This window comes from Corynebacterium imitans, assembly GCF_000739455.1.
Lineage (GTDB): Bacteria > Actinomycetota > Actinomycetes > Mycobacteriales > Mycobacteriaceae > Corynebacterium > Corynebacterium imitans.
Window position 1 is genome coordinate 1 of sequence record NZ_CP009211.1, and the last position, 115,343, is coordinate 115,343.

The window sequence follows — 115,343 nt, forward strand, 5'->3', positions numbered from 1 at the left end:
ATGTTTCACCCGCCGCGAGCCCCGTCGCGCGCCTCCCTTGTATTGCATGCACCGACACCGACCGAAGAAGGGGAGCTCCAAGTGGCCGAGCAACACGTTGAATCGCTGTGGCGCGACATTGTCACCGAGCTCCTGCAGCTCTCCGAGCGCCCGGATTCCTCGGTCCCGCAGCTGACCTACCAGCAGCGCTCCTACCTGCAGCTAGTCAAGCCCATCATGCTTGTCGACGGCTACGCAGTCCTGTCCGCACCCCACGCCGCCGCCAAAACCGTGGTGGAGGAGTCGCTCGCTCCCCACATCACCTCGCTGCTGGCCTCGCACATGGGCACCCCTTTTGCGCTGGCAGTCTCGGTAGCACCGACCCCGCCGCCGGCACCTGCGGCACCGGCCGAGGCCCCAACTTCGGTGCCGGAAGAGTTCACGCCGGAACCTGTGCAGCAGCCCGCCCAGCCTCCGGCACAACCTCCAGTTCAGCCTGTGTCCCAGCCGCGTCCTGATACCACCGCGCCCGGTGAGCAGATCCCGATGAGCCTGGACGAGCTGGCGCAGATGCACGCCAAGCAGCAGCCCGCCCAGGGCCACCCGACGGTGCCGCGTCGTATCCCGCGCGAAAAGCCGGCCCACGACCCGGACCGTTCGACCAGCCTGAACCCGAATTACACCTTCGAGAACTTCGTCACCGGTTCCTCCAACCGCTTCGCCAACGGCGCAGCGCTCGCCGTCGCCGAGACCCCGGCCCGCGCATATAATCCGTTGTTTATTTGGGGCGGTTCTGGCCTGGGCAAGACTCACCTGCTGCACGCGGCGGGCAACTACGCCCAGGTCCTGCAGCCGAACCTGCGGGTCAAGTACGTCTCCTCCGAGGAGTTCACCAACGACTACATCAACTCGGTGCGCGACGACCGCCAGGAATCCTTCAAGCGGCGCTACCGCGACCTGGACATCCTGATGGTGGACGACATCCAATTCCTGCAGGGCAAGGAGGGTACGCAGGAGGAGTTCTTCCACACCTTCAACGCGCTGCACCAGGCGGACAAGCAGATCATCTTGTCCTCGGATCGCCCACCGAAGCAGCTGACTACCCTGGAGGACCGCCTTCGCACCCGCTTCGAGGGCGGGCTGATTACCGACGTCCAACCGCCGGATTTGGAAACCCGTATTGCAATTCTGATGAAGAAGGCGGCCGCGGACGGCACCGTGGTCGACGACGCGGTCTTCGAGCTGATCGCCTCCCACTTCGAGGCGTCTATCCGCGAGCTCGAAGGTGCCTTCATCCGCGTGTCCGCGTACTCCTCGTTGTCCAACGAGCCGATCACGCTGGAGAACGCCCGCGCGGCGCTGCGCGACATCTTGCCTGATGAGGCCGATGTGAAGCTCACCGCCGACACTATTAAAGATGCGGCCGCAGAGTACTTCAGCCTGACCCTGGAGCAGCTCACGGGTGCCGGTAAGGCCCGCCAGGTGGCGCATGCGCGCCAGATCGCCATGTACCTGTGCCGCGAGCTGACCGACCTGTCGCTGCCGAAGATCGGCGACGAGTTCGGCGGTAAGGATCACACGACCGTGATGTACGCCGATCGGAAGATCCGCAAGGAAATGACGGAGACTCGCTCGACGTACGACGAGATTCAAGAATTAACCCAGATCATCAAGAACAAGGCGCGCCAGGGCTAGACGCGCACGCTGAGACCAGAGAACCCACCTAGGTGTACCCGGGTGGGTTTTGTCATGCACACCTCTCAAACCTCAAAATCACCAATGACCACATAAATCACACGGCTACCACTATCCACAGCGTTCTCCACACCTGTGTAATTACGCCGTTGTAACTTGGAGATCTTGCTCACTTTTCAGCGGTTATCCCCAACCGGAACGGCTGCTTGTCGCTAAGCGCGACCTGCGGTTTTCGGGTGTGGACAACCCCATATCCGCATGTGAACAGGCGGTGGACAACTCCGGGTCTCGTGTGGATGGATTTCCGAGACCGGAAGTTATCCACAATCGCACCGAGTTATCCACAGGCATTACACACGCGGAATCACACCCCAGATTCGCGCTACTACCACGGCCAAAACCCCGTAATCCACAGATTGCACAGCACCTACTGTTGTTACCAACTCTTTTACTTGTAATTCCTCTAAGAGAAAGAGAGCCTGTGCACTTCCGCTCGCTGCCCGGTCCCTGCCGCCCCAATTCTTGGAATTACAAGTTTTCCCACCCAAGCTGGCAACGGTCTCCCTTTCCGCCTAGAGTGAGAACGTAAATTACACACCCGGTGCTCGAGGGGAATCCGTCTCGCCCGGAGCTGGTAAACCACACATCCGCCTAGGAACGACAAGCAAGGGAGCGTTACGCCGTCATGGTCGAAAGCATCGGTGACAACTCCGCTGGCACTGGCGTGTCATTTCGGGTCCACAAGGAGGACCTCTCCGACGCCGTCGCGTGGGTAGCGCGAAGCTTGCCCACCAAGAGCACGCAGCCAATTCTTCGCGCGATTGTCATTACCGCCGATGAGGAGGGCCTCGAGCTCGCGGGCTTTGATTACGAGATCTCGACGCGGGTGCGCCTCGGAGCTGAGATTGAGCACCCGGGCAAGGTCGCGGTAGCAGGCAAACTGCTTGCTGAAATTGTTGCGTACATGCCGAACCAGCCGGTGGAGGTCTCCACGGACGGCAACACGATGAAGTTGGTGGGCGGCAAGGCCCGCTTCGAACTGCCCCTGATGTCTTTGGACGATTACCCGCAGGTCCCCGACCTGCCGGAGACCACCGGCCAGATCGCCCCGGCGGCGCTGACCCAGGCTGTCACCCAGGTCGCCTCGGCGGCGGGCCGGGATGACACGTTGCCCATGCTCACCGGTATTCACATGGAGATCCGCGGCGAGAAGCTCCGCCTGACCGCTACGGACCGTTTCCGTCTTGCGCTGCGCACCCTCGAGTGGGAGCCGAAGAGCCCGGAGGTGGAAGCCAAGCTTCTGGTCCCGGCCAAGACCCTGCTGGACAACGCCCGCACCCTGGATACCCACCTGGAGGATCCGGTTGAAATCGCCGTGGGTGCCGAGGGCAACGTCGGCGCCGAGGGCCTTTTTGGCATGCACGTGGGCAACCGCGAGACCACCACGCGCATGCTGGATGCGGACTTCCCCAACGTGGAGCCCCTTCTGCCCAAGGTGCACACCTCCATGGCCACGGTCGAGGTCGCACCGCTGATGGAGTCCATCCGCCGCGTCTCCCTGGTAGCGGACCGCAACGCGCAGGTGCGCCTGCACTTCACGCCGGGCGAGGTCTCCCTGCACGCCTCCGGCGCGGATTCGGGCGAGGCCAGCGAGTCGCTCGCGTGCGCGTTCACCGGCGCCGACGAGCTGCTCATCGCGTTTAACGCCGGCTACCTGCGCGACGGCCTGTCGGTGGTGGACACGGACCGCGTCGTCTTCGGATTCACCGAGCCCTCGCGCCCCGCGATCATGATCCCGGAGCCGGAGGGACTGCCGGAGGCGGACGCGCAGGGCGAGTTCCCCACGCCGGATACCCACTTCACGTACCTGCTCATGCCGGTGCGCCTGCCGGGTTAAGCCGGAGAGAGCTCTCAAGGGCAATTCGTGTACGTAAGCCAGCTTGACCTGCGCGATTTCCGCTCTTGGCCCGAGCTCAACGTGGAGCTCGAACCGGGGGTCACGGTGTTTTCCGGCCGCAACGGGCACGGCAAAACCAACATCGTCGAGGCGGTGTATTACACCTCGGTGCTGGGCAGCCACCGCGTGAGTACGGACGCGCCGCTGGTGCGCTCGGGCGCGGAAAACGCGCGCGTATCTGCGACGATCATCAACGACGGCCGCGCCCTGACCACGCACCTGCTGCTCAAATCCGCGGGCGCGAACCAGGCTCAGATCAACCGCACGCGCCTGAAATCCCCCCGCGAGCTGGCCGGGGTGCTGCGCACGGTGATGTTCTCACCGGAGGATCTGCGCCTGGTCACAGGTGAGCCCGCGGAGCGCCGCCGCTTCCTCGATGCACTCGCCGCGCTGCGCACCCGCCGCTTGGGCGGAGTGAAGGCGGACTATGACAAGGTATTGCGCCAGCGCAACGCGCTTTTGAAGCGCTCGAACATGGTACTGCGCCGCGGCTACAGCGATGCGCAGGGTGCGAGCGCGCTGAGCACGCTCGATGTGTGGGATGGGCAGCTCGCCACGCTCGGCGCCCAGGTGATTGCGGGTCGCCTCGCGCTTATCGACGCCCTGTCGCCCCACATCACCGAGTCCTACACCGCAGTCGCCCCCGAATCTCGACCGGCGGCAGTCCACTACACCTCCACCCTGGACAAAGCGGTGCGCGAACTTGCCGGCGAGGCCTCGCAGGACCCGGCCATCTTGGAGGCGGCGATGCTCGCCGAGCTGGGGCGACGCCGCGAGGAGGAACTCGACCGCGGCACCACGCTCGTCGGCCCGCACCGCGACGACCTAGTGCTCATGCTCGGCGATACGCCCGCCAAGGGCTACGCCTCCCACGGTGAGACCTGGTCGTTCGCGCTCGCGCTGCACTTAGGGGAATACGCCCTGCTCGTGCAGGACGGGGTGGAGCCGGTGCTGATCCTGGACGACGTCTTCGCCGAGCTGGATGCGAAGCGCCGCGAGCGCTTGGTGCACGTCGCGGAGGAAGCCGAGCAGGTACTCATTACCGCCGCGGTGGGAGACGACCTGCCCGGCAACCTGGACAACGCTGTCTCGGCCCGCTACACCGTGCGGATGGACGAGGGGGTGTCGTTCCTTGAGTGACCTGGTGCAGCAGACCTTTGAGCAGCTGCGTGAAACGGCTCGGCGCAGCGGCAGGAAGCTGCCGAATTTGAAGAGGCAGGGTGTGAATGTGGTGCCGCGTCGGAGCGTCGATAAGCGAATGCTCACGAATGCTACCGAGGTGCAGGTGCCTGGCCTGAACTTTGCCGAGGAGAAGAAGCGGCCGTGGGTGCGACGCGGGCGGCCGACGGGGCAGGACGGGCGGGCACTGCCGCGCAGTTACGAGGTGGCTTCGTTTTCGGCGCTTTTGGGCAAGGAGGTGCGTCAGCGCGACTGGACCGAGCACATGGCGTATGGCTGGGTGATGGGCAACTGGGAATCGCTGGTCGGCGCCAAGATTGCGCAGCACACGAAGGTGGAGATGATCAAGGACGGTGAGGTCCACATCACGTGCGACACCACCGCCTGGGCCACCCAGATGAAGTACATGCAGTCCACCATCCTGCGGGCGCTCGCGGAGAAGCTCGGGCCGGATGTGATTACGAAGCTGCACATCTTCGGTCCGCGCACGAAGAGTTGGCGCTACGGGCCGCTGCACGTGAAGGGGCGCGGGCCGCGGGACACGTACGGGTAGAGCGCGAATACCGCGCGAGAAACGCCCTCTCGCTGGCTCACCTGGTGCCCTAAATGGCCCCCACACCGTGTAAGATAGAGCGGGTTAAACATGCTTTTGGCACATATTGCTTTATAGAGGAGAGTCCAAGCAGTGGCTGAACATCAACCTCATTACGACGCGTCATCGATTACTATCCTTGAGGGTCTCGAGGCTGTCCGCAAGCGCCCCGGCATGTACATCGGTTCCACCGGCGCGCGCGGCCTGCACCACCTGGTGTGGGAGGTCGTGGACAACTCGGTCGACGAGGCCATGGCGGGCTACGCCGACCGCGTCGATGTCACCCTGCTGGCCGACGGCGGGGTCGAGGTCGTGGATAACGGTCGTGGTATCCCGGTGGAAATGCACCCGTCCGGCGCACCGACCGTGCAGGTGGTCATGACGCAGCTGCACGCCGGCGGCAAGTTCGACTCCGAGTCCTACGCGGTCTCCGGTGGTTTGCACGGCGTGGGTATTTCCGTGGTCAACGCGCTGTCCACCCGCGTGGAGGCGGACATCAAGCGCGACGGTAAGCACTGGTACCAGCGCTTTGCCAACGCGGTGCCGGAGAAGCTGGAGGAGGGCGGCAACGCCCGCGGCACCGGCACGGCCATCCGCTTCTGGCCGGACCCGGAGATTTTTGAAACCGTCGAGTTTGATTACGACACGATTTCGCGCCGCCTTCAAGAGATGGCCTTCTTGAACAAGGGCCTGACCATTACGCTCAAGGACGAGCGCGTCACCGACGAGGAACTCGAGCTCGAAGCCATCGCCGAGGAGGGCGAGACCGCCGCCCTGGTGGAGGAGGAGTCCTTCGACGACGAGACGGTCGTAGATGACTCTGACGCCTCCGGTGCCGAGGCCGTCGCGCCCAACAAGAAAAAGAAGCGCGAAAAGAAGGTCACGTTCCACTACCCGAACGGGTTGATCGACTACGTCGAGTACATCAACAAGGGCAAGAGCGCAATCCACCCGTCTGTCATCGGCTTTGAGCAGAAGGGCGAGGAGCACGAGGCGGAGGTCGCACTGCAGTGGAATAACTCCTACAAGCAGTCGGTCCACACCTTCGCCAACACGATTAACACCCACGAGGGCGGCACGCACGAGGAGGGCTTCCGCGCGGCGCTGACCACGCTGATGAACCGGTATGCCCGCGAGCACAAGCTGCTCAAGGAGAAGGAGCCGAACCTTTCCGGCGACGACTGCCGCGAGGGCATCGCCGCCATCGTCTCCGTCCGCGTCGCCGACCCGCAGTTCGAGGGCCAGACGAAGACGAAGCTGGGCAACACCGAGATCAAGGGCTTTGTGCAGCGCACCGTCAACGAGCACCTCTCCGACTGGTTTGACGCCAACCCGGCCGAGGCGAAGGCCATTGTGAACAAGGCCGTTGCCTCCTCCCAGGCCCGCCAGGCGGCGCGTAAGGCGCGCGACCTGGTGCGTCGCAAGTCGGCTTCGGATCTGGGCGGGCTACCCGGCAAGCTGGCGGACTGCCGCTCGAAGGACCCGGTGAAATCCGAGCTGTTCATCGTGGAGGGCGACTCTGCAGGCGGCTCCGCCAAGGGCGGGCGCGACTCCATGTACCAGGCCATCCTGCCGCTGCGTGGTAAGATCCTGAACGTGGAGAAGGCGCGCATGGACCGCGTGCTGAAGAACGCCGAGGTCCAGGCCATCATCACGGCGCTGGGTACCGGTATCCACGACGAGTTTGACATCAACAAGCTGCGCTACCACAAGATCGTGCTCATGGCCGATGCTGACGTGGACGGCCAGCACATCGCCACCCTGCTTTTGACCCTGCTGTTCCGCTTCATGCCGGACCTGGTCAAGGACGGGCACGTCTTCCTGGCGAACCCGCCGCTGTACAAGCTGAAGTGGGCGAAGGGCCAACCCGGCTACGCGTTTACCGACGCCGACCGCGACCGCCTCCTCGCCGAAGGCCTCGAAGCCAACCGCAAGATCAACACCGACGACGGCATCCAGCGCTACAAGGGCCTGGGCGAGATGAACGCGAAGGAGCTGTGGGAGACCACGCTCAACCCGGAAACGCGCATCCTGCGCCGCGTCGAGCTGGAGGACGCGCAGCGCGCCGACGAGCTGTTCAGCATCCTCATGGGCGATGACGTGGCGGCCCGCCGCAGCTTCATCACCCGTAAGGCGAAGGACGTTCGCTTTCTCGACGTGTAGCCGTTTGTACGGCAAAGGCGCGGTCCCTGTGCGGGGCCGCGCCTTTTGTTGTGTGTTGGGTTGCTGTTGGATGGCGTGAAAAATTCCGCACACATCTTCGAGCCAGGAAAATCTACCTGCGGCAACGCAAAAGCGGTGTCGAATTTTTCACGCTATCTTTAACCCACATGCTTCTGCACAATCTGACCCAGCTCGGGAAGGGCCGGGCCGACAATCTTCGCGGCCTTGTTGCGCAGCGAGGTGTAGACCTTCTTCACCGGGCCGGGCAAAGAGTCCACGGCGGCGTCGGCGGCCTTGATGAGGTCGTCGACGACCTCGTCCTCGTGGTCGGAGAGGTAGCGGCCAAAGTCGGCACCGTTCTCGGCCTGGAACTTGGACCAGTGAGGCTCGAGCCCATCAACCACCTTCGGCAGGACCTTGTTCATGCCCTTGGGGATGGCGTCTGCGTCCGCCTTCTTCCCGGCTGCCAGGGCCGACTTCATCGCCATGCCCGTCAGGCCGGACTGCTTGGCGGTAGTGGTCTCCGCCAACTCGGCGAGGTCCTTGGCTACTGCGGGGCGGGTTTGTGCATCGAGCAGTTTCTGCAAATCAGACATGGCAATAAGTGTACTTCCGGGAATGCGAAAAGCCCGCCACAGTGGGCGGGCTCGTCGTTGCTTCGTGCAGCTTAGAAGCGGATGCCGTACTTCGCAGCAGCGATGCGGGCTGCGCGGTCGATTGGCATGCCCGGGTGACGCTGAGCGGTGGTGTAGACCTCGAGCACTGCCCAGATGGTGGCGACAGAGGAAGCGAGACCGACAACGGAGCCGAGAATGGTAGCGATCATAATGAGTTCCTTACTGTGAAGTAGTAGACGTTTCAATGTCGGAACTGAGTATAAAACAGACGATCGCGTAGCGCAGGGAAAGCGGGGATTATTTTTACAGCTGGGAGCAAAAGTTGCACAGCGTTGAGCCAATTACTGCACAAAAGCAGGGCGGCCCCAAAAGTACCGGGGCCGCCCTGTCAACGGTGGGTTGTGGCTCTTCCGCCACAGCGCTCGGGCTGTGTGATGTCGCAGGGAAACGCTTGCGCATCTTCTGAAATCGGTATGCCACGGGAAAGGGCGGCGTACCGGCGGGAAGCGTCATCCTCACGAGTCACATGAGTCACTGCAACCACAACTGTGACAAACTTAGCACGGCCTCAATAGCGCCGCCATGTCAGGTGGTCTGAGGGTGGAACGCGACCGCCGAAACCCCGCCCTAGCGGGGCATTTGCGGCAACTGCGGCATCGGCGGCAGCTGGCCGGCAAACTGCTCGGCCAGTGCAATCCACGCGGGCACATCGAAGATACGGTTGCCCTCCGAAGACCCGTAGACGCCGCTTAAGCCCGCCTGCTTGGCGATGTCATCGACGGCTTGGCGCAGGGGCGGGGTGGCGTCGATAAGCAATTGCACCGCGATGAAGGTCGCGGCCGCAGCGATGCCCAGCGACAGCGGGGCCGAACCCGTGTACGCGCTGCCAAGGGCGGGCTGCTCGGGGACTTTCGGCCCATTCTCGGGGACCTTGCCCTCCGGGACCTTCGAGCTGGAGGAACCCGATGAACCGGCGGAAGACAGTTCGGTCACACCTGCGTGCGCGGGCGCGGGGACGGTGAAGGCGAGAGCGAGCGCGGTGAGCGCGGCGAGCGAGCGTTTTCTCATGCCCAACACTTTATGCATGTCGGCGGGGTTGGAGGAACCGGCGTGCCGTGCGCTGCGTCTAACAGGTATGGGGAAACTACGAAACGGGATGCAGATTATGGCCGGGGCACACGTGGTGCCGAGGGATATGGGTGTGCCGATCAACCACAAGTTTGCGCTGCCCGGAGCGATGTTGCGCGAGCCGCACTTGGTCGCACATGCGGCAAGGCACCACCCGCGCGGGATCGCGTATCCGGTTCCGGCGCCGGATCGTGCGGTCGCCCACGCGTTGGCCTACCCGGGCACGACGGTCACTGGTTTCGGCGCGCTGGCGCTCTACGGCCTGCCGTTTTTGGCCGATGGCTGCGACACCGAGCTGCTTGGCTCCGGGATTCGCAAGAATGTTCCTGCGACGGATCTTTCCCCGGCGTTACGGCGAGGCGAATTGCGCCCCAATGAGACCTGGACCGTGTTTTGCGCAGGCCAGCCGATATCCGTGGCATCGCCCCCGCTCGCCGTGGTGTACGCGCTTGCGAGTATTCGTCGCGGCGAGAGTGCTTGGCCCGCGCCCAGTGTGTTTGTGCGCGCCGTGCAGCTTATCGACGCCACCCGTCGCTTCTGCAACCTCAACCCCGAACCCATCCGGACTACCGCTTTTGGGCGCCTGGATAAAAGGTGGCTGGCCAAGGTATTGGCTGCCTCCAGCGCGCTGGCGGACTCGCCTAAGGAGATGGAGATGCGCCTCTTGGCCGCCCCGGTGGCCCGGAAGCACGGTGTGACCTTGGCCGAGCAGGTGGTCATCCGCAATGCGTGGGGCAAACGGGTCACCGACCTGGACCTTGCTCTGGTGGAACCGCGGATTGGCCTGATGTACGACGGCGCGCACCACTGGGACAAGCAGCAGCGCACCCGGGATTCGCTGATTCAGATCGAGCTGGTTGCGCAGGGGTGGCAGGTGCTGCGCTTCGCCGAGGGGACTCTAGCGAGGCTGCCGGAGACCGTGGAGGAGGTTTTGCGGCGGAGTTCGTGAAAAATTTCGCATAGGCATCCAATGCAAAGCCCGGTGACCTGGAACAACGTGATACTGTGCGTTTGCTGTGGTGGAAAAATTCACAGCATCACGGAGTTTCCCCAACCCACCGCCGGTACACCTCCGCAGCCACTAAAGCGAAGCCGGAATTACCCGCCGTCAAGGGCTCCATCCTGCGCACCGCTGCAGCCAGCGCCTCTGCAGCACGCCCAACAGTGTCAAAGACGGGCACCCCGTGCACCCGCGCACCGGGGATGGCAGCACAGGCAACCAGGGCGGAGAAGGAGCGGACTCGCGCCCCGGTGACCTCGCAGTACTCGTCGGCAACAGCTAAAAGCTGTTCCGCACTCATTCCTCGCACGGGCTACCTCGCCTGCCGGATGCGCGACTCCATGGCTTTGTAGCCGGGGATGGTGGAGCGTGCGAGGTCGGTGACGGCGGCGTCGTCAAGCAGGCGAGTGGCTGCGGTGACGACGGCGCGGCGGGCGGCCTCCTGCTTGGAGCAGCCCCACGCGGAGGCGAGGAGTACGAGCGCCTTGTCTTCGTCAGCGGTGAGCCGAAGTGTCATAGCCATACCACTTTGATACCACTGTTCAACGCGGCAAAGCGTGACAGGGCCGGTAAACTGCGTTCTAGGCCAAGTAAAGAAAGGTGAGCAATGAGTGATGACACTCTAGGTGGCGGCGGTTTCGACGCCATCCAGCCCATTGACATCAATGAGGAGATGCAGACCAGCTACATCGATTACGCGATGAGCGTGATCGTGGGCCGCGCGCTGCCCGAGGTGCGCGACGGCATGAAGCCGGTGCACCGCCGCGTCATCTACGCGATGTACGACGCCGGCTTCCGCCCGGAGCGTTCGTTTGTGAAGAGCGTGAAGGCCGTCGGCGAGACGATGAGTAACTACCACCCGCACGGCGACAGCGCGATCTACGACACCCTGGTGCGCATGGCGCAGCCGTGGGCGATGCGCTACCCGCTGGTGGACGGGCAGGGCAACTTCGGCTCGCCGGGCAACGACGGCCCGGCCGCTATGCGTTACACGGAGTGCAAGCTCACCCCGCTGGCGATGGAGATGGTGCGCGACATCCGCGAGAACGCGGTGGATTTCTCGCCCAACTTCGACTCGAAGACCCGCGAGCCGGACGTGCTGCCCTCGCGCGTGCCGAACCTGCTCATGAACGGGTCGAACGGTATCGCGGTCGGTATGGCCACGAATATCCCGCCGCACAACTTGAACGAGTTGGCCGAGGCCATCTACTGGATCCTGGACAACCACGACGCGGACGAGAAGACCACCCTGGATGCGGTGCTCAAGTACGTCAAGGGCCCGGATTTCCCCACCGCGGGCCTGGTCGTGGGTGATAAGGGCATCAAGGAGGCCTACACCACGGGCCGCGGCTCGATCCGCATGCGCGGCGTGACCGAGATCGAGGAGGTGGGCAACCGCCAGGTCATCGTGATCACGGAGCTGCCGTACCAGGTCAACCCGGATAACTTCATTCACAACATCGCGGACCAGGTCAACGCGGGCAAGATGGCGGGCATCGCCGACATCGACGACGAGTCCTCGGACCGTATCGGTATGCGCATCGTGGTCAGGCTCAAGCGCGACGCCGTGCCGCGCGTGGTGCTGAACAACCTGTATAAGCACTCGCAGCTGGAGACGAACTTCTCGGCCAACATGCTCTCCATCGTCGATGGTGTGCCGCGCACCCTGCGCCTGGATCAGATGCTGCGTTACTACGTGCAGCACCAGATCGAGGTCATCGTTCGCCGCACCCAGTACCGCTTGGACGAGGCGGAGAAGCGCGCCCACATCCTGCGCGGCCTGGTCAAGGCCCTCGACGCGTTGGACGAGGTCATCGCGCTCATTCGTCGCAGCCCGACGGTGGACGATGCGCGCCAGGGGCTCATGAAGCTTCTCGACGTCGACGAGATCCAAGCCAACGAGATCCTCGCCATGCAGCTGCGTCGCCTGGCCGCCCTGGAGCGCCAGAAGATCGTGGACGACTTGGCGGAGATCGAGCGCCAGATCGCGGACTACAAGGACATCCTGGCCAAGCCGGAGCGCCAGCGCGAGATCGTGGCGACCGAGCTCAAGGAGATCGTGGACAAGTTCGGCGACGAGCGCCGCACCCAGATCGTGGCTGCCACCGGCGACGTGACGGAGGAGGACCTGATCGCGCGCGAGAACGTCGTGGTCACCATCACCTCCACCGGCTACGCCAAGCGCACCAAGGTGGATGCGTACAAGAGCCAGAAGCGCGGCGGCAAGGGCGTGCGCGGCGCGGAGCTGAAGCAGGACGACGTGGTCAAGCACTTCTTCATCTGCTCCACGCACGATTGGATCCTCTTCTTCACCAACTTCGGCCGCGTCTACCGCCTCAAGGCCTACGAGCTGCCGGAGGCGGGCCGCACCGCCCGCGGGCAGCACGTGGCGAACTTGCTGGAGTTCCAGCCGGAGGAGAAGATCGCCCAGATCATCCAGATCCAGTCCTACGAGGACGCGCCCTACCTGGTGCTGGCCACTCGCGACGGCCGCGTGAAGAAGTCGCGCCTGACCGACTACGAGTCGGCACGCTCCGCAGGGCTGATCGCCATCAACCTCAACGAGGGCGACGCGCTCATTGGCGCCGCGCTGACCAACGAGGAGGACGACATCCTGCTGGTCTCCGAGCAGGGCCAGGCGATCCGCTTCGCGGCTGATGACGACCAGCTGCGTCCGATGGGCCGCGCGACCGCCGGCGTGAAGGGCATGCGCTTCCGCGACGACGACCAGCTCCTGGCCATGACGGTGGTGCAGGACGGCGAGTACCTGCTCGTGGCCACCTCCGGCGGCTACGGCAAGCGCACCGCCATTGAGGAGTACAACCAGCAGGGCCGCGGCGGCATGGGCGTGATGACGTTCAAGTACACCCCGAAGCGCGGCAAGCTGATCGGCGCGCTCGCAGTCGACGAGGAGGACCAGATCTTCGCCATCACCTCCGCCGGCGGCGTGATCCGCACCGAGGTCAACCAGATCCGGCCGTCCTCGCGCGCGACCATGGGTGTGCGCCTGGTGGATCTTGCCGACGATGTCGAGCTCCTGGCTATCGACGTCAACGTCGAGGACTCCGGCGAGGAGGAGGCCACTGCAGTGGCGAAGGGTGAGAAGACCCTTGAGGAGGCGCAGGAGGCGACGCAGTCGTCGATAAGCGGTGGCCCCGAGGGTGAGGAGTAAGCGATGGCCGCACGGAAGGTAACCATCCGTAACATCGGCGCGAGCTCGATGTTCAAGGTGGCGACGATCCTGGCGCTCATCGGGTTCGTGGCGTGGATGATCGGCGTGACCATCGTCTACTTCGGCCTGGAGCAGGCCGGGGTGATCGACTCGGTGAACTCGCTCATCGGCGGCGTCGGCGGCGACCAGGTCATCGATATGAAGGTCTGCCTGTCAGCCGCCGGCCTGCTGGGCCTGATCGGCGTGGTGTTTACCGCCATCATGGCGCCGCTGACCGTGGTGATTTACAACAGCATCGCTGATCTTGTAGGCGGCGTCAGCTTCACTATGTCCAACCGCGCAAAGTAGGGCTAAGGGGTGCTTATCGACGCCACGTTGCAGGTGCCGATACGCACCCTGACCTGGCGATTTGGTGGTTATGGCAATGGTGCGTAATATTCTTATCCGTTGCCAGGGCCTATAGCTCAGTCGGTTAGAGCGCATCGCTGATAACGATGAGGTCGCAAGTTCGATTCTTGCTAGGCCCACGCAGACACTAGTAATATAGCGTCTCGGCAATGGGGCATTAGCTCAGTTGGTAGAGCACCTGCTTTGCAAGCAGGATGTCAGGAGTTCGATTCTCCTATGCTCCACAGTGTGGGATAACCCCCGCGCCGTCACAGACACGGTGCGGGGGTTGTTGCGTTGCGTGCTTAGCTAGCGTGGAGAGCTGGTTTTCTGTGCTGATTTTAAGTTTTTTGCACGCATACCCCCTTTTCTGAGTGACTAATACGAAAATGTGGCACATATCACTCAAACATTTTTGGGTTTTTGTCAGGTTGAAAAGGCCAAGGTCAGCGCCTTTGTCGACTGGCTTAGGTCCGCCTGTGCGCGTTGTAATGCGGTTTTTCCGCACACCTTGGGGATGGTGGACTACTTTCCACGAAACGGTTGTGATTGAATGAAACTCTGTCAGTGTGTAGATCCGTGTTCAGGAGATCTCCAGGCTGCTTCGATTATCTCCGACAAGTTTTAAGGATTGGGCCGTTGCAAAACGCAAATCTAAAGAAGCGCATTATGTCTGCGCTCATTTCCACCGCTGTCGTCGCGAGCGGTGCAGTTGCTATCACCCCGGCTGCTCAGGCAGACGAGAAGGTGACGAAGGTGTACTCCCAGCTCGCGGGCGATGAGCTGCAGGACGCCGTGGACTTTAACATCAAGCAGCAGATCTCCAAGCACGTTGGTGAGTCTGCGCAGATGGTTTACGCCACCAATTACGGCCCGGGCTGGTGCATTGATATTGCGCAGCCGGCACCCCGTTACGATTCTCAGTACGAGGTGCGCAAGCTTGACGGTATGTCCGGCCTGGTGGGTTACAACAAGGTTGATGGCGGCACGCTGAAGATTGACCCGGACGTGCAGAAGGCTGCTGTCGCCGGTACCAAGCGGATGCTGACCGAGTACAACAACGGCAACTACGCAGAGGTCAAGCGCATCAACTACGCGCTGCAGGCCCTGCTGTCCAACCACAAGGAGACCCTTGACCTGGTCCGTGGCCAGATCCGCCGCGAGGTCGCGGGCTCCGGCATGCCGATGATCACGGCCGCCGAGTTCACCCAGTGGACCGGTTTTGAGATCAAGGCCAACTTTGGCAACCAGCTCGGCCAGTCCCGTTACTACCTGGCCAAGTCGGACTCTTTTGACAAGGTCACGTCCAACGTGGAGCAGGGTGAGTACGTCACCATCCTGATGCCGAAGAACTACAACCTCAGCGACAAGATCGGCGATGAGGGCACCACCCAGCGCATCATCACCATCGCGCAGCCGGGCCTGAAGGGTTTCAACCCGCGTCCGGGCGGCCCGAACGTCTCCGTGGAGACCGTGACGGTGACCAAGCCGGCGGAGGCGGTCACGACGGTGACGAGCACCATCCCGGGTAAGACCGTGACCAAGACGGTGCAGGCCGAGGGCCCGACCGAGACGGCACACGTGACCGAGCGCCCCGAGCGCACGGTGACCAAGTACGTGCAGCCGGTCCACGAGCGCACGGAGACCGTCCGCGCGACCCGCACCGACGTCAAGGACGTCACCCCGACGGTGACCAAGACCGTGGTCAAGCGCGACAGCACCGAGACGGTGACCTCGACCGTGACCGAGGCTCCGGAGACCATCGTGGTGGAGGAGCGCGAGCCGGATACCACCACCACGGTGTACAAGGGCGCCGAAGCCACCGTCACCGAGACGGATGCACCCGACACCGTCACCAGCACCAAGACTGCTGAGCCGAAGACGGTCACGCAGACCTCCACGCTCGCACCGAGCACCGTGGTGAAGACCGTGACCGCTGCGCCGGAGGCAACGGTGACCACCACGGTGGAGAACATCACGCACGAGACCATCGAGAGCACGCGCGTTGTTGAGCGCTACTTCCGCAAGTACGAGTACGCCTTCGACTTCTCCCAGAAGAAGGACGAGCGCCACATCGAGGTGGAGAAGCTCGGCGATTGGAAGATCGACTTCATCGACGACTCCAACGGCCTGGTCAAGGTCACCAAGTCCAAGGACGGCAAGGGTCTTGATATCAAGCCGATCAAGGAGGGTGAGGGCGACGTCCGCATCGTGATCGTGGATGGCGAGGGCAACCGCCACGAATACACCATCCACGTGATCAACAAGGCGCAGAAGGAGATCACGGAGAAGGACGTTGTGGTGAACAACCACTTCTTCAACATCACCGTCGCTGGCGCGTCCCAGGAGATCGAGATCCCGAAGGGCTGGACCTACGAGATCGAGGAGGGTGGCGCGTACATCACCACCGAGGAGAAGGACGGCAAGATCGTCGTCACTCCGAACGAGGGTGTCATCAGCGCTACCGCGAAGATCACGGTGCACGAGCCGGGCGAGCGTCCGCGCAACGAGAACAACTACATCTTCAACATTGCGCCGGACAGCAAGTTTGATAAGCACCGCGTGATTGGTAACTCCAACGCCTACAAGCTGGAGATCGAGGACGCGCAGGGCGAGCCGACCGTCATCCAGGGCGAGGACATCGTTGCGTCCCTGGAAAAGAATGAGCAGGGCGTGTGGGTCCTGACGCCGAAGTCGGACAAGACCGGCAAGGTCGTTGTCTCCATCAAGGATTCGCAAGGCAACACCCACCAGTTCACCCTCGACGTCCGCCAGGGCACCAACGTGCTCGTGGACGTGGTGACCAAGTCTGTGACCGTTGGCAGCGTGATCGGGCTCGAAGCCGACGGTGGCTACGAGCTGGACTTCAAGCAGGGCGAGGAGATCGCCGACTGGAAGAAGGACAACGGCAAGTTCATCATCACGCCGACTGGCGAGGGCGTCATCGTGGCAAACCTCTTCCAGAAGGTTGACGGTGAGCGCGTCCTCGTGGGCACCTACACCATTATCGCTACTCCTGCGGGTGCGAAGGTGGAGACCCAGGAGGTCAGCCACGAGATCAAGAACCGCCAGACGGTCGACATCACCAAGGGCGAGGACGACCACAAGATTGTTGTCACCGAGGGCAAGGATAACGTCACGGTGGCTGAGGTGGAGAAGGACGGCAAGACCGTTACCCGCCTGATGCCGGACAAGGACTTCACCGGCACGATTGTCGTGGAGGAGCAGCGCGGCGACGATGTGGTCGTTCGCTACACCATCAACGTTGTCGAGAGCGAGGTTGACGAGACAACTCAGCCCGTTAACGAAGACTCCAAGGTGATCGTCAACCGCAACAACGACCTGCAGCGCCTTGTCGTTGTCGAGGGCGAGAACCTGCTCAAGAACGCCCCGAAGGACGACCAGAAGCAGTTCATTCCGGAGTTCGTCGACGGTGCCGAGGGCACAGTCGTCATCGAACTGCAGAACTCCCGTGATCTGCCGATCCAGCGCTGGATCCTGAACCTCACGCCGAAGAAGCCGTCCGAGTTCACCTACAAGATCACGGACCGCTCCGAGGTCAAGCTCACGGCTCCGGAGAACGCGTCCTACAAGATCGTTGAGGGCCAGGACCTGATCAAGGTCGAGCGCAACGGCAACGACATCGTTGTCAACCCGAACAAGGGTGCCAAGGGTACTGCTGTTGTCGAGGTCACCAACGGTGCGCAGAAGACCCGTTACGTGCTTGTCATCGACCCGATTGGTGGCGGCGCAAACGGCGACGGTACTACTGGCGAGAGCACCTTCAAGGTCTCCGAGCTGGGCAACTTCACCGTGACCGTGCGCAACGAGAACACCTACGAGGTAGTTAAGGGCAATGAGTACGTCACCGTCGTTGACAAGGACGGCAAGTGGATTCTCACCCCGAAGGAGGACACCTCCGGTAACTTCGTCACCGTCATTGAGAAGACCAAGACCGGTGTTGTGGTCAACCGCCACATCATTGAGATCACCGAGCAGGGGCGCAAGCTCAACTTCACCGAGGTGCGCAAGAAGGTCGAGCCGAAGATAGACAGCTGGGAGACCCCGGGTAAGGGCAACACCCTGCACATCGTGCGCGGCTACGACCTGATTGAGAACCCGGAGCCGGACGAGCACGGCAGGTTCAACCTCAAGCCGATCCCGGGTTCCACCGGCTCCATCGTTATCGAGGAGCGCGACAACAATGGCAACCCGATCCGCATCATCGAAGGGGAGATCCCAGAGACCTCCGGTGGTTCGTCCATCGAGCCGCCGAAGATCTCCTACGAGAAGAACAACGGCTCGATCACCATCATCGTTGATGGCAAGGGCGGCTTCGGCATCGAGGCCTGCCTTGACAAGAACCCGCCGAAGAACGCGAAGGATTGCAAGAACCTCAAGCCGATTGATGAGAAGTACATCAAGGACAACGGCAACGGGAGCTACACCATCGAAAACGGTGGCATCCCTGACGGTACCACCGCGCTGGTGATCACCCCGACCGGCAACGGCATTGTGGACAACAACAACCGTGTGATCGTGGACATCACCATCGACAATCAGGGCTCTGGTGCTGGCAATGTGAACGTTGGTTCGTCTGACCCGAAGTGCATTGCTTCGTTGGTTGGTTTGGCTTCGCCGTTGCTGCTGCTGATTCCGCTGGGCATTTTGTCCCAGGTGCATATCCCGGGTCTGGAGGGTGTGCGTGGTCAGCTCAATGCTGCGATCAAGGACGCTAATGACCGTATCCAGCAGGGTCTGGGTATCTACGATCATGATCGTGCTCAGCGTGCTGCAGGTGTGCAGGGTGCGTTCGCGATCGAGAATTCGCAGATGATTGGTATGGCTGCTGGTGCGCTTGGCGTGATCACTGCTGGCCTGCTGATTGGCGACGCGGTATTGCGTGCTTGCGGCCAGCAGGAGGCAACGTCCTCCTACCAGCTGGGCAAGGCTACCGATAACGAGACGTTGATGTACGGCTCGTCCGGTAAGCCTGCTGAGTCCGAGGCTGCGAAGCCGGAGGATGAGAAGGCTGCTGACGAGAAGTAGTCTCTAACGCCTTAAGAAAGCCGCTTGTGAGGGTCGAAAGCCCACACAAGCGGCTTTCCGCATGCGTGCGTACGATCTGAGGTTCAACAAATTTCTGTGCTGATTCTAAGTTTTTATGCGCCAAATCCCCTTTTCTAGGTGAAAAACGGAAAAATGTGGCACATATCACGATAAGATTTTTGGGTTTTTGTCAGGTTGTAAAAGGCAAGGTCAACGGGGTGGACCCGAAGCTTGTGAGCGCCTGTGCCCGTTGTAATGCGGTTTTTCCGCACACCTTGGGGATGGTGGACTACTTTCCACGAAACGGTTGTGATTGAATGAAACTCTGTCAGTGTGTAGATCCGTGTTCAGGAGATCTCCAGGCTGCTTCGATTATCTCCGACAAGTTTTAAGGATTGGGCCGTTGCAAAACGCAAATCTAAAGAAGCGCATTATGGCCGCGCTTATCTCCGGTGTCCTCGCTACCGGTACCACCGCTGTTATTGTCCCCGAGGCTTCTGCTGCAGACCAGATGATCGTAGAGGCCTACCAGCGCCTCGACGAGGCGTCGCTGCGCCAATTCGAGATTGAGCAGAGCAAGCTTGCAAAACGGTACCCGAAGTGGACTCAGCCAGTGCAGGTGCTGTCCACCAATCAGGGACCTGGCTGGTGCATCGACTGGGGTATTGATAGCTCGTGGAACAACCCTGACGGGTTCGAGGTGCGCAAGCTCACCGGTCAGTCTGGCCGTGTTGGTCAGGGCTATGCCATCGACGAGAACATCCGCATCGCTTCGATCACCTTGACTAAGCAGATGCTCACGGACTTCAAGCAGTGGGAGGAGACTTCTTCCTCCTCGCTGGAGAAAGACATCCAGACGAAGAACCGCTACCTTCAGGCACTGTTGGGTAACAACCCGAGTGAGCTGAACGGCGTCCGCGAGCTCATTCACGATCGCGATCTGATTAAGTTCCAAAACCTCACGGGCTTCAGCATCACGCGCGTGCAGAACCCGTCTGATGGCGTCAACTACCGCCTGGTCCCGAACCAGTCGAAGCTCGACGACATGAAGAAGAAGATCGGCCCGAACGAGTTTGTTACCGTTCTTGTTCCGAAGAACTACAACTGGAACATGAACAAGCGCAAGGAATGGACCTTCCAGCGCTTGATCACGATTTACCAGCCTGGCTTGGATCTGTCGTGGCAGCCGAAGCCAGATTACGATTTCAGCACCACCGTCACGGAGACCCCGAAAGAGACCCTCACTGAGGTCACCACGATGCCGGAGCACGTCACCACGGTGACTGAGCCGGGCAAGCCGACGACCAAGACGATCGTGACTGAGGAGCCGACAACGGTCACGCGTACCAGCACGCTGCCGGCTTTCACGACCGTTACCACGGTTACCGAGCCGGATGAGGTCGTCACCACCACTAAGACGCACCCGGCGAAGACCACCGAGGTTGTGCGGACCGAGAACGGTACCCCGGTTACTGAGACGAAGACCATTACGCCTGAACCGGAGATCGTCACGGAGACGAAGAAGGGTGGCGTCAAGACGGTCACCTCGACGGTTACCGATACGACCGTCACAGAGACTGTCCCTGGTGAGAAGAAGACTGTTACCCAGGTCGAGACCCCGGAGGTCACCACAACCCGCACCGTTCCTGCTGGCGAAACCACCGTCACCAAGACCGTTGCAGGCGAGCCGACGACCGTCACGGTGAACAAGGACTCCAAGTACTACACCGAGAAGGTCTACGAGTCCATCAAGGAAGTCTACGAGTACTACCAGTTCGCTGGCTTCACCAAGGAAGAAAAGTCCAAGGTCATTGAGCTGGACAAGCGCATCAGCGGTTCATGGAGCTTCCGAATCACTGAGGGTTCTGAGTACGTCATCGTCGAGCGTGGCGAGAAGGACGGCCAGCTGATCGTTACCCCGCGCCCGGGCATTGATGGCGAGCACAAGGTCACCATCGTGGTCACCGATGACCAGGGTCGTGAGCACGTCTACCGCCTGACCATCAACAACACGGTCAACATTGATGAGTCCATCAATGTGAAGGTGAACAACTTCTTCTACAACATCAACACCGGCGGCGAGGGTGACCGCTTCAAGGTGCTGAAGTACAACGAGGGTGAGACCTGGAAGAAGGTCAAGGGCGGCGAGCTTGTCGAGGTTAAGGATGACGGCAAGGGCAGCCTGACCGTCACCCCGAAGGATGGCGTGACTTCCGGCGAAGTGATTGTGACGATCACCGATAAGCAGGGCAACGAGCGTGAGAACATCATCACGATCGAGAATAAGGAGTCGAAGTACGACGTCACCCGTACGATCCTGAACACCTCGGTCGGTTTCGTTGAGTACCGCGGCGGCGACTTTAAGATCATCGAGGGCGAGGACGTTCTCGATATTAAGCAGGTCGAGGTCAATGGCGAGAAGGTTTGGAAGATCGTTCCGAAGGTCGAAGAGGGCAGCGCGCGCGTCGTCTTCACCGACAAGGACGGCGTTGAGTACACCTTCACCTTCGAGGTAGTTAAGGACCCGAACGGTGGCCCAAAGGTCGTCCAGCACAACATCAACTACACCGGCAACGTTGAGATTGAGCGTCGTGAGGATTACCGCTATGAGGTAGTGAAGGGCGATCACCTGCTGAATGAAGAGCAGCTCAACATCGAGGAGACGACCCGTGAAACCGACGGGAAGAAGGTCTGGCAGATCACTCCGAACAAGGATGATCTTAAGCTGAAGGAAGAAGGCGGCACTGCCGTCATCAATATCAAGGACAGCGAGGATCGCCTTGTTGGGATCTTCACCGTCAACATCGAGCGTGACGTCACCGGCGATGTCGAGAAGGTGACGCGCGAACGCGAGGTCGCGGACCGCTCCACAGTTAATGTCTTCCTTGGCGACAACGAAAACAACTACTTTGCTGTTGAGCCACTCGATGGCACCAACCTGGGCGATTTCTTCAAAGAGCCGGAAAAGTACGCAGGAAAGGAGATCAAGGATAACCTCCAGCTGAAGTTCAAGCCAGGCGCTGAGGGTAAGTTCAAGGTCACCGAGTACATTTGGCGAGTTGGCGAAGATAAGATTGTCCGGGATGAAAAGGGCAACGTTGTCGAACACATTAAGGGCAAGAAAGAGCCCGTCCCGATCACCGAGTACGTCTACACCGTTAAGCCGTTCCAGCCGAGTGAGTCTACCTACACCATCACGGCGGACAACGAGGTCGACCTGCAGGGCAAGAAGCTCTACGTCACCGAGGGGCAGAAGCTGCTCGAATCCATTCCGACTGATGGCGAGTCCAAGTTCAAGCTTGTTCCGAAGGCTGACGCTAACGGCAAGGTTGTGATTGAGAACCGCACCGATGACGGCTTCGTCTTCGAGCGCTACATCCTCAATATCACCCCGGGCCGCGCAGCCTCCAAGGACAATGTCATCGAGAAGACGATGACCTGGAGCGGGGTTGCACGCATCAATAAGGAAGAGGGCCATACTTACAAGTTTGTCTCCGCTAAGGATGCGAAGGGCAACGACGTCGACGGCAACGATCTCGTCCGCGTCAAGGAAGAGAATGGTGAGTTCGTCGTCAGCGGCCGCGCTGGCAAGACCGGTACCGTTACCATTGCGGTAAGCGACAACCGTGGTGTGTACGCGACCTACAAGCTCACCATCAACGAGGCTGAGGGCGCACGCGTCTACGACTACCAGATCTCCACTAATGCAGAGTTCCGCGCAACCCTGGTGGAGAAGTCCAACCAGTTTGTCGTCATCGACGGTGGCGAGTACCTCGAGACTCCGAACAACGATGGCAACCAGTGGACCGTGAAGCCGAAGCAGAGCGGCGTGGGCAAGACCGCGACGGTTGAGGAGTGGGATCAGGACGGCAACGTTCTGAACACCTACAACCTGAAGATCGTCCAGGGCGCAACCAGCGGTTCCCGCCACCTGCGTGACTACCTGATCGTTGGCCAGGCGAAGGCCTACGAGCCGATCTCTGAGGGCAACACCTTCAAGGTTGTGCAGGGTGCCGACCACGTCAACACGGGCAAGGATGACAAGGGCAACTTCACGCTGACCCCGAAGTCCGGCACCGACAACAAGACGGTTGTAACCGAGGAGTACGACAAGGATGGCATCCTGGTCCGCACGATCACTTCGCTGATCATCCCGGAGAGCCTCACCTCCAACGGTGCGTTCCTGGGCGACAACCGCGATGTTGCCAAGATCATCCGTGATGAGAAGACCGGCCAGATCACCGTTGTCTTCGACAAGGAAGGCGGCGACGTCGCGATCGCTGAGGGCTCCGAGCTCGTCGACCAGAGCCGCGACGGTAACAACATCATCCTCACCCCGAAGCAGGGCGCAAACGGCACGGTCATCTTCATCCCGGTGCTTGAAGGTTCCCAGAACAAGTCGGCTTCCGAAGTAAAGGTGCGAGTCAACACCAGCAACAACCAGGGCGGTGGCAACGTCAACGTTGGCTCCTCCGACCCGAAGTGCATTGCTTCGCTGGTTGGTTTGGCTTCGCCGCTGCTGCTGCTGATCCCGCTGGGCATCCTGTCCCAGGTGCACATCCCGGGTCTGGAGGGTGTGCGTGGTCAGCTCAACGCTGCGATCAAGCAGGCGAATGATCGTATCCAGCAGGGTTTGGGTATCTACGACCGTGATCGCGCGCAGCGTGCTGCAGGTGTCCAGGGCGCGTTTGCGATTGAGAATTCGCAGATGATCGGTATCGCTGCTGGCGGTCTCGGCTTGATTACCGCTGGCCTGCTGATTGGCGACGCGGTATTGCGTGCTTGCGGCCAGCAGGAGGCAACGTCCTCCTACCAGCTGGGCAAGGCTACCGATAACGAGACGTTGATGTACGGCTCGTCCGGTAAGCCTGCTGAGTCCGAGGCTGCGAAGCCGGAGGATGAGAAGGCTGCTGACGAGAAGTAGTCTCTAACGCCTTAAGAAAGCCGCTTGTGTGGAAACCCCACGCAAGCGGCTTTCCGCTTCTTACCCACATGAGATTCTCCATAACACAAAGACGTATTGAAGTCTGCGGCGAGGCGTCCGTCGGTGTGACAGAATAGATACTGTCATTACCCACCTCATTTCCAGGACAGTCCAACCTCGCGTTGTGCTTTCTCGGAAAGTTCGAAGGATTCCCGTTGCAACCCTCCCTCAAGAAGCGCGCCATAGCCGCACTTATTTCCAGCGTCCTCGCTACTAGCGCCACTGCCGTCATCACTCCTAATGCTTTCGCTGAAGACAAGATGTCCGCAGACAAGGTCGCCGAAGCAGCATTCCAGCCTGTCGCGCCCGGCACACTCCGCCAGTTCAAGGCTCTCCAGCCAAAGTTTGCCCAGCAAGCGAAAGGTTTTGATGGGGCGGTCGCACCGCTTCGCACTGACCTCGGACCAGCCTGGAGCATCGATGACGCGGCAAACAACCTCGATGACGTTCGGGTTCGCAAGCTGACCGGCCAGTCTGGTCGCGTGGGCGAAGGCGAGAGCCTGGATACCCAGGTTCGTGTCGCCGCGATCAATCTGGTCAAAGCGCTTCAGAAGGATCTCCAGGAGTACGAATCCGCGCCTTCAACCACGCTGAAGCAGCAGCTTGAGCAGAAACTGCTCTTTACGCGGGCCCTGCTTGGCAACGACGTTGCAACCCTGAACACGGCACGTACCGACGTCCTCAACAACCACGCGAACGCTTTCTACGAGCTCACCGGCTTCAAAGTCGCGCAGAGGACCCAGCCGGGCTCTGCGAACGAGACCCTGAACTACGTCCTCGTCCCGGATACGCAGAAGATCGAGGAGCTCACTGCGGGCGAGGATGAGTACATCACCGTGCTTCTCGGCGGGGAGGGCGAGCGTCTGCTCTCCCTCTACCAGCCAGGGCTCGACCTGCCTGACAACGCCGAGGCGACTGAGAGCACCTCAACGGAGTACTTCCTGTTTGCAGGGTTTACCGCCGATGAGAAGTCCAAGACCATTGACCTGGACCTGCGTATCAAGGGCCACTGGACCTTTGACGTTACCGAGGGCGCGAAGTACGTCCAGGTCACCCGCGGCGAGCGTGACCACGAGCTCGTGCTTGCACCGCGCCCGGGCTTCGAGGGCGACGCTACCGCCACGGTCGTCATCACCGATGAGCAAGCGAACGAGCACATCTACCACCTGCAGCTCAACAACACCATCAACTCGGAGGCCCCGGCGAAGGAGCCGGAGCAGATTATCGACGCCCCGCCACGCGCTCCCGAGGAAACCGTGTACCGCCAGCTGCCCACCAGCACAGTTGCCTACATTGCCAGGAACGGCGGCACCGCAAAGGTCACGACGGGTCAGAACTTGCTGTCGGTGTCTGCGACCGAGATCAACGGCACACCGGTGTGGAAGGTGATCCCTTCGACCAAGGGCGACGAAGGCACGGCCCACGTAGTGGTCACTGACGCCGACGGCACCGAGCGTCCCCACGACTTCGACGTGGTGAATCGGAAGTACGCGACGAAGAGTATCGTCCACGAGTCCCTCCCGTACATGGGAAGCACGAAGCTGCCACGCCCTGCTGGAGGGAAGTACGACGTTATCCAGGGCGAAGAGCTTGTAAACATCACTGCGGCAGAGAATGGTTGGATCGTCACTCCGAATGAGGACGACGCTGAGCTGAAGAAGAACGGTGGCACCGCCGTCATCAACATCAAGGACCGCGAAGGTCGTCTCGTTCAAAACGTAACCGTCTACATTGCGGCCAAGCGACCAGACTCCACACCGGTACACGAAGTTGTTGATCTCTTGATGGTCAAGCTCCGATCGCACAACTACGAGGACAATCACTTCACAGTCGAACCGCTGGATGGCGCAAGTCTCGATGACTTCTTCGAGAACCCAGAGGCCTATGAGGGCAAGGATCTCCAAGACGACCTGCAGCTGAGGTTTAAGCCGGGCGCGGAGGGCAAGGTCAAGGTCACTGAGTTTGTTCGGAAGCCGATTTACGAAACTGTCGACGGCATCTTCCAGCCTGTCGACTATGAGAACACCCCAGTCGCCGAGCACATCTACTCGGTCACCCCGTTTGAGCCGATCGAGTCCGTGTACACGATCACGCCTTACAACGAGTTGGGGCTGACTGGCACCAGTCTCTACGTCACCGAAGGCGAGGATCTGCTCCAGAGCGTCCCGACCCTGGGCGAGTCCAAGATCGAGGTCACCCCGAACCGCAGCGCAGGCGGCAAGGTCGTCATTGAGAACCGTACCGAGGATGGCCACGTCTTTGAGCGCTCCATCGTCAACATCACGCCTGCTGAGCGGGATACGGTCGTCGAGAAGGAGATGACCTGGGCTGCCACCGCGCGTATCAACCAGGAGGAGGGCGACACCTACAAGTTCGTCTCCGCCACGGATTCGGAGGGCAACGACATTGACGGCATCGATTTGGTCCGCGTGCGCGAGGACAGCGGCGCTTTCGTCATCAACGGCCGCGCTGGAAAGATCGGTACCGTCACCATCGCGCTGAGTGACAGATTCGGCGTCTTCGCGACCTACAAGCTCACGATCACGGAGCCCGAAGACGCTCGTGTCTACAACTTCGACATTTCCACCAACGGCGAATTCCGCGCATCCGTGGTGGACAAGTCCAACAAGTTCGTCGTCATCGACGGCGAGGAGCACCTCGAAACCGTGCGTACCGATGGCAACCAGTGGTCGGCCAAACCGAAGGCAGACGCTGCGGGCAAGACCGTGGTGATTGAGGAGCAGGACGAGGACGGCAACGTCATCAGCACCTACAACCTGGGGATCGTCCAGGGCAAGACCACGTCGCTGACCTTCCCCGGCACCACCCCGACCGACAACGAGTTCAACGCACGCAACAAGGACATCGCCAGCACCAAGCGCGACGCGGACACCGGCGCGATCACCGTTACCTTCGACAAGGCAGGCGGCGACATCGGCATTGCCGAGGGTACCGACCTCGTCGACATCACCCGCGAGGGCAACACCATGGTGCTTACCCCGAAGCAGGGCGTGCGTGGCACGCTGTCGTTCGTCCCGGTGATCGACAACGTCCAGAACACCACCGGCTACAGCTTCGACATCAACACGAAGTCCAGCAATAACGGCAACACCCCGAAGGACGGTTCCGCGGACCCGAAGACTGTCGCCTCTTCCGTGGGTATCGCGACTCCGTTGGTGCTGCTGCTCGCGCTGATCGCCGTGTCCCAGCTGCCGATCCCGGGGCTGGAGGGCGTACGCGCGCAGATTAACGCCGCCATCGACAACGCGACGAAGGCGTTCAAGTAGCTCACCGCTCCCGCAGCACCCCGCGGACCACGTCGTCGATCCAGTCGAGCACGTAGTCGTAGCCGCGCTGACCGTCGATGTTGAAGCCGCCGGGGCTGTCGGTGTAGCCCAGCTTGTAGTAGGACATGTGGCGCGGCCCGAAGTCGCCGGCCTGCGCCGCTGACGCCAACAGGTTCGCGTTGGCCGGGTTGCGCATCGCGGCGTCCAGTCCCGCAGCACCAGCCACCTGGTCCATCAGCGCGCTCACCGCGGCGTGCGTCGCGGCCTGGCGTTGCTCGGTGGGAGTGGGCACGCGCGGCACCACGCCCGCGCCAGCCAGCTGCAGGTAGAAGCGTTCGGTGGCCTGGGTCGCCCGCATCGCCTCCAGCGCGACGTCGTACCAGCCTGCCGCCTCGCTGTCCTCAGGCATCGCCCCACGCAGCCCCTCCAGCGCGGGTAGCAAATACGTCCAGGTCACGCCCTCTTTCGCCAGGTTCGGCAGCGCGGACATTAAGGTGACGGCCGCGAGCTGCTCGGCCGGGGTCGCCGCCTGCTCGGCGCGCGTCGCGCGGTCCGCAGCCTGGGCGTAGAGGCCGATCTCTCCGAGGATGAGGGCGGCGGTGGGGGCGTCGAGAAGCGAAAGCCCTGAGACGCGCACCGCCTGTTGCAGGGGAACACCGGCGTCCAGCTGGCGCGAAAACTCCAGCACATGCATGCCGGTCGCCGCGTTCGGCGGGCCGACGGCCTCCTCGCGCATCGCCACATCCGCCACATCGCGCAGCGCGGAGTCCGGGTCCGTCGAGCACGCCATGTCCGCCGCATTGCACAGCGAGAGCACCTTGCCCTCCAGCCCGGCGAAATTCAGCGCCCGCTCGCCGGCCAGCCCCACCCGCCCAGGCACAACGCCCGACCCGCCGCCGTTGACCAGCTCGCCGCCGCGTGCCAGCTGACCCTTCGGCGCAGGCGCGTACAGCTTCGCGTCGCCTAAGGGCCTTTGCTTTTCGACGCCCGAACGCCCCGGATCCGCAAACAACACCACCGCCGCCACCTGGTCCGGCCCAACCCCTGCTACTTTTCCGTGTCCGATCTCTGCCGCGACGTCGCCGATGAGGTGCGCGCCCTGCGAGTAGCCGATCAGGATAAACCGGGTGCGCGGGCAGTTGCGGGCGACGGTGCGCAGCTCGCGCTTCGCGTCGTCGGCACCGAGGGTGACGGACTCGCCGTAGGTGGCGGCTTCCGTGCCCTCGATGCCGCCGCTGGCGCTACCGATCGCGCTGAAGCGGCCGAGCGAGGCGGGGTAGCGGACCTGGTAGCTGCGCACGGTGCGGGCGCCGAAGTGTTCGGTGAGGTCGGCGGCGGGGGAGGAGTTGTCGTCGAAAAGCGTGTCGCGCGCTTCGGGGGCCCAGGAATGCGAAAACCCGGTGCCCGCCGCTTGCACGACGTGGACCGGGGTACAGCTCGGTGCCACCAGATCCCACGGCTGCGCTTGCGCAACCGGGGCGAGGGGGACGAGCGTGGCGAGCGTGAGGGCAGCGAGATGTTTCACGCGAAACATTTTAGTCTCGCAGCACCTTGCCTACTTGCGCGGGAGCGCCATGAGCGCGGTACCGATAGCCGCGAGCCATGAGTCCTTCGACAGGGACAGGCCCTCCTGGGAGGGGCGGATGCCGTCGTCCTCGGTCATGGCGTCATTGCCGAAGTACATGGTGAGCAAGCCAGCGCCGAAGGTGGTAAGCGCTGCGCCCGCCAGGCGGTTGGACACGAAGGGCGCGAGCAGGGCAGCGCCGATGCCGGTCTCGGAGTACGCGACGAACTTGGCAAAGGTCTTCGGGTCCACGTCTTTCAGCGCGGGGATGCCGGTCTGCGCCATGCCGTGGAGGAACTCGGCGGTGCCCTCGTCGGCGCCGAGCTTGCCCGCGCCGGAGTTCAGGATAAACAGGCCGGTGGGTGCGCGCAGCAGGGTAGCGGCCAGGCGGGTGCCGGGGGTCTTCTTCTCGTTCTTCTCGCGACCGAACACGATGTCTCCTTTGTAAGTGGGGTGCAGTACGAAGTTGATGATACGTCTACAATCGGCCGTCGGCAAGCAGCTACACCGACAGCTCCGGGTGCAGGTCCTTCTCCGGGATCTGCCGCAAGTGCCTCAGGCCCAGGCAGGAAACGATCCAGGAGCCAACCGCGATGCCGATGAGCACCAGCGTCGCCCGGATCATGCGGGGATCGCCGCCGTTGGTGCCGAACAGGGCGTAGCGCATCAGGTCCACCGAGTAGCGCATCGGATCCCAGCTGTGCACCCACTGGATGAACTTCGGCTGCACTTCCGGCGGGTACAGGCCATTCGAGGCCACCAGCTGCAGCGACATCAGCGCCATGGTGAGCAGTCGCGCAATCGCCTTCCCGAAGAGGCAGTTGAGCATGTAGATGAACGAGATGAACGCCCACGACACGCCCACCAACACCAGCAGCAGCGTACCTGTGTACGTCGGGTCGATGTCCAGCAGGAAGACCTGCACCGCCCACAGGAAGAAGGCCTGCACCGCGCCGACGAGGAAAGAGGGCACCAGCGTATCCAGCATGACGCGGTAAACCGGCGTGCCCGAGTCGATCGCGCGGCGGTTAATCGGCTGCATCACCATGTACAGAATCAGGCCACCGAACCACAGCGACAGCGAGAGGAAGAACGGCGACAGACCCTTGCCAAAGTAGGCCAAATCATCGCCCGTCTCGTTGAGTACGACCGGTTGCGACGCCGCCGTGACTGCCTTGTCCAGGCGATCGCCCTTCCAGGTCGGGGCCTCCTCCTGCGCGTCGTGGAGTTTGACGCTGAGCTCGCCGGTGCCGCTGTCCAGCTGCACCAGGCCATCGTTGAGTGCGCCCAGACCCACGACCAGCTGGTTGGAGCCGTCCGCAAGTTTCGACGACGCGTCCGAGGCCGTATTCGCCGCCACGACCAGCTGCGAGGTGCCGTCCTTGAGCTGGGCGACGCCGGCGACCAGCGTGCCGGAGCCGTCCTGCAGCTTGGCCAGGCCGGCCGCCAGTTGCTGCGAGGCATCCGTGGCGCGGTTCACGCCGCCGCGGTACTGCGCGTTCGGGTCGTTCAACTCCGTGGCGATCTGGTGCGCGCCGTTCTGCAGCAGCTGCAGCTGGCCCACCAGGCTCGAATCCATCGCCGAGGCGAGCGCCCCGTTGTGCAGCTTCGCCTGCGTTGCGCGGGCCTGGGCGGCAAGCTCCGCCGTGCCCGGGATCGGGGAGGCGTCCAGGTCGCGGATGACCTGGTTCAGTGAGGCGTCGATGTCCGCGAACGCGGCCTGCGCCGCGCCCAGCTGGCCCGCCACGCCCGCGATCTTGTCCACACCGCCGGCGACCTGCGACGCGCCCGCACCGAGCTTGTCGGTGCCGGACTGCAGCGTCACCATGCCCTCGGAGAGCTGGTTGGCGCCGTCAGCGGCGGTGCCGATGCCGGTGTTGAGCTGGTTCGCGCCGTCGGCAAGCCGCCCGACGCCGTCGTCAAGCTTGTGCGCTGCGCCCGGCAGCTCTTGCAGCTTCGAGTTGAATTCCTGCATGCCGTCGTCGAGCTTGGTCGCGCCGTCGTCAAGCTTCTGCCCGCCCTCGCCGGCCTTCTTCGCGCCCTCGTTGAGCTTGCCGGCGCCCTCGGCGGCCTGGCCCATGCCGTCGTTGATGGTGTTGAAGCCCACGAAGAGCTGCTCCACCACCTTCGAGCCGACCGTCACCGACACGGCATCAGTGATCATGCGGGTGGCCTGGCTGCCCAGCATCGTGGGGATAAAGCCGTTGGTCTCGTTCAGCGTGACGTTGATCTTCGCCTGGTGCGGGTTCTCCTCCTTCACACTTTTGGCGGCCTCGGTGAAGTCGCGCGGAATCTCCATGCCCAGGTAGTAGGTACCGTCGGCGATGCCCTCGCGCGCCTCCTCGGCGCTGACCACCCGAAAGTCCATCGGGTCCTCTTCGAGCAGCTTATCGACGACCTGTTGCCCCGCCTCGCCCTCATCCGAGTTCACCAGCGCCACTGGCACCTTGTTCAGGTTGCCCAACGGGTCGAAGTAGCTCCACACGAACAGGCCGCCGAACAAAAGCGGCAGCAGCGTAATCGCGATCATGGCCAAAGGCGGCAGCTTGCCGTGCAGAAACTTGCGGAAGTTCGAGCCAATATGCAGTCCGCTCATCGGTCCTCCTCATTCGCGCTGATGACCAGAACGGCAATGTCCTCGGCCACGGTGCGCAGGTTGTCTAGCAGTTCGGCGCGCAGCGACATGTCGCGGATCTGGTCCACGTCGTCCACGATCAGAAGCTCCGCGTCCGGGCGCGACACCAGCGCGAGCAGGATGCGCAGGCGGAAGCGGTTGAGTACGTGCAACTCGCCGACCTTCGCCGACTCTTCCAAGTCCTCCAGCCCGAGTGGTTCCAGCCAGCGCTCGACGGTGTCGTGCTCCAGCGGGCGGCGCGGGGTTGGTTTGAAGAAGGGCTGCGACCACGCGATCTGCTCGCGCAGCAAGTCGCGTACGGGGATCTGGCGGTCGAGGGAATCAATCATGTGCACGCCCGCAAGCGCGGTGCGCTTGAACCCAGGGCCGTCGACGCTACCGGAGTGTTGCTTGTAGCGCCCGGCGAGCGTCATGGCGAGGGTGGTCGCGCTGGACTCGCGTCCGACCTGCAAAAAGTTGAACCCCTCTTCGGCGTCGACGCTCACCGGCGTGTCGCCTTTGCGCAGCACAAGGTCTGTGGCGCTGAGAATATGTGTCATCGGAAAACTCCAAGTGGAGGGTTAGCTATCACTTAAAACTCCTGCTATGGTGCTCCGCAGATTCGGCGATGTCAAGACGAAAGAGTATCGCGCCCGAGGAGGCACCCATGCGATCAGACGCGCGCGCAAAGCGCGACCAAATCATCACAGCTGCCACCGAGCAGTTCCGGACCCGCCCGAACTCCGCAGTCACCCTAGAGGCCGTAGCCAAAGACGCAGGCGTTGGCATCGCTACACTCTACCGGCACTTCCCCAGCCGCACCGCGCTGCGACAGGCGTGCGCGCTGCGCTTTATCGACGAACTCGACGTCCTCCTCGGCAAAACACTCACCGACTTCTCCGCCGACCCAGAAGGCAATTGGGAGCGCTTCATCTGGCAACTTGTCGACGCCGGCGTAGGCATCCTCGTCGGCGCCCTCGCCCCCGAGCACCCCGCCGACTCCGAACGGCTCGACGAATTTTTCAACCACGTCCAAGTCCTCCTCGACACGGCCGCGCCGCACGGGTTGGTTAGTCCTGACGCCACGCCCATCGAGCTTGCCTCCGAACTCATCGTGGTGACCCGCCCCATGGACGAGACGCTGACCGCGCTGTTTCCCGACGTCCGCGAACGCCTCGTCCGCCACCTCCTCACCGCCTGGCGAGTTTCAGCCCAACCCTAGTTAGACGTTCGTTTTGGGTCGTTGGTTCCGTTTCGGGCCAATAATGGGTGTATTCTCACATTCCCTTGTTTTGGCAGGTAAACGTGGTTTATCGTCGGGTGCATGACAGATTTGGATGCACTTGCTTTGGTTGACCGCTGCGGATACGACTTCGTCGCCGCAGCGGCCGGACTTGAGCTTGCCCAATTACAGGCACACGGCATCCAGCAAGACCGCGCGAAGCAACTCCGCGACACCGCGAGTGTGCTGTGCGGGAAAACCTCGCACACCAAGTACCAGGCCCGCGCCCAAGAAGGCGCACGTGTCAACGGGCATAGGTTGGACACACTTGCCTACATCACCCGCTCCGCCCGCTCCCTCAAGGACGTAACCAAGCGCTGGCACTACATCGATCAGCTTTGTAACACAGCAGGCGACTTGGCGCGCATCCGCCGTGTGGCCGCAGAGCTGAAAGCCGAGCTGCAGGCGCCTGAGCCGCGCACCCCGAAAGCACGGGTCACCCACCACGGCGACGGGTACGCCACCCTGAGACTCACCGGCCCCGCCGCCGACGTCCAAGGCGTCTTTGATGCTGCGAAGAACGACGTGACCGGCTGGCTGAACGGTGGGTGCCCGAAAGCCGAGTACCTGGTGCGGGTGACCGCCAACCTGGACCTGGGTGATTACCTGCGCATCATCGCAGGCGAAGGCAACGACGTCCAGGTGCACTTCGATAACGGAGTGATCGTGAGCGGTGAGGAGTTTGTGCGCATGCAGCTCGAAGAAATCGGCGCGGTCATCTTGATCGGGGTGATGGACGGGCCGGTCAATGCCTACCACGCCCGTTTTGCCACTCCGAAGCACCGGGAGGTCATGCTTGCCGATTCCACCACGTGTACCTGGAAAGGCTGCAACGCTCCCGCATCTGAGTGCGACGCCCACCACATGGTCGAACACCAACACGGAGGAGAGACCACACCCTCCAACCTTGGGTGGTTATGCAAGTACCACAACTCGCAAGCCGCCCGCGGTACCCGGGGACATACCGAACGGCGCGACGGGCAGATCACCTACGTCTCACCCTACGGGAACGTCACCCCCACCGGCACCGACCACAAAGCCCGCGCCGACAACCGCAAACCACCCGACTAAACCTGCACGCAGAAAGCCTTCGCGCCAGCAAACACTGGCGCGCCTACAGGCATGCCCGGAACTAGTCGTCCCGACATAAATAACCCCGCCGACCTGCCAGGCGCTGCCTGGCGTTGTTCGGCGGGGTAGGGGTGCGCGTGGTGCAGTGCTAGCTAGTCCGCGTCCTTGGTGCCCTTGCGCTGCGAGTCGTCGAGCGTGTCCAGGGTGGACAGCGTCTCGCCATCGGGAACGGCCGCGTCCGCCGCGTCGGCGGTCAGCCCCGTCGCCTGAGCAGAATCAGCACCCTCGGCAGGCTCCGTCGGCGGCACCGCGGCGTGCTCGCCGTAGGTGTCGGCGTCAGGCGCAAAGACGCCTTCGTTCTCGGTCGAGGTGGAGTAGACCAGCTTCGCCTCGCCGGAGCGGGCGACGTCGGTCAGGTCGATCTCGGGCTCGGCGTCCTCGAGCTTGTCCTTCAGCCAGAACTCCCACAGCGCCCAGCCGGCACCCGCGAGCGCGCCCGCGCCGAGCAGCCCCGCGGCGACCGTACGGCCCTTGCCGCGGGCCTTCTTCTTGTGCGCCTTGGCTTCGGCGCGCCACGCGGTGCGCTGCGCCTCGCGCCCGGGCAGTGCGGCGTTGAAAGCGGCGCGGCGCTTGTCCAGGCGCGCGTGGGCGGCGCGGGTGAGTTCGCCGGCTTGGGTGCGCGCGGCGTCGTAAAGCTGCTCGAGCTCGTCGGCGTCGGTGATGTTGCGGTCCTCGAGGGCGGCGAGCAGCGCGTCGTAGGTTTCGCGCTTGCGCTTGTCGCCTTGCTCGCGGAAGTACTTGGCGGCGTCCGCTGCGCCGGTGAAGAGCAGTCGCAGGGTGAACGGGTTCATGGTGCTCCTTGAAAATGTTGGTTATCTCGCTCCCGCCAGCCTACCGATTCCGCGCGGACTAAGCGTTTCGCAAAAACATACCAAGCGGTTCATTTTGCGGATTAATATTCAGAAAAATGTGGCCAACACGCTGCGCAAACACGGCCGTCAATTGTGCCCGAAAAGTGCGCCCCCTAGATTCTTGGGCACCGTTGAAAAACGGTTTACGTCAGCGCCGAGCCCGGCGAGATCACCGACATCGAAAGGTATTTTTCACATGCGTGGGACCCTCCCTTCGACCCGACTGTCGGCCTCGGCACCGCTCGACAGCCTCGGCGAAGCACCGGTCACGCCGCAGCGCCGCGCGCGCACGGCACTGAGCTTCGAGCTCATCCCGCCCCGCCACGACGCGGACTCCGGGAAGATCGACGAGCTCATCGCGGGCCTCGCCGCCTACAACCCCGACTACGTCGCCGTGACCAGCTCGCGGCGCAGCGACTGGCTCACCGGCACCGCCGCGCTGATCGCGCGCGTCGCCGAGACGACCAACCTGCGCCCGATCGCGCACCTCGCCTGCACCGCGGGCACGCGCGAGGAGCTGGTCACGTGGATTCGCACGCTTATCGACGCCGGCGTCCGCGGCTTCCTCGCCCTCCGCGGCGACCTGCCCGAGACCGGCATGCCAGCGCACTACCTCCAGCACGCCACCGACCTGCTCAACCTGATCCAGGACGTGGAGGACGAGGAGGCGTTCCGGCTCGCGGCCGGCAAGTTGGCGCTGTCGGTGGCGTGCTACCCGTCGGGGCACGCGGAGTCGAAGAACTTCGACGAGGACTTGGACGTGTTGCTGGCGAAGCAGCGCCTCGGCGCGGACTTTGCTATCACGCAGCTGTTTTTCAACGCGCAGGACTATCTCGACTTTGTTGAGGTGGCCCGCCTGGCTGGGGTCCGCATCCCGCTGATACCCGGCATTATGCCCATGACCAGCCTCAAGCGCGTGCAGCGGATGGGCGAGCTCTCCGGCATCGCGGTGCCGGAGTGCGTGACCCGCACGCTTGCGCAGGCAACCACGCCGGAGGAGGAGTACGAGCTGGGCATGCAGATGTCCGCGCAGCTCGCCAACACCATCCTGGACGCCGGCACCGGCGGCCTGCACGTGTACACGCACAACAATCTCGCGGTCACCCAGGACCTCCTGGACCGCATTGGGATTGTCCAGCCCGCTGGCCATTCCCTGATTTAGACCACCTCAACTTTCAACAAACAGCAGAAAAGGACGCATTGTGTCGAAAGCGACTACACCGTTTCCCAAGGCCACGATCGAGGGCTACCCGCGCATCGGCGCGAACCGCGAGCTGAAGCGCGCGCTTGAGAGCTACTGGGCGGGCCGCATTGACGCGGAGACCTTCCGCTCTTCCACGCACGCGCTGCGCGTGGACAATTACAACCACCTGCGCGACCTGGGCCTGACCGAGGACTACGCCATCCCGGCCGACGTCGCCTACTACGACCAGGTGCTTGAGACCGGCCTGACGGTCGGCCTGATCCCGGGCGGCACTGACCTGGACGAGGAGTTCGCACTCGCCCGCGGCAACGATTCCCGCGTCCCGCTGGAGATGACCAAGTGGTTCGACACGAACTACCACTACCTGGTGCCGGAGATCGCCGCAGGTCAGGACATTACCCCTGCGCCCGAGCGCATCCTGGCGATCGTCGAGGAAGCCCGCGAGGCCGGCCACACCGTCCGCCCGTTCCTGGTCGGCCCGGTCACGCTGATCGCCCTGTCGAAGCCGGCCGAGTGGTCGCTGCTGCCTTCGCTTGTCGACGCCTACGCCACCGTCCTTTCCGCCCTGCGCGAAGCCGGCGTCGAGTGGATCCAGCTGGCCGAGCCGGCACTTGTCGCCGACCTGGACACCCCGGACGCCGAGCTGGCGAAGCACCTGCGCGAGGCCTACACCACCCTGCTGGGTGCGGAGAACCGCCCGAACGTGTACCTGACCACCCCATACGGCGCGACCCGCGAGGCGCTGCCGGTGCTGGCCGAGCTCGCCCCGGAGGCGCTGCACGTCGACCTCGCGCCGTGGACGCTGGACCAGGACGCCGAGTACCCGCAGCGCATCGCCGAGGCCGTCCCGGCTAAGACCCAGCTGGTCGCGGGCCTGATCGACGGCCGCAACGTGTGGGCCGCGAACCTGCGCGAGCGCTCCGAGGTGCTCGCAGCGCTCGGCGATCGCCCAGTCGCCGTGTCCACCTCCACCTCCCTGCAGCACGTGCCGCACACGCTGAAGGCGGAGAAGAACCTGCCGGTCGACGTCGCTACTTGGCTTTCGTTTGCGGACGAGAAGGTCGCCGAGATCCAGGCGCTCGTCGCTGGCGAGGAGGGCGCGAAGGAGGCGTTTGCCCAGTCGGATCGCGCGGTGCGCACCCGCGCTGAGTCGACCACGATTCACAACCAGGCGGTCGTGGATCGCGTCGCCAAGCTGCCGGAGGGCGCGGTCAAGCGCGAGCCGGCCTTCGAGGAGCGCAACCCGCTGCAGCGCGAGGCACTCGGCCTGCCGGCACTGCCGACCACCACGATCGGCTCCTTCCCGCAGACCCAGGAAATCCGCAAGGCGCGCGCCGACCACAAGGCAGGCACGCTTGACGACGCCGCCTACCAGGAAGCCCTCCGCACCGAAATCAAGAACGTCATCGAGCTGCAGGAAGAGATCGGCATCGACGTCCTCGTCCACGGCGAGGCCGAGCGCAACGACATGGTGCAGTACTTCGCCGAGCTTCTCGACGGCTTCGTGGTCACCGAGAACGGCTGGGTCCAGTCCTATGGCTCCCGCTGCACCCGCCCGCCGATCGTGGTTGGTGACGTCTCCCGCCCGGCCGCGATGACCGTCGAGTGGGCCAAGTACGCCCAGTCCCTGTCGGAGAAGCCGGTCAAGGGTATGCTCACTGGCCCGGTGACCATCCTCGCATGGTCGTTTAAGCGCGACGACGTGCCGCTGAGCGTCTCCGCCGACCAGATCGGTGTCGCGCTTGCCGACGAGGTCCGCGACCTCGAGGAAGCCGGCATCAAGGTCATCCAGATCGACGAGCCCGCCCTGCGCGAACTGCTGCCGCTGCGCGCCGACGACCGCAAGTCCTACCTGGACTGGGCAGTGCGCGCCTTCCGTCTCGTCGCGCTGCAGGCGGAGCCGACCACGCAGATTCACACCCACTTGTGCTACTCCGAGTTCGGTCAGATCATCGACGCCGTCGCAGCGCTCGACGCCGACGTGACCTCCATCGAGGCAGCCCGTTCCAAGATGGAGCTGCTCGAGGACCTGGACGAGTCCTTCCACTCCGAGATCGGCCCGGGCGTGTGGGACATCCACTCCCCGCGCGTGCCGTCGACCGAGGAGATCGCCGGCCTGCTGCGCGCCGCGCTGAAGAACGTGCCGACCGAGCGCCTCTGGGTCAACCCGGACTGCGGCCTGAAGACCCGCGGCTACGCCGAGGTCGAGCCCTCGCTGCGCAACCTGGTCGCCGCTCGCGACGAGGTCGTTTCCGGCCTGTAACTAGTTGAAGAGGTTGGTGGCCCACCAGGCGAAGCGCCTGGATACCCGCCGGCCCGCAAGCGCGATCCCGCCACCCGGGGTAATCACCGGGGTTGGCGGGATCAGCCCTTTCAGGCGGGGGCGGCGGGCCAAAGCGCGCTCGGTGGCGTCGAGGACATCGTCGGGGGTGACCATGAGTAGTCCGCTCGCCTTGCCGACGAGCCCGCCAATGAACTTCGGCCCGCCAGTGGCCTGCTCCAGCAGGGGAGTGCGCACCGCCGTCGGCGCGACGAGCAGCACGTGGATCCCGTTGGCGCGCTCCTCCTCCGCCAGGATCTCGACGTAGCTGTTGACCGCCGCCTTCGCGCCGAGTACGCCGCCAGCTTCTGCATCGGCACGTACCCGGTCAGCGAGCCCATCACCACGAGTTGGCTGGGGGTGGGTTGGGCGCGGAGGTGGGGGAGTGTGGCGTCGAGAAGCGTGAGGGTGCCCCCGTAGTTGATCCGCATGACGCGGCGGGCCTGGGCGGCGCCGACGTCGCGCACGCGGCCGGCGGGCATGATGCCGGCGCAGTGCATGACCCGGTCCAGGCGCGGGGCCTGCGCGAGGAGTTCGCGGACGAACGCCTCGTCGGTGATGTCGCCGACGACCGTGCGCACGCCCGTGTCCGAGGCGTAGCGCGCGTGGAGTGTCTCGCTGACATCGGTGGCGATGACCTCGGTGCCCGCCTCGCGCAGCCGCTCCACTGCGCGGGCGCCGATCCCGCTTGCCGCGCCCGTGACCAGGGCGTATTCGATGCGCATCAGCGGATCACCGGAACCTCGTCGCGCGGGACCTGCCGTAGCGTGAAGAAGAGCGGGTCCGGGTTTTTGCGGTAGTCCATCGCGCCGATCAGTGTGGTGTCGTTGAGGCGGCGGAAGTGATCGAGGATGGGCAGGTCGTCGTAAAGCATGGCGGTGCTGACCACGCCGCGGTAGCGCACCTCGCGCAGGCGCGCGGCCGGGTGGAAGGTGCGCAGCGACGCCACGACCGGGCGCACCGCGCGGCTCGCCGCCTTGGTCAGCTCGAAGATCTGCGGCGGCGCGCCCATCGGCATCAGCGCCGGGTTGACCCGCACGATCCGGCCGCGCGGTCCGAAAAACAGCAGCGGGTCGACCTCCTCGGCGCTGGTGAAGCGCTTGCCGTACCAGCCGGTTGCCTCCAGCAGGCCGTCCATCACGTTGCCCGTGGGCAGCTCCGCGCCGCGCCAGACGCCGGTGAGTTCGGCGGGGGTGACGGGCGCGGAGGCGTCGAAAAGCGCGAGTGTGTCCGCTCGTACATCTGCCATGAAAGCCACAATAATGACAAAACCGCGTATCCTAGTTGCCATGACTCAAAAGACGCAGACGATGACCCTGCACACCAACCACGGCGACATCGTGATTGACCTGTTTGGCAACCACGCGCCGAAGACCGTGGAGATCATCACCGGCCTGGCCAAGGGCACCCAGGAGTACTCGGCGGCCAACGCCTCCGGTTCGAACGAGGGCCCGTTCTACGACGGTGCGATTTTCCACCGCATCATCCCCGGCTTCATGATCCAGGGCGGTGACCCGACCGGCACCGGCACCGGCGGCCCCGGCTTCACCTTCGCCGACGAGTTCCACCCGGAGCTCACCTTCGACCGTCCGTACCTGCTGGCCATGGCGAACGCCGGCCCGGGCACCAACGGCTCCCAGTTCTTCATCACCGTGGATGCGACCCCGTGGCTGAACAACCGCCACACCATCTTCGGTGAGGTCACGGATGAGGCGTCCAAGAAGGTCGTCGACGAGCTGGCGAACGTGCAGACCGGCCGCATGGACCGCCCCGTCGAGGACGTGGTGATCGAGTCCGTCGAGGTCTCCGAGTAGCACCCGCACGTTTCACCGCCCCCGTTTGCCGGGGGCGCTTTTTGTTGGCAGGGGAGGCCCTTTATGCAGCAATTCGCCCAGCGGCTGTTCCGCGGCGCGCCCGTGAGCGCCGCGATCGCGACCGCGTGCACGATCGTGTTCGCGGTGATGGCGGCGCAGGCCCGCTCGCTTCGCGACGTCGTGTGGGATTCCGTCGGCGCCTACCTGGTGCTGTGGGGCCCGGAGGTCCGCGGCCTGGGTGCGGCGCGGGCTTTCACCGCCGGGTTTGTCCACCTGGACCTGACCCACCTGGTGCTCAACATGCTGCTGCTCGCCGTCATCGGCACGGAGGTGGAGCGCGCCGTGGGCAGCGGGCCCTTCGCGCTCGCGTACGCGGCGGGGGTGCTGGGTTCTTCGGCGGCGGTGCTCGGGTTTGCGTTTCTCACCCCGACCGCGGGGGCGTCGGGCGCGCTGTACGCGCTGATGGCGGTCTTCGTCGCCATTGCTTATCGACGCCACGTCGACCCCCGCCCCGCCATCGCGCTCATCGCCGTCAATGTGGTCTATACGTTCATTGCCGCGAACGTGAGCGTGTGGGGGCACGCCGGCGGGCTGGTCATCGGCGCGCTCATGGCGTGGCCGCTGACCTCGCCGAACGAGCGCGTGCGGTGGCTGAGCGCTGCCGCGGCGCTGGTTGGCGCGGCCGGCGCGGTTGCGGTTGGCGCGGCACCCGCCACGCAGATGCTGACGTAGCTTATCCACGCCTGTCCACGCGCGAAACCCACACCCGAAGGCGCTTCGGGTGTGGGTTTTTCTCTGCCCGAGTGTCCCTGCGCGCCGGGCCTGTGGACAACTCCGGCGTGTTATTCACGAGTTATCCCCAAGCGTGCGGGGTGTGAGTTCTCCACAAAAGTTGTCCACATTGTGGATAGTTACGGGCGTGTAATTCCTCGAACAGCTTCGTTGCTCGTGCGACACGGACGGGCTGTGGCGGGCGGAAATGGCGTTCGAACAGCGCATTTGTTCGGGTTGTAGAAGTAGTGCACAGGTTTATCCACAGGCTGTGGATACACGCTTATGCACAGTATTGTCCACAGCCTGTGGATAACTTCGCGCGCGAGCAGTGCACAACCCCGCACCGCGTGTCGCTGCCGCACATTCGCGGGTAGGGGTGGTAGCGAGAGCACGCAAAAGCCCGGGCCCTCCTGGTGTGGAGGCCCGGGCGGTGGGCGTCGAGAAGCGCCTAATTAGAAGGTGCCATCGAGCTTGCGGCCGAAGTCAGACACGGTGGCATCGCGGGAGTCGACGTCCTGGTCGTTGTCGTCGGACTCGTCGCCAGCAAGGCGGCCAGTCTGGGTGGCGGTCATGTAGTTGTGCAGGCGGCCCTCGGAGGTCTTGCCGTCGCCGAAGTTGAAGGAAGCAACTGCAACCTCTTCACCAGCCTTGATCGGGTTAGCCAGGGTGACCTCGAAGGTGCGGACGCCCTTCTTGCGGTCGAAGCCCAGGTCACGGACGTGTGCGCCCTTGTGGCCGTTCGCGGTGATCAGGCGGTCAACGCCCTCCGGGCCCTCAGCGGTCTTGATGTCAACGCGGAAGGTGACGGCCGGGAACTCGCCGTAGTAGCGGTCGGTGCCGACGTTCTTGATGCGCAGCGCAGTGGTGCCCGCGAAGCCAGAAGCCTTCCAGGAGGAAGAGGTGAAGTAGGGCTCGAGGTCGAGCTTCTGCTGCTCGCGCTCAGCGGCTTCCTCGGCGGTTGCACCCTCGGTGTCGGTCTCCTCGATGGTCTCTTCGACCTCGGTGTTCTCGGACTCAGCGACCTCGTTGGCCTCGTTGTCCTCGATGACCTCGATGCCTTCGTCGGTGATGTCCTTGTTGGTCACGTCGGCGGCCTCGTCGTCGTTGACCTTGGTCACGTCGTCAAGGTTCTCGCCCTCGCGCAGCTTGTTCACCTCGTCCTCGAAGTTCGGGTTCTCGTCGTCAACAGGCTTGGTCACCTGCGCGCCCTTGTTCGGAGCCCAGGAAGCAGCCGGGGTGTCGTAGTTCTTCACGCGCACCTCGTTCTTCACCGGCATGTTGGCAATCCACGCAGTCGGGGTGGCCCAGGTGCCGTTCGGGCGGCAGCGCTGCTGGGTACCGGTCATGGTGACGGTGCGGAAGCCGTAGGTGGCCTCGCCGGTGTTGCCGGCGGGCACCTCGTACGGGCCGATCTTCTGGCCGACGGACCAGGACAGGGAGCCGGAGACGTCCCAGCCCAGCGACTTGGCCAGGGTGTAGCCGATGGTGCCCTGCAGGCCGTCCTTGGAGCCGGTGCCGCCGATGTTCAGGGTCTCGGTCTTGGAGCCGTTGACGGAAGCGGAGATCTGCTGGGTACGGGACAGGTCCTGGGTCAGGTTGACCGGGTTGTCGCTGAGGTTGGTGGTGGAGATGGTGCCAACCGGCAGGAAGTTGTCGGTGACCTTGTAGACCACGGTGCGGTAGTCCTCGGTGGAGTTGCAGACCGGGCGAGCGTTGAGCACGTTTGCCTTGATGTGGTCAGAGCCACGGTAGGTGTGGATGATCGGGAGTGCATCGTTGGTGGCCGGGGTCTCCGGGCGGGACTCCTCGTTGGTCATTGCGTGGGCGGGGAGGGCACCGCCGGCGATGGCCAGGGCGGCCGCGGCGGCGATGGCAGTGCGGAAGCTGCGCATGTGGTTGTCCTTTCGGAAGTGAAGTACGAAGTGCAAGTACGGTATGACGTTCCTTAACGTCCTGCTAAGTATTTATAGCGGCTTAGCTGAGATCGTGCTGAGTGATAGGCGTCCTATTCACCCATGTGGGGGTAGAGGGATGATGTATTGACAACCCTAGAAAACCTAAACAAGCAGGTAACAGCGATAACGAGCAAGCAGTGAATAATAATCCAAAAACCACTTGCGCAATAGAAAGCTAAGGAATTGGTGATAACTCACATAAATTATGAGCAGCAAAAAGGGCGGGCACCCAACGGGTACCCGCCTTGAAAAGCCAGCGCGAAACGCTAGCGCCAGCCCATCGTCATGAGCAGGCCGACGATCATGCCGGCGAAGCCGATGGCGTAGTTCCAGGGCCCGAGCTCGGCGAGCAGCGGGATCTGGTCGGCGGCCAGGTAGAAGACGATGATCCAGGCCAGGCCGAGCAGCATCAGGCCAAACATGATCACCTTGTACCAGGTCGGTGTGCCGCCAGTGTTGATCTTCACCGGGGTGCGCGTGGCGGTGCTTGAGGCGGTGGTGACGGGCTGTGCGTCCTTCGTGACTTTTGCTTTAGGCATTTGCTTCGTCGCTTTCTACTGGGGGATATAGGCCCGTGTTACAGGCCGATTCCGCGGAGCGCGTCGCCCAGCGGGCGCCCATTGGCGTTCTGACCCGCTACTTTACCAGGCTGCGGCCCCGCCGCATTATTCCTTAAGGGGTTGAGCTCGCCGGCGTCGAACTCCCAGAGGTTGTAGCCGATGGCCTGGTCCTTGCGGATCAGCTCGCCGACCGGCGTGCCTTGGTGGCCGATCAGGCCGGCGTCGACCATCGCCCCGGTGGGCACGGTGGGCCCTGCGACGAGGCGTCCGTTCCACCCGGCGTCGCGCAGCTTCTGGTCGGCCTCGTTGACGTCCATGCGGGTGATCTGCGGCATCGGCATGAGCATCCCGTTGGAGACGCGCAGCTCAACCGTGGTGCCGGTCTCGACCTCGGTGTTCTCGCCGGCCACGGCGATCACTTCGCCGTCGGGGCGCTCGGAGTCGATGCGGGTGACGGTGGCGCGCAGGTCCAGCTGCGACAGGGTCGCGGTCGCCTGGTTGACGTTCAGGCCCACCAGGGAGGGCACCTCCACCTTCTCGCGTCCGGTGGACACGGTGATGGTGACCTTGCTGCCCTTGGACAGCTGCGAACCGGCCGCCGGGTGCTGGGAGATGATCACGCCCTCGGGCACGTTCTCGGAAGCCTCGCGGCGGATGTCCTCGTTGAGCTCTAGGCCCGCTTCCTCGAGGGCGGCCTGCGCTTCCTGGGGGTCCATGTCGGTGAGGTCCGGCACGTCGGTGACTTCCTTGCCGCTGGACACGTTCAGCGTGATCAGGGTGCCGTGCTGCAGTTCGGAGCCCGCGGCCGGGTTGGTGCTAATCACGTCGCCGCGTTTGAAGTCGGGGCTCGGCTCGTCGCTTACCGCGACCTGGAAGCCTAAGCCCTCGAGTTCGGCGATTGCCTCGTCGCGTGGCTTACCGGCGACATCCGGCACCTTCACCATCGACTCTTCGACCTTGCTGTTGTCTCCGTTCCCGTCGGGGGAGAAGTAGGAGTAGGCCAGCCAGGAGGCGGCGGCGAGCAGGATCACGCCGAGCAGTGCCGCGACCCACTTCATCCAGGAAGAAGAGCGCTTCTCGTGCGAGCGGCGGTGATCCTCGTAGCGCGTGGTGCCCTGCGGGCGCGCGGCGACGGCGGGGGCAGGGGCGGGCACTGGCTGGCCCGTCACCACGGTGTTGTCAGCGGCGTGCGCGCCCTGCTGGTCGCGCTCCGCGGCGGCAAGGTAGGTGCGGGCAGCGTGGGTGACGCTACCGCGCTCCAAAAGTGCGAGGTCCTCGCCCATTTCGGTCGCTGTCTGGTAGCGGTCGGCCGGGTGCTTCGCCATAGCGGTGAGGATGACGGAGTCCAAGTTGACGGCCTCGTTGTCGGTCAGCGCCGCGTTGGCGCCGGCGGCTTGCGCCTGAGTGCGGCCGAGATCGGCGAGCCGCTCGCTCGGCGGCTGCGGATCCTCCTGGACGTGCATGTAGGCCACGCCGAAGGGCGACTCGCTCTCAAAGGGCGGGGTGGAGGTGACCATCTCGTACATCACGCAGCCGAGCGCGTAGATGTCGGAGCGGTTATCCACCGACTTGCCGCGCGCCTGCTCCGGGGAGAGGTACTGCGCGGTGCCGATCACGGCCGAGGTCTGCGTGTGGACGGAGGAGGAATCGTCGACCGCGCGGGCGATGCCAAAGTCCATCACCTTCACTTCGCCGGTGTTGGTGACCATGATGTTGGCCGGCTTGATGTCGCGGTGGATAATGCCCGCGTCGTGGCTGGCCTGCAGCGCCTTGGCCACCGGCCCGAGCAGGGCGGCGGCGCGCTGCGGGGCAAGGGGGCCTTCCTCGCGGATGATGTCGCGCAGGTTGCGGCCGGTGAGCCGCTCCATCACGATGAAGGGCACGTCCACGCCCTCGACGGCTTCCGCGCCCGTGTCGTAGACGGCCACGATGTTGGGGTGGTTCAGCCGCGCCGAGTTCTGCGCCTCCATGCGGAAACGCTCGCGGAAGTTCTCGTCGCGCGCCATGTCCATCTTGAGCATCTTGAGCGCGACGGTGCGCCCCAGCACCGTGTCGGTGGCCTCGTAGACGTCGCTCATGCCGCCGGTGCCGATGACGTCACCGAGCTCGTAGCGATTCGCGATCATCATTGCCCGTTACCTCCGAGGATCTCTTCCAAGTTAGGCAATTCTATCCCACCAGCCCCATCACCGGTCCCGCCAGGCTGGGTGGGGGCGGTGGGCTGGTTCGGTTCACCGGTGGGCTCCTGCGCGGAGCTCGGCGGCACCTGGGTCGGCTGCGCGGAGCTGGGCACCTCGCGGGTGGGCTGCTCGGGCTGCGGGGTGTTTTCCTCGCTAAAAGTCAAGGTCGCGGGCTCTTCCACCTCGCGGGTCACCGTCTCGCGCCTGCGGGTAACCGTCTCCGGCTCATCCTCTTCCTCGCTGGGCGTGGACTCCACGGTTTCGGTCTGTGTGATCACGCTCGGCTGCGTCGGCGTCGAAGACTTCGCTCCGCCGCGCAGACCGTCAAGCACACCGCTGGTCGCCGCCCACGCGGCGATACCGCCGACGAGCAGCAGGGCAAGCAGCCCGGCCACGATCGGCCCGGCCTTCGAGCGCTTCTTCTCCTCTTGCTGGGCGAGCTGTCCTTCCCGGTAGCCGCCGGCGCGGGAGGAGGCGGGTGCGGGAGGGGCAGGTTGGCGTCGAGAAGCGACGGCCCGGGCGGCGGAAGGCGGGTAGGCGCCGGCGGGGCGGGTGGTGCGCTCCTCGGCGACATCGGCGAGCATCTGGGTCGACTCGGTGGGCGAGGGCTCGGTGGCGATGACCGCAGTCTGGCCGCCTGGCTGGGCGGGGCGCAGACCCTGGCGGACCTGCTCGACGGCGAGCTGGAACTCGTTGCCGTCGCGGAAGCGCTGGCGGGGGTCCTTGCGCAGGGCGATCTCGATGAGCTCGCGCGCCGGGGCAGACACGGAAATCGGTAGCGCGGGCGGCTCGGCGGACACGTGCGCGAGCGCGACGGAAACGGAGGAATCGCCGGTAAACGGGCGTGCGCCGGCGAGCATCTCGTAGCCGACGACGCCGAGCGAGTAGACGTCGGAAGCCGCGGTGACCTTCATGCCTTGGGCCTGCTCCGGCGAGACGTACTGCGCGGTGCCCACCACCATGCCGGTGCGGGTCAGCGGCACGGCGGCCGCCGCCTTGGCGATGCCGAAGTCCGTGATCTTGATCTGCCCATTTTGGGTGATCATGAGGTTGCCGGGCTTGATGTCGCGGTGGACCAGCCCCATGCGGTGAATCACGGCCAGGCCGTGGGCGGCCTGCTCGAGCACGTCGAGCGCGAGTTCCTCGCTGAGTGCGCCCTCGCGCTTGATCAGGTCGGCGAGCGACTCGCCGCGGATGTACTCCATGACGATGAAGCACATCGCCGCACCGCTCGTCGATTCCAGCTCGCGGTAGTCGTAGGTAGCCACCACGTTGGGCGAGTTGATGCCTTCGGCGGCGAGCGCCTCGTTGCGGAAGCGGGCGAGGAATTCGTCGTTGGAGCTGAACTCGGGGCGCAGCACCTTGAGCGCGACTTCCCGGTCGTTTTCCGGGTCGTCCGCGAGCCACACGGTGGACATGCCGCCGTGCCCGATCACCCATTGCAGCTGGTAATCGTCGCCGATGAGCTTCTGTAGTTCTTCGCGGTTCTCAGTGTTCATCGTTCGTGTCCTTCGTCTGCTTCATGCTTGTCGACGCCCCGTGTACCCATCATTGTGCCGACTCCCCATCCGCCGGCGCAGCCGGTGCCGCGCGCAAGACCGCGCGCCCCAGCGGGCCGGAGACCTGCCCACCGGTTGCCCCGGCACCGGAGTGCCCGCCGTTTTTCACCACCACGCCCACGGCCACGTCCTTGGCCGGGTCGAAGGCCACGTACCACACGTGCGGGGCCGCGCCCTCGGCGTGCTCGGCGGTACCCGTCTTGGAGGCGAATCCGTTGCCGTCGTAGCCCCAGGTGGCGCGCTCGGAGGCGAACATGAGGTTGGTCAGCGTGTCCGCCTCCTCAGGGGTGAGCGCCTCCGCGAGCTGCTTCGGCTTGGTCTCTTTGACCGTGCGTAGATCCGGGGTGACCACGCGGTTGACCACATACGGGCGCATGCGCTTGCCCTCGTTGGCCACCACGCCCGCCATCACGGCGGCCTGCAGCGCGGTCATCGTGACGTCGCGCTGGCCGATGGCGGATTGGCCCAGCTCGGCCGCGCCGGGAATCTCGCCTAAGGAACCGGCGGCGTTGGGTACGCCCAGCTCCATGAGTTCGTAGCGCTCGCCGATCCCGAAGTCCGCGGCCGCCTTGCGCAGCGGGTCGGCACCCATGTTCAGCGCCATCTGCACGAACGCGGTGTTGCAGGACAGGGAGAACGCCGTGGTCAGCGTGACCTGCCCGCCGCCGGCGCACGCCTGGCCGCCGTAGTTGGTCAGCGGTACGTTTGTGCCCGGCAGCGTGATCTGTGCATCCCCTGTTAGCGGGGAGTCCGGCGTGTAGCCGTTGCGCAAGGCGGCTGCGGTGGTGATGATCTTGAAGATCGAACCGGGCGGTAGCTGGTCCTGTGCCGCGTGGTTGAGCAGCGGCTGCTTCGGGTCGTTGTTCAGCTGGCCCCAGGCCTCGGCCGCGGTGGCGGGCGAGGAGATGCTGTTCGGGTCGAAAGACGGCGTCGACGCCATGGCAAGCACCTGGCCGGACGACGGCCGCAGCGCGACGATCGCGCCGTCGTAGTTGTTGTTGGAAAGCTGCTCGTAGGCAAAGGCCTGCAGGTTCGGATCCAGCGAAAGCTCGACCGTGTTGCCCACCCGGTCCTGCTCGAGGCCCGTGCGGGTAAAGCGCGAGTTGGAGCCCTTGCCGTCGCCATTGAGTTCGGCATTAAAGGTGGACTCCAGCTGGGAGGTGCCGAACTGGTCGGAGACGTAGCCCACCACCGGCCCAAACGAGTAGGGCATGTTGGGGTAAGCACGCTGGTAGAAACCGGTGGCCTCGTCGCGGTAGGACTCGGCGAGTACCTGCCCACCGGCGTTGATCTGGCCGCGGTTGACCTGCTTCAGCTCCATGAAAGTGCGTGAGTTGCGCGAATCTTGCGCGTACTCCTCTTCGCGGAAGCCCTGCACCACGGTGAAGTGGACCAGCAGGGCGACGATGAGCAGCAGCGAGAGGATGGCGCCGCGGCGGATAGTGGTATTCATCGTGCGGGTGCCACCTCCGCCTGATACGCCTGGTTACCGGAGGCGACGGCCGATGCGTCGTACTCGGTAGGCGAGTTCGCGCCGTGCGAAATGCGCAGCAGAAGCCCCACCAGGATGTAGTTGGCCATAATCGACGAGCCACCCGCGGACATAAAGGGCGTAGTCAGCCCCGTCATCGGCATCATGGAGGAAATGCCGCCGGCGACCACGAAAATCTGAATGGCCAGCGTCAGCGACAGCCCCGAGGCCAACAGCTTGCCGTAGGTGTCGTGGACCTGCATCGCGGCGCGGAAACCCCGGGTGATCAGGATGGCAAAAAGGCACAGCACGGCAGCCACGCCAAAGAAGCCGAGCTCCTCACCCAAAGCAGCCAGGATGTAGTCCGAATGCGCCACGGGCACCAACTCCGGGTGGCCGTAGCCTAAACCGGTGCCGGTCATGCCGCCCCAGCTCAGGCTAATCAGCGCGTTGGCGGGCTGGTTGCCGATTCCCTCGAAGTCGGAGAACGGGTCGATGAAGTTCGCCACGCGGTCCTGAATCTTCGAGCTGATCTGGTAGACGGTGTAGCCGCCGATGGCCACCAGGCCCAACCCGATGACCAGCCAGGAAGTGCGCCCGGTGGCGAAGTAGACCATGCCCAGCACGGTGGCAAAGAGCAGCAGCGCCGGTCCGAAGTCGTTGGAGATGGCCATAATCAGGATGGCGATCGCCCACACCATGAGGATCGGGGCGAGGTCGCGCAGGCGGGGAAACGTCAAGCCCAAAAAGCGTTTGCCGGCCACGGTAAACAGGCTGCGCTTCATGGCGAGCAGCTGCGCGAAAAAGATGAGCAGCAAGATCTTGGAAAACTCGCCGGGCTGGATCGAGAAGGGCCCGAGCCACAGCCAGATGCGGGCATCCGCGTATCCCTCCGGCTGCGGCCACACCAGCGGCAGCGCCAAAAGGACCAGTCCGGTCAGGCCGAGCAGGTAGGAGTAGCGCGACAGCGCCTTGTGGTCGCGCACGATCATCAGCGTGAGCACCATGAGCACCACACCGACCAGCGACCACAACACCTGGCGCTCCGCCAGCGGGCCGTAGCCGGGGCGCTCGGCCAGGTCGAGCCGGTAGATCAGCACCAGCCCAATCGCGTTGAGCAGCGAGACGACCGGCAGCATCACCTGGTCGGCGCGCGGGGCGAGCAGTGAGATCGCAACGTGCGCGATGGCGTAGACACCTACGAAGCCGCCGACCAGGTAGAGCATGTCCGTCGACAGCGTGCGCCCCTGGCTCAGTTCCAGACTGAAGAGCATCAGCAGCAGTAGGCCCGCGGAGCACAGCAGGAGGAAAAGCTCGAGGTTGCGGGAGAGAATCTTCTTCACGCTAGCTCACCTTCCTGCATTCCTCGGTGTCTTTTTCGTCCTTGTCCACGCACACCGGCAGGGCCTCGTCGGCCATGCGGTTGAGCAGGCCGAGCACCTCGTCGTAGGAGCCGCCGCTGAAGTTCTCCGCCACGGAGTGCTGGCTTGCCGGCAGGTCGTCCTGGCTGAAGACGTTGCAGCCGTCCGGGACGGTCGTAGAAGAGACGATGCGCAGGTTGTTCTTCTCGTCGATGCAGGCCTGCTGCACCGGCGAGTGCGACTTCTGCGAACCGTGCTCGATTAGGTAGTTGCCGTCTGCGTCGGTGGTAATGAAGTACTGGTCGTTGTCGCGCTGGTTCACCCACCACAGTCCGCCGGCAACCAACGCGATCGCGATGACGAGGGCGGCGACTACCCACGGCCAACGAGTGGCACCTCGCGGGTGATCCTCCTCGTCAGAGTCCTCACCGGCGTCACCGGAGTCGCTCTCAGAGTTGCTGGACCGGTTCTGGTTCGGCGGTATGGTTTCGGACTTGCGCATGATCGCCGCGGCGCGGCTGGCTGAGGAGTCCGGGTGGGACTGCTCGTAGCCCGGGGCGAGTGCGCCGGCCAGGGCTGGGGTAGAAGGCAGCTCGGGAACGTCTTCGCCCTCGTCGTCGACGACATCGGCCACCACCACGGTGATGTTGTCCGGCCCGCCTGAGCGCAGCGCGAGCTCGATGAGCCGCTGCGAGGCGATCTGAGGGGTGCCCTGCGCCAGCGCCACCTCGATGGTCTCGGTGCTGACCGGGTCCGACAGGCCGTCGGAGCACAGCAGCAGGCGGTCGCCCGGCTCGATTTCCACCATCTGCAGGTGGGGCTCAACCTGGCGTCCGGTGTACGCCTTCAGAATCAACGACTTCTGCGGGTGGCTGGACACGTCTTCTGGCTCCAGCTTGCCCTCGTTGACTAGGGACTGGACGAAGGTGTCGTCTTCGGTGATTTGGGTCAACGCCCCGTCGCGAAGCAGGTAGCCCCGCGAATCACCGACATGGATCAGGCCCAGCGCCTCGCCGTTGAACATCAGGGCGGTCAGGGTCGTGCCCATGCCCGCCTGCTCCGGGTGGTTAGCCACAGACTCCGCGATCGACGCGTTCGCGTCATCCGCGGCGGCACCGAGCAACGCGAGGATATCGGCATCGCCTGGGTCACGGTCGAGGTGCTCCATGTGCTCGACCATCAGCTGCGAGGCGACCTCGCCCGCAGCGTGGCCGCCCATGCCATCGGCGAGCACGAGCAAGTGCGGGCCCGCGTACGCCGAGTCCTCGTTATTGCCGCGGACCAGGCCGCGGTCGGATGCAGCGACGAAGTTTAGGCGCAAACTCATGGCATCAACCTCACAATCGTGCGTCCCATCTTTATATCCGTGCCCACAGACACCCTTTCCGGCTGGTCAATACGCATGCCGTTGACAAACGTGCCGTTGCGCGAATCCATGTCCTCGATGAACCACTCGCTGCCGCGACGGAAGAGGCGCGCGTGCGTCGAGGAGGCGAAATCATCGCCGAGCTGGAAATCATTGTCGCCTGCCCGACCAATAGTTAAGTCCTCCAGGCTGGCAATTTCCATGTGGGAGCCTTTGAGTGGCCCCTCAACTACCGCAAGCTCGCGTGCCTTCTCGCGACGCACCGGCGCCGCGCTGGTCGTCTGCCTGCGCACTGTGCCCGCCGCCTTGACCACGTCCTTGCGCTGGACCCACAGCACCAGCAGGATGAACACCCACACCAGGGCAAGCAGGCCGAAGCGCGCGCTGAGAATGACAGCGGAATCCATGAGGCTCCTTTACTTACTTGGCGGCTTAGGGGCGGAAGAACTCGGTGCGCGGGTGCGCGTCGATCTGCGCCTCTTCGACGTCCGCGGGCTGCGGGGCGGCTGCCTCTGCAGCACGGGCCAGCGGCTCGACAATGCGGACTTCGATGTGGGAGTGGCCGAGGGTGATCACGTCGCCGTCGGCAAGCATCCAGTTCTCCACGGGCTCCTCATTGACGGTGGTGCCATTGGTGGACTGCAGATCCACCAGCACAGCCACCTCGCCGTCCCAGGTGATCTCCGCGTGCTGGCGGGACACGCCCGTATCCGGCAGGCGGAAGTCCGCGTCATTGGAGCGGCCCAAAATGTTCGACCCCTCATGCACCAGATAGGTGCGCGAAGACCCGTCCTGCAGCAGCAGGCTTACCGTGGGCGTACCACTCGTCGGCTGCGCTGCGTTCGGCTCATTCATGTGATCCTCCTGATCCTTGTGATCTTTAGGAACCCGGGCGTGACGGTGCTTCTTCTTCGGCTCCGCCACGATCGCGTCGAAGCCACTGACCACGTCAGGCTCCTGGTCGATATACGACGACACGCGCAACTGGCCCGTCCGCAACCCGGATTCCTCAGCGATACGCACCACGGGCGGCCCATCCAGGAACCACCCCAGGTTGCGCACGTACCGCATGAGCTGCTCGGCGAGGTCCGCGGGCAAGTCACGATGCTGCGACAGGTTCTCTAAATCCTTCGAAGACACGCCCACCGCAAACACGTTTGGCGAGACGTACTCATCCATGTCGGTGACCACCACGGAGTCTTGCGCCTCCTGCTTCACCAACTCTTCAATCTCCGCCGGCACAACCTTGCCGCCGAACAGCGCCGCCATGGAATTATCCAGGCCACGCTGCATCGACGAGTCCAGCTTTGCCAGCCGATCCATCACGCCCATGCTGCCCGCACCTCCTTCCCAGCTGCTCAATTGCTTCTCACTGATGTCCTTTAACCAAGCAAGTATAAATGCGCCGGGGCCACGCGCCTAGTTCAAAACGCGAAAACGCGGGCTGACGTGGCGATTTGGTGGTTCGTTGGAGTGTGGTGTTATATTAATCAAGTCGCCCGCCCGGGTGGCGGAATTGGCAGACGCGCTGGCTTCAGGTGCCAGTGATCGCAAGATCGTGGGGGTTCAAGTCCCCCCCCGGGCACAAACCGAAAGGCCCCGCGAGAGCGGGGCCTTTTTGCTTGCTGTGGGGGTTAAACGGGGGGGGGGACCCTTCATTCAGCTCTGAGGCGTGAGGTGTGCTGTGCAATCAGGCCTAAGTGTGTTACATATCACAACGAGAGATGAGGAAAATCAACCTTTCGTCTAATTGAAGTTAGGCAAGGCTCGCCTTACTCTTTACGGAAAATCATTCATCTTCCAAGGAGTAGAAAATTGACAGCCATGTTGCCGACAGCTCGCGAGCAGCTCTCCACCTCTCTTAAAAATCAGACCGCAGAGGCCCACACCAGCGCAGAAAACTCTCAATTTATGGCTCACCTCAGTCGCGGCAAGCTAGACCGCAACGCAGTGGCCCAACTAACCGTGCAATACCTCCACATCTATTCAGCCCTTGAGGCCGCTGTGCGCCGGGCTTGCGATCACCCCGCTGTGGCGCTCATCGCAGACAAGCGTCTTGAGCGAGTTGAAGCGATCACGCAGGACCTCACCTCCATGCTGGGTGAGAGCTGGCGCGAGGTGGAACCACTCGCTGCCACTGCCCGCTACGTCGCAGAATTAGAGGCGATCGGCCCTGACAATGGCCCAGAGGTGGTCGCACACCACTACGTTCGCTACCTTGGCGACATTGCCGGCGGCCAGGTGCTTGCGCGCGTGTTCCGCGAAGCGTACGAGCTACCAGGAGAGGCGCTCCACTTCTACGACTTCTCCGCCATTGGCAAGATTCCCCCATACCGCGCACAGTACAAAGCAGCCCTTGACGCAATGCAGCTTGGCGAAGAGGAGCGTGTGCGCCTTATCAATACCGCGAAGCGCGCGTTCGACCTAAACCAGGCCGTGTTTCAGGACCTCGCCAAAGCGCGTCAGCTAGCGTAGCTGGCGGGTCTGGCAGGGCGATCTACATACGCGATCGCCCCCCAGATGCACCCCGCGGACACTAGCGCCGTCACAATTCCACTTGTAAACGTGTAGTTTGCCGGCACCAAGAACAACGTCAGGGCTGCCAGCAACGTGATGAGAGACCACACCACACCCAGCACTAGTCCGGCGCGCCTACCCGCCCCTTCTTCCGCGTGGCGGCGAGCCGGAAGCGCCGCGAGTCCATACAGAACGGCGACCATAACAATGGCAGCCGGGAATGCCACCCATACATTGCCGGTAGCGCCACCGAATGCGATAACTCCAGTTATGAGCGCCAGCAGGGCCTTTTCCCAGTTTGCAAAGCGTGGCTGATGTCGACCCCCTTCCTCCGGCAAGGATTCATCTTGCACGACCGGAATGAAGTCCGTTGCAGGCTCGTACGTTGTTTCCATCAAGACACCCCTTTGTTAGGTAACGCTAGCCTTAGTTAGCTAAGGTTAGTCTATCCATGATCAGCCTTGAACTAAACCTGCCGAGGTCCTATGAACTCCCGACAAATCTGCGCCGCCGTAGTTGCCTCTAGCTTCTTCACCCTTTCCGCAGTCACGTGCAGTCCCGCCTTTTTGCCTGACCCGCTGGCCCATGCTCAATCCGCTGCTACACACAGAACAGTTACCGCAGGATCAATGAATTGGGGTGTGCGCGAATCATTCCGGAAATACGTCGAAACAGGCGTAGCAAAAGGTTCAATTTCTACTAGCGGCGGTGCGACGAACAGCGGCTCTGGGTTCACCTTCCCACTGGAGTCCTCAGCGATCAGCTCTTCGACTTCCGGGCAGGTCAATTTCTCCGGCGAGGTGCACTTCTACGGACACAACGGCGCTCTTGACATGCTGCTGAGCAACCCCGTCATTGTTGTCAACGGCACGCAGGCGGAGCTGCGCGTAGATTACGCCTCCCGCAAGTACGAGGGGGTGGATAAAACTGGCGCAATCCGCGAAGGTCGCCAGGAAGTGCTGGCTGCCATCGCGCTGAGCCAAGCTCCTGACTTCGCCGCGTCGCAAACCACCATCGCCGGCACGGTGTCGCTGACCTCGAGTGGAGCCGAAATCTTCGGTGGTTTCTACGAGGCTGGTGAGACACTCGACCCAATCAGCATTGAGCTTTCGCTTGACGACGCCAACGGCCCCGCCCCCACCCCCCAACACTCCCTGGGCGCACCCCCCGGCGGGCAGACTGGGACATCCCCCGGGGGTGGGACGGGCGCCACTCGCTCACAAGCGACCTCCGGCCCCGCGAGCCTGCTCGGCGACATCAACGACACGCTCATCGAGGTCAATGGCCTTCTAGTTAACACCGATAACGTCCTCAAAAACGGCGAGTCCCTATACAACCGAGCTAACCCGGCAGCACAAGCACGGCAGACCCAGCAAGCGCCACAGACAGCTCCGTCACCACAGACTCAGCAGGGATCGCAGGCTCAGCAGGCACCAAAACAACAAGCTTCACAGGCTGGGCAGGCAAGCCAAAGCGGACAGTCTGGGCAAGCTAAGCAAGCACCGCAAACGCAACAAGCAAGACAGGCCGAGTTGGCAACAGGAGGCGCATGTAGTGCGTCAACGTCAAAGGGTGTTACGAGCGCTGAGGCGACGTGGGGGGTACGGCAGTCGTTCCGTACCTATATCCGTGGCAACATTGCAAAAGGCGCTTGGGAGCTGAAGGGGGTTGGGGACAACGGCACGTCCTTCACCTTCAATGGAAACGCGGGGGCGGTGGATCCTTCGACGCGTTCTGGCACCATCCTGCTCCCCGGCAGCATCCGCTTCACTGGCCACAATGGTGTACTGGACACGCGTTTTTCTAACCTAGAGATCCAGTTCAGTGGCAATACCGGGCAGCTTGTTGTTAATGCTTCCTCAAATAATACGGATGGTAAACGGAATGATTACGGCCGTATTGCCATTGCCACCCTCAATTTCACCGACCTGAGTGTTTCTGATTCAGCGGCATCGGGTACGGCTACAGCGACCCTGACTGATGTCGGCGCAGAAGCCTTCGGTCAGTTTTACCCAGCAGGCGACCCACTGGACCCAGTGAGCTTCACGGCCCAACTCGGCGGCTCTAGTAACTGTGCCGAGGGCCAAGGGGACAGCAGCTCCGCAGCTGCAACCGGCAAGGGCGGCACCTCCAACAGTGCAGAAAAGCTCCGTGGTGGCGGCGGTACTGGGGGCAACGCGGCGAGCACTACAGCCAACACTGCAGCTGGGGCTAGCGTGCTTGACGAGGTCGAAGATGTCGAAACCGCTGTTTCAGCCGAGCAACCGCAGGGCGGACAATTCCAAATCAAAAACGGAGCCAGCGATTTTGGTAGCGGCAACGGCTGGGATGATGCTGCGCTGGCCAAGTTTCTCTTGCTTGCCGCCTCCGTGATCGGGGCTGGCGGAGCACTCACCAGGTTCGTCATCACCGTTTAGGAGCATTCTCATGAACTTCACTAGGAAATTTGCCGCACGAGCATTGGCCGCTGCGCTAGCGATCACATTGCCACTAAGCGGTTGTGCGGCGTGGGATAACCCAATGCAGATGGAAACGCAGCAACTCGTGGATTCTCTCGAAGCTGCCGGCGACCCGCACCAGGCCCAAGGCGTTGCCACGGTGACTGAGATCTCTGAAGTAGAGCCAGTAGACGCGTCTCGTCAAAATGCTCTTCCGGTGGAGCTAACAGACGCAGACGGCTACGACGTTACCGTCACCGACACTTCCCGGATCCTGGCCCTAGATATCTACGGCACGTACACGAAGACGCTGCGTGGGGTTGGCCTTGGGGACAATATTGTGGGGAGGACGGTGAGTTCGGCGGAGGCGTCGTTAAGCCATCTGCCCGTGGTGACCGAAAATGGTCACTCCCTCAATGTTGAAGCAATCCTGAATCTGCGCCCAACCCTGGTCATCGTGGATCATTCCGTTGGCCCGAGCGAGGCAATCGACCAGATCCGCGCTGCCGGAGTAACCACAGTAGTGATGGAGCCGAACCGGTCGATGGCGTCTATGAGTGAAGACATCATCAACGTCGCGACGGTAGTTGGTGAGCCTGAGGCTGGCCGCCTTTTGGCGGAGCGTAGCCAGCGTGAGGTCGACGAGGCTTTGTCCGCAATTGCTGCGGTGAAGCCGGATGTCCCGCTGCGCATGTCTTTCCTGTATGCCCGCGGAACCGGCGGGGTGTTTTACCTGCTTGGTGGCGAAGACGGCACTCAAGACTTGATTGAGGCGCTCGGCGGCGTGGATGTGAACACGGAGTACGGTATCGGTGCCTCTTCCCCCGCCAGCCCTGAGGCTCTTGCAGAGGTCAACCCGGAGGTGTTCGTGATGATGAACAGCGGGTTGCAATCCACAGGCGACGTCGAAGGCCTTCTCCAACGTCCTGGGGTTGCGCAGACAACCGCAGGCAAAAACAAGCGGGTACTAGCGTTACCTGATGGTGACTCGCTCGCCTTCGGCCCCCAGACTGGTGAAATGCTGCTGCGCGCCGCCCATGCCCTGTACGGGGAGGGGGAGTGAGTTCCAAGCTCTCGACCTTCCAGGCCCGACGCCGCGGTCGCGTCATTCTATTTATTGCCACTTCTGCACTATTGGTGGCCACCACCCTGGCTTCCATCTTGGTCGGCCAGTTCGATCTCGCACCTGGCGAACTCTGGCCAATCATCACCGCCGGACCAATGTCCGCCACCTCCCTCGATGCATCCGTGGTATGGCAGATTCGCTTACCCCGTCTAGTGCTTGGCCTGTTTGTCGGCGCTGCCTTAGGCGTCGGCGGTGCACTTATGCAGGCGGTGTTTGCCAACCCGCTCGCCGAGCCAAGCGTGATTGGTGTCAGCTCCGGTGCAGGCGTCGGCGCGGCAGCAGCAATCGTGTTCGGCGCAAGTACCTTTGGCACGATTACGGTGCCGGTTTTCGCGTTTGCCTCTGGGACTTTGGCGACTGCGGTTGTATACCGACTCTCCCGCTCTGGAGGAAAGGTCCGCGTATTGAACCTGATCCTGGTCGGTATTGCCGCAAACGCCATCTGTGGCGCGACGATTGCACTTTTGACGTTCATGGCTCCGACGACTGCCCGCGAGCAAATCATCTTCTGGCAGATGGGCACCCTGGCTGGGGCAAGCTGGGCTCAAACCGGCACGGTTGTAGCAATAGTCGTCGCCACACTGATGCTGGCGGTCTTGCTTGGCCGCAAGCTGGATATTCTTGCGCTTGGAGACCAGGCCGCGAGTCACGTAGGCATCAACGTCCCGCGACTACGAATGACGGCGATTGTGCTGTCCACTCTGCTCACCGCCGCCGCAGTATCCTTTGCAGGTCTGATTGGGTTCGTTGGTCTTGTGGTTCCGCATATTGTGCGCACTGCCGTCGGCCCTTCGAATGCTGTGCTGCTACCTGCTTCTGCGCTCGGCGGCGCGCTACTGATTGGTGCTGGAGATATCTTTGCCCGCACCGTCATCCCCTTCGCGGATCTGCCGATTGGCATCTTTACAGCTCTCATCGGCGGGCCCACCTTCTTCTTCCTGCTTCGGCAGATGTTGCGAAAGAACCACGATCTATGAGTGTCCATGCGCACGGCGTGACCGTAATAAAACAGGGTCGCACTATTGTTAACGACGTATCCATGCATGCTCGGTCAGGCGAAGTCACAGGCCTTATCGGCCCGAACGGTGCCGGTAAGTCTACGCTCTTGGCAGCACTCTCCGGAGACATTGCCGTGGCTGCGGGGCGTGTGGAGGTAGGCGGCAACGACGTCGCAAGTAGCTCGGCTCAAGAGTTGGCTCGTACCCGAGCAGTAATGCTGCAGGACGTTGGCGTGGCGTTTTCTTTCCTTGTCAGGGATGTCGTCGAAATGGGACGTCACCCCTGGGGAACCAGCGACAAGGATCCTGAGATTGTAGATGCCGCGCTTTCAACCACCGGCATGACGCATCTCCAGGATCGAGAAGTGGTGACGCTTTCCGGTGGTGAGCGTGCGCGCGTAGCCTTTGCACGCGTGCTCGCACAGCAAACACCAGTGGTGTTTCTTGATGAGCCAACAGCGGCCATGGATGTGCGCTTCCAGGAACAGACGATGGGCATAGTCCGCGGTCTTGCAGCCCAAGGCGTCGCCGTCGTTGTGGTGCTGCACGACCTGCAGCTTGCAGCACGCTATTGCGACAGGGTGGTGTGCCTGAAGTCAGGTGAGGTAGCCGCTACAGGTCCTGTCGAGGAGGTCTACTCAAACGACGTACTCAGCGGCGTCTACGACTGGCCGATTTCGGTCTCGAGTATGGACGGACGCGTGTTTGTTACACCAGCCGAGGCCTCTAGCCCGGTGCCTCCCAGATAAGCGCAATACTCCCCTAATCACCCCCACAGCTTGCAAAGGGTAGCCTAACCTGATTATGGTAAGGCAAACCTAATTGGTTGTCTTCGTTCTGAATTTTCGAAAGGAATTAGGATGTCCCGTACCTCCTCTCTGGCGCTCGTCACCGCTGCCGCCGTCACCTCCACCGCACTTTTCGCCCCCGCCGCTTCCGCCGCCGAGACCCCGGAACTTCTGTCCGGCAACGTAACCTGGAACATCAAGGAATCCTTCCTGCGCTACGTACAGAATCCTTTTGTTGGAAGCACCATCACTGCTTCCGATGGAGCCGAGAAGGTCGAGGCAGAAGGCAAGGTTGTTGATTTCAAACTGCCGGTCAACGCAGCAGACTCTGCCTTCAACGACAAGGGTGAGGGCACCATCGATCTGGACGGTGCAATCCGCATCGAAGGCCACAAGGGTGCCATGGACATCCAAATGTCCGACTTCAAGATCGTGATCAATGGCAACAAGGGCCATTTGCAGGCAGACTACGTACGCAAGGGCGCTAAGCCGGATGCTGATATGGATGATGCCAAGAATGACGACAAGCCGATCGTTGAGTTCGACGTCAAGGAGTCGCTTGTTCCCACGGCTGGGGGAAAGAAGGAGATTATCTTCACCCCAACCGCAATGACTGAGTCCGGCGTAGACATCTTCGGCTCGAGCTATAAGCTAGGTGTGCCGATGGAGGACAGCAAGGTCGGTGTCTCCCTTGACTTTAAGAACGCTGAAACGCCAGCTAACCCAAACCCCTCTGACCAGAACGGCTCCACCTCTCCGGCTGCTATCGGCGGCATTGTGGTGGCTGTCCTCGCCGTCCTCGGCGGCCTGGCGTTTGCAACGACCCTGCCCCAAATCCAGGCTATGCTTGGCCAGTTCCTTCCGCACTAATGCAACGCTTAATTGCAACTAGCGCCGCAATCTCCGTTGTACTGACGCTTGGCACTCCGGCATCGGCCACTGCCGAGAAACACCCCACGCCAGGGGCGAGCTCCATAGCTACCATGTCATCAACGGAGAAAGGTTCACCGGCAGCGAATGCAACTCACACGGTTGCGTTTGTGATTTCTACAATCGGCCTAGTACTGGCACTTGCAGCACTGACGCAAGGAGTGGCAAACATCCTCCGCCTCACAACGCCGCCAGCAAACCTGATTCAGCGCTGAGCCCCAATAAGCCGCCCGTCTCGGACGACACAGATTTTGCGGTCCCTCATCTGTCTGCCGAGGCGGGAATCTTGATATACCTAAACGGGGGGTTGTGGGGCCAACCCCGTGAAAAATTCCACATATGACCATTTGGCGACCTGGGGAACGGGGACACGCCCTTCTTCCCCCGATGCGTACATTTTCACGGCCCGCGGCAACACGAGGGCCTCGTTGCTCGCGCGGTGCCGTTCTATTTGGAGGCACCCCGGTCACATCTCCGGCATCTCCCACGCAGTCACCACTTGCACCTGCCTGTTGGTTACCGCATCCGGCACGTGCTTGAGTATCCAGTTGCGTGCGGTGGCCATACGCTTGCCGCCGGTATGTAATGCCCGTCCGATCAGCCGTGACTGGCGCGCAATCTGTTGGCTGCGGCGGCGCCGGTGGGCGTCGTATGCAGCAAAGTCCGTTATCCCTGCGCGCAGCAGCTGAGCGAGGACTGCGGCGTCTTCCAAACCCTGGCACGCGCCCTGCCCAAGATTCGGCGTCATGGCGTGCGCCGCATCCCCGATCAGCACGACCTTCTCGTTGTGGTAGCTCGGGAGCGGTTTCGCCAACTCGTGGATGGGCAGGTACTGGATCGACTCCTCCGGGGTAGCGCGCAGCAGTTCAGGGATTGGGTCGTGCCACTGCCCGAAGGTCGCGTGTAGTTGGTGCAGGGCTTGGGTTCCCGGCTGTGCCTCTGGGCCGGAGGTGACGGCGAACCAGTAGGTGTGGCCGTCGTGAAGCGGGACTGCCCCGAAGCGGGCACGCGTGCCCCAGGTCTCGAACCCGGCGTCAAGCGTTATCCCTTCGGTGATTGCGCGCCACGTGTTGTAGCCGGCGTAGGTCATGCCGGGATCGTCGAAGCAGGTGGCGCGTACCGCGCTGCGGATCCCGTCCGCGCCCACCACGACGTCGAAGCGCTCTTCGCGGCCGTCGGCAAAGGCGACCGTGCCAGCCTGCTTGTCGACGCCCACCGCTTCCGCCGAGGTGTGGACGCGCGAACCTGGGATGTCTGCGAGGAGGAGCGAGTGGAGCGTGGTGCGATCGAGCGCGAGCGAGGCGCGCGTGACCTCCGGGGAGATGCGGGTGAGCCAATCGCCACGCGGGCTACGGATTCCGCCCTGCAACGGGTTTTGGCGTTGCTGCAGCGTGCGGAAGTCCGCACCTATTCCTAAGGCGTCGAGGGCGGCAAGACCGTTCGGCGCAAGCGTGATGCCGGCGCCGCCGCTGCGGATTTGCGCGTGCTCTTCGTAAACCTGCACGTCCATGCCGCTGCGGTGCAGTGCCGCCCCCAGCGCAAGGCCGGAGATACCAGCGCCGATGATGCCTATCCTCATGGGCTACGAGCCTAGTGGTGGTGGAGTGGGGTCTGCGGCCGCGGACTTTTCACGCGGGAGGCAGTTTGCATGGAAGTTGTGCGCGGCTACCCAATCAATATTTGGAGATACAAAGCAGTAGCAATTGCAAAAATGAATGAAAACATATCGTGCTGCGGTGATGGAATGTCGATGTAAGGAAGTCGTATGTGTTGGTATCGATAGCGCTCAAGGTGACACCGCCGTATAGTATGTGATATCCCTGGCCCCACGCTGTGCCTATTCCGGTCTCCGAGTCGGGGAGGTAATACAACATTTCGCTCAAAAGTTGGAGGTCAATATGAGCGAGGCAGAAATGTCGAGAAAGAAGCGGGTGCGGAGGAGCATCTCCGCGATCGTGGGCGCAGTGGCGCTGGTGTGCGGGAGCGTCGCGGTGCCACAAGCAAACGCGTACATTCAGGATGACACCCTGGTCAATCAGCATGGTGATGACCTTGGCGCGAAGCCTTCTGCATCTATCACCCTCGATTTGGAATCAGACAGTGTGCATGCCGGGCAAAAGACCAATGCGTTAATCCGAGTCGATTCCGAAGCTCCGTTTCCATATGCAGGAGGCGGGGGGTATGGAAAGTCTGATGTCACTGCATTGCTGTTGGAGATCCAAATAGATCCTCGGCTGAAAATTCCCTTGAGTGCTTCCTCTATCGATCAGACCGCTTTCAAATGGTCGGATGGAAAGGAGCGGACCCCATTCGATGTGAAGGCAGATGCGGCGCAGAACGCAATCCTCATTGAGTTTGCGGGCAACGACCTTGGTGCTGCACCTGGTTTTGAACTTTCGCTTCCAGTGACTGTTGCGGAAGGGCTGGATCCGGGCACGAAGCTTGACGTTGCGGTGGCAACTGAAGCGAATATTCGCCCGACGCTTGACTGGACGTACGGCACCTTCAAAATGCCACTCGACAATGAAATAACGGACGAGCAGGAGCGTGGCTGCTACCGGCCAATGACCGGAGAGTTTTCCTTCATTAATCCTGGCAGATACGGAACTTGGCTCACAGACATTTGGCTGGGTACCAATGCGGACTATCAGCTCATGGGAGCTCCGGAAGTGCAAGTTCTTGCACCGGGTGGCGAAGACTACACAGCACACGTATTCCGCAGCCCTGCTGATCCTAGAGTGACCGACAACCCTGCCGGTAGACCAGAACGTCTGCCTGTACATGAGCAGGATAACCGCTGGCTGCGACGCTATGAGTGGAAGTGGAATGATAATTCCATGGCCGGTGACACGTGGATTCCGGAAGGGGCAAAGGTCATTGTGAAACAGAACGTGCACTCCGCGAACTGTAGCTTTGATCCATCCACTGAGAGGTTTGCTGCTTGGATAGAGTCCCGGAATGCACCACTGTTTAACCAGGACATTGCGAGGGCGCAGATTACCGTCGCAGACCCGGTTGAAGAGCCTGAGCCCACTACCTCCACGACGACGGAGACCACCACCGAAACCACCACTACCACCGAGACTTCGACGACCACCGCAGCAACGACCACGGTGACGCCGACGGAGACTGCCTCCACGGTTACGACGACGCTGACAAAGACCGCCCCGGCGGTCACGACTACGCCGACTGAAACGGCCCCGGCGGTGACTACCACGTCAACGGAGACGGAGTCGGAAACGACCACGACCACCGCGACCTCCACTGAGACTGAAACCGCGACAGAAACCACGACTGCCACTGTCACTGAAACTGAGGACTGCGATTGCGAGCCGACCACGGTGACGGAGACGACCACGGTGAAGGAGCCCGTTCCTACCACCGAGCAGGTCACCACCACTGAGAAGGCACCGGAGCGTGGCACGATCGGCGACCGCGTGTGGCTGGATGAGAACGGTGACGGCAAGGAGGACCCGGGCGAGAAGACCGGTGTCCCCGGCGTCACGGTGGTCATTACTGACAAGGACGGCAACGAGATCGCCCGCACCGTGACGGACGAGGACGGCAACTGGAAGGCTGAGGTTGCTCCGGGTGAGTACACCGTCACTTACAAGCCGGGCAATTACGTCGCTAGCGACGAGCGTCTCATCGAGCGCACCGTGAAGATTGAGCCGGGCGAAGAGAACTTCGACATTGATCTCGGCGTGCTGCCGGGCGGTGCCATCGGCGACCGCGTCTGGAATGACGAAAACGGCGACGGCGTGCAGGACGAGGACGAGAAGGGCGTGCCGAACGTCATCGTTGAGGTCTCCCGCGAGGGCGAGCCGACCCGTACGACCTACACGGATGAGCAGGGTAGCTGGCGTATCGACGGCCTGACCCCGGGTGTGGATTACGAGATCCGCTTTATCAAGCCGGAGGGCTGGGAAGTCACCGGCAAGGTGCCGGGCGCGACCGACGAGGAGGGCCTGGTTGCAAAGGCAACCCTGAAGCCCAAGGAGTACAACGACACCTATGACCTGGGTCTGAAGGCCGTGAAGCCGGATTGCGACTGCGAGCCGGAAACCCCGGGGACCATCGGTGACCGTGTGTGGCTCGACGAGAACGGTGACGGCAAGGAAGATCCGGGCGAGAAGACCGGCATTCCGGGCGTGACTGTCGTTGTTACGGATCAGGACGGCAACGAGGTCACCCGCACCGTGACGGACGAGGACGGCAACTGGAAGGTTGACGTCACCCCGGGCGAGTACACCGTGGAGTACCTGCCGGGCGATCACACCCCGTCGGATCCGAGCCAGGTCAAGCGCACCGTCACGATCGAGAAGGGCGAGAAGCGTCTCGACGTTGACTTGGGCGTCCTGCCGAAGGGCACCGTTGGCGATCGCGTCTGGAACGACAAGAACGGCGATGGTGTGCAGGACGAGGACGAGAAGGGTCTTTCCGACGTCACCGTGCAGGTCATTCGCGACGGCGAGCCGACCCGCACCACCACGACTGATAAGGACGGCAACTGGTTCATCGAGGGACTCGTCCCGAACAAGGAGTACGAGGTCCGCTTTATCAAGCCGGAAGGCTGGGAAGTCACCGGCAAGGTGCCGGGCGCAACCGACGAGGAGGGCCTGATTTCCAAGGTCACCCTGAAGCCGGGCGAGCGCAACGATTCCTACGACCTTGGCCTGCGCAAGACCAAGAAGATCGTGGAGGAGGAGCCGACGGTGCCGGCCACCCCGACTCCGGGCGTGCCGTCCGCGCCCGGCGATGTGCTGGGCCGCTGCGCGGCCAACGCGGTTGCCTCGCCGATCCTCTACCTGGTGCCGGTGGCGCTGCTCGCAGCGGTCGGCGGCCAGGTGGGCGCGCCGTACATGGACGTGATCAACCAGCAGGTTGCGCAGATCAACGCTGAGATCCAGGCGCAGTTCAGCCGCAGCACCCCGGACTGGGGCACTGGCAACCGTGGCAACGACAATGACCAGTTCGGCGAGCTGCGCGCGCAGATCGACGCCGCGAACCGCCAGCTGCAGCAGCTCGCAGCCGACCCGAACGTCCGCCAGGTCGGCACCATCGCCGCCGCGATCCTGGGCGTAGCTGCCCTGGGTGGCGTGCTCTACGACTGGTGCTCGAACGAGAAAGGTGAGGCCTTTACCTCGCTGAAGGGCTCGTCTGCTGGCAAGCAGGACTAACCCCTTCCTTCCCAAACCGGCCCGGTGCGCAATGCACCGGGCCGGTTTTGCGTGAAACCAGTGCTTGCCCGGACCCCGCGCCTCGCCTAAGCTCACTTAAAGTCATTATGACTATAAGTAAGGAGGGCGCATGTTCGGCTTGCAGCGGCTCAACGTGGCCGAGCGCCAGAGGCTCGGGCCGATGGTGGCGGTGTCCACAGTCGCGTTTGCGCTGCACAACCCGACTGGAACACCCACCGAACTCCACGCCGATGCCGGGCTGTGGATCCCGCTTGTGCGCCGCGTGCGCGACCCGTTTTACGGTGCGTGGGCGCTGCCCGGCGGGCCCACGCAGTGGAACCAGACGTTGGGCGAAACCGCGCGCGAGACGCTCGTTGCGGCCAGTGGTGCCACGCCGAACTACCTGGAGCAGCTCTACGCCTTCGGGTCGGTGGAGCGCTCCGCGGACGCGCAGCGCATGGTCACCATCGCGTACTGGGCGCAGTTTCGACCCCAGGATTTCGCTGGCACCGAGCTTCCCGACGACCCCAACATCGCCTGGTGGAACACGCGCGAGCTGCCGGAGCTGGCCTTCGACCACGCGGAGATTATCCGCGCCGGGATCACGCGCCTGCAAAAGCGCGCGGAGCAAACCCTGATCGCCCACCGCTTCCTCGACGAGTCCTTTACCCTCACGCAGTTGCGCCGGGTGCACGAGGCGATCGGGGGGAAGGGGCTGGATCCGGCGAATTTTCGTCGGCAAGCATTGGCGAGCGGAGAGCTCGAGGCCACCGGCACCACAGAAGCCGGCACCAAGCACCGGCCGGCGAAGTACTACAGATTCATTAGCGAGAAAGAGTAAGAACCATGCCTTCAGTTGCCGATTTGATTACGCGCAAGGCGGCCCAGGAAGCCACCTGCGACACGGAGCTGCCCGCCGAGCCGTGGCAGACCGCCCAGAACGCCTCCTACGGGCCGGGTGCCTCGCGCGGCGACACGTTCGCGCCGCTGCCCACCCCGCAGTCGCCACTGCCTGCGCGGTATACGCAGGCGAGCCCGGAGGAACTCGACGCGATGATTACCGCGGCGAAGGACAAGCTGGGTGACCGGGTGAAGATCCTCGGGCACTTCTACCAGCGCGATGAGATCGTGAAGTTCGCTGACTTCATCGGGGACTCCTTCAACCTCGCCCAGCAGGCGAAGGCGCACCCGGAGGCGGAGGCCTTCGTCTTTTGCGGGGTGCACTTCATGGCGGAGACCGCCGACATTCTTTCCGGGGCGGACCAGGCCGTGGTGCTGCCGAACCTGAACGCCGGGTGCTCGATGGCGGACATGGCCAACCTCGCGCAGGTCGAGGCGTGCTTCGACCAGCTGCACGAAGCGCTGCCCGGCGAGGCGATCGTGCCTGTGACGTACATGAACTCGGCCGCCGACATCAAGGCCTTCTGCGGCCGCAACGACGGCGTGGTGTGCACCTCCTCGAACGCGGCGACCGTGCTCAAGGAGGCGTTCGAGCGCGCCGAGCGCGTTGTCTTCCTGCCGGACCAGCACTTGGGCCGCAACACGGCGCGCGCGATGGGCATTACGGACAAGCAGATGTGCATGTGGAACCCCAACGAGCCGCTCGGCGGCAACACCGCGCAGCAGCTCGCGCAGGCGAAGGTGATTCTGTGGAACGGCTTCTGCTCCGTCCACCGCCGCTTCACCGTCGAGCAGATCGAAAAGGCGCGCGCGGAGTACCCGGGCGTGCACGTCGTGGTGCACCCCGAGTGCCCTGCGCCGGTTGTCGACGCCGCCGATTCCTCCGGCTCCACCGAAGTCATCCGCCGCGTGGTGGAGAACTCCGCACCCGGCGACGTGATCGCCATCGGCACCGAGATCAATATGGTCAACCGCCTCGCGCAGCAATACCCGGACCGCACGATCTTCTGCCTGGACCCAGTAGTGTGCCCGTGCTCGACGATGTACCGCATCCACCCGGCGTATCTGGCGTGGACGCTCGAGTCGCTGCTCGAGGGCCGGGTGGAAAACCAGATCGTGGTGCCGGAAGACACCGCGGCCGACGCACGCGTGGCGCTCGAGCGGATGCTGGCGGCGAAGCCATGCTGACCCCGGAGCTGATCAATACCGCTGTCCGCGCCGCGCTCGCCGAGGACATGCCGTGGGGTGATGCGACCGTCGAGGCCGCGATTGCTCCCGACGCCCGCCTGCGCACCGCGCTGGTGGCCCGCGAAGAGGGCGTCTTCGCCGGGGGAGAGGTGGTCCGCGCGGCGTTCGCGGCCACGGACCCGCAGATCACGGTCACCGAGCTTTCGCCCGAGGGCACGCACTTCGACGCCGGCCAGCGCCTCGCGCTCATCGAGGGCCCGGCCCGCGGCATCTTGAGCGCGGAGCGCGTCGCGCTGAACTTCGCGCAGCGGATGTCGGGCATCGCCACGCTGACGGCCCGCTACGTCGCTGCGGTCGAGGGCACGGGCGCCCGCATCGTGGATACGCGTAAGACCACTCCTGGCCTGCGCGCCTTTGAGAAGCACGCGGTGCGCGCCGGCGGCGGCCACAACCACCGCTTTAGCCTCTCGGATGCGGTGATGGTCAAGGACAATCACCTCGCCGCGCTCGGCGCCAGGAGCCCGCGCGGGATCACGGAGGCGCTGCGCACGATCCGCGCCCGCGTCAGCCACACCACGCACATCGAGGTCGAGGTCGATTCGCTCGCGCAGATCGAGCCGGTGCTCGCCGCGGGCGTGGACAGCATCATGTTGGATAATTTCTCGCCCGCCGAGCTGCGCGAGGCAGTCTCGCTTATCGACGCCCGCGTGCCCACCGAAGCCAGCGGCAACGTCAACCTCGACACCGTCGCCGAGCTCGCCGCCTGCGGGGTGGACGTGATCTCGGTGGGCAAGCTGACCCACAGCGCCCGCGCGCTCGACCTGGGCCTCGACAGCGTCGATGAGGTCGCAGACTAGTGAGCGCCTACCTCGACGCCGCCGCCACCGCCCCGCTTTCGCCCGAGGCGCGCGCGGCGATGCTGCAGGTCTATGATGCGGCCTGCGCCAACCCTTCGAGCGTGCATTCCGCGGGCGAGCGCGCTGCGAAAGTCCTCGAGTCGGCCCGCGCCACGATCGCCGAGGCCTTCGGCGTGCACCCCGCGGGCGTGGTGTTCACCTCCGGTGGCACCGAGGCCAACAACCTCGGCATCATCGGCCGCGCCCTGGCCGCCCCGCGCGGCCGCCACATCATCACCTCCCCCATCGAGCACTCCTCGGTCCTGCAAAGCTGCGCCGCACTGGAGCGGCTCCACGGCTTTGAGGTGGACTACGTGACCGTCGACAAGCATGGGCGGTTCACCCAGGCCGACCTGGACCGGCTGCTGCGCCCGGATACCACGCTCGTCGCGCTTGGCCTGGCCAACAGCGAGGTCGGCACCGTCGCCAATGTGCCCGAAGTCCCCGCGCAGGTGGCGCTGCACCTCGACGCCGTGCAAGCCGCCGCGAACTTGCCGGTCGACCTCTCCGCGGGCGGCTGGCCGGGCCCGTGCGCGACAACGGTGGCGCTGGCCTCGCACAAGTTCGGCGGCCCGGCCGGTGTCGGCGCGCTGCTTCTGCCGCGCGATGTGCCGCTCGAGCCCGTCATCTTTGGTGGCGGACAGGAGGGCGGGCACCGCGCGGGCACGCAGAACGTGGCGGGGATCGCCGGGTTCGCCGCGGCGGTGCGGGCGCAGCGAGAGCGCGCCGGGCAACGGGCGCTGGAGGTGATGGCGTCGCGGGATGCGTTGATCGTGGGCGTCGAAAAGCATGTGCCCGGCGCACGCCTGACCGGGCACCGCACCGAGCGGCTGCCCAACCATGCCTCCTTCGTGGTCGAGGGCATCAGCGGCGAGGCGCTGCTCGTCGCGCTCGACGTCGCGGGGTTTGCGGCAAGCTCTGGCTCGGCCTGCCGGGCGGGCGCTGCTGAACCTTCGCCCGTGCTCACCGCGCTCGGCTACTCGCCCGAGCTCGCCCAGTCCGCGCTGCGGTTTAGCCTGCCCGCGCCACTTCCGCCAGACACGATCGACGCGATCGTGCGGGTAATGTCTAAGCAATGACTATCTACCCGCGACCTTTGCAAACGGGCGACACTATCCGCGTGGTCGCCCCCTCCCGCTCCCTGGCCTATGTGGAGCAGGGCGAGGCCGGGTTATACGTCAAGAGCCTTGCTAATCGACGCCTCGCCGACCTGGGCATCAGCGTCACCTTCGGCGAAAACGTGCGCGAGTCCGACATGTTCTGGTCCTCTTCTGCCGAATCGCGAGCCGCCGACCTGCACGCCGCGTTCACGGACCCGGAGGTCGCCGGCATCATGAGTGTCATCGGTGGGTTTACCAGCAACGAGGTTCTGCCGCACCTGGATTTTGACCTGATCGCCGCGCACCCGAAGTTCATGTGCGGCAACTCGGACATCTCGGCGATCGCCAATGCGATTTACGCGCGCACCGGCATGGCCACCTATATCGGCCCGCACTGGTCCACCCTCGGTATGCGGGACCACTCCGAGCTCACGCGCGCCTGCTTTGTTACCGCCGCGTTCGAGCAGGGGCCGATCTTGTGGCGGCCGGGCACCTGGTTTACCGACGACGACTGGTTCATCAACCAGGACGCCCGCGTCCGCGAACCCGACGACGGCTGGTGGAGCATCCAGGAAGGGTCCGCGCATGGCGTGGCTCTTGGCGCGAACCTGGGCACGCTCGGCCTGCTCGCCGGCACCGAGTTCATGCCCTCGCTCGAGCGCGCGATTCTGTTCGCCGAGGTCACCGGCAAGTACAGCGTGATGGATTTCCGCCGCGAGCTCGTCTCCCTGCTGCAGATGCCCGACGGCGAGGGCATCGAGGGCGTAGTGATTGGCCGCTTCCAGACCGCCAGCAGGGTTACCCGCGCCATGCTGGAGGAGACGATCGCGTCGATCCCGGAGCTCGAGGGCAAGCCCGTGGTGGCCAACGCGAGCTTCGGGCACACCAACCCGCTGCTCACCTTCCCAGTCGGTGGCGAGGTCGAGCTTTCCGTGCGCGACGACGCTTCCATCCGCTTCCCGCGAGTTGAAAGTTAAACGGACGGTCATTACAGTTTCGCCGGGTGATGCAATCCGCCGCCCAACGCTGGGTCTTCTTCGCCGTAATCTCCTCCGGCCTGCTCATGATCGGGCTGGACAACTCGATCCTGTACACCGCCATGCCGGTGCTCAGCGCCCAGCTGCACGCCACGCCCGCGCAGTCGCTGTGGATCATTAACGCCTACCCGCTGGTGCTGTCGGGTCTCTTGCTCGGCACCGGCACGCTTGGCGACAAACTCGGCCATCGCCTCATGTGGCTCGTCGGCCTCGTCATTTTCGGCGTGGCCTCGCTGGCGGCTGCGTTCGCGCCGGGAGCCTGGGAGCTCGTCGCCGCGCGCGGCCTGCTCGGCTTCGGCGCGGCAGTGATGATGCCCGCCACACTCGCGCTGATCCGCCTGACCTTCCCCGACGAGCAGGAGCGCAACACAGCGATCGGTATTTGGGCGTCCGTCGCCGTCGTCGGTGCTGCGCTCGGGCCGGTGGTCGGCGGCGCGCTTTTGGAGCACTTTTGGTGGGGCTCGGTCTTCCTCATCAACGTGCCCGTCGTGGTGATCGCGCTGATCGCCACGCTGGCGCTCGCCCCGGAGAACGTACCGAATCCAACCAAGCGCTGGGACGTCATCTCTTCCGTCTACTCGCTGTTCGCGCTGTCCGGGCTGACCATGACGATCAAGGGCCTGGCCAACCCGGACGGTGCGCTGTGGGTCCCGCTCATCGCGATCGTCGTCGCTGTCGCCGCCGGCTGGCTCTTCGTGCGCCGCCAGCGCCAGCTCGACGACCCGCTGCTCACCTTCGACATCTTCCGCTCCCGCCTCTTCTCCGGCGGTGTGATCGCGGCCGCCGGCGGCATGTTCGTGCTCGCGGGCGTAGAGCTGATGACGGCGCAGAAGCTGCAGCTGGTCAGCGGCTTTACCCCTCTGCACGCGGGCACGGTGATCACGGCGATGGCGGTCGCGGCGATTCCTGCGTCCGTGCTTGGCGGGGCGAACCTGCACCGCATCGGCTTCCTCCCGCTCATCGCTGGTGGTTTCCTGGGCGCGACCGTCGGCACCGCGCTGTTGATTGCCGGCGACTCGGCCGAGGGCCTCGCCCTGGAGATCCTCGCGCTCGTCATCCTCGGCTGCTCCGCCGGCTCGGTGATGAGCGTGAGTTCGATCGCGATTCTCGGCGCCGCGCCCGCGCACCGCTCCGGCATGGCCGCGGGCGTCGAAGAGGTCTCCTACGAGTTCGGCACCCTGCTCACCGTCGCGATCACCGGCTCGCTGCTGCCACTCTGGTTCGAGCGCGCATTCCCGCGGGGCATGGAAGCGCTTTACGACGCCACGCCCAACCCCGCCGCCGCCACCGCCTACACCGACGCCTACCACGCCGTCCTACTCGTGCTTGCCGCCGCAGCGCTGGTCTTTTCCGCCGCAACTGCGTTCTGCTTCCGCGACAACCCCAAGTCTGGAGAACTCCATGCCCCGCAAAAGTAAGCGCGAAGACATCCTGCGCACCGCCTACGCCATCGTCGCCTCTGACCCGGGCGGCATCGAGGCCGTCACCTATGATCGGCTCGCCGCCGAAACAGAGCTGTCCAAGTCCGGCCTGCTCTACCACTTCCCCTCCCGCCACGCCCTGCTGGTCGGACTGCACGAGTACACCGCAGCCGTGTGGGAGGACAAGGTGCGCGCCCACGCCGGAGGCAAGGGCGCCGAGGAACTTTCCCCGCGCGAGCGCTACCGCGCGATGCTGGTGACCATGAGCGAGCACGAGCCGCTCGCCGAGCTCATGGTCACGCTCCACTCCCGCACGCACCCCGACTACACGCGCCCCTGGCTGGAGGTAGAGGACCGGTGGCTGCCGCGTGCCGACGACACGGCGGCGGACCCTAATCTTCTGGCTGCGTCGGCACTGGCCTCGGGCCTGTGGGTGCACGACCACATTTATGCGCGGCCGTTGGCGGAGGTAAACCGGGCGGTGATCGTCGAGAAGCTGCTCGAGCTCATCGAATAAGCACGGTCTATATTGGGAATATGTCGAAGGATTGGAGCCCGCACACCTGGCACAGGCGCATCTCGCGGCCGGTGACCGTCTGGATGCTCGTGTTCATTGTGATCGGGCTGACGCACGTCCTGTTCACCGAACCCGGGTGGCTGCTTATCCACGTGTTCACGCTCGGGATTTTGACCAACTCGATCGTGGTGTGGTCGCAAAACCTCACCGAGCGCTTCCTGCAGCAGCGCCTGCCCGACAGCGCGCGGCCCGCGCAACTGCGCCGCACCTGGGCGCTGAACGCGGGCGCCGTGCTTGTGCTGGTTGGCCAGGTGCTGGTGACCTACTGGCTGACCTGGATCGGCGCGGCGCTCGTCGCGGGCGTGCTGGCCTGGCACGCGTGGGTGTTGTATACGCAGGTGCGGCGCGCCGGGCCCGAGAAGCGGCACCGAGCCGTCGCGCTTGGCTACGTCGCCAGCGCGGCCTGCCTGCCCGTCGGCGTCGTCTTCGGCGCCGCCCTGTCCTACGGGCTGCCCGGCGACTGGCAGGAACGCGTGCGGATGGCGCACCTGTTTGTCAACGTCGGCGGCTTCGTCGGCTTCGCCGCGCTCGCGTCACTGACCGTGCTGTTCCCGGCCATGTGGCGCATCAACGGGATGCACGACCGGGCGGGCACCTCGATCCCGCTCGCCGGCACCGGCGTGCTCCTGGCCAGCTGCGGCGCGCTGGCGGGCGTGGACCTGGCCACCAGCGCCGGCGTGCTTGTCTACGTCGCCGCGTGGCTGTGGACCTTCCACGGCTTTCTCGTCAACGTCCTCGACGTGCTGCGCGACCCGCGCGACCGCGTCACCTACCCGGGCTTAAGCGCCTTCGCGGCGCTGATCTGGCTTACGGTCGCGATGCTCTGGTACGCAGTGCGCCTCGCCATGCCGATCGACCTGCCGGAAATCCCGACGCTCGCGCTCCTGCTCGGTTTCGCCGCCCAGCTGCTGATCGGCACCATGAGCTACCTGCTGCCCACGACGATGGGCGGCGGCCCCCGCGCCGTGCGTGCCGGGCTGGCCGAACTCGCCCGCGGCTCGCTGCTTCGCGTGGTGCTTTTCAACGCCGCGCTCGTGGTCTGGATTGCGACCGAGAACTCGTGGCTGCGCGTGGCGATGAGCGCGTGCTGTTTCGGCGTCCTCGTCGCCTTCCTGCCACTGATGGTGCGGGCGGTGCGCGCGCAGAAAGCCGTACTGCTCGCCGCAAAAGCCTAAACATTATTAGACGCAAAAACTCGCCTGTCGGTTCCGTATTCCGGGCAAAGTGGGAGACTTCTCACAATCCGCCATTTGCGCTGGTCAATCGGCTAATCTTGCGGTCATGAACGCACTCGCCTCACTTGCCCAATTCGACCGGAGCGGTTTCGACTTCGTCGCCGCTGCGGCGGGCAAGTCTGCCCGCGAGGTGCAGGCCGAGGGCGTCCAGTACGACCGCGCGAAGCAGTTGGTCGCGGCGGCGAAGACCCTGTGCGCGCACACCTCGCACTCGCGCTACCAGCAGCGCGCGCACGACGGGGCGCGCGAAAACGGGCACCGGATCGAGACGCTGGCCTACATTGCGCGGACGGCGAACGCGATCAAGGACGCGACGAAGCGTTGGCACTACATCGACACGCTGTGCAACACGGCCGGGGACCTGTCGCGGATTCGGAAGCGGGCGGCGGCGCTGAAAGAGGAGCTGCAGCCGCCTGCGCCGCGCACCGCGTGCGCGCGCGTCAAGCATCATGGCGATGGCTTAGCGACGCTACGCGTCACCGGCCCCGCCCTCGACATCCAAGCCGCCTACGACGCGGCAAAACACGATGTGACCGGCTGGCTGAGCCAGGACTGCCCGCGGGCCGACTACCTGGTCAAGCTCAGCGTGAACCTGGATTTGGGCGACTACGAGAAGATCATCTCGGGCGCCGGCAAGGACGTGATGGTCCGCTTCGCCAACGGGGTCGTCATGTCGGGCGAGGAGTTCGTGCGCATGAAGTTCTCACAGTTCGGCCACATCATTCTGATCGGCGCGATGGACGGGCCAGTCAACGCCTACGACATGCGCTTGGCCACGGAGAAGCACCGCGAGATGATGCTCGCCGACTCCTCCACCTGCACGTGGAAGGACTGCGACGTGCCGGCTTCGCGCTGCGACGCCCACCACATGACCGAGCACCGCTTTGGCGGCGAAACGGTCGTGAGCAACCTCGGCTGGCTGTGCCGCTACCACAACTACCAGGCGGGTCGCGCCACCCGCGGGCACACCGAGCGCCGCAGCGGGCAGATCGTCTACGTCTCGCCCACAGGCCAGGTCACGCCCACCGGCGCCGACCACGCGGCCCGGGCTAGTTCGCGTGAACCAGGAACTGGCCGCGCTGGCCCTGCTCCGCCGCCGTCATCTGGTGGTTGACAAAGGTGTAGGTGCCGGGCTCGTCGAAGGTGAGCTCGACAAATCCGCCCTGCGCGGCCAGAAGGTCGAGGGCTTGGGAGCCGGTGTCGTGGGCGTCGCGAAGCGTGTAGGTGCCCTCTTTGTACACGGTGTCGAAGATTTCGCCGACGACGTGGAAGCTCAGCGCGGTGTCGGGGCCTGCGTTGAGTAGCCACACGCGGACGGTGTCGCCGACGTGCGCCTCGATGGGCCGCTCGACGTACTGCGCGGGGTGGTCGTTGAAGGCGGTCGCGGGCTCGTCGCCGTAGATTTCGCGCGCGACGAGGAGGTATTCGCCGTCGACGGGCGAAAGCTCGGGCGGGTCGATGACGACGGCGCCGACCATGCCCATGCCGATGTGCTGGCTCATCGGCATGGTGCCGCAGTGGTACATCCATATGCCGGAGCGCCGCGCGGTGAATTCGTAGGTGAGGTGCTCGCCCGGCTGGATGTCGCGCATGGGTTCGTCGGGGCTGATTTCGCCTGCGTGGAAGTCAATCGAGTGGGTCATGTGTCCGCGGTTTTCGATGGTGATGCGGAAGCGGTCGCCGACCCGCCCGCGCAGCGTCGGCCCGGGTGCTTGGCCGTCGAAGGTCCAGGTGTCGCCGTCGTCTTCGATGGCCCAGGTGTGCTCGTGCAGCTCGCCGCTGGCTTCCGGCAGTGTCGCGTCGCGCCCCTCGCCGCTTATCGACGCCCCACCGCCCCCACTCGTGACCACATCAAAAGTCATCCCCATCGCCTTGTGGCCGGCGATTGTGCACCAGCCCTGCGTGTCCTCGTCGAAGATGCCGAAGTCGTGGGTGACGGTTTCGCCGGGGTCGATGCGGCCGGTGTGGCCGTCGCCAAGCTTGAGATCGTGCTGCTGGGTATCGGAGTTGGTGATGGTGAGCACGACGTGGGTGCCGGGGGCGACGTGGATGGTGTCGGGGACAAAGGACATGCCCTGGATGTCGATGTCGAAGGTGGTGGCGTCCTCGCTGATCGGGGCCTGCGTGGAGTCGGTGGGGCTGAACGCGAGCGTGAGCCCCACCACGAGGGCGACGACGAGGGCGATCAGCCCCCAGGCGAGGGATTCGGTTCGGTTCATGGGAAAGCGACCTTTCTTGCGTGCAGGACCAGCCCGATCGCCAGTATGGCAAGGCCGATGGGCGGGTTGATCAGCGCGACGATGGCGCCGCCGCTGAGTACGCCGGCTTTGAAAAACCCTTGGTCGGGCTCGGTGGCGCGGCGCGTGAGGACTGGCAGGAGGTGGCCGAGCGCGCCCGCGACGATTTGCGCGAGCCCGGCGGCGAGGATGAAGACGAGGAGGTTTGTGGGGAAGCGCTCCGCGCCGAGGGCAAGCGTTGCGGCGTCGGCGTACATTGCGCCGAGCAGCCAGAGCACGCCAGCAGCGACGCTGAGCGCGGGCGCCGACAGGTCCGTGTCAAACAGCGTGCTGGCCAGGACGGGCTGCAGCGCGTACGACCACGCAAGCGCGCACACTAGTAGCGCTGCCGTGGCAAGTGGCGTGCCGAGCAGCGCTGCCGCGGCTGGGAGGGCGATGCAGTGGGCGGCCAGCGCGTACGAGAGCCGCTTGCGGGCGGTCGGGGAGGCGCGCCTTCTGGTCATGGTGGGCAGCAGGGTGATGACGGTGCCGGCGATGGTCGTCCACGCGAAGCCCCAGACAGCGAGGCGGGAGTGGGCGGCAATGTCGCGCTGGACGGCGGCGGCGACGGCGAGGGCGAAGAACGCGGCGGCGGCGACGTAGCAGTACGCGGTGGTGGCGAAGGGGCCGGGCAGGCCGCGGCGCAGCTTGCGGGCGATGGAGGCACCGTGCCAGAGCAGGGCGGAGGCGGCGGTGGCGGCGGCGAGGTTGGGGAGGGCGTCGAAAAGCAGCGCGACGAGTGCGAGGTTGACTGCGGCGAGGCGCACGTAGACGGGCAAAGGGCGGGAGGCGGTGCGGGTGAGGGCGTCGGCGAAGTGGGTGGAGTAGGTGAGGATGGCGTTTGTGACGACGCCGAGTGTGAGGGGGTGGATGATGTTCCAGCGTGGGGCGTCGGCAAGCACGTTGATGAGGGCGGTGCTGGCCCAGAAGGCGATGCACCCGCCCGTCACACGACTCAGTTTTTCCACGATAATAATCGTACTAAAGTTGCATGTGGGCGGACAAGGGGATGCTCCAACTAGGAGTTTTACCGGTTCGCTTCCTATACTTAAGGCAAGCAGTTGTCCAAGAACTCCCAGCCGGAGGAGGGTGTGAAGAATGGTTCGCCGAAGAGCGCCACGCCCCGCGTCTCAGCTCACCGCTGCCGCCGCCGAATTGAGCGCGAAGCAGCGGGAAGTCTTTCACGCCCTGCAGGCGTTTCCCGACGGGGCGCAGGTCGCCGAGCTCTCACACAAGCTCGGCATGCACATCAACACCGTGCGCGGCCACTTGGATGAGCTGATCGCGCAGGAGCTGGTTTCGCGCAGGCAAGCGCACACGGTGGGTCGTGGCCGTCCCTCGCATATCTTCACCGCGCGGGTGCCGCGTGGTAGCGAGGTGGCGAGCGAGTACATCGAACTCGTCGAGATGCTCACCGGGATGCTTGCCGACGGGGACCTGGAGCAAGCCCGCGAGATCGGACAGCAGTGGGCAGCGAAATCCGCCGGGCGCGAGGCGGACGCGTCGGCGGATTTGGACGAGGGGACGGAAGCGCTCGTGCGCCTGTTGCGCGCGATGGGCTTCGACCCGCTCCCGCGCGAGGGCACCGCGGCTGATGGGGCCCGCGAGGTGGGCCTGCGCGCCTGCCCGTTCATCGGGCCGGACGGCGAGCTGCCGGACCGGACGGTGTGCGCGCTGCACGCGGGCTACCTCGACGGGCGGGCGAGCGAGCTCAAGGTCGAGCTCAGGCCCTTTGACCGGCTCAACGAGTGCGGGGCGCGCATCACCGAAGCGGACTAGTTGATCAGCCAGTCGTTCGGGCTGAACAGCTCGAAGTAGACGTTGGCGGGTGACTTCGCGGCGAGATCTTCGCGGATGGCCTGCAGGAAGTTCGCGCCGCCGCAGAGGTAGACGTCGGCACCGGCGACATCTGCCTCGGCGAGGTTGATGCGCTCGTCTTGGTCGCGGAAGGCGGCGCGTACTTCGGCGTTGGGGAGCTTGTCCGCGAGCGCGCGGGTCTCTTCGCGCTGCGCCCAGGAGTCCTCGGAATCGTCGGCGTGCAGGTAGGTCACCTTTCGGTCCGAATTGGTGCGGGCCAGGTGGCCGAGGATGCCCACCATCGGGGTGGAACCAATGCCGCTGGAGATCAGCACGACTGGGTTGTCCCCGTCCTGGAGGACGAGGTCGCCGGCGGGGAGGGTGGCGTCGACGGTGTCGCCGACCTCGACGCGGTCGCGCAGGTACGTGGAGACCTCGCCGTCGGTTTCCACGGCGATGCGTAAGGAGTGTGCGTCGCCTTCGATGATGGAGTACTGGCGGAGTTGGCGGGCACCGTCGTCAAGCGTGACGCCCACGGAGGTGTACTGGCCGGGGCGCGGGGCGGTGAAGTCGCCGGTGAGCGTGTAGGCATAGACGCTGTCGGTCAGCTGCTCCTTGGCGGACACAGTTGCGCGGCGGAAGACGTCGCCGTCGGTGACGCCGTCGGACTCATAGAGCTTGGCCTCATGCTTAATCAGCACGTCGGCCATGAGCCAGTAGACGGCGTCCCAGGCCTCGGCGACCTCGGGGGTGACGGCATCGCCGAGGACCTCGGCGATCGCAGCCATGAGGTTGTCGTGCACGATCTGGTACTGGTCCTTGCGAATACCCAGCGAGACGTGCTTGTGCGCGATGCGGTCCAGCATCATGACCGGGTCCGGCGCTGACGGGTCCACCAGCTGAGTGGCGAAGGTAGCGACGGAGGCGGCCAAGGCCTTCTGCTGCGCGCCCTGCTTCTGGTTGCCGCGGTTGAAGGTGTTGGCGATGAGTTCGGGGTGGGCGGCGAACATCTTGGAGTAGAACGTCTTCGTGATCGTCTCGATGTTTTCGCCCACCGGCGGAAGCGTTGCCTTGATGATTTCGGCGTGCTTGTCGCTTAAGTAGTTGAGTTTCGGGTTCGGCTTTTCTGCGAGGTACATCGGCATCCTTTCTCGTCGTGATCGGAATAATGCCGATTATAACCGTAGGTATTAATCTTCGAGGTCGGCGTTCAGGCGTGCCTCGTCGTCGCGGCGCTTGTGGCGCTGGAAGCGTGGGGCAAAGTACGCGGCGGCACCACCGCCGACGACCGCGCCGATGACCATGCCGATCGTGCCGCCCGGGTCACCGTCGAAGTCGTTAAAAGCGATGCCGGCGAAGGTGATCGCGAGGAAGACGAACATGGGGATGTTGGCCACGGTGAAGACTTTGTAAGGGCGCGGGCGCGGGGCGTAGTTCTGCATCCACAGCGCGCCGGCGGCCTGCGCGAGTGGGCCGGGCAACAGCGCGAGCAGCGAGTAGGTGGCTGCGCCCTCGGGCAGGACCCAGGCGAGGACCGCCATGATGAACGTGGTGGTGTACATCAGCGTCTCCGAGGTCACGGTGCTGGACTGATGCAAGATCTGCTGCTGGTATTCGTCGTCGGTGCCCTGGTTTGCCAGGGCGATCTTTTTGTCGCCGTACTGCTTCAACATGGGGTTATCCTTCCTGTTCGTCGCCGAAGAGGGCTTCGACGGTTTTGCCGAGGGTGTGTGCGATGTCGAGTGCGAGGTGGACGGAGGGGGAGTAGTTGCCTTTTTCAATGTTGGCGATGGTCTGGCGGGACACTCCCACCTGTGTGGCGAGCTCGGCTTGGGAGAGTTCCTGCCACCGCCGCCATTTGCGGACCATGTTTTCGTGTGTGTCGGGCATCAGCGCTCCTTTCTGCTTTGTAAGCGCCTATGACAAACAATAAACTAAACGCGCCACTATGTAAAGTAAAGTAGACAAAAAGGTAAGAGTGGGCGTCGCTAAGCACAAAGCTCTAGACTGGCGCGCATGCCTACGCCAGTACCCGAATACCTTGACCACCTGCTGGAACAAGTCCGCGACGACGACAGCGGCGAACTCGCCGACTACATCGACGAGCTCGCCGCCGCCGACCCCGACAAGCTCGGCGTGGCCCTGTGCACGACGTCGGGGAACCTCTACTCGGTGGGCGATGATGACTACGAGTTCACCATCCAGTCCATCTCCAAGCCTTTCGTCTACGCGCTCGCGCTGGAGGAGCTCGGCGCGGCGGAGGTGCACAAGTACGTGGGCGTGGAGCCTTCGGGCGAGGCCTTCAACGCGATTTCGCTGGAAGAGGGCACCCATCGGCCCGCGAACCCGATGATCAACGCGGGCGCGATCGCGGTGAACCAGCTGATCAACGGCGCGGAATCCTCGGTAAAGGCGCGGGTGGAGAAGATCCGGGCCTTCTTTTCCAAACTTGCCGGCCGCGAACTGAGCATCGACGAATCGCTGGTGGAATCCGAGATCAGTACCGCGCACCGCAACCTGGCGATCGCGCACCTGTTGCGCGAGTTCGGCATGGTGCAGGACCAGGCGCACGACGCGATCGAGTCCTACACGCAGCAGTGCGCGGTGCTGGTCACCGTGCGCGATCTGGCGACGATGGCGGCGACCCTGGCCAACGGCGGGGTACAGCCGATCACCGGCGAGCGGGTGTGCTCTGCGGCCGCTGCGCGGATTACGCAGGCGGTGATGACTTCGGCGGGTATGTATGACGGCTCGGGGCAGTGGATGGTCAACGTGGGCATCCCCGCGAAGTCGGGCGTGGCCGGCGGGCTGATCGGCACGATGCCGGGGCAGATGGGGTTGGCGTCGCTGAGCCCGCGGCTGAACGAGCAGGGCAACTCGGTGCGCGGGGTGCGCATCTTCCGCGAGATGTCCGCCTCGCTGGGGCTGAACCTGATGGGCGCGGATTACTACACGGCGCCGGGGATTCGGTCGGTGGAGCGTCGAGAAGATTGCACCGTGGTGGTGCTGCAGGGCATGATCAACTTCACCGCCGCGGAGAAGATCCTGCACGACCTGTCGAGCGAGCGCATCGTCGGCGGCACGCTGGTGCTGGATGTGTCGAATGTGACCAGCTTCAACAAGGCCGGGCGCCTCTTGATCAAGGAGGGACTGCGCCAGCTTCGCGACGAGGGCTACGAGGTCAGCATCTACGACCCGGACTCCGCGATGCCGGACTACGAGTTTTCCGACGGCACCAAGGTCCGCGCCATCAAGGACTTCTCCACCAGCTTCACCGTGCCCGCCTCCCGCACCGCGGTGTTCAAGGCGATCACCACGCCGAAGGACTGGTGGGACGACCACATCGAGGGCTCGGCGGCCGAGGCCGGCGGCGAGTTCCACTTCGACACGGACAGCCAGTACGCCGAGTTCCGCGTGGAGGAGGCCGAAGAGGGCGACCGCCTGGTCTGGCACACCGAGTCCACGGGCAAGGAGAAAGAAGACCGCGACTGGGACGACACCTCGCTCATCTTCGAGCTCAGCGACAGCGAGGAGGACCAGGGCGAAACGCAGGTCACCTTCACCCACCGCGGCATGCACCCGCACGAGGAGGGCTACAAGGAGACCGTCGAGGCGTGGCGCGAACGCCTCCAGGACCGTCTCGAGCCGCTGATCCGCCGCCGCGGGGAGGGCTAGCAGGCGGCGTTGAGGGCGGCGAGTGTGGCGTCGATAAGCAGCTCGCGGCGTGAGGCGGGACAGCCCTCGTCGACCCAGTCCAGCGCGATGGCATCGAGAAAGCCGAGCGTGCCGGAGACCGCGATGCGGGCGCGTTCGTCGCTGCGACCGAGCAGCTCGCACAGCGTGTGGACGGCGGCGTCGCGGTGCTCGATGCGCAGGTGGATCGCCTCGAGCGGTTCCTCGCCGCTGCGGCGCCCGGCCGCCCACACGAAGGGGCGCGCGGCGATGTGGTCGAGGTAGGCGCGCACAAGCTCCGCGGGATCGCGGAAGCGGGTGAAGTCGAACGCCGTGTCCTGCAGGAACGCCGCGTATAGGCCCGCCTTGGAGCCGAAGTAGTGGAAGATGAGGCCCTCCGACACCCCGCAGCGTTGGGCGATAAGCTGGGCAGAGACATCGCCATAAGGCAGGGAAGCAAAGGTCGTGGTGGCGGCGTCGAGGATCTCGGCGCGGCGTTCCTCGACACTCAAGCGGCGCGTCATGCCCTTGAGCCTACATCCACGTGGAAGGAGCCCACCCACATGAAACCGCAACTCGCCGACGTGATCTGGTGGCACGTCTACCCGCTTGGCGCCACCGGCGCCCCCATCCGCGACCGCGCAGGCGACGACTCCGGGCACCGCCTGGGCCAGATCGAGGCCTGGCTGGACTACCTCATTGAGCTCGGCTGCAACGGGCTGTTGCTCGGCCCCATCTTCGAGTCGGTCACCCACGGCTACGACACCCTCGACCACTACCGCATCGACGCCCGGCTTGGCGACGACGCCGACTTCGACAGTCTCATTGCCGCCTGCCACGAGCGTGGCATCCAGGTCATGCTCGACGGCGTGTTCAACCACGTCGCCCGCACCCACCCCTGGGTTGCCGAGGGCCTGGCCGGAGACACCGACTGGGAGGGCCACGCCGATCTAGCCACCCTGCACCACGAGGACCCGCGCATTATCGATGCGGTGGTGGACATCATGTGCCACTGGCTGCGCCGCGGCATCCAGGGCTGGCGCCTGGACGTGGCCTACTCGGTGCCGCCCGAGTTCTGGCGCACCGTGCTTGCGCGCGTGCGCGAGGAGTTCCCCGACGTGCTCATCCTCGGCGAGGTCATCCACGGCGACTACGCTGCGATCACCGAGGCCGGCACCCTCGACGCGGTCACGCAGTACGAGCTGTGGAAGGGGCTGTGGTCCTCCATCGCGGACACGAACTTCTGGGAGCTCGACCACGCGATCGGTCGCCACGCGGAGATCGCCGCGCGCACCCTGCCCAACACCTTCATCGGCAACCACGACGTCGACCGCATCGCCTCCAAGGTGGGCCAGGACGGCGAGATCATCGCGCTCGCGCTGCTGATGAGCCTGCCCGGCATGCCGAGCCTCTATTACGGCGACGAGCAGGGCTTCGAGGCGCGGCGCGGCGAAGGTTTTGCCGCCGACGATCCCGTACGACCCCCGCTGCCCGCCACGCCTGCGGAGCTGTCTGAACTGGGCAGCTGGGTGCTCGCCGAGCACAAGAAGCTCATCGGCGTGCGCCGCCGCAACCAGTGGCTCACCCACGCCGAGGTAGAAGTCCTGGACAAGCAAAACGCCACGATCTCCCTGCGGAGTCGTGGCGCGGACGGCGAGGAAATCCAGACCGACGCGTGGCTAGAGCCCACCTACGGGGTGCGCATCCGCGCCGGGGAAGAGGTCCTCTACGAGTGGCAGGCCTAGAAAGGCAGTGAGGAGCCCGGTGCGTACTGGGCGAGCAGCTGCTGCGCGATGACCGCCAGGTCCGGCAGGCGCACCGTGGCCACGTTGGCCACCGGGGCGTCAAAAGTCGGCACGCCCTGCGGCGCGAGCACGATCAGCGGTTTCCCAGGCTGAGCCGGTGCAGGTTTCGCGGGAGCAGGCTGGGCTTGCTGGGCCTGCTGTGCTGGAGCAGGTTTCGCCGGGGCCTGCTGGCTACCGCCCTGGTTGCCACCGTTCGTGCCCTTCAGCCCGCAGCGGTTGGCCGCGCTCTCGACGCGCGCGAGTGCGTCGAGGATCTGCGGTCCGCGGCTGTCGAAGCGGGCGATGGTGCGCGCCTGGCGCACCTTGGCGTTGTAGTCGGCGTCGTTGGTCCAGTACTTTTCTGCCTGCTCGCAGGAGATTTCGCCGGCGGGAAGTTTCGCCAGGGCATCATCAATTGCGTCGGCGTGGGCGGGCTGGGCGGCAAAGAGGGTGCCCGCGGCAGCCGCGGACAGTGCAATAGCGCGAATCTTCATGCGGCCCAGTATGGCACGGATGTGACTGATGTGAAAGGGGTGCGAAAGGGGTTACGCCTTCACCATGCGCCGCACCAGGCTCCGATACGCCTTGACGGTCAGCTCCACGTCCTCCACTTCCACGTACTCGTCGTGGCTGTGCAGAAGGTCGAGCACCTGGCCGAGTGTGCGCTCGCGCTGGTGCAGCGCAAAGCCGTAGCCGACCCCGCCCTTGCGGCGCGCAAAGCGCAGGTCCGAGCCGCCGGCGGCGAGCGTCGGCACCACGGCGGCGTCGGGGAAGAACTCGGCGAAGGTGTCCACGATCGCTTCGTACAGCGGGCCTTCGGTCGGGGAAACCGTGGCGTCCTCGGTGATCAGGTGGGTGATTTCCACCTCGTCGGCCATGTCACCGAGTGCCTCGCGCAACAGCTCGTCGATCTCCTCCTGGGTCTGACCCGGCAGCTGGCGGATGTCTAAATCCAGCGAGGCTTCCGAAGGCAGCACGTTGATGGCCCCGCCCGCACGCAGCACCGTCGGTGCCACGGTGAGGTGGCTCATCGCGTGCGAGTAGCGCTGGAGCTGACCGAAGGCCTCGTAGCCCTCGCCGGCAAGCAGCGCCGCCTCGGTCGCCTCGTCGAACTTCCACGCCCGCACGTAGCCGGGCCACGGCTCGTCCGAGGTCACCGGCGGATTGAGCGCCGCGATGCGCTCCGCCACCTTGCCGATCTTGGCGATGGTTAAGTCCCGCCCGTGCGGGGTGGAGCCGTGCCCCGCGTCCCCGTGCACTGTCAGGCGGCGCTGTGCCGCACCCTTCTCGCCGACGACGACCACCAGTGCGTCCGAGCCGTCCTGCACCGGAAGGTGCGAGCCTCCCTCTTCAGAGAGGCAGTTCTTCCACGAGAAGGCGTCCGGGTGGTGCTCGGCGAGCCAGCCGACCCCGAGCCCGCCGCGGGCTTCTTCGTCCGCGCAGCCGACAAACGTCAGGGTGCCGGTGGGCTGGGTGCCGCTTAAGGCGACGTCGCGCACCACGGCGGCCATAGCGGCGGTGATGTAGAGCATGTCGGTGGCGCCGCGGCCGTAGATGCGCCCGTCGATAAGCTGGGCCCCAAAGGGCTCCTTTGTCCACTTCGCCGCATCAACCGGCACCACGTCGGTGTGGCCGAGCAGGGTCAGCGGCTCGGCCTCAGGGTCCGAACCCTCCAGCGTAAAGGCGATGGAGGTGCGCCCCGGATGGGACTCGAAGCGCTCGACGCGCACGTTGGGGCAATCCGCGAAAAAGCGTTCGAGCGCATCCGCGGCCTTGTGCTCCTGCCCGGAATCGGGGGTGAGATCGTTGACGCACGCGAGCTGAATTAACTCTTGCAGCAGCGCAACTGTGGTATCTGCGAGAGAAGAAGCAGTAGACACTGCATACCCACTTTCTTAAATTTGACTAATAGGGTAATTTACGGGTGTTGAAATGATGGAAGCGATCACCGTTTCCAAGAATAACGTGCATCCGGTAGATGGAGCGGAGGTAGAGGAGCGACAATGGCCCGTCGAGAGGGCAGTATGGACCCCCGCGCAGTACGGACCCGCGGGGCATTCCTGAATGCCACAAGGGAACTCCAGCTGGAAAATAAGACCGAGGACATTACGGTCTCCGCAATCGTGAAGCGCGCCGGCATGAGCCGCCAGGTCTTCTACGAGCACTACGACGGCCGTGACGCCGTGGTCGGCGCGCTCATCGAGCACACCTTCCGCCCCGTCATCGACGCATATATCAAGGAATACATCGAAAGCGACAACCCGCGCGCCGCCATCGACGTGCTCGTCGGCGGCATGTACGAGGAGCGCGACCTTTTGCTTAACGTGGTCGGCGGCCCGGCTTTGCCCGCTGTGCTGGGGGTCTTTACCACCCCGGAGCAGCCGATGCTGCGCAACGCGGTCGACTCCTTGCAAGAGCGCCTGGGCAAGATCGACCAGCAGTACCAGGAGGACCTCGGCGATCTGTTGCGTGCTGGTGCCTTCCGCTTGATGGTCAAGTCCGTACGGGAAGCAGGCAGCGCCGCCGAAGCCGCCGACCGCGTCGCTGAGGTGCTCGGTATCCTGCGCAAGGCGTTTTAAATGACCCAGGCGAAGAACGTGGCACGGAGACAGGGCAGTGTTGACCCGCGGGCGGTCCGCACCCGCGAGGCGCTCGTGAGCGCCACAATCGAGTTGCTCGCCACCAAGCGGGTGGACCAGCTTTCCGTCTCTGGCATTGTGAAGGCGGCGCAGGTGAGCCGCCAGGTCTTCTACGAGCATTTCCAGGACCGCGACGGCGTGGTGCTCGCGGCCGGGGAGGCCGTGCTCGCGCCTGCCTACGAGGAGTTTGCCGCTAACTTCGTCGGCGATGAAAGCTACCCGGAGCAGGTGCGCCAGCTCGCCCGCGCGATTGAGCCGTACCGGCCGATGGTGTGCCACCTCATCGATTCCCCGGTGCACGCGAAGCTCAACCAGGTGCTGTGCGCCCTGCTGTTCACGCCGATCCGCGACGGGCTCAGGGAGATGCTCGATGAGCAGGGCAAAAAGGCCTCGGGGCAGCTTCTCGACGACGCGGCGGTGTTCATGATCGCCGGCACCCAGAACCTGTTTATTCGGGCCTACCGCGACCAGCTTGGGGCCGGGGCGACGGCGGAGCGCATCGAGCAGCTGCGCCTCCTCCTCGGCGGCTTCTAGACGGTGCCGAGCGTGGCTGCCAGTTTGTCGAGGGCGTCGGTGGTGTCGGAAAAGGACCCGATCTCGCTGGTTGCGGCCACGGCGATGCCGTAGCGCTTCTCACCCAGCGTGGCGTAGCCGAACTGGCGGGACTCCCACGTCCCCTCGGGTGTATCGCTCCAGCCGCCCTTGAAAGGGATGCCCAGGTTGCCCAGGCCCCAGGCTTGCGACTCGTCCACGTGCTCCATGAGGTCGAGCACGAAGGCGGTATTTTCGTCCGGCTCCGAATCGGCAAGTTGCGCCAGGTAGAGGCCGTACTTCGCCTGCGACTCGACGGACCACTCGCTCGTACCCCAGATCGGGGAAGGTGCCATGTCCGCGTCTGCCTTGGCAATCTCCTCGCCAACAAACTTCTCCGCCCCGCCGGAGGCCTCCAGGCACCACCAGAGCTGGTCGGTCGAGGCGTTGTCGGAGACCTCGATCATGGAGGTCATCAGCGCCTCGCGCATCGCCTTATCGACGTCACAGTGCTCGAGTGCGGCAAACGCCACCGGCACCTTGATCGTGGACCAGGAGCGCAGCATGCTGGTGTCGCCGGCGCGGGTGGCGGAGAAGTCGTCGTCGATAAGCACGATGCCCAGCTCGGTGTCAGTTTCGCGCGAAATCTTTGACACCTCGTCTTCGAGCCACTGCGGGTCCACGCCTAGGTACTCGTCCTGCTCGGTGAGCACGGGTGCCAGCTCCTCTTGCGGCGGCTCCTGGCAGGCGGAAAGCACGCCGATTGTGCAGAGCAGCGCGGCGAGAGTCCGTTTCACAGCTTCTTGAACTCCCTCACCAAGTCGAAGCCGGTGTGCCCGTGGATCGCCTTGATCGTGCGGTAGTTGCCGGGTGCCGAAATCGTGGCGGTAGTGCCGTGGGCGAGGATGTGCTCGGAGCGGCTGAGCTCGCGGATCGCCACCAGGCGCACCCGGTCCGGGTGCTCCTGGACCAGGTCCGAGTAGAGCATGGGGTCGTGCTGCCCGTCGTCGCCGACCAGCGTCCAGCGGATGTTGGGGAAGTCCACGATGAGGTTGCGCAGCGCGACCCGCTTGTGTTCTTGGCCGCTGCGGAACAGCCCGGTCGGGGTCGGGCCCCAGTCGGTGAGCAGCAGGGGGCCGGGCGGCAGCTTCTCGCGCGCGATGAAGTCCGTGAGCGTGTCGAACGTGTTCCACGCGCCGGTGGATACGTAGAACGTCGGCTCGCCGGGGGCGAGGAGTTCCGCGTACAGGTTGCGCATGCCGGGCACGGGCTGGCGGGTGTTTGTCTTCTTCACCCAGGAGTTCCAGGCGGCGAGCATGGCGCGCGGCAGCATAGTCACCATGATCGTGTCGTCCACGTCGGAGATCAGGCCGTGCGTGACGTCGTCGGCGATGATCTGCACCCGCGCCTCGGTGGCCTCGGCGCTCAAGGGGGTGCGCACGGTGGCAGTGTGCCAGCCGGGTTGAAGCCCGTGGTCCAGAATCAGTACTTCAAGGTAGCCGTTGCGGTCGGTCTGGGCGGTGACGCGCTGCTCACCCAGCTCGACGGTGACTGCGATGTTGGGGACCTGGGTGGTGAAGAACTGGCGGTAACCGCGCTCCACCTTGGTTTTCGGCTCGCGCTCCGGGTCGGCCATGAGCACGCGGCCGAGCACGCGGGCGCGCTCGGAGTTGCCGTAGCCGGTAAAACCGGTGACTTGCGGTACCCAGCCGCGGCGCGATTTCGCCTTCACGTCGGCGCTGTTGATGCGGTGCTCCGCCCAGCGGACCACGTCTGAAAATCCCATAAGCCAGTAGTCTAGGCGCTATGGATGTTGTGGGAAGTGCGCACGTGGCCGTCGATACACTCATTGAGCTCTATGAAGTGTCGTGCGAGCGTGCGCGCGACGCGATGAGCAGCGGGGACTACGCGCGCTACGAGGATGTCTACTATCCCAAGCTGTCCGTGACGATCGACGATTGGGTGCCGGTGGACCGCTCCGAGCCCTTCGGCTACGTCGACGAGTCCGGGGTGTACAGCGCGGAGCTTTCGCGCCCGGACCTGATGGCACCGTACCTGCGCGCTCAACTCGAGGCGTTGACCGGCAATTACGAGTGCGTTATCCGCGTTGGCTACTCGGACACCCGCATCCCGCCCGAGTACATCCGGGGCACCGGCACCCGCCCCGCGAACGCCCCCTCCGTGCCGCGGCCGACCCTCGACGAGGTGCACGACGCGATTATCGACGGCCACTGGGACGCCTTTCACGGCAACGAAAAGCCGCTCTTCCACTTCGGCCCCCAACGCTTCGACCTCGCGCTCGCCCGGCTCGAGCACTACACGGGCATCCAGGTCGAGTCGCTGCAGAAGTACATTCTGTTTACCAACTACGACATGCACGTCACCGAGTTCGTGAAATTCGGCGAGTCGGAGCTTGCGCGCGAAGGCTCTCGCTACACGCGCCTGGTCACACCGGAGGGCAACGCGAAGTACCAGATGCCGCGCTACGACCTGGTCACTGAGGACGGCGACGGCATCACCATGATCAACATCGGCGTCGGCCCCTCGAACGCGAAGACCATCACGGATTCGCTGGCGGTGCTGCGCCCGGAGGCGTGGATCATGATTGGCCACTGCGCGGGCATGGACGCACGCATGCGCATCGGCGACCTCATCCTGGGCAACGCGTATGAGCGCAAGGACTCGGTGTTGGACGAGCACATCCGCCCAGACTCGCCGATCCCGGCCGTGCCCGAGATCCAGCGCACCCTGGAAAAGGCGGTCTCCAAGATCTACGGGCAGGACTCCGCGCTCATGCGCACCGGCACCGTGCTGTCCACCGGCGACCGCAACTGGGAGTGGAAGACGCCGCAGGATTTGTGGGAGTGGCTGCGCGGCTCGACGGCGGCCGCGGTGGACATGGAGTCCTGCACCATCGCCGCGAACGGCTACCGGTATCGCGTGCCCTACGGCGCGCTGCTGGCCGTGTCCGACCTGCCGCTGCACGCGGTGCCAAAGCTTCCTGCGGCCGCGCAGGCCTTCTACTCCAACTCGAAGGAGGCGCACGTGATGTGCGCGGTGCGCGCGATGGAGAAGCTGGCGAAGAACCCGCAGCGGCTGCGCACCCGCAAGCTGCGCCGTACGATTGGAGAGCTGCCATTCCGGTAGATTCCTTCAACGACCCGGCGATCCAAATGGCGCACGCGAGCGCCGTGCGCTCCATCGAGCGGGTCGTCCACGAAACCACCACGCCAACGGACCCGGAGCTAGCGATCCAGCGAGTAGTAGAGCAGCTGCGCGCCGGCAAAGTCCTGGTGATCACCGGCGCGGGCGTGTCCACCGACTCCGGCATCCCCGACTACCGCTCCGCGGGCGGCCGCCTGACTAAGGGCCGGCCGATGACGTACCAGGAGTTCGCCCACTCACCGACGCAGGTACGCCGCTACTGGGCGCGCGCGTTCGTCGGCATGCAGTTCATGCGCGCCGCCGCACCGAACCGCACCCACTTCGCGCTGGTCGAGCTGGAGCGCGCCGGGCTGCTCACCGGCATTGTCACCCAGAACGTCGACGGGCTGCACGCCCAAGCCGGCTCGCGCAAGGTCATCGCGCTGCACGGAGATATGGAGAAGGTCGTCTGCCTTGATTGCGGCGCGCGCCATGCCCGCTCGCTTATCGACGCCCTGCTCACCCAAGCCAACCCCAACTATTTCGATTCCGTTGAGGTCACAGGAAACATGATCAACCCCGACGGCGACGTGGAGCTGCGCGCCGAAGACGTCGAGCGCTTCCGCATGATCGACTGCCCGACGTGCGGCGGCCAGCGGCTGAAGCCTTCGGTGGTCTACTTTGGGGAGAACGTGCCGAGGGGGCGTCGACAAGCGGCGCACGACTGGCTCGAGGAGTCGAATTCTGTGCTCGCGCTGGGGACCTCGCTTGCGGTGATGAGCGGCTACCGCTTCGTCATCGACGCCCGCAAGCAGGGCAAACCCGTCTCGGTGGTCAACGGCGGGCCGGGCCGCGGCGACCCGAAGGCGACGACGCTGTGGCGCACCGGGGTCGCTGAGGCAATGGACGCCATCCTCGACGGGCTGGAGCTTTAGGAAGTTTTGGCCGAAAAGTTGTCCCAGACCTTTGTGTCCAGGATCTTCTCGCGCGTGGCCACCACGGCGGCGACGACGGCCTGACCGGTGACGTTGACGGCGGTGCGGCCCATGTCGATGATCGGCTCGACCGCGAGCAGCAGGCCGACGCCGGACAGCGGCAGCCCCAGCGTGGACAGCGTCAGGGTGAGCATGACGGTCGCGCCGGTCGTGCCGGCGGTGGCGGCCGAGCCCAGCACGGACACGATCACGATGAGCAGGTAGTCGGTCGCGCCGAGATCAATGCCGTAGAACTGTGCGACGAACAGGGCGGCGATGGCGGGGTAGATGGAGGCGCAGCCGTCCATCTTGGTGGTTGCACCCAGCGGCATGGCAAAGGAGGCGTACTCGGTGGGCACGCCCATGGATTGCTCGACGGTGCGCTGGTTCACCGGCATCACACCCATGGAGGAGCGGGTAACAAAGCCGAGCATGGTCACCGGCCAGACGCGGCGGGCGAACTCGATGACGTTGATCTTGTTCGCCATAAGTACCAGCGGGTAGAGCACGAAGATGACCAGGGCAAGCCCGATGTAGATGGCCAGGACGAACTGGCCGAGGCTGCTCATGGCCGCCCAGCCGTAGGTGGCGACCGCGTTACCGATCAGCGCCGCGGTGCCGATCGGGGCGAGCCGGATGACCCACCACAGGACGACCTGGATGACGGAGAGCAGGGACTCAGAAAACTGGATAAACGGCTCGGCCGACTTGCCCGCCTTCACGGCGGCGATGCCGATGAGCAGGGAGACGACCAAGATCTGCAGGACGTTGAAGTTCACCGCCGCACCAGATTCAGTTACCTTGGCGGTCAGGCCCAGGAAGTTCGAGGGCACGACGGAGTCCAAGAAGCCCATCCAGGAGCCGGTGGTCGACGGCTCGGCGGCGTCGGCGGCATCGACGGTGGAGTTCGCGCCGGGCTTGAGGATCGCGCCGACGGCAATGCCGATGAGCACGGAGAAAAACGCGGTAATGGCAAACCAGATCAGGGTCTGGGCAGCGAGCCGGGCCGCGTTGGTGACCTCGCGGAGCTTGGCAATCGAGGTCACCACTGCGGTGAACACTAGCGGCGGGATGAGCAGTTTGAGTAGCTGGACGTAGGTGCCGCCGACCCACTCGAGGAGCCCGGCGAGCCAGTCGTCGGCAATGAGCCCGAGCACAAGGCCGATGATCAGGCCGTAGATGACTTGGGCCCCGAACCCGGTGGCCCATTTGGGGAGAGACATGTGCGCTCCAATGCGAAATAATGAACAGGTCAGTTTTTACTCGCCGAATACTAGCAGGTGGACGCTCAAAACATAATCCCATTAAAAAATAGACCAAGCAGTCTGTAATTTGGGGGATTGCTACGGTGGGAACCTCCCACACGTGTAAAGGAGCACACCATGGCAGGCATTTACTCATTCGAGGGCAAGGCCCCGCAGATTCACCCGAGCGCGTACATCGCGCCGGGCGCGACCGTGATTGGCGACGTCACCATCGGCGAAGACGTCAACATCTGGCCAGGCGCGGTCCTGCGCGGCGACGTGGGCGCGATCGTCATCGGCGCGCGCTGCAACGTGCAGGACGGCGCCGTCATTCACGTCGAGACTGGGCATACGACGGTGCTGGAGGAGGACGTCACGGTCGGCCATCTGGCGCTGGTACACGGCTGCCACGTGGAGTCGGCCTGCCTGATCGGCATGAGCTCGACGGTGCTCTCTGGCGCGCGCGTGGGTGAGGGCAGCATTGTCGGCGGCGGGGGAGTGGTCCTGGAAGGCCAGGAGATCCCGCCGTTTTCCGTGGCCGCGGGCGTGCCGACGAAGGTGCGCAAGTCCTTGGATCCAGAAACCCGCGAGCAGCGGGTAAAGCATGCGGCCGGCTACGTGGAGCTAGCTCGCCGCCACCGCGAGGGGCTCGCGGAGCACGAAGTCTAGGGCGACCGCGCGCGCGATGTCGCGCACGATCTCCTTGTGCGTGGGGATCATTCGCAGCGCGGGCGGGGTGGTGCTCTTCTTGTGGACGGTGCGCGCGAACGGGGCGGTAGACAGCGGGTCTTCGGAAAAGGCGCTGCCGGCGACGACCACGGTGTCGGGTGAGTATTCGCTGCTCAGCTCGGCGACCAGGCTGCCTAAGCCGCGGGCGCGCTCGTCGAGTGCGGCGCGGGTGGGGTGAGAGCCGTCCTCGACGGCGTCGGCAAGCGTGCGGATTTTCGGCGAGCCGATGTGATCGATCAGGCCGCCGGTGGTCAGCTCGCGCCGTTTCACGCGGATCGGGTGCACCCCGTCGGCGGTGGAGATGGCGCAGCCGATCGAGTCGTCGGCGAACAGCGCCATGATGGAGGACGGGGTCAGGTCGCGGCTCGACTGCATCTCGGAGCCAATGATCGCCGCGCTAATCGACGTCACCGTCACCGGCACCGAGAACTGCTCCTGCATCTGCCCAGCGAGGTCCACCCCGTCCCAGCCGAGGTTGACCGCGATGACGGTGCCGTCCTCCGAGACGGTGCCGGAGGCGGTCACGCCGACGGTGGCCAGCGGGCGGTTCAAACCGGCGGTGAGTCGGTTGAGCCCCGCCATGAGGTGCTGCACCACGTCGTCCTGGCTTAGGTGCGCGACCGGCAGGTCGAGGTCGGCGCAGCGCAGCATGCGGCCGCGGATGTCGAAGACGGCGATGTAGGCGAAACCAGTGCCCACCGCGATGCCGGCGTGGATGGGCTCGCGGTCGTTGAGCTCGATCGGGATGGTCGGGCGACCGCGGCCGTTGGCGCGGGCGAGGTCGGTGCGCTCGTTGACGAATCCAGCCTGGGTGAGCGCGGCAATGGCGCGCGTGACGGTGGGCTGGGAGAGTCCGGTGGCCTCGACGAGCTCGCTGCGGGAGGTTAGCTCCTGCAGGCGGATCAGATGGAGGCACTTCGCCGCAGGCGTGCTCGGGCGGGTAAACGGCGCAGTTGAGGAACTCATGTGAATATATTTACTCATTGGCAGACCGCTTTGTCCAGTTAGGGGTCTATTAGGTGCTGAAAAGTGTGGTCTCACCACTAGAAACGCCACTTTAGACAGCTTGGTTTGTTTTTCGGTATGTGGTCATCAAAAGCCCAGTTGGGATAGACTGGCCTGCCATGACCGAACCCCAAAATGAGCGCGAGCCTTCGCTTCTCGACGCCACGTGTGAGGACTTCGTCTACGACTACGCGGAACTCACCCCCTCCATGGGCACCCAGATCGGGCTCGATGGCTTCGACGCTGAGCTGGAGGACTTCAGTCCCGAGTACTGGGGTGCTGTCGCGGACCGCGTCCGCGACCTCATCGCTGACGTGGATGCGCTCAACGACTCCACCGACGCCTCCGACGACGAGGACGACTTCGACGACGTCGATAGGCTCACCGCCGCGATCTTGCGCGACCGGCTCTCCTTCCAGCTGGAGCTGCACCACCGGGGTGAATTCCTGCGCCGTCTGAACAACATCGAGTCCCCGGTGCAGACGATCCGTGATTCCTTCCTGCTCATGCCGAAGGTCACCGAGGAGGACTTCGAGCACATCACCGCGCGCATGGCCAAGGTCCCGGCGGCGCTGCGCGGGTACAAAGAGTCGCTCACGGAGGCGGCCAACAGCGGCGACGTCGCCTCGCACCGCCAGATCGACGCGGTGATCAACCAGTGCGAGAGCCTCGGCGAGTCCGGCTCCACCCTGGACTACCTGGGCATCCCTGCGGGTTCCAACGTGGTCGAGGAGGCGAAGGAGGCGTTCGCCGCGTTTGCTGACTGGCTGTCCACGGACCTCTCGCCACAGGCGAAGCACGAGGACGGGGTGGGCCGCGACCGCTACGAGCTGTTCTCCGAATTCTTCCTCGGCCGCGATGTGGACTTGGATGAGGCGTACTGCTGGGCGCGGGAGGAGCTGGCGGCAACCGTCGAGAAGCAAGCGGCGCTGGCGAAGTCGCTGTACGGCGCGGACACCACGGTGGCGGGCGCGTACCGGCGGCTCAACCGCGAGGAACGCTACACGCTGCACGGCACCGACGCCCTGCTGGCCTGGATGGATAAGGTCAACGAGCGCGTCCAAGACAGCTTTCCGCTTCCCGACGGCCTGCCGCCGGTCGCAACCGCGATCGACCACGCAGGCTCCGGCGGCATCTTCTACACCCCGCCGGCCGACGACCTCATGCGGCCCGGCACCATGTGGTGGTCCGTGCCGGAGGGCCAGGAGACCTTCCACACCTGGCGGGAGCTGGCCACCGTCTTCCACGAGGGCATCCCCGGCCACCACCTGCAGCAGGGCAGTGCGCTGCTCAACCGTAGCGAGCTCAACCTGTGGCGCCGCTCCATGTGCTTCAACTCCGCGCACATGGAAGGCTGGGCCCTTTACGCCGAGCACCTCATGGAGCAGTACGGCTGGTTTGAGGAGCCCGGCTACCGCATGGGCCTTCTAGATTCCCGCCGCCTGCGCCTGGCGCGCGTGATGGTGGACATCGGCGTCCACCTGAAAAAGACCACGCCGGATGGCAGCGGCACCTGGGACGCCCAGTACGCCAAGGCCTTTCTGCGCGACAACTGCGCGATGCCCGAGTCCCACCTCACCTTCGAGCTGGACCGCTACATGGGCTGGCCGGGCCAGGCACCGTCCTACGCCATCGGTTACCGGGACTGGTGCAACCTGCGCGAGCAGGCGGTGGCCCAAGGCATGAGCACCGACGAGTTCCACCGCAAGGCGCTCTCGTTCGGCTCCATGCCGATGGACATGCTCGCCCACGCGGTGCTCAGCCACTAAAGTTTCCGCAAAATCTTTGGCAGGTAGCCGGCGAAGATGAGGATGCAGATGAGCCGGATAATCTGCAGCGAGACCACCGCAGGCCCCGCACCACCCTCGGCGGAGAGCGCGAGCGCGGTCTCTAGTGCGCCCGGGGTGGTGGCGAGGTAGCCCTCATAGAAGGAGATGCCCAGCCATTTCGCCACCGCCCAGCCGGAAGTAGCGCATGCACCCATGAGGAGCGCAATGTAGGCGAGCGTTGCGGGCAGGAGTTTGCTGAAGTGCCGCAGCGCTGGCACCGACAGCCCGCCTCCGCAGATCCAGCCGAGGCACTGGAAGGCCGCGATCATCAGCGGCTCCGGCGGCACGATCTCGAAGGGGACCACCGCGCCGCACGCGACCGTCGCAAGCATCGGGCCGAACACGCTGGCGTTTGGGAGCCGTAGCAACTTTCCAACCGGTTGCCCCACGAGCACGAGCGCCGGGACGAGCAACCACATCCACCAATAGGGCTCGAGTGCGCTCGGCACGTGGGTCTGCGGCGCGTCCAAAAGCCCCGCCACCAGCGGGAGCGTCATCGAGACCACCAGCAGGCGCAGGTACTGGGTAAGCGCGACGTAGCGCACGTCCGCGCCCACCTCTTTTGCGATCGCCGGCATCACCGACGCCCCGCCCGCAAGCAGCGAGAGCACACCCGTCTCCCGCGAGACCCCACGATCCGCCAGCAGAATACCGCCGACGAAGGCCATCCCAATCACGAAGGCTGCGGCGAGCAGGCCCGGCACGATGAAGGGGAGCAAGTCTCGGGCCGGGATGCCGACCAGCGGCAGCGCCGCCATCACGCCGATCGCGCCGCGGGCGAGCGTAAAGACCCGCTCGCTGACCCGGAGCTCCTCGCCGGTAGTCAGCGCACACGTGCCGGCGGCGATGAGCGCGCCGAGGATCCACGCCGCGGGCACGTGCAGCACGGAGAGTATCCAGCCCAACAGCACGGAGGCCGGGGCGACAACAATCCAACGCTGCATAGGCCCCGATAGTAGCGTGAGCGTTATGTCTACTCTCGCCCTGCTCGCTGCCGCGTCCCTTGCCGCCGGATGGATCGACGCGGTCATTGGCGGTGGCGGCCTCGTGCTCATCCCGGTGCTCATGTCCGCCACCGGCCTGCCTGCCGCGAGCATCTTGGCCACCAACAAGGTCGCGGCGGTCACTGGTACTGCCTCGGCAGCGGTAACTTTTGTGCGAAAAGTTGGGGTACCCAAGCTGACCTGGGGCTACGCGCTTGCCGCCGGGTGTGCGTCAGCGGGTGGCGCGCTCGCGGTGGCGCTGATTAGTGAGTCGGTTGTGCGCCCCATCATCATCGCGCTGCTGCTCGCCGTCGGCATCTTCGTCACCTGCAAGCCCGAGTTTGGCACGAAAAATCAGCAGCTGTTTACCCGCCGTCGTGCGATCGCGGGGCTTGCGCTCGCCGGGGCGGTCGGGTTTTACGACGGCATCTTCGGGCCCGGTACCGGTATGTTCCTCATCATGGGCTTTACCGCCGTGTTCTCGCAGGCGTTTCTGCAGTCGGCGGCGATGGCGAAGGTGATCAATACCGCGACTAATTTTGGTGCGCTCGCCGTCTTCATCGCGGGCGGCTACGTGCAGTGGAAGCTCGCGCTCGTGCTCGCGGTGGCGAACGTGGTTGGTGCCCAATTGGGGGCAAGGACGGTGCTCAAGGGCGGCTCGAAACTTGTGCGTGTCGCACTCCTTGTGCTGGTAGTCGTCCTTTGTGCTCGACTCGGGTGGCAGGAGTATCTGACTCGCGCGGGCTAGTATGCCAAAATACGTATCTATGAGCCGTTTAGATAGTCAATCAAAAACATCTGGCGCGAAGAAGCCTACGACGGAGGAGCGCATCTACGCTTCCGTACTACGCATTGCCCAGCAGGAGGGGTTCGGTGCCACGTCCATCGACGCCGTCGTGGCGGATTCGGGTGTGGCGAAAACGACCATCTATCGGCGCTACGCCGACCGGAAAGAGATGCTGGTCGACGCGTTAGACAACATCGCGATCTCCATCCCCAAGCTCGTTGACTATTGCGAGGAAGGCAAGCCTCTGAAAAAGGAGGCGTTCCGCGACTACATCACGGAGCTCGGCGCGTTCATCGAGGACAACGTGGGCACCCGCGTGTTCGGCTCACTCATCGCTACCGCTGACCCGCTCGTGGTGGCGTGGCGCGAGCGCTTCGAGGAGGCCTTCTACGACCAGTTCATCGAGGACATCGAGGACGCGCAGAGCAACGGCACCCTGCGCGGAGGCGTGGACCCGGGCGTGGTCGGCGCGATGGTGGTCGGCGCGGTGATTCTGCGCTCGACCTTCAGTGTGGGCAGCCCGACCCTGCTGGCCAAGCGCACCACTGAGGTGCTGTGGCCGGTGATTGGCGTTAACTGAGGGTGAGTGTGCCGTCGAGAAGCTTGAGCACGGCGACGACGGCACCGAGCAGCACAATGCCGACGACGACCCACTCGAAGGCGTTGAACAGGCGCTCCTTGTTGCTGATGCGCGTCCACACGTACGGGATGATGCCCGGAACCACCGCGAGCGCGCCGAGCAGCACGTAGACCGGGTCCGCCGCGTAAATCAGCCACAGGGAATACACAAACCCGACCGCGCCGATGAGCATGTGGCGCTGGTTCTCCGCGCGGGTGGTTTCCGGCCCGGAGTCATCGAAGCGCGTGCCCGCGTGCGGGTGGCTTACACCCTTGCCGCGCGTGCTGAGCAGAACGAGGTAGAGCGCCGAGAAGATGTACGGCAGCAGGTACATGATGGTGGCCAGCTGCACCATCGCGTTATACGACGCCTCGTTAGCGAAGAAGATGATCACGAACAGCTGGATGACCAGCGTGGACACCAGCTGCGCACGGAAGGGCGAGCCAGAGTTGGTGGTTTTGCCCAGGGCCTTGGGCAGCAGGCCGTCGTTCGCCATGAGCACGATCGGCTCCGCGCACAGCATCTGCCAGGACACGTACGCGCCCAGTACCGATAGGCACAGGCCGATGGAGATGAACACGCCGCCCCACGGGCCGACCACGGCCTCAAGCACTGCGCCCATCGAGTTCTCCGGTAGCGCCGCCAGCTCCGGCTGGGTCAGCACGCCGTAGGAGAGCGTCGACACTGCGACCAGCAGGAGCAGGACGGAGAGGAAGCCGATGATGGTGGCGCGGCCGACGTCGTTACGCGTGCGCGCCTGCTTGGAGTAGACGGATGCGCCCTCGATGCCGATGAACACCCACACCGTGTAGAGCATGATGCCCTGCAGCTGCTGGGAAAATGGGATCGCCGAATTTTCGCCCCAAAAGTCGAGCGTGAACTTGTCCCAGGAAAAGCCGAGGAACGCCACCAGCACGATGAAGCAGAGGATGGGCACCAGCTTGGCGATCGTGGTCACCACATTCATCACCGCCGCCTGCTTCACCCCGCGCGTGAGCATGGCGAAAATCGTCCACGTCAGGATTGTTACCGCGCCTGCGAGCACCCACGTGTTCTTGAACGCGGGCACGTAGTAGCCGATGGTGGAGAAGAACAGGGTGGCGTACCCCACCTGCGCCATCACCGAGCCGAGCCAGTAGCCGAGACCGCTGGTGAACCCGATGAAGTCGCCAAGACCCGCGCGCACATACGAGTACACGCCGGAGTCTAGGTGCGGCTTCCGACGCGCCAAGATCTGGAACACGAACGCAATCGAGAGCATGCCCACGCCGGCAATCACCCAGCCGATGAGCATCGCCCCGGGGCTCGCCACGGAGCCGATATTTTGCGGCAGGGCGAAGATGCCGGAGCCGATCGTGGAACCGATGATCAGGGAGACCAACGTCCACATAGTCACTGTGTGGGCACGGGTAGTCATGACGGATAAGTTACCTGGCACACCCAGGAAACTGTTAGTTTTGGCGCTTTTTTGTCAGCGCGGTCGGCGTCGCGCTCCACGGGTCCTCCGGCCAGGGGTGCTTGGGGTAGCGCCCGCGCATCTCTTTGCGGACTTGGTGGTACGGCCCGTCCCAGAAACTGCGCAGGTCATCGGTCACGGCGAGCTCGCGCCCGGCAGGAGAAAGCAGGTGGAACAAAAGTTTCCGCCCCGCGATCACCGGCGAGCTTTCTAGTCCGAACGCGAGCTGCAGCTTCACCCGCACGATCGGGCGCCCGGTGGAGTAGTCGATCTTGCCGATCGGCAGCCTTTCCGGCGCGAGCTCGTCAAGCTTCGCGGCTTCTGGCCAGGGCAGTTGCCTGAGCAGCGCGTTGCGCATGTTGAGCTGGCTAATGTGCGCCCCGTTTGCCAGCTCTGCGATTTCGATCGAGTAATCTCCTTTCGCAACGTCCGGCCACGGAGCTCCAAGCTGCTCGTGCAGGAAGTCGAGGCGCGCTTTCAGTCTTTTCGCTCCGTCGTCGAGCTGGAAATCGCGCAAGCTCAGATCGCGCAGTGCCTCCTCGGCCTCCTCCGGCGAAAGCTGCACCGGCGTGGAGCTCAGCTCAATCGCGCCGACGGCCCGGACCTTACGCCCGCGGACCTTGCCGCCTTGGAGGGCCGCTCGTATTTCTTCTGTAATCCGCTTTTCCGGCAAGTGGTAGGGCGCGGCCTCGCGGATAATCGCCCCGCGCGCGGTCCTTTGCACCTCGGCGGCGGCGATCCACTCATCTTTTCCGCCAAAAGTTGCCCGGGTGCCGCTGGCGAGTAGATATTCGTCGCCGATCCGTTTCGCCACCCACTGCGGGAACGCGGTCGCGATCACGTCGCCGTCTGGGACCTTCGGAGTTTTTGGCACCAGTCGCGCGAGTCGTTTCGCGTCCATGTCGCCAAGCTTTGCGACGCACACCGCCGCCCCCGAGCCATACTTCAGCAGCGCCGCGCCTAGCCGGGGGTCTAAGGGGAGTGCCACAAGTTTTTGGCCGAAACTTGTGATCGCGTTGTTCTCGTCTAAGGCTCCGAGGTCGCGGAGGGTGGCGTGGGCGTCGGCAAGCGACTGCTCTGGCGGCGGGTCCAGCAGCGGCAGGTCGGGCGAGCCCCACGCCGCGATGGCGAGCGCCGCCGAGGTGAGGTCGCTGGTAGCAATTTCCGGCGAAATGTCGGGCGCGAACTTCTGGAACTCCTCGCGGGAAAACGCGCGGACAACTTCGCCCGGCCCGAGGCGACCCGCGCGGCCCGCCCGCTGCTCCGCGCTGGTCACCGCCTCCGAGACCGTGACCAGGCCCGTCATCCCGCGGTTGTCGCGCCGTGGGACTCTTGCAAGGCCTGCGTCGACCACCCGGCGCACGCCCGGCACGGTAATCGACGACTCTGCGACGCTGGTGGAAACAACCACCTGAGAGTCGCCATTGAGCGCCTCGTCCTGCTCGGCGGAAGACAGCCGCCCGTGTAGGGGTTTGGCGTCTTTGCACGAGCCGCACACCAGGTCAACTTCACGCGCGCCGGGCACGAACACGAGGGTGCGGCGGTTACTATTTTCCGCTAGTCGCGCCACGTGCTGGTAGAACGCGCGGGTGCCTTGGATGCGCTCTGGATGCGGCGAATATTCGACCTCCAGCGGATAGGTGACTGCCTCCGTCGATAGGATCTGCGCGCGCATGTGGGTGGCAAAGGTTTTCGCATCCAGCGTCGCGGACATCGCGGTAAGGTAAAGGTCATCGCGCAGCACCGCCACCTCCATACACATGGCGAGTAGCAGGTCGGTGTCTAGCTGGCGCTCGTGGACCTCGTCGAGGATGATCGCGTTGACGCCGTGAAGGTCCGGGTCCTTGAGGAGGCGATTCAGTAAGACTCCCGGCGTCACGAACTCGACGAGCGAGCCGTCCTTGTGCTCGCCGCGGATCGAATACCCAACTTTTTGGCCCAAAGTTGAGCCGTCGAGGTGCGCGAGCCGTCGCGCCGCGGATCGGACCGCCACACGACGCGGCGCGGTCACAATGGTTTTGCCGACCTTGTTCGCGATCGCCGGGGGCAGCAGCGTCGTCTTGCCGGTGCCGGGTGGCGCCTGCACCACGAGCGGCCCGGAATCCGGCAGCTGATCCAGGGAATCCGCCACGGGCAGGCCCTGTCCGATTTTCGCAAGGTCAAACATGAGTTTCCAGGGTAGCGTGAGGGGCATGAGACGTCTCTTTGCAGCGATCGTCCCACCAGATGAGGTCCGCGAGCACCTCGTCACTGCCTTGCGCCCGATCAGGGACTTCTCCGGCACCGAAACGCGCTGGACCGACCCGGACAACTGGCACATCACCTGTGCCTTCTACGGCAGCCAGCCCAACGACGCCGCCGCCGTGAGCGACCACCTCTCGCAGGCGACTGCATTCACTCGGCCTCTTCGCCTCCACCTCCGCGGCGCGGGCTGCTTCGAGCGGCGCACACTGTGGATCGGCGTCGGCGGGGACAAAGCGCAGCTGAAAGACCTGATGGCGGACTGCAAACTCGACCCGGAGCAGTGGCACCGCCAGCGCGCCCACCTGACCGTCGCGCGCAAGGGAACCAGGACACGGGACATGCTGCTTCTCGACGACCACGCCCACGCCCTCTCCGTCTACTCCGGCCCCGACTTCACCGTGGATGAAGTCCACCTCATGGAGTCCCACCTCGGCCGGGGCCGCAGCGGCGGGCCGAAGTACGAGGTGGTGGACACGTTCTACCTGCGCTAGGCGGGGAGGAGTTCCGCGAGCGCTCGCTCGACGTAGCTGGACGGATCGTAGGCGGGAAGGACGTCTTTGGGCTGGAAAGTCATGCCGTACTCGTCCTCTAGTGCGGCGATGCGTGCCTTCGCCTCCGTCAGGTCCTGGTCTCGGTCGAAGTCGTCGAGGATGGCGTGGCCCTTGGCGTTGAACTCCGCCGTCCGCGCACGGTTTGCGCGCACGCTGGCGAGGCTGGAGCGCCACCGGGGATTGGTCGGAGTGACCTGTCGGCCAAGGAGCCCGTCCGGCTCGTTGATCTCGTAGGTGCCGTCGGAAAACAGCCAGATGATGTCGCCGGTGACCGGGTCGGGGACGTAGCTCGCCCGCTTATCCGTCTTCAGATTGTGGTGGTGCTGGCACAGCGGGAACAGGTTGCCCGGGGTGGTCTCGCCGCCCTCGTCGAAGGGGATGCGGTGGTCCAGCTGGCAGGAGTGCGCCGGCGCGGTGCAGCCGGGGTAGACGCACGTGCCGTCGCGGGCGGTGACGTAGTCGCGCATCTCGGCAGTTGGGCTGTAGCTGGGCGTGGAGGCGTTTGCGGCCTCGTCCATGTCCAGCACTTTCGCCCCGGTCTTGGCAATCCACTCGTCGAGAGCTGTCGTCGCTTCCGGCCCCGTCCACCCGTGCCCGGGGAACTGCACTGGATCACCCGGCTCGCGACCCTTCGGCGCGTAGCAGTGCAGGACTGGCGCATTCGTGGGGGTGACCTCGCCGGTAAGCAGCTTGATCATGGCTTCGGCCAGCGTCACCTTGTGCTCGCGCGCCGCCGCCATGATGCTCTTTCGGCACCGGGCGGCGCTGAGCTCGTTTGTGTTCAGTTGCACGATGGACTGTTCGACGCCGTCCAACAGGAAGGCATCGAAGCTCACCTGCTCTTGCGAGCGGGAGCGTTCGCGCTGCTTGCGCCGCTTTTGGTCGTAGGCGCGCTCGGGGTCGATCTGGCGGATCAGCTCCCGGATGCGGCGGGTCACCGTGTGGCGTTGGGGCATGTGCTGGTTGGTGCGGGTGGGGGTGAAAAGGGAGGTCAACGCATCGTCGATAAGCGAGAGCGCTTCGGGGTCTACCTCTTCTCCGAGCTCGGCGAGGACCCGCTCGATGGCGACGAGGTGCGACATGTCGAGCAGGCGGGAGGCGCGGTGGAGGGCTTGCAGGCGCGGGAGGAGGCCCAGCGTGGCGAAGGCGAGGATGCCGCGCTCGACGAAGCCTTTCGACCACGCGGTGGCCTGCTGGATTTGGGTCACGCGCATGTCGAAGTCTTCGATCTCGGTGTCGATGTACGGGGAAAATACGGCGAAATGTGCGTCTCGGACGGCTTGGCCTGCGGAACTTATTAGGTCGTCGGGTCGTTGGGTACGAAAATGGGCTGGTGGGCTTGCGGTTGTGATGGTCATGGTGTCACCCCTCGAAATGAAGGTTCTTTCAAAGTAGCGCACGCATGTTCTACCCGCAAGGGTTATCTCAGAAGAGATTTGGAAATAGGGGACTACCTGTGCTAATTCTCGTGCTTTGTTGTGTTCCGTTTAACCACAGCGGGCACGCCTGCGGCGAGAGAGTCGGCGGGAAGGTCCTTCGTCACGACCGCCCCCGCCGCGACCACGCATCGGTCGCCGATGCGCACGCCCGGCATCACCATCGCGCCAGCCCCGAACCAGCAGTTTTCGCCGATAACAATGGGTTTCGCGCGCTCCCAGCCAGCGGCGCGATCGTCGGGGGCGAGCGGGTGCTCCACCGTAATGAGCTGGCAGCCGGGGCCGAAGAGGGTACCCGCGCCGATGGTGACGTCCGCGATGTCGAGGATGGTGCAGTTGAAGTTCATGAAACAGCCTGGCCCGAAGTGCGTGTTCGCGCCGTATTCCAGGTGGAGTGGGGCCCAGATCTCGGGCACCTCGCTGGATGGGAAGATTTCGGACAAAAGTTCCCGGGCGCGTTGTGGGTCGGTGTTGTGGAGTGCGTTGAACTCGCGAAGCAGCGCCCAGCCTGGCTGGTGGTCGGGGAGTGTTTCCGGCTTATACCAAGTGTTCGTCATGCGGTTAGGGTAAGTGCATGTTTTTACTACTCGCCACGTGGATCGCGGCGATTGCGAGCCCGGGCCCGGACCTCTTCCAGCTCATCCGCGTAGGCACGAAGGACCGGCGCGCCGGGGTGCTGTGCGCGCTGGGGATCATGGTGGGCAACACCTTCTGGATTGTGGCGTCGATCGCTGGGCTGAGTGCGCTGGTCACTGCGTTCCCGCAGGTCCTCGCAGTGCTGCAGCTGGTTGGCGGCGCGTACCTCGGATGGATGGGGCTGAGTGCGATCCGCAACGCGAGTAACCCGGACGTGTCGGCGGCGGCGAGCGTGCGCAAGCCCTTTCGCCTCGGCTTGGCGACGAACCTTTCCAACCCGAAAGCCATTCTCTTCTTCGGCGCGATCTTCGCCCAGTTCAACGCTGGCGCACTCGAAGCGGTCCTCCTGATCGTGACGGGAGTGGCCTGGTTCGTGGGGTTCGCACTTTTGGCCGCAAAGTTGGGCGGGGTCATGAAAACCTATGGCAGCGTGGTGGACAGAGTGACCGGCGCGATCTTTGTGGCACTAGCAGTGTGGATGATTCTCAGCGGCGCACGAACCATCTTGTTATCCTAACCACATGACAGCCCAAAAAGTAGCAGTAGTCACTGGCGGATCAGCGGGTATTGGCGCGGCGGCAGCCCGGGCTTTGGCAAAGGACGGCTGGCACGTCGTCGTCGCGGCGCGGCGCCTCGACAAGTGCGAGGAGATCGCAAAGGAGATTGGCGGGGTTGCGGCCGAATTGGATGTGACGGATCAGGTGAGCGTCGACAAGCTTGCGGCCCAGCTTGAGCGAGTCGACCTGGTGGTCAACAATGCGGGCGGCGCGAAAGAGCTGGACTTCCTGCGCGACGCGTCTGATGCGGACTGGGAGTGGATGTTCGACACGAACGTGATGGGCACGATGCGGGTCACGCGCGCGCTGTATCCGCAGCTCAAGGCGTCGCAGGGCCTGGTGATCAACATCGGTTCGGTCGCGGGGACGGACGCGTACAAGGGCGGGTCCGGCTACAACGCGGCGAAGTACGGGCTGCGTGGCATCACGCGTGCTTTCCGCCGCGAGGAGGCCGAGCAAAACATCCGCGTTACCGAGATCGACCCGGGCCGCGTGAAGACGGAGTTCTCGCTCAACCGCTTCAAGGGCGACGAGGAGAAGGCGGCTGCGGTCTACGACGGCAAGCTCAACCTCAGTGCAGAGGATATTGCAGAAGCGATCCGCTGGGTGGCGAGTCTGCCGCCGCACGTGAACATCGACAGCCTGAACATCATGCCGACTGACCAGGCCGAGCGTTAGCGACTATCGTTGGTCATATGATTCTGACTATGACCCCGAACGTCGAAGGCCGCCAGATCACCGAGTACATGCGCGTGATCGGCGGCGAAACCATCATCGGCCTCGCCATGTTCCGCGACTTCGCAGGCCGCGTCCAGTCGCAGGAGGGCGAGGTCATCCAGGCGCGCGACTCCGCGCTCAACGAGCTGTGGAACCGCGCCCAGCAGATGGGCGCCGACGCCGTGGTCTCCGTCGACGTGCAGTACGACGCCCTCGGCGCGGACAACGGCCTGCTCATGGTCACCGCCACCGGCACGGCAGTGAAGTTGGCGTAAATGGACGTCGCAATTTCCGGGGACTCGATCCGACTCGGCCAATTCCTCAAGCTCGCTAACCTCGTCGAGTCCGGCGGGCACGCAAAAGAAGTCATCGCGGCCGGCGAGGTGCAGGTCAACGGCGAGGTTGTCACCTCGCGGGGCTTCTCGCTTGTCGACGCCGACGTGGTCGACCTCGCCGGCACCTCCGCCACCGTCGTCACTGGCGCTGAAGACGCTGAAGACCAAGACTACTTCGACGAACGCACCGCCAACGACGACTTCGACCCCGAAAAGTGGCGCAACCTGCCCTAAACTACGATGGGCTTTTAACTTCGTCAGGTTGGAGGAGACCCTTTCATGCCCGCTTTCAGTGCCGAGCTCGGAATGCCCTACTGGCAGGACCTACTCACGCCGGACCAGCAGAAGTCCACGTACTTCTACTCCAAACTGCTCGGCTGGGAGACCACTGGCGAGACCTACCGGGTGGCCAAGAAGGAAGGCCTCCCCGTCGCCGGCATCGTGCCAGGGGAGTCGCCCGCGTGGGTGACGTACTTCCTGGGCAACGCCGATGTGGAAAAGTTTGGCGGAAAAGTTGTCGCCTCCTCCGAGGTGTCGCTGGGCCGGATGCACGTGTGCCAGGATCCGGCGGGCGGCGTCTTCGGCCTGATCGAGCCGAAAGGCGAGGAGCAGTTCGTCGCGGCTGGCGAGCCTGGGGTGCCGGTCTGGTACGAGTACAGCGCCCCGAGCATGGAGACAATCGACTTCTACGGCGACCTTTTCGACTGGGAAATCAAGGAGTCGGAGGGCTACTACCTCGCGACGGTGGAGGGCTCGCCCTTCCTCGGGATGCGCGTGGAGGAGAACCCGGTCGGCTGGCAGAGCTTCCTGGGCGTGCCCAACATCACTGAAGCGCGCCAGCAGGTGGAGATGCTCGGCGGCAAGGTCCTCGCCGGCCCGGGAGATTCGCCCTTCGGCCCGATGCTCGCCATGCAGGACCCGACCGGTGCCCACGCCTTTCTTGTCGAGGCCCCCGAGCCCGCCCCGGAGGACTTCAGCGAAGCGGACTCGGTGCTCGAGCTCTAGCTCCGGAAGAAGTCGGCGAGGTCGCGCACTTTTCGACGCGCCTCCGCCGGCGTCTGAATGTAGTGCGTCGAGTGGTAGGTCTCCGCGCCCTCGATTTTCACCCCAAAAGAGTCTTCGGTCCCAACCTGGGTAAAGGTGGGCACATCCAGGGTCACAACTTTTGTGGGAAAAGTAAGGGCGACTTTGTCGGCACCTTCCGGAATGTAGCCACACCCAGAGGAAAACGCCCACACGGCAACCGTTTCTGCGCCATTAGCGCGGGCGAAATCGACGGCTCGGGAAGCTGCAGCAACGTCATCGACGTCCAACACCGCGCACCCGGAAAGCTGGGCCAGCGCCGCCGCCTCCGGACGGAAGAAGTGCTCCTTGGCCGCCTTCGGTCCGTCCCACAGGCTGATGATCCAGGACGTGGAGTCCCCGAAGATTTCCCCCAGCTCGCAACTTTTCTGCGAAATGTTGTCCGTGTAGGCCACCCCGGGCATCGTGTGGTCGACTGCAGAGCCGAGCATGAGCATCGCCGCGTGGGTGATCCGGTCCGGCAACAGGGCGAGGTACTGGGGAGACTCCGGATCGTAGGTGGACTCGATGTAGCTGCGCAGCTGCTCGAGCTGGAGGTCGTCGGGAAGCTGGCGATCCACCCCGCCCACGTTGAAGTTCGGGTCGCCCTGGATGTTCTCCGGGTACTCGTCTACCAAATCCTCACCCGCTTCTCCGGCGCGATCCACATCTTGGAGCCGGGCTCCACATCAAACGCCTCGTAGAACTCGGCGACGTTCGCGGCGATCACGTTGCAGCGGAACTCGTTCGGCGAGTGCGGGTCGATGGCCAGCAGCTGCGCGGCCATCTCCGGGCGGGTCTTCGAGCGCCAGACGCGCGCCCAGGCGAGGAAGAGACGCTGGAAGCCGGTGTACTCGCCGTCGAGGTCGCCGAAGGGGTTAAGTGGGCCGTCGTCAAGCGAGCGCTCCTTGAGGTAGCGCTCGTAGGCCACGACGGCGATGCCGAGTCCGCCGAGGTCGCCGATGTTCTCGCCGAGGGTGAACTCGCCGTTGACGCCCCGGGAGTCCTCGCCGAGGACGGACGGGACCAGGCCGTCGAACTGGTCGACGAGCTGCTTGGTCAGCGCCTCGAAGTTCGCGCGGTCCTCATCGGTCCACCAGGAGTTGAGGTTGCCCGCGCCGTCGTAGCGTGAGCCCTGGTCGTCGAAGCCGTGGCCGATCTCATGCCCGATGACCGCGCCGATCGCGCCGAAGTTCTCGGCTGCGTCCGCCTCCGGATCGAAGAACGGCGGCTGCAGGATCGCGGCGGGGAAGGTGATGTCGTTGACCACCGGGTTGTAGAAGGCGTTGACCGTCTGCGGGGTGGTCACCCACTCGGAGCGATCCGCGGGCTTTCCGATCTTGGACAGCTGGTAGTCGTGCTCGAAGGCGCTGCCGCGGCGAACATTGTCGACTAATTGTTCCGGGTCAAACTCCAAGCCCTCGAAGCTGCGCCAGCGGTCCGGGTAGCCGATCTTGGCCTGGAACTGGCCGAGCTTCTCCAGCGCGCGCTCGCGGGTGCCCTCGGTCATCCAATCCAGCGCGCTGATGCGCTCGCGGTATGCGGCCAGCAGGTAGTCCACCAGCTCAAGCATGTGCTGCTTGCTCGAGGGCGGGAAGTGCTTCTCGACGTACACCTGCCCAATCTCCTCGCCCACCAAAGACTCAGCGAGGCCGACTGCGCGCTTCCACCGGTCGCGCTGCTCGGTCGCCCCGGAGAGCTTCGTGCCGTAGAACTCGAAGTTCGCCTGCCCGATCTCCTCGGTGAGCACGCCGGCGCGGGCGCGCAGGATGTTCCACGCGGCCCACAGCTGCCAATCCGCCAGGGTTTCGGGGCGCAGCATGGCGTCCAGGTCCTCGATGTATGAGGGCATCATGGCGATGACCTTGCCGTCGTCAAGCCCGGAGGCACGCAGCAGCGCCTGGACGTTTGAGGGGAGTGCATCCAGCGTGGTCGGGTTGTAGGTGGCCATCGCGTCGCGGGAGCGGACCACGTCCCAGTGGCTGCTGGCGAGGCTGGACTCTAAGTTGACGATGCGCTCGGCAGCAGTTTTCGGATCCAGACCCAACAGGTACATCGGCGGCAGGAAGCCGAGCATGCGCGCGACGTGTTCCTTGTACGCGGCGAGTGTTTCCGCGTGCTCCTCGGCGCGGTAGTAGGCCTCGTCCGGCAGGCCCAGGCCGGACTGGACGAGGTAGGCGACGGCGTCTTCGGATTGGGAGTCCTTCTCCACCCAGTAGGTGAGCGGCGCACCGATGCCGACCCGCTCAAGCTCCCCGAGCGCGCGGGCGAAGTCCTCCACACTTTTCACCGAAAGTTTGGTCAGGTCCGCATCCAGCGGAGATACACCGGCACCGTTGACGGTGTCGGTATCCATGAAGGAGGCGTACAGGGTGGCACCAAGGCTGTCGCCTTGCCGCAGCAGGGCGCGGACGTCCTCCTCCGACTTGTCGCGCAGGGCGTAGAAGGCTCCATCGATGCCGCGGTCGGCGGGAATCTCGTGCTCGCGCACCCAGTCGCCGTTGACTAACTCAAATAAGTCATGCATGCCCCCACTCTAACGGGTTTAGGCGTGCGAGATAATCCAATCCGAGGCCTCGCGCTGGTCCCACAGTGTGTAGCCGCCGTGCGCGCCCATCCCGTGGAACACTCCCAGGGAAGCAAGCCCAAGCGAGCGGAACAGCTCGTTGAACTGCTGTGCCGGCAGCTGGCCGCCGCGCAAGTTCGTCTTCAGAGCGGGCGCGACCAGCGGGCGGTAGCTTTCCTGGGTAGAGCAGACGATGTCGGCAGAGTTGCAGATCTCCAGCACCCGCGGGCCAAGCTCGCCGTAGCCGCCCTTGAGCTCGCCGAGCGCGCCACGCGATGCCGGCGAGGTGATGCGGGAGAGCGCTGCCCCGTTGCCGCCCTGGTAGGGATTGGCGAAGAGCGCGGCGGAGTCGACGCGATCCGGGTCAATGGGTCCGTTGCCGTGGGCGATATCGCGCAGCAGGCGTGCGGCGATGTCCGCGCCAAGCGAGTAGCCGGTAAAGCTAAACGTGGCGCCGGGGCAGGCGTTGGACAGACGGCGCACGGTCCGCACCGTCTCGTTGTAGCCGTCGGCAGACGAGGCGTAGTAGTTGTTCGCCGCGAACGGGGTGGCGTGGTAGGACACCCACAGCGGCTGGACCTTTCCGCCCGTGCCCAACTGGGTGAGGATGCCGGTGAGGAAGACGTTGCCGCCGTGCGGCATCGCGTTCGGGATGCCCGGGGCGGTGTTCGCCCCGCCCGGCACAGCGATGAGGTACTTCTTGGTGCACCCCTGCTGCTCAACCAGCTGGTCCGTGTTTTCGGAGGGTTGAATCGGGGCGGCGGTCGCTGCAGGTGCCGAGGTGAAGGCGAAAAGCGCAGCGGCGACCGCCGCTACCAGACGGGAACGGCGCATGGGCGTTTTACTCTTCCGGATCGCGGATCTTCATCGGGCCCGGAGTCCACCAGCCCGATCGAACTACCTCATCGTAGTCTATCTCCGCGTTTTCCGGGATCTCACCGACGGAGTTGGTCCGGCGCTCGTACTTCGCGATCGAGCCCCAGTCGCGCTGCCAGTCGGTCTTGAGGTAGCCCGGGATCTCGTAGGAGTAGTTCACGGCCTCCGCGGTCGACAGCGCGCCGCCGCCCAGGAAGTCCATGAAGTCCGAGAGCTGCTGCTTGCCGGGGGCGTCCGGCATGATGCGGTACTCGGGGATCTCGGTGACGCCCGCGTAGTGGCTAAACGTGCGCTGGCAGGGGTACTGGAAGGCGACGGACCAGTCGAGCAGGCCGGGAGTTTCGGCGTCGAAACGCTTGCCCAGCGGTGCCAGCTGCGGGTTGCGCAGCGGAGTGACCGCCAGCCAGTCCTTTTCCGCCAGCGAGGTGTCCTCGGCGGCCAGGCGGACCACGTCGGCGTCTTCCGGCAGGTCGGCGACGGGGTAGCGCAGGTTGCGCCACAGCGGGGTCGGGCCTTGGTCGAGCATCTCTGCCTCGCCAAGCTTCTCCACACCGCCGTCGGTGCGTGTGCCGTACTCCAGCTTCAGCTCGGTGCCCTCCTGCTCCACGCCGTTGATGTCGTGGTGGGCGATGCGGCCAGCGACCGAGGTGACGAGCAGCGGCGCGTTGTCATTGGTTTCCGGCAGCTCGTACCAGGTGGTGGTGAGCTTGGCGCCGGCGGAAGGATCGTCCTCGAAGGTGCCGAGCACCGGCACGCGCGTGTAGTCGAGGTTGAACGGCAGGCGCACCGTCGAGCCGTTGACGCCGCGCATGGAGTCGGGGCGGTTGCCCTGCGTGTTTGTGGTCGTCGTCGACTGCTTCTCTTCGCTCAGGTCGGCCTGTGTCGGTTCGGCGTCCGTCTCGCCAGTCGAGCTATCGCTTGTCGACGCCTCCTGCTCCGCCAAGTCCGAAGCGTTCGCATTCTCGCTCACGATGAAGGCAGGCACGCCGTCCGGAGTGAACCCGCGGGACTCGCTGCCTGCGTCGAGGGAGCGGCCCAGCGGGACGCCGTCGATTGGCGTGAGGAAGGAATCGTTCGTGTCCTCCTCCAGCAGTACCTCGTTGGCCAGGGCGCAGTGGTTGCCTGCAAAGCTCCGCACGTTGCCCATGCCCACCGAGTACGCCGGCGCCTGGGAGGCGAATGCCTTGACGAAGGTGAGGCAGGAAAACGCGACCATGGCGATCGCCATCACTGCGATCGGTGCCGACATGATGCCGACCCACTTGCCGCCCACCTTGTACTCGGTCTGGTCCTTGCGGAAGGACTGGATGACACCCACCAGCGCGATGAGCAGGGAGATGGCGAGCATGATCGTGTTCGCTTCCACGCCCTTGAGCTGGACTGTCTTGTCCCACCACGGCACGCCGAAGGAGGAGACGTACCACCAGGCGTTCCACCCGGCCAGGGTCATCGCCATGAGGAAGCAGACCGCCGCAATGGCGAGGGTGCGGTTGCGCTTGGACTGCAGCGCGATGTGCGAGAGCACCACCGCGCCGAGGGCCGCGACCGCGCCGCCGATACCTGCGTAGATGCCGAAGTGGTGCGTCCACTTCGTGGGCGTGAACATGAGGAAGAAGGTGGCCAGCCCCACAATGTAGAGCATGCGGCCGGTGACGTCCTTGGTCACGCCCGGCACCTTGCCGAAGCGGGTGACCGCCCACCCGATGAGGATGAGGCAGAAGAGGAAGACGAACATGGGGAAGCGGCGCGTCATCGAGCCGTCGACAGACTGCTGGAAGAGCGTGCCGTAGCGCACCCACTCCGAGTACCACTCGAGTGCCGGGCCGACCTCGGAGCGCACCGCGGTCGCCTCCAGCACGGTCGCCAGCGTCTGGTCCTTAAACACCGGGACGAAAACAGCCAGTCCCGCGCCCAGGAAGACGGCGACGTACGCCAGGCCGGGCGCGATGTGGCGGCGCGCGTTCATGATGCGGAAGACCCGCGGCAGGCACACGAGGAACACGCCGACCGCGGCGAGGCCGGTCGGGCCGCACGCGAGCGTGATCGCCGCAGTGACCGTGCCCCACGCGGCGGGGGCGAGGCGATCGGTGGCGATGGTGCGCTCAAACAGCGCCCACGTGGTGATGATGCCGAGCGCGATGATCGGTTCCGGGCGCGTGCCGTTGTTGTAGGGCAGCCAGAAGGCCAGGAAGATGAAGGCGGCCGTCCAGTGCGCCATGCGGCGGTCAGCTACTGCAGTGCCCAGGCGCGGCAGGATCTCGCGCGAGAGGATCCACCACGTCAACAGAGCCGCGGCGAGCGTTGGCAGGCGCATCCACATCGACGCGGTGGTCACGTACGAGAGCAGTGAGAGTATGTCGTAGAACGGAGACCCGAAGGGGGCCTCCGGGACGCCGTACCAGCGGTAGTAGTTCGCCATGTAGTCCGACTCGGTGGCCACGCGCGCCATGGTGAGCAGGAAGCCGTCGTCGGAAGTGTTCGCGCCGAAGACGTGCCAGAAGCCGAGGATGGCCACGACCACGCCGTCGAGCGCGGTGAAGGTGCGCCAGCGGGAACCAAAGGCGGGCAGGTTGCGCCCGTCGTAGCGGTCCAGGCGGCGCAGCGCCCACAGCCCGATCAGCGCGGCGATGAGTCCGCCGCACATGGCGATGAGCTTGACCAGGGTGGGCGAGGAGGTGAACCGGGAGTTGATGTCGACGGAGGCGTGCAGGCCGGCGTCGATAAGCATGCCCGAGGCCTCGGGCTTGAGCTCGGTGTACAGGCCGGTGAACTGCGGGCGGTAGTCATCCTCGGACTCCTCCACGAAGGTGGTGCCCGGGATGGCGACGGTCATGCCCTCGTTGGTCTGGCGGACCTCGAGGACGGCCTCGCGCGGCAGGGCGCCGACCTCCTCGGCGCTGAGCTCGAAGACGACTTCGTCGAGGGCGGAGACCACCAGGCCGCCGTCGGGGGAGGTGACAAAGAGGCCGCGGTAGGTCGCGTCCTCGGAGGATTCCGGCAGCGTCGACAGGATGGTCGACTGGCCTTCGCGCAGCTCATCGACGGCGCTGAGCGGGATCGTCAGCGACACGTCCTGCGGGGCCAGCGAGATCAGCGGCGCGTTTACCGACGCCACCGTATCGTTCTGCGGCCAGGACACCTTGGACTGGACCTGGTTGACCGGCAGGAAAGGGGTGAGGACGAGCAGCGCGAAGGCGAGGATGCCCGACACAATCGCCGTGTTAATCAGCGACTGGGGAGCCTTGGATTGCACATCAGTAACAGTTGCCACGTGAAGTCACCTTACTGTGACTGCCCCGTTATGTACGCACCACTACCGCAAACGGGCCGATCTGTTCCACGTCCCACTCGTCGTTATCGAAGGCTTCCGCGTTGAAGAACAGGCCCTCGTAGCGCACGTTCGGCTCGTTGGGGAAAATGTCGTGCGCCACGTGCGTCTTATAGCCTTCGCCGGGCTCCTCGACGTCGCCGCGGAAGATGAAGGCGACGGGCGGGGCCCACTTGGAGTCGTCGATGGCTTCTGTGAGCGTCTCCGGGTCGTCCCAGGACAGCTGCGACCAGGCGATGAGTTCTTCGTTGCGCAGATCGAACTCGCCGAGCGGGTTGGCGTAGTGGCTGGTAAACGCGTTGAAGCCGAAGTAGGGGTTATACGCCATGTAGTTAATCTCGTCGGTGTAGATCACCGCCTCGTTCGGCTGGTAGCCGTGGGATGTGAGCAGCTCGGTGATCTCGCCGTAGTACTGGGCGGCGTCGGGCGGGAAGCGGTCGGCGCGCTCGCCGTAGCCGTCCGTGTCGGCGTAGGCCTGGTCGATGTGGGACTCGTTTTCCGACGGGATCTGCTGCACGTAATGCAGGCAAGCGGACGTCACCACAATCGCGATGATCGCGATAATGGTCTGATTCGTCGCAAGGTTGAAGCGGGAGGGGAAGAAGTAGTCCAGCCCCACCAGGATGATGTCGGACACCGCGAGGATGCCGGCGGTGATGAACAGCAAGATGATCAGCACCTCGACGCGGAAGCCCAACAGCGAAGTGCCGAGCAGCGTCGCCGCCATCGAGGCAAGGCACCACACGTAGCAGACGATCGCGCCTACGCCTAGCGACGCCACCTCACGCTCGCCGGCGCGCATCACGATAAAGATCATGCCCAGCAGCGACAGCAGGCCAATGATGGAGAAGGAGAAGAAGGGCAGCGGGAAGACGGTGCCCTCCTCCGGCAGGAAGTGGTTCGCCGTGGACTGGACCTCGTAGTTGCCCGAAAGCACCGCGAAAATATAGCGCCACCAGGTCAGCGCGGCAACCGCCAAGGAGGACACGCCGATGATCAGCAGGCGGATAATAGGGCGCGCATCGCTGGTGGTCAGGAAGGCGACCAGAAACGCCATCGTCACCACAAATAGCGCGGCAATGGCGGTAAATAGCGTGTAGAAGCTGGCGGAGATTCCCAGGTAGAGCGCCATGAAGATGATAGCGTTGCGTGATCCGAGCAGCGCGCGGTACGTAATCACCGTGGCGGCGGGGAAGAACATGGCGACGAGCGCCGCGTAGGGCTCATCCGGCGTCTCCGTCAGCACGACCGCGGTGGTGAAGGTGGCGATCGCGCAGGCAATCGGCAGCGAGCCGACAATCTTCTGCCACACCGGCACTAGCATCGCCGCGCCCGCCGCCAGCGTAATCAGCGCCCAGGGCTGGAAGACCTCCCAGCCCGGCACGCCGAGCAGGTCCGCCACGCGCCCACCCAGCCAGAACCAGCCAATGGGATAGAAGGACGGCAGGTCCACGTAGTTCATGTCCGCGTTGGCGGCCGTTTCCGTCATCCGCGACAAAAACTGGGTGCGAAATCCCTGGTCTACCTGGATACCGTCGAGCCACAGGCGGGTCGCGGACAGCGGGATCCCCAGCGCGGTGACCACCAGGGCCGGGGCCGTGAGGTGCATGATGATGCCGTTGAACCACTTCCGGGTGCCGCGCAGCCAGAGGACCGCGCAGACCAGACTCACAATGAGCACGATCAGCGAGCCGGCAGAGGACAGCGCACGAATCGCCATGGAGGTGTTGTAGGCGGGCAGGGACACCGAGTGCAGCACGAACCAGACGAGCGTGGTGATAAGCGCACCGAGCCCGCCAGCAAGAAGCGTGCGAATGAGAGTCTGCTGCGCGGAAAGCGGATCCGGGGCGTAGCCAGTGGTGCGCAGACCCTCCGGGGTCTCCTCAACGGTAGCTGTCGTGGTCATGCCCTCTAGTTTCGCACAACTCGGTGAGCCACTAGTCCACACCTCGCTCGGAGAGGAACATCAGGATCGCGCGGACTCTCCGGTTGTCCTCGTCCGGGGTGAGCCCCAACTTGGAGAAGATGCTGGAGACGTGC

The 115,343-nt window shown here is 64.3% G+C and carries 95 protein-coding genes, 3 tRNA genes and 2 pseudogenes (1 of these 100 running past the window's edge); 54 read left to right on the forward strand and 46 right to left on the reverse strand.

What is annotated here, in order from left to right; all coding sequences use genetic code 11:
* The first annotated feature begins 81 nt into the window (after nt 1-81).
* The 5 genes from dnaA (at nt 82) to gyrB (ending at nt 7,565) form a co-directional block, all read left to right on the forward strand.
* Nucleotides 82-1,674 carry a chromosomal replication initiator protein DnaA gene (gene dnaA / locus CIMIT_RS00005; RefSeq protein WP_038593496.1) on the forward strand — a complete coding sequence of 531 codons (1,593 nt, stop codon included), beginning with the start codon at nt 82-84 and terminating at the stop codon, nt 1,672-1,674.
* 685 nt (nt 1,675-2,359) lie between these two features.
* Nucleotides 2,360-3,571 (forward strand): DNA polymerase III subunit beta, encoded by a 1,212-nt coding sequence (gene dnaN, locus CIMIT_RS00010; protein WP_051904662.1) that lies wholly within the window; start codon nt 2,360-2,362, stop codon nt 3,569-3,571.
* Between the two features lie 27 nt (nt 3,572-3,598).
* Nucleotides 3,599-4,771, forward strand: a complete 1,173-nt coding sequence (gene recF, locus CIMIT_RS00015) for a DNA replication/repair protein RecF (RefSeq protein WP_038587420.1) — start codon at nt 3,599-3,601, stop codon at nt 4,769-4,771.
* Nucleotides 4,764-5,363 carry a DciA family protein gene (locus tag CIMIT_RS00020; protein WP_038587422.1) on the forward strand — a complete coding sequence of 200 codons (600 nt, stop codon included), beginning with the start codon at nt 4,764-4,766 and terminating at the stop codon, nt 5,361-5,363. The genes recF and CIMIT_RS00020 overlap by 8 nt, the downstream gene beginning before the upstream one ends.
* Nucleotides 5,364-5,495: 132 nt before the next feature.
* On the forward strand, nt 5,496-7,565 hold the full coding sequence (gyrB, locus tag CIMIT_RS00025) for a DNA topoisomerase (ATP-hydrolyzing) subunit B (protein ID WP_038587425.1): 2,070 nt from the start codon (nt 5,496-5,498) through the stop codon (nt 7,563-7,565).
* 158 nt (nt 7,566-7,723) lie between these two features.
* Here the strand turns inward: gyrB and CIMIT_RS00030 are convergent, their stop codons facing one another.
* The 3 genes from CIMIT_RS00030 to CIMIT_RS00035 all read right to left on the reverse strand — a co-directional run bounded on the left by CIMIT_RS00030 (nt 7,724) and on the right by CIMIT_RS00035 (nt 9,250).
* A complete protein-coding gene (locus CIMIT_RS00030; protein ID WP_038587429.1) occupies nt 7,724-8,161 on the reverse strand; it encodes a DUF6918 family protein in 438 nt (145 codons plus the stop codon).
* A 71-nt stretch (nt 8,162-8,232) separates the two neighbouring features.
* The gene (locus CIMIT_RS12680; protein ID WP_157727794.1) at nt 8,233-8,391 is read right to left on the reverse strand and encodes a hypothetical protein; all 159 of its coding nucleotides are present in this window, start codon (nt 8,389-8,391) and stop codon (nt 8,233-8,235) included.
* A gap of 418 nt (nt 8,392-8,809) precedes the next feature.
* Nucleotides 8,810-9,250, reverse strand: a complete 441-nt coding sequence (locus tag CIMIT_RS00035) for a hypothetical protein (protein WP_038587431.1) — start codon at nt 9,248-9,250, stop codon at nt 8,810-8,812.
* Between the two features lie 97 nt (nt 9,251-9,347).
* On the opposite strand from CIMIT_RS00035, the gene CIMIT_RS11935 reads away from it, so the two are divergent.
* Nucleotides 9,348-10,259, forward strand: coding sequence for a hypothetical protein (locus CIMIT_RS11935; protein WP_144311781.1), 912 nt, complete (start codon nt 9,348-9,350; stop codon nt 10,257-10,259).
* Between the two features lie 88 nt (nt 10,260-10,347).
* Here CIMIT_RS11935 and CIMIT_RS00045 read toward each other — a convergent pair whose 3' ends face one another.
* On the reverse strand, nt 10,348-10,611 hold the full coding sequence (locus tag CIMIT_RS00045) for a hypothetical protein (protein WP_051904664.1): 264 nt from the start codon (nt 10,609-10,611) through the stop codon (nt 10,348-10,350).
* A gap of 12 nt (nt 10,612-10,623) precedes the next feature.
* Complete coding sequence (locus CIMIT_RS00050; protein WP_038587436.1) at nt 10,624-10,833, reverse strand: hypothetical protein; 210 nt, start codon at nt 10,831-10,833, stop codon at nt 10,624-10,626.
* Nucleotides 10,834-10,917: 84 nt separating this feature from the next.
* Between CIMIT_RS00050 and gyrA the strand changes: the two genes are divergently transcribed.
* The 7 genes from gyrA to CIMIT_RS00085 all read left to right on the forward strand — a co-directional run bounded on the left by gyrA (nt 10,918) and on the right by CIMIT_RS00085 (nt 27,189).
* Entirely contained in the window at nt 10,918-13,482 is a 2,565-nt protein-coding gene (gyrA, locus tag CIMIT_RS00055) for a DNA gyrase subunit A (protein ID WP_038587439.1), read from the forward strand.
* A gap of 3 nt (nt 13,483-13,485) precedes the next feature.
* Nucleotides 13,486-13,830 carry a DUF3566 domain-containing protein gene (locus CIMIT_RS00060; RefSeq protein WP_038587442.1) on the forward strand — a complete coding sequence of 115 codons (345 nt, stop codon included), beginning with the start codon at nt 13,486-13,488 and terminating at the stop codon, nt 13,828-13,830.
* A gap of 105 nt (nt 13,831-13,935) precedes the next feature.
* A tRNA-Ile gene (locus tag CIMIT_RS00065) sits at nt 13,936-14,009 on the forward strand.
* A gap of 32 nt (nt 14,010-14,041) precedes the next feature.
* A tRNA-Ala gene (locus CIMIT_RS00070) sits at nt 14,042-14,114 on the forward strand.
* Nucleotides 14,115-14,538: 424 nt separating this feature from the next.
* A complete protein-coding gene (locus tag CIMIT_RS00075) occupies nt 14,539-18,918 on the forward strand; it encodes a hypothetical protein (protein ID WP_038587445.1) in 4,380 nt (1,459 codons plus the stop codon).
* A gap of 433 nt (nt 18,919-19,351) precedes the next feature.
* The gene (locus CIMIT_RS00080; RefSeq protein ID WP_038587448.1) at nt 19,352-23,842 is read left to right on the forward strand and encodes a hypothetical protein; all 4,491 of its coding nucleotides are present in this window, start codon (nt 19,352-19,354) and stop codon (nt 23,840-23,842) included.
* A 320-nt stretch (nt 23,843-24,162) separates the two neighbouring features.
* Complete coding sequence (locus CIMIT_RS00085) at nt 24,163-27,189, forward strand: hypothetical protein (RefSeq protein WP_144311782.1); 3,027 nt, start codon at nt 24,163-24,165, stop codon at nt 27,187-27,189.
* Between the two features lies 1 nt (nt 27,190).
* Here the strand turns inward: CIMIT_RS00085 and CIMIT_RS00090 are convergent, their stop codons facing one another.
* The 4 genes from CIMIT_RS00090 to CIMIT_RS00105 all read right to left on the reverse strand — a co-directional run bounded on the left by CIMIT_RS00090 (nt 27,191) and on the right by CIMIT_RS00105 (nt 31,927).
* Complete coding sequence (locus CIMIT_RS00090) at nt 27,191-28,714, reverse strand: cutinase family protein (protein WP_158407423.1); 1,524 nt, start codon at nt 28,712-28,714, stop codon at nt 27,191-27,193.
* Between the two features lie 30 nt (nt 28,715-28,744).
* Complete coding sequence (locus tag CIMIT_RS00095; RefSeq protein ID WP_231910311.1) at nt 28,745-29,185, reverse strand: hypothetical protein; 441 nt, start codon at nt 29,183-29,185, stop codon at nt 28,745-28,747.
* A gap of 70 nt (nt 29,186-29,255) precedes the next feature.
* On the reverse strand, nt 29,256-31,349 hold the full coding sequence (locus CIMIT_RS00100; RefSeq protein ID WP_038587454.1) for a YhgE/Pip domain-containing protein: 2,094 nt from the start codon (nt 31,347-31,349) through the stop codon (nt 29,256-29,258).
* Nucleotides 31,346-31,927, reverse strand: a complete 582-nt coding sequence (locus CIMIT_RS00105; protein WP_038587457.1) for a P-loop NTPase family protein — start codon at nt 31,925-31,927, stop codon at nt 31,346-31,348. Before CIMIT_RS00105 ends, CIMIT_RS00100 begins: the two co-directional genes overlap by 4 nt.
* A gap of 107 nt (nt 31,928-32,034) precedes the next feature.
* On the opposite strand from CIMIT_RS00105, the gene CIMIT_RS00110 reads away from it, so the two are divergent.
* A complete protein-coding gene (locus CIMIT_RS00110; RefSeq protein WP_038587460.1) occupies nt 32,035-32,589 on the forward strand; it encodes a TetR/AcrR family transcriptional regulator in 555 nt (184 codons plus the stop codon).
* 102 nt (nt 32,590-32,691) lie between these two features.
* On the forward strand, nt 32,692-33,720 hold the full coding sequence (locus CIMIT_RS00115; RefSeq protein ID WP_038587464.1) for an HNH endonuclease signature motif containing protein: 1,029 nt from the start codon (nt 32,692-32,694) through the stop codon (nt 33,718-33,720).
* A 152-nt stretch (nt 33,721-33,872) separates the two neighbouring features.
* Here CIMIT_RS00115 and CIMIT_RS00120 read toward each other — a convergent pair whose 3' ends face one another.
* Entirely contained in the window at nt 33,873-34,571 is a 699-nt protein-coding gene (locus CIMIT_RS00120) for a hypothetical protein (RefSeq protein WP_038587466.1), read from the reverse strand.
* A gap of 256 nt (nt 34,572-34,827) precedes the next feature.
* Here CIMIT_RS00120 and CIMIT_RS00125 point away from each other — a divergent pair, with 256 nt between their 5' ends.
* Nucleotides 34,828-35,793 carry a methylenetetrahydrofolate reductase gene (locus tag CIMIT_RS00125; protein WP_038587469.1) on the forward strand — a complete coding sequence of 322 codons (966 nt, stop codon included), beginning with the start codon at nt 34,828-34,830 and terminating at the stop codon, nt 35,791-35,793.
* 40 nt (nt 35,794-35,833) lie between these two features.
* On the forward strand, nt 35,834-38,098 hold the full coding sequence (metE, locus tag CIMIT_RS00130; RefSeq protein ID WP_038587471.1) for a 5-methyltetrahydropteroyltriglutamate--homocysteine S-methyltransferase: 2,265 nt from the start codon (nt 35,834-35,836) through the stop codon (nt 38,096-38,098).
* Here the strand turns inward: metE and CIMIT_RS12910 are convergent, their stop codons facing one another.
* The 3 genes and pseudogenes from CIMIT_RS12910 to CIMIT_RS00145 form a co-directional block, all read right to left on the reverse strand.
* Complete coding sequence (locus tag CIMIT_RS12910) at nt 38,099-38,377, reverse strand: hypothetical protein (protein WP_038587474.1); 279 nt, start codon at nt 38,375-38,377, stop codon at nt 38,099-38,101.
* 20 nt (nt 38,378-38,397) lie between these two features.
* A pseudogene (locus CIMIT_RS13090) lies at nt 38,398-38,880 on the reverse strand (SDR family NAD(P)-dependent oxidoreductase); the annotation flags it as partial.
* Nucleotides 38,880-39,404: a DUF4334 domain-containing protein gene (locus tag CIMIT_RS00145; RefSeq protein ID WP_038587480.1), complete on the reverse strand. Its 525-nt coding sequence runs from the start codon at nt 39,402-39,404 to the stop codon at nt 38,880-38,882. The pseudogene CIMIT_RS13090 and the gene CIMIT_RS00145, both read right to left, overlap by 1 nt.
* Before the next feature lie 40 nt (nt 39,405-39,444).
* Here CIMIT_RS00145 and CIMIT_RS00150 point away from each other — a divergent pair, with 40 nt between their 5' ends.
* Nucleotides 39,445-39,969 carry a peptidylprolyl isomerase gene (locus CIMIT_RS00150; protein ID WP_038587483.1) on the forward strand — a complete coding sequence of 175 codons (525 nt, stop codon included), beginning with the start codon at nt 39,445-39,447 and terminating at the stop codon, nt 39,967-39,969.
* Between the two features lie 63 nt (nt 39,970-40,032).
* Nucleotides 40,033-40,701 (forward strand): rhomboid family intramembrane serine protease, encoded by a 669-nt coding sequence (locus tag CIMIT_RS00155; protein WP_038587487.1) that lies wholly within the window; start codon nt 40,033-40,035, stop codon nt 40,699-40,701.
* A 494-nt stretch (nt 40,702-41,195) separates the two neighbouring features.
* Here the strand turns inward: CIMIT_RS00155 and CIMIT_RS00160 are convergent, their stop codons facing one another.
* From CIMIT_RS00160 to CIMIT_RS00200, 9 genes are all read right to left on the reverse strand, one after another.
* The gene (locus CIMIT_RS00160; protein ID WP_038587490.1) at nt 41,196-42,635 is read right to left on the reverse strand and encodes a hypothetical protein; all 1,440 of its coding nucleotides are present in this window, start codon (nt 42,633-42,635) and stop codon (nt 41,196-41,198) included.
* 329 nt (nt 42,636-42,964) lie between these two features.
* Entirely contained in the window at nt 42,965-43,237 is a 273-nt protein-coding gene (gene crgA / locus CIMIT_RS00165) for a cell division protein CrgA (protein WP_038587493.1), read from the reverse strand.
* 38 nt (nt 43,238-43,275) lie between these two features.
* Complete coding sequence (pknB, locus tag CIMIT_RS00170) at nt 43,276-45,384, reverse strand: Stk1 family PASTA domain-containing Ser/Thr kinase (protein WP_084674381.1); 2,109 nt, start codon at nt 45,382-45,384, stop codon at nt 43,276-43,278.
* The gene (locus CIMIT_RS00175) at nt 45,384-46,937 is read right to left on the reverse strand and encodes a serine/threonine-protein kinase (RefSeq protein WP_051904666.1); all 1,554 of its coding nucleotides are present in this window, start codon (nt 46,935-46,937) and stop codon (nt 45,384-45,386) included. Before CIMIT_RS00175 ends, pknB begins: the two co-directional genes overlap by 1 nt.
* A gap of 49 nt (nt 46,938-46,986) precedes the next feature.
* The gene (locus CIMIT_RS00180; protein ID WP_038587496.1) at nt 46,987-48,450 is read right to left on the reverse strand and encodes a penicillin-binding transpeptidase domain-containing protein; all 1,464 of its coding nucleotides are present in this window, start codon (nt 48,448-48,450) and stop codon (nt 46,987-46,989) included.
* Entirely contained in the window at nt 48,447-49,811 is a 1,365-nt protein-coding gene (locus tag CIMIT_RS00185; RefSeq protein WP_038587499.1) for an FtsW/RodA/SpoVE family cell cycle protein, read from the reverse strand. The genes CIMIT_RS00180 and CIMIT_RS00185 overlap by 4 nt, the downstream gene beginning before the upstream one ends.
* A gap of 1 nt (nt 49,812) precedes the next feature.
* Nucleotides 49,813-51,156, reverse strand: a complete 1,344-nt coding sequence (locus CIMIT_RS00190) for a PP2C family protein-serine/threonine phosphatase (protein ID WP_038587502.1) — start codon at nt 51,154-51,156, stop codon at nt 49,813-49,815.
* Nucleotides 51,153-51,602, reverse strand: a complete 450-nt coding sequence (locus CIMIT_RS00195; RefSeq protein ID WP_038587505.1) for an FHA domain-containing protein FhaB/FipA — start codon at nt 51,600-51,602, stop codon at nt 51,153-51,155. Before CIMIT_RS00195 ends, CIMIT_RS00190 begins: the two co-directional genes overlap by 4 nt.
* Nucleotides 51,603-51,627: 25 nt before the next feature.
* Nucleotides 51,628-52,527 (reverse strand): DUF3662 and FHA domain-containing protein, encoded by a 900-nt coding sequence (locus tag CIMIT_RS00200; RefSeq protein ID WP_038587508.1) that lies wholly within the window; start codon nt 52,525-52,527, stop codon nt 51,628-51,630.
* Between the two features lie 169 nt (nt 52,528-52,696).
* Here CIMIT_RS00200 and CIMIT_RS00205 point away from each other — a divergent pair.
* The 7 genes from CIMIT_RS00205 (at nt 52,697) to CIMIT_RS00240 (ending at nt 59,932) form a co-directional block, all read left to right on the forward strand.
* A tRNA-Leu gene (locus tag CIMIT_RS00205) sits at nt 52,697-52,780 on the forward strand.
* Nucleotides 52,781-53,019: 239 nt separating this feature from the next.
* Nucleotides 53,020-53,670, forward strand: a complete 651-nt coding sequence (locus tag CIMIT_RS00210) for a biliverdin-producing heme oxygenase (RefSeq protein ID WP_038587510.1) — start codon at nt 53,020-53,022, stop codon at nt 53,668-53,670.
* Between the two features lie 671 nt (nt 53,671-54,341).
* Nucleotides 54,342-56,129 (forward strand): HtaA domain-containing protein, encoded by a 1,788-nt coding sequence (locus CIMIT_RS00220; RefSeq protein ID WP_268870442.1) that lies wholly within the window; start codon nt 54,342-54,344, stop codon nt 56,127-56,129.
* 10 nt (nt 56,130-56,139) lie between these two features.
* Nucleotides 56,140-57,213 carry a heme/hemin ABC transporter substrate-binding protein gene (locus tag CIMIT_RS00225; RefSeq protein ID WP_038587518.1) on the forward strand — a complete coding sequence of 358 codons (1,074 nt, stop codon included), beginning with the start codon at nt 56,140-56,142 and terminating at the stop codon, nt 57,211-57,213.
* Complete coding sequence (locus CIMIT_RS00230; RefSeq protein ID WP_038587521.1) at nt 57,210-58,253, forward strand: FecCD family ABC transporter permease; 1,044 nt, start codon at nt 57,210-57,212, stop codon at nt 58,251-58,253. Before CIMIT_RS00225 ends, CIMIT_RS00230 begins: the two co-directional genes overlap by 4 nt.
* On the forward strand, nt 58,250-59,023 hold the full coding sequence (locus tag CIMIT_RS00235) for a heme ABC transporter ATP-binding protein (protein WP_038587524.1): 774 nt from the start codon (nt 58,250-58,252) through the stop codon (nt 59,021-59,023). The genes CIMIT_RS00230 and CIMIT_RS00235 overlap by 4 nt, the downstream gene beginning before the upstream one ends.
* A gap of 111 nt (nt 59,024-59,134) precedes the next feature.
* Nucleotides 59,135-59,932: an HtaA domain-containing protein gene (locus CIMIT_RS00240; RefSeq protein ID WP_038587527.1), complete on the forward strand. Its 798-nt coding sequence runs from the start codon at nt 59,135-59,137 to the stop codon at nt 59,930-59,932.
* A 526-nt stretch (nt 59,933-60,458) separates the two neighbouring features.
* On the opposite strand, the gene CIMIT_RS00245 is transcribed toward CIMIT_RS00240, so the two are convergent.
* A complete protein-coding gene (locus tag CIMIT_RS00245) occupies nt 60,459-61,571 on the reverse strand; it encodes an FAD-dependent monooxygenase (protein WP_038587530.1) in 1,113 nt (370 codons plus the stop codon).
* A gap of 826 nt (nt 61,572-62,397) precedes the next feature.
* Here CIMIT_RS00245 and CIMIT_RS00250 point away from each other — a divergent pair.
* From CIMIT_RS00250 to CIMIT_RS00295, 10 genes are all read left to right on the forward strand, one after another.
* On the forward strand, nt 62,398-65,172 hold the full coding sequence (locus CIMIT_RS00250; protein WP_236620830.1) for an SdrD B-like domain-containing protein: 2,775 nt from the start codon (nt 62,398-62,400) through the stop codon (nt 65,170-65,172).
* 130 nt (nt 65,173-65,302) lie between these two features.
* Nucleotides 65,303-66,013, forward strand: a complete 711-nt coding sequence (locus CIMIT_RS00255) for an NUDIX hydrolase (RefSeq protein ID WP_038587537.1) — start codon at nt 65,303-65,305, stop codon at nt 66,011-66,013.
* A gap of 5 nt (nt 66,014-66,018) precedes the next feature.
* Nucleotides 66,019-67,260, forward strand: a complete 1,242-nt coding sequence (nadA, locus tag CIMIT_RS00260; protein ID WP_038587541.1) for a quinolinate synthase NadA — start codon at nt 66,019-66,021, stop codon at nt 67,258-67,260.
* On the forward strand, nt 67,254-68,117 hold the full coding sequence (gene nadC / locus CIMIT_RS00265) for a carboxylating nicotinate-nucleotide diphosphorylase (protein WP_038587544.1): 864 nt from the start codon (nt 67,254-67,256) through the stop codon (nt 68,115-68,117). Before nadA ends, nadC begins: the two co-directional genes overlap by 7 nt.
* Nucleotides 68,117-69,235 (forward strand): cysteine desulfurase family protein, encoded by a 1,119-nt coding sequence (locus CIMIT_RS00270; protein WP_038587547.1) that lies wholly within the window; start codon nt 68,117-68,119, stop codon nt 69,233-69,235. The genes nadC and CIMIT_RS00270 overlap by 1 nt, the downstream gene beginning before the upstream one ends.
* On the forward strand, nt 69,232-70,233 hold the full coding sequence (locus tag CIMIT_RS00275) for a S66 family peptidase (RefSeq protein WP_051904667.1): 1,002 nt from the start codon (nt 69,232-69,234) through the stop codon (nt 70,231-70,233). Before CIMIT_RS00270 ends, CIMIT_RS00275 begins: the two co-directional genes overlap by 4 nt.
* Nucleotides 70,234-70,262: 29 nt before the next feature.
* A complete protein-coding gene (locus tag CIMIT_RS00280; RefSeq protein ID WP_038587550.1) occupies nt 70,263-71,711 on the forward strand; it encodes an MFS transporter in 1,449 nt (482 codons plus the stop codon).
* On the forward strand, nt 71,695-72,231 hold the full coding sequence (locus CIMIT_RS00285) for a TetR/AcrR family transcriptional regulator (protein WP_038587552.1): 537 nt from the start codon (nt 71,695-71,697) through the stop codon (nt 72,229-72,231). Before CIMIT_RS00280 ends, CIMIT_RS00285 begins: the two co-directional genes overlap by 17 nt.
* A 20-nt stretch (nt 72,232-72,251) precedes the next feature.
* On the forward strand, nt 72,252-73,466 hold the full coding sequence (locus tag CIMIT_RS00290; RefSeq protein WP_095066738.1) for a copper oxidase: 1,215 nt from the start codon (nt 72,252-72,254) through the stop codon (nt 73,464-73,466).
* 106 nt (nt 73,467-73,572) lie between these two features.
* Complete coding sequence (locus tag CIMIT_RS00295) at nt 73,573-74,640, forward strand: HNH endonuclease signature motif containing protein (RefSeq protein WP_051904669.1); 1,068 nt, start codon at nt 73,573-73,575, stop codon at nt 74,638-74,640.
* Here CIMIT_RS00295 and CIMIT_RS00300 read toward each other — a convergent pair.
* Both CIMIT_RS00300 and CIMIT_RS00305 read right to left on the reverse strand, forming a co-directional pair.
* Nucleotides 74,576-75,745: a multicopper oxidase domain-containing protein gene (locus CIMIT_RS00300; RefSeq protein WP_038587555.1), complete on the reverse strand. Its 1,170-nt coding sequence runs from the start codon at nt 75,743-75,745 to the stop codon at nt 74,576-74,578. The two genes, CIMIT_RS00295 and CIMIT_RS00300, sit on opposite strands and share 65 nt — an antisense overlap.
* Complete coding sequence (locus CIMIT_RS00305) at nt 75,742-76,770, reverse strand: hypothetical protein (RefSeq protein ID WP_144311783.1); 1,029 nt, start codon at nt 76,768-76,770, stop codon at nt 75,742-75,744. The genes CIMIT_RS00300 and CIMIT_RS00305 overlap by 4 nt, the downstream gene beginning before the upstream one ends.
* A gap of 130 nt (nt 76,771-76,900) precedes the next feature.
* On the opposite strand from CIMIT_RS00305, the gene CIMIT_RS00310 reads away from it, so the two are divergent.
* On the forward strand, nt 76,901-77,581 hold the full coding sequence (locus CIMIT_RS00310) for a helix-turn-helix transcriptional regulator (RefSeq protein WP_051904670.1): 681 nt from the start codon (nt 76,901-76,903) through the stop codon (nt 77,579-77,581).
* Here the strand turns inward: CIMIT_RS00310 and CIMIT_RS00315 are convergent.
* Genes CIMIT_RS00315 through CIMIT_RS00325 form a run of 3 tightly spaced genes read right to left on the reverse strand, consistent with a single transcriptional unit; the run spans nt 77,578 to nt 79,489 of the window.
* A complete protein-coding gene (locus CIMIT_RS00315; protein WP_038587561.1) occupies nt 77,578-78,738 on the reverse strand; it encodes a globin domain-containing protein in 1,161 nt (386 codons plus the stop codon). The two genes, CIMIT_RS00310 and CIMIT_RS00315, sit on opposite strands and share 4 nt — an antisense overlap.
* Nucleotides 78,739-78,789: 51 nt before the next feature.
* Nucleotides 78,790-79,272 carry a hypothetical protein gene (locus tag CIMIT_RS00320; protein ID WP_038587564.1) on the reverse strand — a complete coding sequence of 161 codons (483 nt, stop codon included), beginning with the start codon at nt 79,270-79,272 and terminating at the stop codon, nt 78,790-78,792.
* A 4-nt stretch (nt 79,273-79,276) separates the two neighbouring features.
* Nucleotides 79,277-79,489, reverse strand: coding sequence for a helix-turn-helix transcriptional regulator (locus tag CIMIT_RS00325; RefSeq protein ID WP_038587567.1), 213 nt, complete (start codon nt 79,487-79,489; stop codon nt 79,277-79,279).
* 126 nt (nt 79,490-79,615) lie between these two features.
* Between CIMIT_RS00325 and CIMIT_RS00330 the strand changes: the two are divergent.
* Nucleotides 79,616-80,857, forward strand: a pseudogene (locus tag CIMIT_RS00330) (glutaminase); the annotation flags it as partial.
* 18 nt (nt 80,858-80,875) lie between these two features.
* Entirely contained in the window at nt 80,876-81,274 is a 399-nt protein-coding gene (locus tag CIMIT_RS12915) for an SRPBCC family protein (RefSeq protein WP_268870456.1), read from the forward strand.
* Here the strand turns inward: CIMIT_RS12915 and CIMIT_RS00335 are convergent.
* A complete protein-coding gene (locus CIMIT_RS00335) occupies nt 81,271-81,795 on the reverse strand; it encodes a TetR/AcrR family transcriptional regulator (protein ID WP_038587571.1) in 525 nt (174 codons plus the stop codon). The two genes, CIMIT_RS12915 and CIMIT_RS00335, sit on opposite strands and share 4 nt — an antisense overlap.
* A 39-nt stretch (nt 81,796-81,834) precedes the next feature.
* On the opposite strand from CIMIT_RS00335, the gene CIMIT_RS00340 reads away from it, so the two are divergent.
* The gene (locus CIMIT_RS00340; RefSeq protein WP_038587574.1) at nt 81,835-83,016 is read left to right on the forward strand and encodes an alpha-amylase family protein; all 1,182 of its coding nucleotides are present in this window, start codon (nt 81,835-81,837) and stop codon (nt 83,014-83,016) included.
* Here the strand turns inward: CIMIT_RS00340 and CIMIT_RS00345 are convergent.
* Both CIMIT_RS00345 and CIMIT_RS00350 read right to left on the reverse strand, forming a co-directional pair.
* Nucleotides 83,013-83,549: a hypothetical protein gene (locus tag CIMIT_RS00345; protein ID WP_038587578.1), complete on the reverse strand. Its 537-nt coding sequence runs from the start codon at nt 83,547-83,549 to the stop codon at nt 83,013-83,015. The two genes, CIMIT_RS00340 and CIMIT_RS00345, sit on opposite strands and share 4 nt — an antisense overlap.
* Before the next feature lie 51 nt (nt 83,550-83,600).
* Nucleotides 83,601-84,935 carry a M20/M25/M40 family metallo-hydrolase gene (locus CIMIT_RS00350; protein WP_038587582.1) on the reverse strand — a complete coding sequence of 445 codons (1,335 nt, stop codon included), beginning with the start codon at nt 84,933-84,935 and terminating at the stop codon, nt 83,601-83,603.
* A gap of 123 nt (nt 84,936-85,058) precedes the next feature.
* Between CIMIT_RS00350 and CIMIT_RS00355 the strand changes: the two genes are divergently transcribed.
* Nucleotides 85,059-85,634: a TetR/AcrR family transcriptional regulator gene (locus tag CIMIT_RS00355; protein ID WP_038587585.1), complete on the forward strand. Its 576-nt coding sequence runs from the start codon at nt 85,059-85,061 to the stop codon at nt 85,632-85,634.
* Nucleotides 85,635-86,228 carry a TetR/AcrR family transcriptional regulator gene (locus CIMIT_RS11940; RefSeq protein WP_051904672.1) on the forward strand — a complete coding sequence of 198 codons (594 nt, stop codon included), beginning with the start codon at nt 85,635-85,637 and terminating at the stop codon, nt 86,226-86,228.
* Here CIMIT_RS11940 and CIMIT_RS00365 read toward each other — a convergent pair.
* A complete protein-coding gene (locus CIMIT_RS00365) occupies nt 86,225-87,022 on the reverse strand; it encodes a hypothetical protein (protein ID WP_038587590.1) in 798 nt (265 codons plus the stop codon). The genes CIMIT_RS11940 and CIMIT_RS00365 overlap by 4 nt on opposite strands.
* Nucleotides 87,019-88,011: an App1 family protein gene (locus tag CIMIT_RS00370; RefSeq protein ID WP_038587593.1), complete on the reverse strand. Its 993-nt coding sequence runs from the start codon at nt 88,009-88,011 to the stop codon at nt 87,019-87,021. Before CIMIT_RS00370 ends, CIMIT_RS00365 begins: the two co-directional genes overlap by 4 nt.
* Before the next feature lie 20 nt (nt 88,012-88,031).
* Between CIMIT_RS00370 and amn the strand changes: the two genes are divergently transcribed.
* On the forward strand, nt 88,032-89,372 hold the full coding sequence (gene amn, locus CIMIT_RS00375) for an AMP nucleosidase (RefSeq protein WP_038587596.1): 1,341 nt from the start codon (nt 88,032-88,034) through the stop codon (nt 89,370-89,372).
* A 26-nt stretch (nt 89,373-89,398) separates the two neighbouring features.
* On the forward strand, nt 89,399-90,304 hold the full coding sequence (locus CIMIT_RS00380) for a Sir2 family NAD-dependent protein deacetylase (RefSeq protein ID WP_038587599.1): 906 nt from the start codon (nt 89,399-89,401) through the stop codon (nt 90,302-90,304).
* On the opposite strand, the gene CIMIT_RS00385 is transcribed toward CIMIT_RS00380, so the two are convergent.
* Complete coding sequence (locus tag CIMIT_RS00385; protein ID WP_038587602.1) at nt 90,301-91,566, reverse strand: dicarboxylate/amino acid:cation symporter; 1,266 nt, start codon at nt 91,564-91,566, stop codon at nt 90,301-90,303. The genes CIMIT_RS00380 and CIMIT_RS00385 overlap by 4 nt on opposite strands.
* Before the next feature lie 159 nt (nt 91,567-91,725).
* On the opposite strand from CIMIT_RS00385, the gene CIMIT_RS00390 reads away from it, so the two are divergent.
* Nucleotides 91,726-92,256: a gamma carbonic anhydrase family protein gene (locus tag CIMIT_RS00390; protein WP_038587605.1), complete on the forward strand. Its 531-nt coding sequence runs from the start codon at nt 91,726-91,728 to the stop codon at nt 92,254-92,256.
* Here the strand turns inward: CIMIT_RS00390 and CIMIT_RS00395 are convergent.
* Nucleotides 92,212-93,282, reverse strand: a complete 1,071-nt coding sequence (locus CIMIT_RS00395) for an ROK family protein (RefSeq protein WP_038587608.1) — start codon at nt 93,280-93,282, stop codon at nt 92,212-92,214. The genes CIMIT_RS00390 and CIMIT_RS00395 overlap by 45 nt on opposite strands.
* A gap of 158 nt (nt 93,283-93,440) precedes the next feature.
* Here CIMIT_RS00395 and CIMIT_RS00400 point away from each other — a divergent pair, with 158 nt between their 5' ends.
* Entirely contained in the window at nt 93,441-95,090 is a 1,650-nt protein-coding gene (locus tag CIMIT_RS00400) for a DUF885 domain-containing protein (RefSeq protein ID WP_038587611.1), read from the forward strand.
* On the opposite strand, the gene CIMIT_RS00405 is transcribed toward CIMIT_RS00400, so the two are convergent.
* Complete coding sequence (locus CIMIT_RS00405) at nt 95,087-96,094, reverse strand: AbrB family transcriptional regulator (protein ID WP_038587614.1); 1,008 nt, start codon at nt 96,092-96,094, stop codon at nt 95,087-95,089. The genes CIMIT_RS00400 and CIMIT_RS00405 overlap by 4 nt on opposite strands.
* A 25-nt stretch (nt 96,095-96,119) precedes the next feature.
* Between CIMIT_RS00405 and CIMIT_RS00410 the strand changes: the two genes are divergently transcribed.
* Nucleotides 96,120-96,881: a TSUP family transporter gene (locus tag CIMIT_RS00410; protein ID WP_038587630.1), complete on the forward strand. Its 762-nt coding sequence runs from the start codon at nt 96,120-96,122 to the stop codon at nt 96,879-96,881.
* Between the two features lie 19 nt (nt 96,882-96,900).
* Nucleotides 96,901-97,500: a TetR/AcrR family transcriptional regulator gene (locus tag CIMIT_RS11945; protein ID WP_157727796.1), complete on the forward strand. Its 600-nt coding sequence runs from the start codon at nt 96,901-96,903 to the stop codon at nt 97,498-97,500.
* Here the strand turns inward: CIMIT_RS11945 and CIMIT_RS00420 are convergent.
* Entirely contained in the window at nt 97,493-98,956 is a 1,464-nt protein-coding gene (locus tag CIMIT_RS00420) for an amino acid permease (protein ID WP_038587633.1), read from the reverse strand. The genes CIMIT_RS11945 and CIMIT_RS00420 overlap by 8 nt on opposite strands.
* A 34-nt stretch (nt 98,957-98,990) precedes the next feature.
* Nucleotides 98,991-101,162, reverse strand: a complete 2,172-nt coding sequence (locus CIMIT_RS00425) for an ATP-dependent RNA helicase (protein ID WP_038593535.1) — start codon at nt 101,160-101,162, stop codon at nt 98,991-98,993.
* 25 nt (nt 101,163-101,187) lie between these two features.
* Here CIMIT_RS00425 and thpR point away from each other — a divergent pair, with 25 nt between their 5' ends.
* A complete protein-coding gene (gene thpR, locus CIMIT_RS00430) occupies nt 101,188-101,730 on the forward strand; it encodes an RNA 2',3'-cyclic phosphodiesterase (RefSeq protein ID WP_038587636.1) in 543 nt (180 codons plus the stop codon).
* On the opposite strand, the gene CIMIT_RS00435 is transcribed toward thpR, so the two are convergent.
* Both CIMIT_RS00435 and CIMIT_RS00440 read right to left on the reverse strand, forming a co-directional pair.
* Nucleotides 101,727-103,148: an HNH endonuclease signature motif containing protein gene (locus CIMIT_RS00435; protein ID WP_144311784.1), complete on the reverse strand. Its 1,422-nt coding sequence runs from the start codon at nt 103,146-103,148 to the stop codon at nt 101,727-101,729. The two genes, thpR and CIMIT_RS00435, sit on opposite strands and share 4 nt — an antisense overlap.
* 101 nt (nt 103,149-103,249) lie before the next feature.
* Nucleotides 103,250-103,783, reverse strand: a complete 534-nt coding sequence (locus CIMIT_RS00440; RefSeq protein ID WP_051904674.1) for a sugar O-acetyltransferase — start codon at nt 103,781-103,783, stop codon at nt 103,250-103,252.
* A 17-nt stretch (nt 103,784-103,800) separates the two neighbouring features.
* On the opposite strand from CIMIT_RS00440, the gene CIMIT_RS00445 reads away from it, so the two are divergent.
* From CIMIT_RS00445 to CIMIT_RS00465, 5 genes are read left to right on the forward strand one after another with little or no spacing between them, the layout of a single operon-like run.
* A complete protein-coding gene (locus tag CIMIT_RS00445; protein WP_038587642.1) occupies nt 103,801-104,379 on the forward strand; it encodes a LysE family translocator in 579 nt (192 codons plus the stop codon).
* Nucleotides 104,380-104,383: 4 nt separating this feature from the next.
* The gene (locus CIMIT_RS00450; protein ID WP_038587646.1) at nt 104,384-105,097 is read left to right on the forward strand and encodes an SDR family oxidoreductase; all 714 of its coding nucleotides are present in this window, start codon (nt 104,384-104,386) and stop codon (nt 105,095-105,097) included.
* Nucleotides 105,098-105,114: 17 nt separating this feature from the next.
* Complete coding sequence (locus CIMIT_RS00455; RefSeq protein ID WP_038587648.1) at nt 105,115-105,411, forward strand: heavy metal-binding domain-containing protein; 297 nt, start codon at nt 105,115-105,117, stop codon at nt 105,409-105,411.
* A complete protein-coding gene (locus tag CIMIT_RS00460; RefSeq protein ID WP_038587651.1) occupies nt 105,412-105,705 on the forward strand; it encodes an RNA-binding S4 domain-containing protein in 294 nt (97 codons plus the stop codon).
* A gap of 45 nt (nt 105,706-105,750) precedes the next feature.
* Complete coding sequence (locus tag CIMIT_RS00465) at nt 105,751-106,476, forward strand: VOC family protein (RefSeq protein ID WP_038587654.1); 726 nt, start codon at nt 105,751-105,753, stop codon at nt 106,474-106,476.
* On the opposite strand, the gene CIMIT_RS00470 is transcribed toward CIMIT_RS00465, so the two are convergent.
* The 6 genes in view from CIMIT_RS00470 to CIMIT_RS00495 are tightly spaced (at most 31 nt apart) and all read right to left on the reverse strand, a layout consistent with a single transcriptional unit that may run on beyond the window.
* Nucleotides 106,473-107,201: a hypothetical protein gene (locus CIMIT_RS00470; protein WP_038587657.1), complete on the reverse strand. Its 729-nt coding sequence runs from the start codon at nt 107,199-107,201 to the stop codon at nt 106,473-106,475. The two genes, CIMIT_RS00465 and CIMIT_RS00470, sit on opposite strands and share 4 nt — an antisense overlap.
* A complete protein-coding gene (locus CIMIT_RS00475) occupies nt 107,165-109,060 on the reverse strand; it encodes a M13 family metallopeptidase (RefSeq protein WP_038587659.1) in 1,896 nt (631 codons plus the stop codon). Before CIMIT_RS00475 ends, CIMIT_RS00470 begins: the two co-directional genes overlap by 37 nt.
* Nucleotides 109,061-109,078: 18 nt before the next feature.
* Nucleotides 109,079-109,933, reverse strand: coding sequence for a cutinase family protein (locus CIMIT_RS11950; RefSeq protein WP_051904675.1), 855 nt, complete (start codon nt 109,931-109,933; stop codon nt 109,079-109,081).
* 7 nt (nt 109,934-109,940) lie between these two features.
* On the reverse strand, nt 109,941-113,246 hold the full coding sequence (locus tag CIMIT_RS00485; protein ID WP_038587662.1) for an arabinosyltransferase domain-containing protein: 3,306 nt from the start codon (nt 113,244-113,246) through the stop codon (nt 109,941-109,943).
* 28 nt (nt 113,247-113,274) lie between these two features.
* Nucleotides 113,275-115,209 (reverse strand): galactan 5-O-arabinofuranosyltransferase, encoded by a 1,935-nt coding sequence (locus tag CIMIT_RS00490; RefSeq protein ID WP_038587665.1) that lies wholly within the window; start codon nt 115,207-115,209, stop codon nt 113,275-113,277.
* A gap of 31 nt (nt 115,210-115,240) precedes the next feature.
* Nucleotides 115,241-115,343: the 3' end of a response regulator transcription factor gene (locus tag CIMIT_RS00495; protein WP_038587668.1), read on the reverse strand. Its footprint extends 551 nt past the window's final position; the window shows 103 of its 654 coding nt (coding positions 552-654); its start codon lies beyond the right edge, outside the window; its stop codon occupies nt 115,241-115,243.

Bases quoted from the DNA above. Each gene is read 5' to 3' on its own strand.
- CIMIT_RS00160 (WP_038587490.1), bottom strand. From the start codon at position 42,635: ATGCGCAGCTTCCGCACTGCCATCGCCGCCGCGGCCGCCCTGGCCATC.
- CIMIT_RS00085 (WP_144311782.1), top strand. From the start codon at position 24,163: ATGTCCGCAGACAAGGTCGCCGAAGCAGCATTCCAGCCTGTCGCGCCC.
- CIMIT_RS00120 (WP_038587466.1), bottom strand. From the start codon at position 34,571: ATGAACCCGTTCACCCTGCGACTGCTCTTCACCGGCGCAGCGGACGCC.
- crgA (WP_038587493.1), bottom strand. From the start codon at position 43,237: ATGCCTAAAGCAAAAGTCACGAAGGACGCACAGCCCGTCACCACCGCC.
- CIMIT_RS00195 (WP_038587505.1), bottom strand. From the start codon at position 51,602: ATGGATTCCGCTGTCATTCTCAGCGCGCGCTTCGGCCTGCTTGCCCTG.
- CIMIT_RS00370 (WP_038587593.1), bottom strand. From the start codon at position 88,011: ATGGGATTTTCAGACGTGGTCCGCTGGGCGGAGCACCGCATCAACAGC.
- CIMIT_RS00115 (WP_038587464.1), top strand. From the start codon at position 32,692: ATGACAGATTTGGATGCACTTGCTTTGGTTGACCGCTGCGGATACGAC.
- CIMIT_RS00395 (WP_038587608.1), bottom strand. From the start codon at position 93,282: ATGAGTTCCTCAACTGCGCCGTTTACCCGCCCGAGCACGCCTGCGGCG.
- CIMIT_RS00300 (WP_038587555.1), bottom strand. From the start codon at position 75,745: ATGAACCGAACCGAATCCCTCGCCTGGGGGCTGATCGCCCTCGTCGTC.
- CIMIT_RS00235 (WP_038587524.1), top strand. From the start codon at position 58,250: ATGAGTGTCCATGCGCACGGCGTGACCGTAATAAAACAGGGTCGCACT.
- nadA (WP_038587541.1), top strand. From the start codon at position 66,019: ATGCCTTCAGTTGCCGATTTGATTACGCGCAAGGCGGCCCAGGAAGCC.
- CIMIT_RS00435 (WP_144311784.1), bottom strand. From the start codon at position 103,148: ATGACCATCACAACCGCAAGCCCACCAGCCCATTTTCGTACCCAACGA.
- CIMIT_RS00125 (WP_038587469.1), top strand. From the start codon at position 34,828: ATGCGTGGGACCCTCCCTTCGACCCGACTGTCGGCCTCGGCACCGCTC.
- dnaN (WP_051904662.1), top strand. From the start codon at position 2,360: ATGGTCGAAAGCATCGGTGACAACTCCGCTGGCACTGGCGTGTCATTT.
- CIMIT_RS00245 (WP_038587530.1), bottom strand. From the start codon at position 61,571: ATGAGGATAGGCATCATCGGCGCTGGTATCTCCGGCCTTGCGCTGGGG.
- CIMIT_RS00045 (WP_051904664.1), bottom strand. From the start codon at position 10,611: ATGAGTGCGGAACAGCTTTTAGCTGTTGCCGACGAGTACTGCGAGGTC.
- CIMIT_RS00240 (WP_038587527.1), top strand. From the start codon at position 59,135: ATGTCCCGTACCTCCTCTCTGGCGCTCGTCACCGCTGCCGCCGTCACC.
- CIMIT_RS00075 (WP_038587445.1), top strand. From the start codon at position 14,539: ATGTCTGCGCTCATTTCCACCGCTGTCGTCGCGAGCGGTGCAGTTGCT.
- CIMIT_RS00490 (WP_038587665.1), bottom strand. From the start codon at position 115,209: ATGACCACGACAGCTACCGTTGAGGAGACCCCGGAGGGTCTGCGCACC.
- CIMIT_RS00080 (WP_038587448.1), top strand. From the start codon at position 19,352: ATGGCCGCGCTTATCTCCGGTGTCCTCGCTACCGGTACCACCGCTGTT.
- CIMIT_RS11950 (WP_051904675.1), bottom strand. From the start codon at position 109,933: ATGCGCCGTTCCCGTCTGGTAGCGGCGGTCGCCGCTGCGCTTTTCGCC.
- CIMIT_RS00275 (WP_051904667.1), top strand. From the start codon at position 69,232: ATGACTATCTACCCGCGACCTTTGCAAACGGGCGACACTATCCGCGTG.
- CIMIT_RS11940 (WP_051904672.1), top strand. From the start codon at position 85,635: ATGACCCAGGCGAAGAACGTGGCACGGAGACAGGGCAGTGTTGACCCG.
- CIMIT_RS00325 (WP_038587567.1), bottom strand. From the start codon at position 79,489: ATGCCCGACACACACGAAAACATGGTCCGCAAATGGCGGCGGTGGCAG.
- CIMIT_RS00285 (WP_038587552.1), top strand. From the start codon at position 71,695: ATGCCCCGCAAAAGTAAGCGCGAAGACATCCTGCGCACCGCCTACGCC.
- CIMIT_RS00175 (WP_051904666.1), bottom strand. From the start codon at position 46,937: ATGAACACTGAGAACCGCGAAGAACTACAGAAGCTCATCGGCGACGAT.
- CIMIT_RS00280 (WP_038587550.1), top strand. From the start codon at position 70,263: ATGCAATCCGCCGCCCAACGCTGGGTCTTCTTCGCCGTAATCTCCTCC.
- CIMIT_RS00220 (WP_268870442.1), top strand. From the start codon at position 54,342: ATGAATTGGGGTGTGCGCGAATCATTCCGGAAATACGTCGAAACAGGC.
- CIMIT_RS00105 (WP_038587457.1), bottom strand. From the start codon at position 31,927: ATGACACATATTCTCAGCGCCACAGACCTTGTGCTGCGCAAAGGCGAC.
- CIMIT_RS00050 (WP_038587436.1), bottom strand. From the start codon at position 10,833: ATGGCTATGACACTTCGGCTCACCGCTGACGAAGACAAGGCGCTCGTA.
- CIMIT_RS00030 (WP_038587429.1), bottom strand. From the start codon at position 8,161: ATGTCTGATTTGCAGAAACTGCTCGATGCACAAACCCGCCCCGCAGTA.
- CIMIT_RS00100 (WP_038587454.1), bottom strand. From the start codon at position 31,349: ATGAGCGGACTGCATATTGGCTCGAACTTCCGCAAGTTTCTGCACGGC.
- amn (WP_038587596.1), top strand. From the start codon at position 88,032: ATGGATGTTGTGGGAAGTGCGCACGTGGCCGTCGATACACTCATTGAG.
- CIMIT_RS00155 (WP_038587487.1), top strand. From the start codon at position 40,033: ATGCAGCAATTCGCCCAGCGGCTGTTCCGCGGCGCGCCCGTGAGCGCC.
- CIMIT_RS00425 (WP_038593535.1), bottom strand. From the start codon at position 101,162: ATGTTTGACCTTGCGAAAATCGGACAGGGCCTGCCCGTGGCGGATTCC.
- CIMIT_RS00295 (WP_051904669.1), top strand. From the start codon at position 73,573: ATGAACGCACTCGCCTCACTTGCCCAATTCGACCGGAGCGGTTTCGAC.
- CIMIT_RS00340 (WP_038587574.1), top strand. From the start codon at position 81,835: ATGAAACCGCAACTCGCCGACGTGATCTGGTGGCACGTCTACCCGCTT.
- CIMIT_RS00475 (WP_038587659.1), bottom strand. From the start codon at position 109,060: ATGCATGACTTATTTGAGTTAGTCAACGGCGACTGGGTGCGCGAGCAC.
- CIMIT_RS00460 (WP_038587651.1), top strand. From the start codon at position 105,412: ATGGACGTCGCAATTTCCGGGGACTCGATCCGACTCGGCCAATTCCTC.
- nadC (WP_038587544.1), top strand. From the start codon at position 67,254: ATGCTGACCCCGGAGCTGATCAATACCGCTGTCCGCGCCGCGCTCGCC.
- CIMIT_RS00450 (WP_038587646.1), top strand. From the start codon at position 104,384: ATGACAGCCCAAAAAGTAGCAGTAGTCACTGGCGGATCAGCGGGTATT.
- CIMIT_RS00345 (WP_038587578.1), bottom strand. From the start codon at position 83,549: ATGAAGATTCGCGCTATTGCACTGTCCGCGGCTGCCGCGGGCACCCTC.
- CIMIT_RS00335 (WP_038587571.1), bottom strand. From the start codon at position 81,795: ATGACGCGCCGCTTGAGTGTCGAGGAACGCCGCGCCGAGATCCTCGAC.
- CIMIT_RS00380 (WP_038587599.1), top strand. From the start codon at position 89,399: ATGGCGCACGCGAGCGCCGTGCGCTCCATCGAGCGGGTCGTCCACGAA.
- CIMIT_RS00180 (WP_038587496.1), bottom strand. From the start codon at position 48,450: ATGAATACCACTATCCGCCGCGGCGCCATCCTCTCGCTGCTGCTCATC.
- CIMIT_RS00390 (WP_038587605.1), top strand. From the start codon at position 91,726: ATGGCAGGCATTTACTCATTCGAGGGCAAGGCCCCGCAGATTCACCCG.
- CIMIT_RS12680 (WP_157727794.1), bottom strand. From the start codon at position 8,391: ATGATCGCTACCATTCTCGGCTCCGTTGTCGGTCTCGCTTCCTCTGTC.
- CIMIT_RS00110 (WP_038587460.1), top strand. From the start codon at position 32,035: ATGCGATCAGACGCGCGCGCAAAGCGCGACCAAATCATCACAGCTGCC.
- CIMIT_RS00225 (WP_038587518.1), top strand. From the start codon at position 56,140: ATGAACTTCACTAGGAAATTTGCCGCACGAGCATTGGCCGCTGCGCTA.
- CIMIT_RS00145 (WP_038587480.1), bottom strand. From the start codon at position 39,404: ATGGCAGATGTACGAGCGGACACACTCGCGCTTTTCGACGCCTCCGCG.
- CIMIT_RS00190 (WP_038587502.1), bottom strand. From the start codon at position 51,156: ATGAGTTTGCGCCTAAACTTCGTCGCTGCATCCGACCGCGGCCTGGTC.
- CIMIT_RS11945 (WP_157727796.1), top strand. From the start codon at position 96,901: ATGAGCCGTTTAGATAGTCAATCAAAAACATCTGGCGCGAAGAAGCCT.
- CIMIT_RS00035 (WP_038587431.1), bottom strand. From the start codon at position 9,250: ATGAGAAAACGCTCGCTCGCCGCGCTCACCGCGCTCGCTCTCGCCTTC.
- CIMIT_RS00255 (WP_038587537.1), top strand. From the start codon at position 65,303: ATGTTCGGCTTGCAGCGGCTCAACGTGGCCGAGCGCCAGAGGCTCGGG.
- CIMIT_RS00400 (WP_038587611.1), top strand. From the start codon at position 93,441: ATGACCGAACCCCAAAATGAGCGCGAGCCTTCGCTTCTCGACGCCACG.
- CIMIT_RS00455 (WP_038587648.1), top strand. From the start codon at position 105,115: ATGATTCTGACTATGACCCCGAACGTCGAAGGCCGCCAGATCACCGAG.
- CIMIT_RS00405 (WP_038587614.1), bottom strand. From the start codon at position 96,094: ATGCAGCGTTGGATTGTTGTCGCCCCGGCCTCCGTGCTGTTGGGCTGG.
- CIMIT_RS00465 (WP_038587654.1), top strand. From the start codon at position 105,751: ATGCCCGCTTTCAGTGCCGAGCTCGGAATGCCCTACTGGCAGGACCTA.
- CIMIT_RS00420 (WP_038587633.1), bottom strand. From the start codon at position 98,956: ATGACTACCCGTGCCCACACAGTGACTATGTGGACGTTGGTCTCCCTG.
- pknB (WP_084674381.1), bottom strand. From the start codon at position 45,384: ATGATCGCGAATCGCTACGAGCTCGGTGACGTCATCGGCACCGGCGGC.
- CIMIT_RS00290 (WP_095066738.1), top strand. From the start codon at position 72,252: ATGTCGAAGGATTGGAGCCCGCACACCTGGCACAGGCGCATCTCGCGG.
- CIMIT_RS11935 (WP_144311781.1), top strand. From the start codon at position 9,348: ATGGCCGGGGCACACGTGGTGCCGAGGGATATGGGTGTGCCGATCAAC.
- gyrA (WP_038587439.1), top strand. From the start codon at position 10,918: ATGAGTGATGACACTCTAGGTGGCGGCGGTTTCGACGCCATCCAGCCC.
- CIMIT_RS00320 (WP_038587564.1), bottom strand. From the start codon at position 79,272: ATGTTGAAGCAGTACGGCGACAAAAAGATCGCCCTGGCAAACCAGGGC.
- CIMIT_RS00355 (WP_038587585.1), top strand. From the start codon at position 85,059: ATGGCCCGTCGAGAGGGCAGTATGGACCCCCGCGCAGTACGGACCCGC.
- CIMIT_RS00315 (WP_038587561.1), bottom strand. From the start codon at position 78,738: ATGTACCTCGCAGAAAAGCCGAACCCGAAACTCAACTACTTAAGCGAC.
- CIMIT_RS00310 (WP_051904670.1), top strand. From the start codon at position 76,901: ATGGTTCGCCGAAGAGCGCCACGCCCCGCGTCTCAGCTCACCGCTGCC.
- CIMIT_RS00060 (WP_038587442.1), top strand. From the start codon at position 13,486: ATGGCCGCACGGAAGGTAACCATCCGTAACATCGGCGCGAGCTCGATG.
- thpR (WP_038587636.1), top strand. From the start codon at position 101,188: ATGAGACGTCTCTTTGCAGCGATCGTCCCACCAGATGAGGTCCGCGAG.
- CIMIT_RS00200 (WP_038587508.1), bottom strand. From the start codon at position 52,527: ATGGGCGTGATGGATCGGCTGGCAAAGCTGGACTCGTCGATGCAGCGT.
- CIMIT_RS00210 (WP_038587510.1), top strand. From the start codon at position 53,020: ATGTTGCCGACAGCTCGCGAGCAGCTCTCCACCTCTCTTAAAAATCAG.
- CIMIT_RS00150 (WP_038587483.1), top strand. From the start codon at position 39,445: ATGACTCAAAAGACGCAGACGATGACCCTGCACACCAACCACGGCGAC.
- CIMIT_RS00385 (WP_038587602.1), bottom strand. From the start codon at position 91,566: ATGTCTCTCCCCAAATGGGCCACCGGGTTCGGGGCCCAAGTCATCTAC.
- CIMIT_RS00410 (WP_038587630.1), top strand. From the start codon at position 96,120: ATGTCTACTCTCGCCCTGCTCGCTGCCGCGTCCCTTGCCGCCGGATGG.
- CIMIT_RS00445 (WP_038587642.1), top strand. From the start codon at position 103,801: ATGTTTTTACTACTCGCCACGTGGATCGCGGCGATTGCGAGCCCGGGC.
- CIMIT_RS00440 (WP_051904674.1), bottom strand. From the start codon at position 103,783: ATGACGAACACTTGGTATAAGCCGGAAACACTCCCCGACCACCAGCCA.